106 protein-coding genes, 1 pseudogene and 1 riboswitch (2 of these 108 running past the window's edge) are annotated in these 111,479 nt (G+C 72.7%); of the genes and pseudogenes, 56 read left to right on the top strand and 51 right to left on the bottom strand.

The genetic code is table 11. The annotated features are described in order from the left end of the window. The 4 genes from BOQ63_RS35485 to BOQ63_RS35500 form a co-directional block, all read right to left on the bottom strand. On the bottom strand, positions 1-607 hold the 5' portion of the coding sequence (locus BOQ63_RS35485) for a multicopper oxidase family protein (protein ID WP_030279851.1). It extends 863 nt beyond the left edge of the window; the window shows 607 of its 1,470 coding nt (coding positions 1-607); it begins with the start codon at positions 605-607; its stop codon lies beyond the left edge, outside the window. 377 nt (positions 608-984) lie between these two features. Next, positions 985-1,851, bottom strand: coding sequence for a DUF1259 domain-containing protein (locus tag BOQ63_RS35490; RefSeq protein WP_223886128.1), 867 nt, complete (start codon positions 1,849-1,851; stop codon positions 985-987). A 299-nt stretch (positions 1,852-2,150) separates the two neighbouring features. Next, complete coding sequence (locus BOQ63_RS35495; RefSeq protein WP_030279847.1) at positions 2,151-3,206, bottom strand: type III polyketide synthase; 1,056 nt, start codon at positions 3,204-3,206, stop codon at positions 2,151-2,153. 344 nt (positions 3,207-3,550) lie between these two features. Beyond that, positions 3,551-4,756 (bottom strand): cytochrome P450, encoded by a 1,206-nt coding sequence (locus BOQ63_RS35500; RefSeq protein ID WP_030552462.1) that lies wholly within the window; start codon positions 4,754-4,756, stop codon positions 3,551-3,553. A 378-nt stretch (positions 4,757-5,134) separates the two neighbouring features. Between BOQ63_RS35500 and BOQ63_RS35505 the strand changes: the two genes are divergently transcribed. Beyond that, entirely contained in the window at positions 5,135-5,893 is a 759-nt protein-coding gene (locus BOQ63_RS35505; RefSeq protein WP_037828447.1) for an SDR family oxidoreductase, read from the top strand. Beyond that, on the top strand, positions 5,890-6,957 hold the full coding sequence (locus BOQ63_RS35510; protein ID WP_072655628.1) for an S-adenosylmethionine:tRNA ribosyltransferase-isomerase: 1,068 nt from the start codon (positions 5,890-5,892) through the stop codon (positions 6,955-6,957). The genes BOQ63_RS35505 and BOQ63_RS35510 overlap by 4 nt, the downstream gene beginning before the upstream one ends. 132 nt (positions 6,958-7,089) lie before the next feature. On the opposite strand, the gene BOQ63_RS35515 is transcribed toward BOQ63_RS35510, so the two are convergent. Both BOQ63_RS35515 and BOQ63_RS35520 read right to left on the bottom strand, forming a co-directional pair. Next, the gene (locus BOQ63_RS35515) at positions 7,090-7,494 is read right to left on the bottom strand and encodes a nuclear transport factor 2 family protein (protein ID WP_030279839.1); all 405 of its coding nucleotides are present in this window, start codon (positions 7,492-7,494) and stop codon (positions 7,090-7,092) included. Positions 7,495-7,607: 113 nt separating this feature from the next. Then, on the bottom strand, positions 7,608-11,288 hold the full coding sequence (locus BOQ63_RS35520) for a SpoIIE family protein phosphatase (protein ID WP_051746631.1): 3,681 nt from the start codon (positions 11,286-11,288) through the stop codon (positions 7,608-7,610). 446 nt (positions 11,289-11,734) lie between these two features. Between BOQ63_RS35520 and BOQ63_RS35525 the strand changes: the two genes are divergently transcribed. Then, positions 11,735-12,307, top strand: coding sequence for an SMI1/KNR4 family protein (locus BOQ63_RS35525; protein WP_072655629.1), 573 nt, complete (start codon positions 11,735-11,737; stop codon positions 12,305-12,307). Between the two features lie 643 nt (positions 12,308-12,950). Here BOQ63_RS35525 and BOQ63_RS35530 read toward each other — a convergent pair. Next, a complete protein-coding gene (locus BOQ63_RS35530) occupies positions 12,951-14,429 on the bottom strand; it encodes an MFS transporter (RefSeq protein WP_191093612.1) in 1,479 nt (492 codons plus the stop codon). 121 nt (positions 14,430-14,550) lie between these two features. Here BOQ63_RS35530 and BOQ63_RS35535 point away from each other — a divergent pair, with 121 nt between their 5' ends. Beyond that, positions 14,551-15,087 (top strand): winged helix-turn-helix transcriptional regulator, encoded by a 537-nt coding sequence (locus BOQ63_RS35535; protein ID WP_072655630.1) that lies wholly within the window; start codon positions 14,551-14,553, stop codon positions 15,085-15,087. A 367-nt stretch (positions 15,088-15,454) separates the two neighbouring features. On the opposite strand, the gene BOQ63_RS35540 is transcribed toward BOQ63_RS35535, so the two are convergent. From BOQ63_RS35540 to BOQ63_RS35565, 6 genes are all read right to left on the bottom strand, one after another. Beyond that, positions 15,455-15,607, bottom strand: coding sequence for a hypothetical protein (locus BOQ63_RS35540; protein ID WP_157846522.1), 153 nt, complete (start codon positions 15,605-15,607; stop codon positions 15,455-15,457). A 148-nt stretch (positions 15,608-15,755) separates the two neighbouring features. Further along, positions 15,756-16,544: a hypothetical protein gene (locus BOQ63_RS35545; RefSeq protein ID WP_030552452.1), complete on the bottom strand. Its 789-nt coding sequence runs from the start codon at positions 16,542-16,544 to the stop codon at positions 15,756-15,758. 198 nt (positions 16,545-16,742) lie between these two features. After that, on the bottom strand, positions 16,743-17,798 hold the full coding sequence (locus BOQ63_RS35550; RefSeq protein WP_046386842.1) for a serine hydrolase domain-containing protein: 1,056 nt from the start codon (positions 17,796-17,798) through the stop codon (positions 16,743-16,745). A 240-nt stretch (positions 17,799-18,038) separates the two neighbouring features. Then, entirely contained in the window at positions 18,039-18,953 is a 915-nt protein-coding gene (locus BOQ63_RS35555) for a glycoside hydrolase family 19 protein (RefSeq protein ID WP_150476235.1), read from the bottom strand. A gap of 234 nt (positions 18,954-19,187) precedes the next feature. Then, positions 19,188-19,604, bottom strand: a complete 417-nt coding sequence (locus tag BOQ63_RS35560) for an HIT family protein (RefSeq protein ID WP_030279828.1) — start codon at positions 19,602-19,604, stop codon at positions 19,188-19,190. Between the two features lie 192 nt (positions 19,605-19,796). Further along, positions 19,797-20,492, bottom strand: a complete 696-nt coding sequence (locus BOQ63_RS35565) for an MSMEG_1061 family FMN-dependent PPOX-type flavoprotein (protein WP_072656423.1) — start codon at positions 20,490-20,492, stop codon at positions 19,797-19,799. Between the two features lie 212 nt (positions 20,493-20,704). Between BOQ63_RS35565 and BOQ63_RS35570 the strand changes: the two genes are divergently transcribed. Further along, positions 20,705-21,019, top strand: a complete 315-nt coding sequence (locus BOQ63_RS35570) for an antibiotic biosynthesis monooxygenase family protein (RefSeq protein ID WP_157846521.1) — start codon at positions 20,705-20,707, stop codon at positions 21,017-21,019. A gap of 78 nt (positions 21,020-21,097) precedes the next feature. Here BOQ63_RS35570 and BOQ63_RS35575 read toward each other — a convergent pair whose 3' ends face one another. Continuing rightward, the gene (locus BOQ63_RS35575; protein ID WP_030552446.1) at positions 21,098-21,343 is read right to left on the bottom strand and encodes an SCO4226 family nickel-binding protein; all 246 of its coding nucleotides are present in this window, start codon (positions 21,341-21,343) and stop codon (positions 21,098-21,100) included. A gap of 186 nt (positions 21,344-21,529) precedes the next feature. After that, positions 21,530-21,657, top strand: a riboswitch (FMN riboswitch). A gap of 226 nt (positions 21,658-21,883) precedes the next feature. Between BOQ63_RS35575 and BOQ63_RS35580 the strand changes: the two genes are divergently transcribed. The 10 genes from BOQ63_RS35580 to BOQ63_RS35625 all read left to right on the top strand — a co-directional run bounded on the left by BOQ63_RS35580 (position 21,884) and on the right by BOQ63_RS35625 (position 30,834). Then, entirely contained in the window at positions 21,884-22,603 is a 720-nt protein-coding gene (locus BOQ63_RS35580; RefSeq protein WP_072655632.1) for a riboflavin synthase, read from the top strand. Next, positions 22,600-23,247, top strand: a complete 648-nt coding sequence (locus BOQ63_RS35585) for a nicotinamide mononucleotide transporter family protein (protein ID WP_030279818.1) — start codon at positions 22,600-22,602, stop codon at positions 23,245-23,247. Before BOQ63_RS35580 ends, BOQ63_RS35585 begins: the two co-directional genes overlap by 4 nt. Continuing rightward, complete coding sequence (locus BOQ63_RS35590) at positions 23,244-24,515, top strand: bifunctional 3,4-dihydroxy-2-butanone-4-phosphate synthase/GTP cyclohydrolase II (RefSeq protein ID WP_072655633.1); 1,272 nt, start codon at positions 23,244-23,246, stop codon at positions 24,513-24,515. The genes BOQ63_RS35585 and BOQ63_RS35590 overlap by 4 nt, the downstream gene beginning before the upstream one ends. 95 nt (positions 24,516-24,610) lie before the next feature. Further along, positions 24,611-25,084: a 6,7-dimethyl-8-ribityllumazine synthase gene (gene ribH / locus BOQ63_RS35595; RefSeq protein ID WP_072655634.1), complete on the top strand. Its 474-nt coding sequence runs from the start codon at positions 24,611-24,613 to the stop codon at positions 25,082-25,084. Positions 25,085-25,185: 101 nt separating this feature from the next. Further along, positions 25,186-25,458 carry a phosphoribosyl-ATP diphosphatase gene (locus BOQ63_RS35600; RefSeq protein ID WP_030279806.1) on the top strand — a complete coding sequence of 91 codons (273 nt, stop codon included), beginning with the start codon at positions 25,186-25,188 and terminating at the stop codon, positions 25,456-25,458. Positions 25,459-25,552: 94 nt separating this feature from the next. Beyond that, positions 25,553-26,401 carry an ATP phosphoribosyltransferase gene (gene hisG, locus BOQ63_RS35605; protein ID WP_030279804.1) on the top strand — a complete coding sequence of 283 codons (849 nt, stop codon included), beginning with the start codon at positions 25,553-25,555 and terminating at the stop codon, positions 26,399-26,401. Positions 26,402-26,602: 201 nt separating this feature from the next. Beyond that, positions 26,603-27,043, top strand: a complete 441-nt coding sequence (locus tag BOQ63_RS35610) for a PH domain-containing protein (protein WP_030279803.1) — start codon at positions 26,603-26,605, stop codon at positions 27,041-27,043. Between the two features lie 312 nt (positions 27,044-27,355). Continuing rightward, positions 27,356-28,699: a hemolysin family protein gene (locus BOQ63_RS35615; protein ID WP_030279801.1), complete on the top strand. Its 1,344-nt coding sequence runs from the start codon at positions 27,356-27,358 to the stop codon at positions 28,697-28,699. Next, entirely contained in the window at positions 28,696-29,739 is a 1,044-nt protein-coding gene (locus tag BOQ63_RS35620) for a hemolysin family protein (RefSeq protein WP_033347263.1), read from the top strand. The genes BOQ63_RS35615 and BOQ63_RS35620 overlap by 4 nt, the downstream gene beginning before the upstream one ends. A 108-nt stretch (positions 29,740-29,847) precedes the next feature. After that, positions 29,848-30,834, top strand: a complete 987-nt coding sequence (locus tag BOQ63_RS35625; RefSeq protein ID WP_072655635.1) for an NAD-dependent epimerase/dehydratase family protein — start codon at positions 29,848-29,850, stop codon at positions 30,832-30,834. Positions 30,835-30,852: 18 nt separating this feature from the next. Here BOQ63_RS35625 and BOQ63_RS35630 read toward each other — a convergent pair whose 3' ends face one another. Both BOQ63_RS35630 and BOQ63_RS35635 read right to left on the bottom strand, forming a co-directional pair. Continuing rightward, on the bottom strand, positions 30,853-32,865 hold the full coding sequence (locus BOQ63_RS35630; RefSeq protein WP_079184138.1) for an AAA family ATPase: 2,013 nt from the start codon (positions 32,863-32,865) through the stop codon (positions 30,853-30,855). A 385-nt stretch (positions 32,866-33,250) separates the two neighbouring features. Next, positions 33,251-33,865, bottom strand: a complete 615-nt coding sequence (locus BOQ63_RS35635; protein WP_033347322.1) for a uridine kinase family protein — start codon at positions 33,863-33,865, stop codon at positions 33,251-33,253. Between the two features lie 331 nt (positions 33,866-34,196). Here BOQ63_RS35635 and BOQ63_RS35640 point away from each other — a divergent pair, with 331 nt between their 5' ends. Beyond that, complete coding sequence (locus BOQ63_RS35640) at positions 34,197-35,360, top strand: acyl-CoA dehydrogenase family protein (RefSeq protein WP_030279792.1); 1,164 nt, start codon at positions 34,197-34,199, stop codon at positions 35,358-35,360. 136 nt (positions 35,361-35,496) lie between these two features. On the opposite strand, the gene BOQ63_RS35645 is transcribed toward BOQ63_RS35640, so the two are convergent. Continuing rightward, positions 35,497-35,997 (bottom strand): hypothetical protein, encoded by a 501-nt coding sequence (locus BOQ63_RS35645; RefSeq protein WP_191093613.1) that lies wholly within the window; start codon positions 35,995-35,997, stop codon positions 35,497-35,499. A 231-nt stretch (positions 35,998-36,228) separates the two neighbouring features. Between BOQ63_RS35645 and BOQ63_RS35650 the strand changes: the two genes are divergently transcribed. From BOQ63_RS35650 to fxsA, 5 genes are all read left to right on the top strand, one after another. Beyond that, positions 36,229-36,669 (top strand): Lrp/AsnC family transcriptional regulator, encoded by a 441-nt coding sequence (locus tag BOQ63_RS35650; RefSeq protein ID WP_030279787.1) that lies wholly within the window; start codon positions 36,229-36,231, stop codon positions 36,667-36,669. Between the two features lie 31 nt (positions 36,670-36,700). Next, positions 36,701-38,308, top strand: a complete 1,608-nt coding sequence (locus BOQ63_RS35655; protein ID WP_072655637.1) for an amidohydrolase — start codon at positions 36,701-36,703, stop codon at positions 38,306-38,308. Positions 38,309-38,368: 60 nt separating this feature from the next. Next, the gene (locus BOQ63_RS35660; protein ID WP_030279783.1) at positions 38,369-38,827 is read left to right on the top strand and encodes a hypothetical protein; all 459 of its coding nucleotides are present in this window, start codon (positions 38,369-38,371) and stop codon (positions 38,825-38,827) included. A gap of 111 nt (positions 38,828-38,938) precedes the next feature. After that, positions 38,939-40,579 carry an apolipoprotein N-acyltransferase gene (lnt, locus tag BOQ63_RS35665; RefSeq protein WP_435823414.1) on the top strand — a complete coding sequence of 547 codons (1,641 nt, stop codon included), beginning with the start codon at positions 38,939-38,941 and terminating at the stop codon, positions 40,577-40,579. Between the two features lie 55 nt (positions 40,580-40,634). Next, positions 40,635-41,213 carry an FxsA family membrane protein gene (gene fxsA / locus BOQ63_RS35670; RefSeq protein WP_072655639.1) on the top strand — a complete coding sequence of 193 codons (579 nt, stop codon included), beginning with the start codon at positions 40,635-40,637 and terminating at the stop codon, positions 41,211-41,213. Between the two features lie 112 nt (positions 41,214-41,325). Here fxsA and BOQ63_RS35675 read toward each other — a convergent pair whose 3' ends face one another. The 3 genes from BOQ63_RS35675 to BOQ63_RS35685 form a co-directional block, all read right to left on the bottom strand. Then, positions 41,326-41,700, bottom strand: a complete 375-nt coding sequence (locus BOQ63_RS35675) for an RNA polymerase-binding protein RbpA (RefSeq protein ID WP_030279777.1) — start codon at positions 41,698-41,700, stop codon at positions 41,326-41,328. Positions 41,701-41,977: 277 nt separating this feature from the next. Next, a complete protein-coding gene (locus BOQ63_RS35680; RefSeq protein WP_191093614.1) occupies positions 41,978-43,591 on the bottom strand; it encodes a hypothetical protein in 1,614 nt (537 codons plus the stop codon). Positions 43,592-43,706: 115 nt separating this feature from the next. Then, complete coding sequence (locus BOQ63_RS35685; RefSeq protein WP_030279774.1) at positions 43,707-43,901, bottom strand: hypothetical protein; 195 nt, start codon at positions 43,899-43,901, stop codon at positions 43,707-43,709. Between the two features lie 404 nt (positions 43,902-44,305). Between BOQ63_RS35685 and BOQ63_RS35690 the strand changes: the two genes are divergently transcribed. The 4 genes from BOQ63_RS35690 (at position 44,306) to BOQ63_RS35705 (ending at position 46,993) form a co-directional block, all read left to right on the top strand. Beyond that, a complete protein-coding gene (locus BOQ63_RS35690; protein ID WP_072655642.1) occupies positions 44,306-44,698 on the top strand; it encodes an ankyrin repeat domain-containing protein in 393 nt (130 codons plus the stop codon). A gap of 24 nt (positions 44,699-44,722) precedes the next feature. Continuing rightward, complete coding sequence (locus BOQ63_RS35695; RefSeq protein WP_030279770.1) at positions 44,723-45,238, top strand: GNAT family N-acetyltransferase; 516 nt, start codon at positions 44,723-44,725, stop codon at positions 45,236-45,238. Between the two features lie 74 nt (positions 45,239-45,312). After that, positions 45,313-46,386 carry a serine hydrolase domain-containing protein gene (locus BOQ63_RS35700; RefSeq protein WP_223886129.1) on the top strand — a complete coding sequence of 358 codons (1,074 nt, stop codon included), beginning with the start codon at positions 45,313-45,315 and terminating at the stop codon, positions 46,384-46,386. Between the two features lie 106 nt (positions 46,387-46,492). Next, positions 46,493-46,993, top strand: coding sequence for an NUDIX domain-containing protein (locus BOQ63_RS35705; protein WP_037828443.1), 501 nt, complete (start codon positions 46,493-46,495; stop codon positions 46,991-46,993). A 16-nt stretch (positions 46,994-47,009) separates the two neighbouring features. On the opposite strand, the gene BOQ63_RS35710 is transcribed toward BOQ63_RS35705, so the two are convergent. From BOQ63_RS35710 to BOQ63_RS35720, 3 genes are all read right to left on the bottom strand, one after another. Next, on the bottom strand, positions 47,010-47,657 hold the full coding sequence (locus BOQ63_RS35710) for a vitamin K epoxide reductase family protein (protein WP_030279764.1): 648 nt from the start codon (positions 47,655-47,657) through the stop codon (positions 47,010-47,012). A gap of 85 nt (positions 47,658-47,742) precedes the next feature. Further along, on the bottom strand, positions 47,743-48,549 hold the full coding sequence (locus BOQ63_RS35715; protein ID WP_072655643.1) for a DsbA family protein: 807 nt from the start codon (positions 48,547-48,549) through the stop codon (positions 47,743-47,745). 179 nt (positions 48,550-48,728) lie between these two features. Continuing rightward, positions 48,729-49,400, bottom strand: coding sequence for a hypothetical protein (locus BOQ63_RS35720; protein WP_072655644.1), 672 nt, complete (start codon positions 49,398-49,400; stop codon positions 48,729-48,731). 151 nt (positions 49,401-49,551) lie between these two features. Here BOQ63_RS35720 and BOQ63_RS35725 point away from each other — a divergent pair, with 151 nt between their 5' ends. From BOQ63_RS35725 to BOQ63_RS35735, 3 genes are all read left to right on the top strand, one after another. After that, positions 49,552-50,430 carry a CHAD domain-containing protein gene (locus BOQ63_RS35725; RefSeq protein WP_050366925.1) on the top strand — a complete coding sequence of 293 codons (879 nt, stop codon included), beginning with the start codon at positions 49,552-49,554 and terminating at the stop codon, positions 50,428-50,430. Between the two features lie 122 nt (positions 50,431-50,552). After that, complete coding sequence (locus tag BOQ63_RS35730; protein ID WP_191093615.1) at positions 50,553-51,026, top strand: SDR family NAD(P)-dependent oxidoreductase; 474 nt, start codon at positions 50,553-50,555, stop codon at positions 51,024-51,026. Next, positions 50,948-51,307 carry an SDR family NAD(P)-dependent oxidoreductase gene (locus BOQ63_RS35735; protein WP_072655645.1) on the top strand — a complete coding sequence of 120 codons (360 nt, stop codon included), beginning with the start codon at positions 50,948-50,950 and terminating at the stop codon, positions 51,305-51,307. Before BOQ63_RS35730 ends, BOQ63_RS35735 begins: the two co-directional genes overlap by 79 nt. Before the next feature lie 4 nt (positions 51,308-51,311). Here BOQ63_RS35735 and BOQ63_RS35740 read toward each other — a convergent pair whose 3' ends face one another. Beyond that, the gene (locus tag BOQ63_RS35740) at positions 51,312-52,085 is read right to left on the bottom strand and encodes a uracil-DNA glycosylase (RefSeq protein ID WP_051746627.1); all 774 of its coding nucleotides are present in this window, start codon (positions 52,083-52,085) and stop codon (positions 51,312-51,314) included. A gap of 177 nt (positions 52,086-52,262) precedes the next feature. On the opposite strand from BOQ63_RS35740, the gene BOQ63_RS35745 reads away from it, so the two are divergent. Together BOQ63_RS35745 and BOQ63_RS35750 are read left to right on the top strand one after the other, a co-directional pair. Beyond that, positions 52,263-53,273 carry a slipin family protein gene (locus BOQ63_RS35745; protein WP_079183890.1) on the top strand — a complete coding sequence of 337 codons (1,011 nt, stop codon included), beginning with the start codon at positions 52,263-52,265 and terminating at the stop codon, positions 53,271-53,273. Positions 53,274-53,349: 76 nt separating this feature from the next. Next, a complete protein-coding gene (locus BOQ63_RS35750; RefSeq protein ID WP_030279752.1) occupies positions 53,350-53,802 on the top strand; it encodes a CBS domain-containing protein in 453 nt (150 codons plus the stop codon). Between the two features lie 51 nt (positions 53,803-53,853). Here BOQ63_RS35750 and BOQ63_RS35755 read toward each other — a convergent pair whose 3' ends face one another. Both BOQ63_RS35755 and BOQ63_RS35760 read right to left on the bottom strand, forming a co-directional pair. Next, entirely contained in the window at positions 53,854-54,264 is a 411-nt protein-coding gene (locus BOQ63_RS35755) for a PaaI family thioesterase (RefSeq protein WP_072655646.1), read from the bottom strand. A gap of 32 nt (positions 54,265-54,296) precedes the next feature. Beyond that, a complete protein-coding gene (locus tag BOQ63_RS35760) occupies positions 54,297-54,917 on the bottom strand; it encodes a TetR/AcrR family transcriptional regulator (RefSeq protein WP_072655647.1) in 621 nt (206 codons plus the stop codon). A 73-nt stretch (positions 54,918-54,990) separates the two neighbouring features. Here BOQ63_RS35760 and BOQ63_RS35765 point away from each other — a divergent pair, with 73 nt between their 5' ends. Continuing rightward, positions 54,991-55,503 carry a CcdC protein domain-containing protein gene (locus BOQ63_RS35765; protein ID WP_030279746.1) on the top strand — a complete coding sequence of 171 codons (513 nt, stop codon included), beginning with the start codon at positions 54,991-54,993 and terminating at the stop codon, positions 55,501-55,503. A 21-nt stretch (positions 55,504-55,524) separates the two neighbouring features. Then, complete coding sequence (locus tag BOQ63_RS35770; protein WP_167395822.1) at positions 55,525-55,665, top strand: hypothetical protein; 141 nt, start codon at positions 55,525-55,527, stop codon at positions 55,663-55,665. Positions 55,666-55,674: 9 nt separating this feature from the next. Here BOQ63_RS35770 and BOQ63_RS35775 read toward each other — a convergent pair whose 3' ends face one another. From BOQ63_RS35775 to BOQ63_RS35790, 4 genes are all read right to left on the bottom strand, one after another. Further along, positions 55,675-58,566, bottom strand: a complete 2,892-nt coding sequence (locus tag BOQ63_RS35775) for an FAD-binding and (Fe-S)-binding domain-containing protein (RefSeq protein ID WP_223886130.1) — start codon at positions 58,564-58,566, stop codon at positions 55,675-55,677. Positions 58,567-58,721: 155 nt separating this feature from the next. Beyond that, positions 58,722-59,726 (bottom strand): glycosyltransferase family 2 protein, encoded by a 1,005-nt coding sequence (locus tag BOQ63_RS35780; RefSeq protein WP_050366927.1) that lies wholly within the window; start codon positions 59,724-59,726, stop codon positions 58,722-58,724. A 207-nt stretch (positions 59,727-59,933) separates the two neighbouring features. After that, a complete protein-coding gene (locus BOQ63_RS35785; protein WP_150476237.1) occupies positions 59,934-60,596 on the bottom strand; it encodes an aggregation-promoting factor C-terminal-like domain-containing protein in 663 nt (220 codons plus the stop codon). 634 nt (positions 60,597-61,230) lie between these two features. Then, entirely contained in the window at positions 61,231-62,673 is a 1,443-nt protein-coding gene (locus BOQ63_RS35790) for an amino acid permease (protein ID WP_030279738.1), read from the bottom strand. A 318-nt stretch (positions 62,674-62,991) separates the two neighbouring features. Between BOQ63_RS35790 and ku the strand changes: the two genes are divergently transcribed. Beyond that, complete coding sequence (gene ku, locus BOQ63_RS35795) at positions 62,992-64,005, top strand: non-homologous end joining protein Ku (protein WP_072655649.1); 1,014 nt, start codon at positions 62,992-62,994, stop codon at positions 64,003-64,005. A gap of 49 nt (positions 64,006-64,054) precedes the next feature. Next, on the top strand, positions 64,055-64,339 hold the full coding sequence (locus BOQ63_RS35800; RefSeq protein ID WP_030279734.1) for a hypothetical protein: 285 nt from the start codon (positions 64,055-64,057) through the stop codon (positions 64,337-64,339). 33 nt (positions 64,340-64,372) lie between these two features. Here BOQ63_RS35800 and BOQ63_RS35805 read toward each other — a convergent pair whose 3' ends face one another. Further along, positions 64,373-65,761: an NADP-dependent succinic semialdehyde dehydrogenase gene (locus tag BOQ63_RS35805; RefSeq protein ID WP_030552418.1), complete on the bottom strand. Its 1,389-nt coding sequence runs from the start codon at positions 65,759-65,761 to the stop codon at positions 64,373-64,375. Positions 65,762-65,885: 124 nt separating this feature from the next. Further along, complete coding sequence (locus tag BOQ63_RS35810; protein WP_046387064.1) at positions 65,886-66,167, bottom strand: DUF6158 family protein; 282 nt, start codon at positions 66,165-66,167, stop codon at positions 65,886-65,888. Between the two features lie 141 nt (positions 66,168-66,308). Here BOQ63_RS35810 and BOQ63_RS35815 point away from each other — a divergent pair, with 141 nt between their 5' ends. The 3 genes from BOQ63_RS35815 to BOQ63_RS35825 are packed head-to-tail and all read left to right on the top strand — an operon-like array spanning position 66,309 to position 69,264. Then, positions 66,309-66,923, top strand: a complete 615-nt coding sequence (locus tag BOQ63_RS35815; RefSeq protein ID WP_046387063.1) for an ArsR/SmtB family transcription factor — start codon at positions 66,309-66,311, stop codon at positions 66,921-66,923. Beyond that, positions 66,920-68,215: an MFS transporter gene (locus tag BOQ63_RS35820; RefSeq protein ID WP_051746625.1), complete on the top strand. Its 1,296-nt coding sequence runs from the start codon at positions 66,920-66,922 to the stop codon at positions 68,213-68,215. The genes BOQ63_RS35815 and BOQ63_RS35820 overlap by 4 nt, the downstream gene beginning before the upstream one ends. Before the next feature lie 50 nt (positions 68,216-68,265). Then, positions 68,266-69,264, top strand: a complete 999-nt coding sequence (locus tag BOQ63_RS35825) for an adenosine deaminase (protein WP_030552416.1) — start codon at positions 68,266-68,268, stop codon at positions 69,262-69,264. Positions 69,265-69,323: 59 nt separating this feature from the next. On the opposite strand, the gene BOQ63_RS35830 is transcribed toward BOQ63_RS35825, so the two are convergent. The 4 genes from BOQ63_RS35830 to BOQ63_RS35845 all read right to left on the bottom strand — a co-directional run bounded on the left by BOQ63_RS35830 (position 69,324) and on the right by BOQ63_RS35845 (position 72,095). After that, positions 69,324-69,935, bottom strand: coding sequence for a vitamin K epoxide reductase family protein (locus BOQ63_RS35830; RefSeq protein ID WP_030279721.1), 612 nt, complete (start codon positions 69,933-69,935; stop codon positions 69,324-69,326). After that, the gene (locus BOQ63_RS35835) at positions 69,932-70,726 is read right to left on the bottom strand and encodes a DsbA family protein (protein ID WP_030552414.1); all 795 of its coding nucleotides are present in this window, start codon (positions 70,724-70,726) and stop codon (positions 69,932-69,934) included. The genes BOQ63_RS35830 and BOQ63_RS35835 overlap by 4 nt, the downstream gene beginning before the upstream one ends. Positions 70,727-70,864: 138 nt before the next feature. After that, positions 70,865-71,524: a hypothetical protein gene (locus BOQ63_RS35840; RefSeq protein WP_030279717.1), complete on the bottom strand. Its 660-nt coding sequence runs from the start codon at positions 71,522-71,524 to the stop codon at positions 70,865-70,867. Positions 71,525-71,621: 97 nt separating this feature from the next. Continuing rightward, positions 71,622-72,095 carry an SRPBCC family protein gene (locus BOQ63_RS35845; protein ID WP_072655650.1) on the bottom strand — a complete coding sequence of 158 codons (474 nt, stop codon included), beginning with the start codon at positions 72,093-72,095 and terminating at the stop codon, positions 71,622-71,624. Between the two features lie 162 nt (positions 72,096-72,257). Between BOQ63_RS35845 and BOQ63_RS35850 the strand changes: the two genes are divergently transcribed. After that, positions 72,258-73,127 (top strand): Fpg/Nei family DNA glycosylase, encoded by an 870-nt coding sequence (locus tag BOQ63_RS35850; protein WP_150476238.1) that lies wholly within the window; start codon positions 72,258-72,260, stop codon positions 73,125-73,127. 31 nt (positions 73,128-73,158) lie between these two features. Here BOQ63_RS35850 and BOQ63_RS35855 read toward each other — a convergent pair whose 3' ends face one another. Then, entirely contained in the window at positions 73,159-74,019 is an 861-nt protein-coding gene (locus tag BOQ63_RS35855; protein WP_078867748.1) for an SAM-dependent methyltransferase, read from the bottom strand. Positions 74,020-74,246: 227 nt separating this feature from the next. On the opposite strand from BOQ63_RS35855, the gene BOQ63_RS35860 reads away from it, so the two are divergent. The 4 genes from BOQ63_RS35860 to BOQ63_RS35875 all read left to right on the top strand — a co-directional run bounded on the left by BOQ63_RS35860 (position 74,247) and on the right by BOQ63_RS35875 (position 78,334). After that, positions 74,247-75,110, top strand: coding sequence for a polysaccharide deacetylase family protein (locus BOQ63_RS35860; protein ID WP_143174829.1), 864 nt, complete (start codon positions 74,247-74,249; stop codon positions 75,108-75,110). Positions 75,111-75,287: 177 nt separating this feature from the next. Beyond that, a complete protein-coding gene (locus BOQ63_RS35865) occupies positions 75,288-75,614 on the top strand; it encodes a hypothetical protein (protein WP_030290648.1) in 327 nt (108 codons plus the stop codon). A 121-nt stretch (positions 75,615-75,735) separates the two neighbouring features. Continuing rightward, entirely contained in the window at positions 75,736-76,608 is an 873-nt protein-coding gene (locus tag BOQ63_RS35870; protein ID WP_030552408.1) for a sulfurtransferase, read from the top strand. 184 nt (positions 76,609-76,792) lie between these two features. Next, positions 76,793-78,334, top strand: a complete 1,542-nt coding sequence (locus tag BOQ63_RS35875; RefSeq protein ID WP_030290643.1) for a M1 family metallopeptidase — start codon at positions 76,793-76,795, stop codon at positions 78,332-78,334. 98 nt (positions 78,335-78,432) lie between these two features. Here BOQ63_RS35875 and BOQ63_RS35880 read toward each other — a convergent pair whose 3' ends face one another. The 3 genes from BOQ63_RS35880 to BOQ63_RS35890 all read right to left on the bottom strand — a co-directional run bounded on the left by BOQ63_RS35880 (position 78,433) and on the right by BOQ63_RS35890 (position 81,630). Beyond that, the gene (locus BOQ63_RS35880) at positions 78,433-79,164 is read right to left on the bottom strand and encodes an AAC(3) family N-acetyltransferase (RefSeq protein ID WP_197698010.1); all 732 of its coding nucleotides are present in this window, start codon (positions 79,162-79,164) and stop codon (positions 78,433-78,435) included. 293 nt (positions 79,165-79,457) lie between these two features. Continuing rightward, entirely contained in the window at positions 79,458-80,426 is a 969-nt protein-coding gene (locus BOQ63_RS35885; RefSeq protein WP_072655652.1) for an NAD-dependent epimerase/dehydratase family protein, read from the bottom strand. Between the two features lie 58 nt (positions 80,427-80,484). Next, a complete protein-coding gene (locus BOQ63_RS35890; RefSeq protein WP_072655653.1) occupies positions 80,485-81,630 on the bottom strand; it encodes an alkene reductase in 1,146 nt (381 codons plus the stop codon). Between the two features lie 658 nt (positions 81,631-82,288). On the opposite strand from BOQ63_RS35890, the gene BOQ63_RS35895 reads away from it, so the two are divergent. Then, positions 82,289-83,692 carry an MFS transporter gene (locus BOQ63_RS35895; protein ID WP_318299389.1) on the top strand — a complete coding sequence of 468 codons (1,404 nt, stop codon included), beginning with the start codon at positions 82,289-82,291 and terminating at the stop codon, positions 83,690-83,692. A gap of 41 nt (positions 83,693-83,733) precedes the next feature. Here BOQ63_RS35895 and BOQ63_RS35900 read toward each other — a convergent pair whose 3' ends face one another. Further along, positions 83,734-84,822 (bottom strand): carboxylate-amine ligase, encoded by a 1,089-nt coding sequence (locus tag BOQ63_RS35900; protein ID WP_030290656.1) that lies wholly within the window; start codon positions 84,820-84,822, stop codon positions 83,734-83,736. A gap of 598 nt (positions 84,823-85,420) precedes the next feature. Between BOQ63_RS35900 and BOQ63_RS35905 the strand changes: the two genes are divergently transcribed. After that, positions 85,421-87,715 carry a catalase gene (locus BOQ63_RS35905; RefSeq protein WP_030290633.1) on the top strand — a complete coding sequence of 765 codons (2,295 nt, stop codon included), beginning with the start codon at positions 85,421-85,423 and terminating at the stop codon, positions 87,713-87,715. A gap of 298 nt (positions 87,716-88,013) precedes the next feature. Here the strand turns inward: BOQ63_RS35905 and BOQ63_RS35910 are convergent, their stop codons facing one another. Both BOQ63_RS35910 and BOQ63_RS35915 read right to left on the bottom strand, forming a co-directional pair. Then, a complete protein-coding gene (locus BOQ63_RS35910; protein WP_030290631.1) occupies positions 88,014-88,979 on the bottom strand; it encodes an amidohydrolase family protein in 966 nt (321 codons plus the stop codon). Further along, positions 88,979-89,596 carry an NAD(P)-dependent oxidoreductase gene (locus BOQ63_RS35915; protein ID WP_033355342.1) on the bottom strand — a complete coding sequence of 206 codons (618 nt, stop codon included), beginning with the start codon at positions 89,594-89,596 and terminating at the stop codon, positions 88,979-88,981. The genes BOQ63_RS35910 and BOQ63_RS35915 overlap by 1 nt, the downstream gene beginning before the upstream one ends. Positions 89,597-89,754: 158 nt before the next feature. Between BOQ63_RS35915 and BOQ63_RS35920 the strand changes: the two genes are divergently transcribed. The 3 genes from BOQ63_RS35920 to BOQ63_RS35930 all read left to right on the top strand — a co-directional run bounded on the left by BOQ63_RS35920 (position 89,755) and on the right by BOQ63_RS35930 (position 93,484). Next, the gene (locus tag BOQ63_RS35920; RefSeq protein WP_063756694.1) at positions 89,755-90,531 is read left to right on the top strand and encodes a TetR/AcrR family transcriptional regulator; all 777 of its coding nucleotides are present in this window, start codon (positions 89,755-89,757) and stop codon (positions 90,529-90,531) included. A 233-nt stretch (positions 90,532-90,764) separates the two neighbouring features. Then, positions 90,765-91,547, top strand: coding sequence for an ATP-binding cassette domain-containing protein (locus BOQ63_RS35925; protein WP_223886131.1), 783 nt, complete (start codon positions 90,765-90,767; stop codon positions 91,545-91,547). Then, entirely contained in the window at positions 91,544-93,484 is a 1,941-nt protein-coding gene (locus BOQ63_RS35930; protein ID WP_072655655.1) for a YhgE/Pip family protein, read from the top strand. The genes BOQ63_RS35925 and BOQ63_RS35930 overlap by 4 nt, the downstream gene beginning before the upstream one ends. A gap of 191 nt (positions 93,485-93,675) precedes the next feature. Here the strand turns inward: BOQ63_RS35930 and BOQ63_RS35935 are convergent, their stop codons facing one another. Next, positions 93,676-94,029 carry a hypothetical protein gene (locus tag BOQ63_RS35935; protein ID WP_030290622.1) on the bottom strand — a complete coding sequence of 118 codons (354 nt, stop codon included), beginning with the start codon at positions 94,027-94,029 and terminating at the stop codon, positions 93,676-93,678. 477 nt (positions 94,030-94,506) lie between these two features. Here BOQ63_RS35935 and BOQ63_RS35940 point away from each other — a divergent pair, with 477 nt between their 5' ends. From BOQ63_RS35940 to BOQ63_RS35960, 5 genes are all read left to right on the top strand, one after another. Beyond that, entirely contained in the window at positions 94,507-98,811 is a 4,305-nt protein-coding gene (locus BOQ63_RS35940; RefSeq protein ID WP_150476239.1) for a HAMP domain-containing protein, read from the top strand. Continuing rightward, complete coding sequence (locus BOQ63_RS35945) at positions 98,808-101,249, top strand: SpoIIE family protein phosphatase (RefSeq protein ID WP_051747312.1); 2,442 nt, start codon at positions 98,808-98,810, stop codon at positions 101,247-101,249. The genes BOQ63_RS35940 and BOQ63_RS35945 overlap by 4 nt, the downstream gene beginning before the upstream one ends. Before the next feature lie 107 nt (positions 101,250-101,356). Then, the gene (locus tag BOQ63_RS35950; RefSeq protein WP_078867717.1) at positions 101,357-102,235 is read left to right on the top strand and encodes a SigB/SigF/SigG family RNA polymerase sigma factor; all 879 of its coding nucleotides are present in this window, start codon (positions 101,357-101,359) and stop codon (positions 102,233-102,235) included. A 111-nt stretch (positions 102,236-102,346) separates the two neighbouring features. Further along, on the top strand, positions 102,347-102,745 hold the full coding sequence (locus tag BOQ63_RS35955) for an STAS domain-containing protein (RefSeq protein ID WP_051747311.1): 399 nt from the start codon (positions 102,347-102,349) through the stop codon (positions 102,743-102,745). A gap of 119 nt (positions 102,746-102,864) precedes the next feature. Then, positions 102,865-103,311 (top strand): ATP-binding protein, encoded by a 447-nt coding sequence (locus BOQ63_RS35960; protein WP_046386301.1) that lies wholly within the window; start codon positions 102,865-102,867, stop codon positions 103,309-103,311. Positions 103,312-103,340: 29 nt separating this feature from the next. Here BOQ63_RS35960 and BOQ63_RS35965 read toward each other — a convergent pair. The 6 genes and pseudogenes from BOQ63_RS35965 to BOQ63_RS35990 all read right to left on the bottom strand — a co-directional run. Further along, positions 103,341-103,515: pseudogene (locus BOQ63_RS35965) on the bottom strand (PRC-barrel domain-containing protein); the annotation flags it as partial. 262 nt (positions 103,516-103,777) lie between these two features. After that, positions 103,778-104,254: a DUF5994 family protein gene (locus BOQ63_RS35970; RefSeq protein ID WP_046386302.1), complete on the bottom strand. Its 477-nt coding sequence runs from the start codon at positions 104,252-104,254 to the stop codon at positions 103,778-103,780. Positions 104,255-105,877: 1,623 nt separating this feature from the next. Continuing rightward, a complete protein-coding gene (locus BOQ63_RS35975) occupies positions 105,878-106,165 on the bottom strand; it encodes a hypothetical protein (protein ID WP_030290347.1) in 288 nt (95 codons plus the stop codon). Next, complete coding sequence (locus BOQ63_RS35980) at positions 106,155-106,763, bottom strand: peptidase inhibitor family I36 protein (RefSeq protein ID WP_107488582.1); 609 nt, start codon at positions 106,761-106,763, stop codon at positions 106,155-106,157. Before BOQ63_RS35980 ends, BOQ63_RS35975 begins: the two co-directional genes overlap by 11 nt. 105 nt (positions 106,764-106,868) lie before the next feature. Next, the gene (locus BOQ63_RS35985; protein WP_030290345.1) at positions 106,869-107,240 is read right to left on the bottom strand and encodes a hypothetical protein; all 372 of its coding nucleotides are present in this window, start codon (positions 107,238-107,240) and stop codon (positions 106,869-106,871) included. Further along, positions 107,237-107,359, bottom strand: coding sequence for a hypothetical protein (locus BOQ63_RS35990; protein ID WP_360466901.1), 123 nt, complete (start codon positions 107,357-107,359; stop codon positions 107,237-107,239). The genes BOQ63_RS35985 and BOQ63_RS35990 overlap by 4 nt, the downstream gene beginning before the upstream one ends. A gap of 653 nt (positions 107,360-108,012) precedes the next feature. Between BOQ63_RS35990 and BOQ63_RS35995 the strand changes: the two genes are divergently transcribed. From BOQ63_RS35995 to BOQ63_RS36005, 3 genes are all read left to right on the top strand, one after another. Next, positions 108,013-108,369 (top strand): hypothetical protein, encoded by a 357-nt coding sequence (locus tag BOQ63_RS35995; RefSeq protein ID WP_223886133.1) that lies wholly within the window; start codon positions 108,013-108,015, stop codon positions 108,367-108,369. Positions 108,370-108,455: 86 nt separating this feature from the next. Next, entirely contained in the window at positions 108,456-108,752 is a 297-nt protein-coding gene (locus BOQ63_RS36000; RefSeq protein WP_223886134.1) for a tail fiber domain-containing protein, read from the top strand. Positions 108,753-108,833: 81 nt separating this feature from the next. Further along, positions 108,834-109,562, top strand: coding sequence for a 2OG-Fe(II) oxygenase (locus BOQ63_RS36005; RefSeq protein ID WP_079183895.1), 729 nt, complete (start codon positions 108,834-108,836; stop codon positions 109,560-109,562). 101 nt (positions 109,563-109,663) lie between these two features. On the opposite strand, the gene BOQ63_RS36010 is transcribed toward BOQ63_RS36005, so the two are convergent. Beyond that, the gene (locus tag BOQ63_RS36010; protein WP_072655657.1) at positions 109,664-110,938 is read right to left on the bottom strand and encodes a PucR family transcriptional regulator; all 1,275 of its coding nucleotides are present in this window, start codon (positions 110,936-110,938) and stop codon (positions 109,664-109,666) included. A gap of 388 nt (positions 110,939-111,326) precedes the next feature. Here BOQ63_RS36010 and BOQ63_RS36015 point away from each other — a divergent pair, with 388 nt between their 5' ends. Continuing rightward, positions 111,327-111,479 carry the 5' end (the start) of a DUF1254 domain-containing protein gene (locus BOQ63_RS36015; RefSeq protein ID WP_072655658.1) on the top strand. The gene runs 1,287 nt beyond the window's last position, so only the first 153 of its 1,440 coding nucleotides appear in the window; its start codon is at positions 111,327-111,329; its stop codon lies off the right edge, out of view.

The raw sequence follows: 111,479 nt of genomic DNA on the forward strand, positions 1-111,479 counted from the left end.
GCAGCGGCAGGCCGCTCTCGTGCGGGTCGCTGAGCAGGTAGGCGCCGGCCAGGCCCCGGTAGACGTTCTCGGCCTCCAGCCCGTGCGCGTGGTCGTGGTACCAGAGCGAGGCGGCCACCTGTTCGTTGGGGTAGCGGTACTCGCGGGTCTCGCCGGGCTCGACGAGGTCCATCGGCAGGCCGTCGTACTGCGACCGGACGTGGCCGCCGTGCAGGTGGACGGAGGTGTGCACGTCCAGGTCGTTGGTCTGCTGGACCACCACCTCCCGGCCCTTGACAGCCCGGATGGTCGGCCCCGGGAAGCAGCCGCCGAAGGCCCGGACGGTGGTCAGCAGCCCCTTGACGATCTCCACCTCGGTCTCGGCCATCCGGAGCTGGTACAGGTCCGAGGAATCCGTCCGCGACACCGGGCTCAGCACCGGGGGCACCTGCATGGCGTGGGCGAAGGGGACGATCCGGGCGGCCCGCCCCCTGGCTCCCGAGCGGGCCTGAGCGGCCGTCGGTGCGGCTGGCGCGGTCTGGGCCAGGTTCGGTATGAGGCCCCATGGGAAGAGGGCCACCGGGCCGCCCAAGGTGGCGGCCCTGAGGAGGTTTCGTCGGTTCAGCATCCTCGGTCTCTCTGTCCGGGACCCGGCGGTCGGTGTGCCGCCGGGCAGATGATCGCCGGCCGTGGTCGCCGGCCGCCCCGCCCAGCGGCTGCCGCGCACATGAGGGGGCGCGGGCCTGACGGTGGCTGACCGTGCGGCTCACGCCGCGCTCGGTAACCGCCCCGCTGGCTCAGTATCAGCGGGCTTCGCGCGCTCTGCACCGCGACCGCATCCGCGCGTGAACCCCGGCATCCCCGGGGCGGCCGGCGTTCCCGGGACGTTCGGTGGCCAACTCGTGCGGCGGCGAGCGCCTGGCGCGGGCTGGGCGTCCGGCCGCGCGCGTCGGGCCCGACACGCGTCGGGCCCGACGGAGAAGGTCGGGAATCCCCACCGGTCGGTCAGGTGGTGGCCGGTACGACATTGGTGGCCGCGACCGCGGGACGGACCCGTCTGGCCAGGTCCACGGCATCGCCCTCGGCCCAGATGTGGATGAAGAAGAGGCGCGGTTCGTCCGTCAGGCCGTGGTTGTGGAGCTCGACGAGTTCGATGCCTCCCCGCCGCAGCAGCGCGAGGACCTCCTGGACCTCGGTGGCGACCATGGCGAGGTCGCCGCTGAGCGCGGCCCGTCCCCGGCCGAGCGGCTGGAAGTTGAAGGCCGAGGTCGCGCCCAGGCCGGGTGGCAGGACGTGCCCCTCGTCGACGACGGTCTCGCGGCGCAGGAAGATGCACGAATGGACGTCCTCGCTGCTGTTGCCCGCAGCACCCAGTGCGGCGTCGATGCCGGCGGTGTCCAGATCGAGGGGTCGGTGTGGTCGGTGCGGTCGGTGCGGTCGCGGTGCCGGCGTGCCGGTGCGGTCGAGCGCGGTCCGCAGGCCGCGGGCCAGCGCCACGGCGTCGTGGCCGTGTGCGCAGACATGGGTCCACCAGACCTCCGGCCGCTGCCCCGGCAGGTGTTTGTGGAGGGCGGTCAGGGCGATCCCCTGAGCCTGGAGCGCGTCGGTGAACGCCGGCAGCTCCTCCGCGGTCACCACCAGGTCGCCCATCATCAGGGTGCTGCCGTCGTCGTACCGGGCGAAGGAGGCGTGCGAGCCCAGAGCGAGCCCGGGGGTGATGACGACGCCGCGACTCACCACGTGCAGGTCGTGCCGCGGGAAGGGCGTGTGGTGGTAGGTCGAGCGGATGAGGCCGCCCGGGCGGCCGAGAGCGCGCACGACGTCGCTCCAGTCCGCCTCGCTGGTGGTCACCGGGGTGGGGGCGGGCCCCATGCCGCCCGAACCATGGGCCGCGGCCGACGTCGTGCACGCAGCCCCCACCAGACCGGCCAGCACTGGCATCAGTCCGGCCGCCGCCAGCAGCGGTCGTCGCGGTAGGGCGGGGGGAACAGGGTTCCCGGGGGTCGCGTCTTCGGTCTTCACAGGCACCTCCAGAGCCCGGAGCGAGGGCGGGAGCCGGTCCCCGCGTCGTGCTCCGGCGGCGCGGGGGCCGGCTCCCGTCCGGGCCGGCCGCCAGGGGTGTGCCGGCGGCCGGACGAACGATCGGATGGGGGAACGGTTCGACTTCGTGGTCAGGAACCGGGCGAGGCCCAGGTGCCCAGGGACATCTCGGCGGTGATACCCGGGCCGAACCCGGCCATCAGCCCGTGGTGGCCGTCGAGGGCCGACTCCTCGTCGAACATCCTGGCCAGGGCGTCGAGCACGACCGCACTGGCGATGTTGCCGTACTGCGTGAGGGTCGCTCGGCTGAAGCGGAACGCCTCGGGCGGCACCTTCAGGAAGCGGCTCAGGTCGTCCAGGATCCGCGGACCACCGGCGTGGATGATGTAGAAGTCCAGCATGCCCACGTCCCACTGGTGTTGCTCGGCGACCGCACGCAGGGCCGGGCTGAGCGGCTCCATCGTCCCTGGCACCCGTTTGTCCAGCTGGAAGTGGAATCCGGTGGGGCGGACCGCGTAGGAGATCCACTCCTCGGTGTTCGGGATGAGGTACGAGCCGTTGCGCTCCAGCCGGATCCCGGTGCCACCCTCGCCCCGGACCACGGCGGCGGCGAGCCCGTCGCCGAACAGGCCGTTGGACAGCAGCGACCCCACGCCCAGGTCGGTGGGCTGGTAGCACAGCGAGCAGAACTCGCAGGCCACGATCAGCACGTTGGCGCCCGGGTAGGCCGAGCAGAAGTCATGAGCCCGGTTCACCGCCGCGCCGCCGGCCGCACAGCCCAGCTGCGCGATCGGCAGCTGCCGGGTCTCCGGCCGGAAGCCCAGCTTGTTGATCAGCCACGCCGTGAGCGACGGCATCATGAAGCCGGTGCACGACACGTAGACGATCAGGTCGATCTGGGACGGCTCCACTTGGGCTGTTTCGAGGGCCCTGACCACCACCTCCGGGACGCGGGCCTTGGACTCCGCCTCGAAGATGGCGCTGCGCTCGTCCAAGCCCGGGTGCTTCAGCACCACGTCGATGGGTTGGATCAGGTGCCGCGTCCGCACCCCGGTGTTCTTGATGAGGCGCAACGCCAGATCGAGCTGGGGATGGTCGTGGTGGAGCCTGCGTGCCAGTTCGAGGGTTTCCTCGTTGGTGATGACGTTCTCCGGCACAGCTATCGCCGGCTTGCACAGAACGGCCATGGGACTTCCTCCAGACGGGCGGAGTTCCCGGTGAGCCCCCGGCGGGGCGGGGAGTTCCAGCACTTGACGGCAGCCGCTGTAGCCGGACACATGGGGACCGGCGCGGCGGCGGGACTCACCGGGCGGGGCCCGAAAGCGCGGCGGACGAGTCGGCAGAGCGAGGATCGGATGCTCGCTGAGCGGGTGGTTGCGCCGACCGCGAGTCGGTTCGGGCCACGTCAGCCCAATCTATGGAAGGTGGGTCCGGCACGCACCTCGACCCGCACACTGCGAGGTGCGTGCCGAGGTGCGCGGTAAGCCGGAAGCGAGGTGGCGGCGGGCGAGCGCCGGGGCGTGCGGCGCCGTCACCAGGTGACCGGCAGCCCGAGCGGATAGCGCCAGATCGACGAGGTGTTCCACGCCAGCTCCGCGGCCGGCTTCGCCAGCGCGATCCTGGGGAAGCGCTCCAGCAGGGTCCCGATGGCGACTTCGAGTTCGGTGATGGCCAGCGGTGCGCCGAGGCAGTGGTGCGCGCCCCAGCCGAAGGTCATGTGGGACGGGCCGGTCCGCTCCAGGTCCAGCTCGTCGGGCCGCTCGAACCTGCGGGCGTCCCGGTTGGCGGTCAGGTACGAGACGTGCACGATGTCCCCCGCCGGGATCGTCACCCCGCTCAGCTCCACGTCCTCGAGGGCCACCCGGGGGATGCCGACGCCCTTGCGGAACGGGATGAGCCGCAGCATCTCATGGATCACCTGGGTGAGCATCTCGGGCCGTTCGCGCAGGACGGCGCGCACGTCCGGCCGGGTGAGGACGGTGTACGAGAGGTTGCCGAGCTGGTACGTCGTGGTGTCCTGGCCGGTGATCAGCAGGACCATGGCCATCACGGTGAGTTCCTGCTCGTCGAGGACCTCGTCCCCGTCCCGGGCCGTGGCCAGCGCGCTGATCAGGTCGTCACCGGGGTTCCTGCGCCGTTCGGCCGTCAGCTCGGCGAAGTACGCCCGCAGGTCGGCCTTGGCTCGCACCGCGGCCGGCTTGTTGTCCAGGTCCATGTTCATCATCGTCCGGGCGTTGGCGCGCAGCTGTGCGCTGTCGCTCTCGGGGATGTCCAGGACCTCGCAGATCGTGATCAGCGGGAGCGGGTGGGCCAGGTGTTCCATCAGGTCGGCGGGGGGACCCTGGTCCCGCATCCGGTCCAGCAGCTCGTTCACCACGTGCTGGGTACGGTCCCTCATCCGCTCGATGTGGTCGGCTGTGAAGCCCTTGGACACCAGGCTGCGCAGGCGGGCGCTGGCGGGCGGGTCCATGACGTTGATCGCCTCGGCCTGGACGATCGGCTCGGGAGTCATGCGCGGGAAGTCCCGGCCGACGATGGCGTGGCGGCTGAAACGCCGATCAGTGGTCACTGTGCGTACGTCGTCGTACCCGGTGACCAGCCAAGCCTCCCCCTCGCCGTAGGGCAGGCGGATGCGGCTGACCGGTGCGTCGTTCATGAGCTGCCGGAGGATCGGGTCGAACTCAAGGGCTTCGGCGAAGTCGAACGGGCAGCTCCGCGCGCTGGAGTCGGTGGACATGCGGACCTCCGGGTCTGGGCCGTGCGGGCCGGACGGGTGAGGCGGACGGAATGGACTGACCACCGGTACCCGATCGGTCGGCCGCACACACCGGTGGAGACGCCGCACCGCCGGTAATTCATCCGGGCTGATCAGTGGCGGGGGCGCCCGTGCCCCGTGGACGGCGGTCTGACCGAGGACGACCTGGAGGGCACAACCACCGGGTGCGGCGTCCCGTCCGGCCGGACCAGGCCCGCGTCAGTCACCACGAAGGACGAGGCGGAGCCGGTGAGCCGAACCCGGGTACGAGAACCCTGGCAGTACTAGGCCGAACGAACGACGGGGTCCCGGGCCCGGTGGCCGATCCGCGGCCCGGCCACGCGGCGCGATCGTGGGGGCATGAACGCAGCACAGCACACCCACCTCGCGCCCGTCGCACTGGTCACCGGCGCCTCCCGCGGCCTCGGGCTGGCCCTCGCGCACGCCCTCGCCGGCGAGGGCTGGCAGCTGGTGATCACCGCCCGCGGCGCTGCCGAACTCGCCGAGGCCGAAACCGCCCTGGCCGCCGTCACCAAGGTGGTGGCCCTGCCCGGCTCGATCGTCGACGACGACCACCGGGCCCATCTGGCCGAGGCCGCCGAGGGCCTCGGCGGCGCGAGCCTGCTGGTCAACAACGCCGGTTCGCTCAACGGCGCCGTCACTCCGGGCACCGAACCGCTGCCCCGGCTGGCCGACTTCCCGCTGCCGGACCTGCTGGAACTCTTCGAGGTCAACGCGCTCGCCCCGATCGCCCTCACCCAACTCGTCCTGCCCCAAGTGCGCGCCCACTCCGGCGCCGTCCTCAACATCAGCTCGGACGCCGCCGTGGAGGCCTACCCCGGCTGGGGCGGGTACGGCGCCAGCAAGGCGGCGCTCGACCTTGCCACGGCCGTACTCGCCCGGGAAGAGCCCCAGGTGAGGGTCTGGGCGGTCGACCCGGGCAACATGCGCACCCGAATGCTGCAGGAGGCCAGTCCCGGCGAGGACATCTCCGGCGAACCGCTGCCCGAGGAGGTCGCGCCCGTCCTGATCGGCCTGCTTCGCGACCGCGCCCCCTCCGGGCGCTACCGCGCCGAGGACCTCGCGGCGGCGCCGGTGGCCGACCGGGGTGGGCGATGACGACCCTGACCGAACTGGACCTCCACGTCACCGTCCCGCCCGAACTCTCCGCCCGCGCACCGGCCGAGGCGCGCGGCGGCGCCCGGGACGGCGTACGGATGCTGGTCGGCCGCCGCGCCACCGGCGCCGTGGAACACCGCCGCTTCACCGAGCTGCCCGAAGCGCTGCGCCCGGGGGACCTCCTGGTGGTCAACAACTCGGGCACCCTCCCGGCCGCGCTGCCGGGCCGACTGCCCGACGGCACCCCGGTCGCTCTGCACCTGTCCTCCGCACAGCCGGACCAACGGGGCTCCCACCTCGTCGAGTTGCGCCGACCGATGCCGGGCTCGGCAGCTTCCTACTACCCGCCGCAGGAGTCACCGGCCCGGCCGGGACTGCACGTCGCACTGCCGGCCGGCGGGGCGGCCGAGCTGGTGCAGCCGTTCACCGACCGCCTCTGGTACGCCGAACTGTCGCTGCCCGCAACCCTGTTGCCGTACCTGAGGCTGCACGGACGGGCGATCCGGTACGGCTACGTGGACCGCGACTGGCCGATCGAGGCCTACCAGACGGTCTTCGCGAGCGTGCCGGGCAGCAGCGAAATGCCCAGCGCAGCGCGCCCGTTCACGCCGACGGTGGTGGCCCGGCTGGCTGGTCGGGGCGTGCTGGTCGCTCCCGTCACCCTGCACACCGGAGTGGCCTCGCCGGAGGCGCACGAGGCCCCGTACGCGGAGCGCTTCCGCGTCCCCGCCACCACCGCCCGGCTGGTCGGCCACGTCCGGGCCGGGGGCGGACGGGTGATCGCCGTCGGCACGACCGTCGTCCGCGCCCTGGAGTCGGCCGTCGGGCCGGACGGCACGCTCCAGGAGGCGGACGGCTGGACGGAGTTGGTGATCACCCCGGTGCGCGGGGTGCGCGGGGTGGACGGGTTGCTCACCGGCTGGCACGAGCCGCGCGCCTCCCACCTGCTGATGCTGGCAGCCGTCGCGGGCCGCCCGCTGCTGACGGCCTGCTACCGGGAGGCCGTCCGACAGCGGTACCTGTGGCACGAGTTCGGCGACGTCAACCTGCTGCTGCCGGACTGAGCAGGTCAGCCGGTCACCGGGTGCGCGGCGAGGCCGCCGCCGGCAGCACGTTTGCGGGGACGGCACCGGGGAGCGGCAGGGCCTGCCCCGCGGGCGGGCAGGCGATCTCGGTGCCGGCCCGGCAGAGGCCGTTCAGGCGAGCAGGGTCTGCGCCACGTGGTGGGTGTCCAGGTACTCGCGGACGGCGGTGATCAGGCCGTTCTCCACGGTGAACACGCCCAGGCAGTGGTTCTCGTACGCGGCGCCGTTGGCGGCCTTCCCGACGGCGGTCCACTCGGCCACCGCCTGCGGGCCGTCGGCGAGGACGTGGGTGAGGGTGAGGGTCGGCAGGCCGTCAGGGGCGAACAGGGTGCCGACCTGGCCGAGGAAGTCGCCGAAGATCTCCTGCTTGCCGTGCCAGGTGCGGGAGAGTTCGAGGTTGCCCGGGTAGGTCCAGGTGGCGTCCTCGGCGAACAGGGCGATGGCGGCGTCCCGTTCGCCCGCGGCGAGCCGGGTGACGTACTCGGTGACGACGGTGCGGGCGTCGGTCTGCTGCATGGTGGGCTCCTCTGGTCCGTCCGGTCGGGGCTCTCCCGCCGTGGCACCAGCAAAGGCCACCGGCCGTACCGGTGGCCAACAACCCCCGGCCCGCACCGACAACGGTCGGTTGTTCATGCAGACGGGAAGCCCGGTGGCAGCTCCAGTTCGAACCAGACCACCTTGCCGTCGGCCGTCCGGCGGCTGCCCCAGCGGTGCGCCAGTTCGTTGACCAGGTGGATGCCGCGCCCGCCCTCGTCCTCGTTGCGGGCACGGCGGAGCCGGGGTGTCCCGCTCTCCCGGTCGGCGACCTCCACGGTGAGCACCCGGGTGCAGAACAGGCGAAGCTGGGTGGGGGATCCGGCGTGCACCAGGGCGTTGGTGATCAGCTCGCTGGTGAGCAGCTCTGCCCAGTCGGTGAGTGCGGTCAGCCCCCAGGCGCTGAGCGTCTCCCGGGTGAAGCGGCGCGAGTGGGCGACCATCGCGTGGTCACCGGTGAGCGGCAGGGAGGCGATCCGGTCGGCTCCCTCCGGGCGGACCTGCGCCATGATGACGGCGATGTCGTCCTCGGCGGTGCGCCCGGTGAGCCGGGTCAGGACGGCGTCGCAGGTCTGCTCCAGCGAGTGGCACCGGTCGGCGACCGTACGGCAGAGCAGTTGCAGGCCCTCGTCGAGGTCGCGGCCCCGGCGTTCGACCAGGCCGTCGGTGTAGAGGGTCAGGATGGCCCGCTCGGGAAGGGTGAACTCGACGCTCTCGAAGGGGACTCCGCCCACGCCCAGCGGCGCGCCGGGCGGCAGGTCGACGAGACGGGCGTTGCCCTCGGTGTCGGCGACCACGGGCGGCAGGTGACCGGCGCAGGCGGCGGTGCAGCTACGGTCGGCGGGGTCGTAGACCACGCAGACGCAGGTGGCGAACTGGCCCTCGCCGAGCGCCACGGTGGCCTCGTCCAGCCGGTGCAGCACCCGCGTCGGGTTGAGCTCCAGGGTGATCAACGTCCGGGCCACCGTCCGGAGTTGGCCCATGGTGGCGGCGGCGCGGATGCCGTGGCCCATCACGTCGCCGACGATCAGCGCGACCCGCCCGGAGGAGAGCGGCACCACGTCGAACCAGTCGCCGCCGACCTCGCTGACCACGCTGCTGGGCAGGTAGCGGTAGGCGAGCTCCAGACCGATGGTGCGGTGGATCTCCTGCGGCAGCAGACTGCGTTGGAGGGTGAGCGCGGTGTCCCGCTCCCGGCGGTAGAGCCGGGCGTTGTCGATCGCCAGCGCGGTGCGCGCGGCCAGCTCCTCGGCCAGTGAACGGTCCGCCGGCCCGAACGGCACCGGATTGTGGGTGCGGACGAACTCCGCACCGCCCAGCACGAGTCCGCGCGCCACCAGCGGCACCATCAGGTACGAGTGCACCCCGGCGGCCAGTCCCGGCTGCACCCGGTCGGGGGAGGCGACGATCCGCCGCAGCTCCTCCTCGGTCACCGTGGAGACCAGGATCGAGTGCCGGGTGCGCAGGCTCTGCGCGTACACCTCGGCCGACTGCGAGGTCTCACCGACCTGGTCGGCGGCGGCCGTCATGCTGCCGTCCGGGGCGGACTCGCCGACCGCCACCGCCCGCATCAGCACCGAACCGTCCCTCGGCACCGGGCCCGGCTCCTCGCCGCCGAGCACCGCGTCGCGCAGGTCCACCGTGACGAAGTCGGCGAAGCGCGGGAGCACCACCTCCACCAGCTCCCTCGCGGTGCGGTGCAGATCGAGGGTGGTGCCGATCCGGTTGCTCGCCTCGTTCAACAGACCCAGCCGCTGCTGGGCGGCCCAGGCCTCGTCCAGCGCCCGCTGCCGGGCGGCAGCCGCGTCGCGCTCGCGGGTGAACAGCAGCGCGTTGTCGATCGACACCGCCGCCCGCACCGCCAACTCGCCGGCCAGCGCGAGGTCCTCGTCCTCGTACGGACGCTCCACCAGGGTCCGGTAGAAACCCGCGACGCCGACCGGACTGCCGCGCGCGATCAGCGGAACGACCATGAACGAGCGCACGTTCTGCTCCCGTACGGCGGCGGTGCGCACCGGGTCCTCGGCGAACCAGGCCATGCCCTCCTCGTCCATCCGGGGCACCAGCACCGGCTTGCGGTGCGCCAGGCTCCACGCGTACGGCGAACCCGGCAGGAAGCGGTGCACCCCGCCCAGCCGTTCGATCGGGGCCAGGGTCGAGCCGCGCACCGAATGGAACGCCATCCGCCGCAGCAGCGCCGAACCGTCCGCCGGGGGCCGCACCTCGCGCTCGCCCCGGACCAGCTCCTCCAGCACCTCCACCACCACGGTGTCGGCCAGCCGGGGCGTCGCCACCTCCGCCAACTCGTTCGCGGTGCGGTCGAGATCGAGCGTCGTGCCGATCCGGGCGGACGCCGCGTTCACCAGCGCCAGCCGCTCCTGCGCGGCCTTCGCCTCGCGCAACGCCTGCTGCCGGGCCAGCACCGTCTGGTGCTGGCGCAGGTACAGCCGGGCGTTGTCGATCGCGACCGCCGCGCGCGAGGCCAGCTCGTCACCGAGCGTGATGTCGGCCTCGGCGAAGGACTCCCGCTCGCCGCGCCGCGAGTACACCACCATGCCGAGCGTGGTGCCGCGCGCCACCAGCGGCGTGATCCGCACCGAACGCGGGCGGTCGCCCAGGACCGCCTGGCGGCGGCTCTCGCTGAGAGCGTCGGCCAGCGGCACCAGCTCCCAGGACGGCACCACCACCGTCCGCCCGGTGATCAGCGCCCGGGCGTACGGAGAGTCCGGCGGCAGCTCGTAGACCGAGTCCACCGGCAGGGCGCCGGCCGGGTACAGCGGGTCGGACGTCGCCAGCGCCAGGCGGCGCACCAGGTGCGGGGCGTCCGGGGCGGGCGGCTCGACATTGCGCCCGGCGATCAGCGCCTCCAGGGCGAACACCCCGCTGAGGTCCGCGACCCTCGGCACCATCGCGTCGGCCAGCTCGCGGGCGGTCTGCCGCAGGTCCAGGGTGGTGCCGATCGAGGCGGTCGCGTCCACCAGCAGCGACAGCCGCTCCTGGGCCCGGGCCGCCCGGGCATCGGCGCGGTAGCGCTCCGTCACGTCGATGATCGTCGCGCTCACCCCGAGCACCCGGCCGCCCTGGTCGGCCAGCCGGAAGTACGAGGCGGACCAGGCCCGGTCGCGCCGCGGATCCCCCGGCGTGCGGCCGTGCGTACGAAAGTCCACCACCGGCACGCCACTCGCCAGCACCTGCCGCATCACCGCCTCGGTCTCCGCGGCGTTGCTCCCCGGCAGCACCTCGGCCACCCGGCGGCCCAGGTGTGCCTCGGCCGGCAGGCCGTTGCCCCTCGCCAGCGCCTCGTTCAGCCGGACATAGCGCAGATCGGTGTCGAAGACGGCCATACCGACCGGGCACTGGGTGAAGAAACCGTCCAGCACGGCCAGATCCGCCTGGATCCGCCGCAGCGTCGTCACCTCGGAGGCCACCGCCAGCACCAAGGGTGCCCCGCCCGGCCCCTGGACCGGATGCGTACGGAACTCCAGGTTCACCAGATGCCCGTCCCGGTGCCGGACCGGAAACACCCCCGACCACTCGCGGCCGGCCAGGATCTCCCCGAACAACTCCAGTACCTCGGGCCGCTGCTCGTCCGAGGTCAACAGCTTGGCCGCCTTCGCGCCCACCGCCTCGTCCGCACGGTAGCCGAGCAGCGCCTCAGCGTCACCGCTCCAGTGCAGGATCCGCCCGTCGGCCTCGATCAGGGCCGTGGCGATCGGTACCATCAGCAGGGCGTCCTGCTGAGGATCCGCCCGGCGCTGTCCGTCGTCGTTCACCATGGCCAGAGAACCGCCCAACCACCCGGGAACCCGTTCCCACCAGCCCTGTCATCCTCGCACGCAGGCCCCACGCGTCGCTCATCGAACTCGGACACGACGCGACACCGAAGCGTCACCAGCGCCGCGAACCAGGCGTCTCTCCGCCGCGACAGCCGAACTCCCCGCCCTCAGGGAGCAACCCGGCACGAACACAGGGGAGTCGAGCAGCCCTCTGTCGTCCGACCACCAGCTCCCGCGCACCGCGCCACGGGGAATTCCCAACCCCGACGAACCCGCCCCCCTCCACACGCGAAGAGCCCCCGGCCGGCCGACCGGCCGCCTGCACGCCGCCGGAGCGACAGCGCCGGCCCTCCGGCCGAGCCCCGCGGACGATTAAGACGTCGTTTCCTTCGGCTGCAGGTGAGCCCGCCCCAGATGGGGAGACTTCGCTCTGACCGTCTGATCTCATGGACGATTTTGCTGGTACCCAGGCACCGGTCCGGCGTATGACCGACCCCATTGAGATGGTCGGGGAGCTGGAAAGCGCGGTACCGGGTCTGGCCGAACTGCGCCTTCCGAAACCCAGCAGCATCAGCCGGCAGGTCGTGGAAGCCGATCTGGGGGTGGCCTTGCCGGCCGATTCCAGGCTCCTGTGTGAGCTCTACCCGCCTTTCGTGCTCGGCGACTTCCTTGGTGTCGGTGGTCCGGATCCTGGTGGTGAGCACTCGTGGGTGCAGGGAACACGCGAGACGCTGGAGACTATCGCGGAGTGGTGCGAGGAAGCCGAGCCGGCTGTGCCGCTCCACGCCCATCCCGCCCCGGGCGGTCTGCCTCCCTGGGCTGACTCGAATCGCGGGGACTTCTTCCTGTGGACCACCAACCCGGCGAGGCCCCAGGACTGGACGGTCACCGTCGCCTCGCGGAGCTCCGCGCGGTGGCACTACACCGGTGGGGCCGTTCAGTTCCTGGCCGACCTGGTCAGCGGCGCAGTGGAACCGTGGGCCCTGCCCACGATCCGACCCAGCGTTGTGGCCTGGTGAGCGCCAGTCGGACCAGCAGGCGACGGAAGCAGATGAGCGTGGCAGCAATATTGGCCCAACGCCTTTGGCCACCAGAGGAAGCGACCTCTAACAACCCCCACGGGCCCGGCGTCTCCCCCCGGCCGAGCGGACGCCCGAGGTCGCCGCAGCCCCGGCTGACTGAGCGCTGGCCCTCGTGCCCACAGCCGAAGAAGATTCACCGGGCGGGGCAGAGCGCCGATTGACCAGCTGATGGGGTATGGGTGCCTGTGCGACTTCATATGAGAAGTCGGCGAGTTCGACTTCCTAAGTCGGTTCGGCCTGGCCCGCGAGCCGTGGCCTGTGCGGTTTCCCGCGTCGCAACGCGGTTCGTCTTACGCGGGAAGTCGGGCGGTTCGACTTCCCGTGTCGGCTCGGCCTGGGGACGCGCGGGTTCGCTGGGACGGGGAGTGCGCCTCGCCCGGCTTTTCATGCCTCCGTGGGTGTTGGCCTTCCCCGTCTTGCTCCTGCGCGGGTCCTTGTGCGCGAGAAGTCGGTTGGTTCGACTTCCTGCGCTGACCCGGGGTGTGCGGGTTTGTCGGGCGGGGAGACACATCCACTCGTTTTCCCGCCTGCAGGGGTTCTTGTGTCTGAGAAGTCGGCGGGTTCGACTTCCCGTGTTGCGTCATCGGGTGGTGGCGTGTTCGGGGGTGGGGGTGGTGGGCGCGGGTTGCGGGGTGGGACGGGATTCGGCGGTGCGGGCGGCGAGGGCCAGGGCGGCTCCGATGAGGCAGAGGGCGGCGGCGACCAGGACGGCACGGTCGGTGCCGGTGGCGAGGGCGTGGGCGGCGGCTGCGGGGCCGAGGGTGGTGGGGCGGGCGGAGCCGGCGACGGCAACCGTGACGGCCACGCCCAGGGCCGAGCCGATGTAGCGGGAGGTGTTGTTGGCGCCCGAGCCCATGGCGGCCCGGTGGGCGGGGACGCTGCTGACCGCGAGCCGGGCGAGGGCCGCGTTGAGGACGCCGCTGCCGATGCCGGCGACCGCCAGGCCGGGGGCCAGGCGGAGCCAGCTGGAGTCGGGGGTGAGCCCGTACAGTCCGCCCTCGCCGAGGCCGCAGACCAGCAGGCCGAGGGCGACCTGGGAGGTGGCGGACAAGCGGGCGGCCAGTCGCCGGGCCTGGAGGGCGGAGAGCACGGACAGGCCGGACCAGAGGGCCAGCACTCCGCCCGCGGCGAGGCCGGAGAGGCCGAGCACGCCCTGGAGCAGGGTGGGCAGGTAGCTCATGAAGCCGACCAGCGACAGCCCGGTGAACAGGGCGCCGCCGGTCGCGGCGGTGAAGCCGGGGCTGCGGAACAGGGAGAGGTCGAGCATCGGCTCCCGGACCCTCGCCTCGACCAGCGTGAAGGCCGCGAGCAGCACCACCCCGCCCGCCAGCAGGGCCACCACAACAGGCCGTCCCCAGCCACTGCGGCCCTCGGCGAGACCGGCGATGAGCAGGGAGGTGCCGGTGGTGAGGGTCAGGACGCCGTACGGGTCGAGCGCACGGGGCCGCTCGGCCCGGGACTCGGTGAGGCAGGCGGCGGCCCAGGCGGTCACGGCGGCCGAGACCACGGCGAGCCCGCCGCTGACCGCGCGCCAGCCGAACCACTGTTGGACGAGTGCGCCGTAGACCGGCCCGACCGCGATGCCGAGGCCTACGGCCGCGCCCCAGATGCCAAGGGCCCGGATCCGGCCCGGCCCGGGCGGGTGGGCGTGGCTGATCAGGCCGAGCGCGGGCGCCAGGACGGCGGCCGAGGCGACGCCGAGCAGTACGCGGGCGGCCAGGTAGACGGCGCCGCCCGGGGCAAGTGCGGCGAGGGCCTCGGCGGCGGCGAACAGCAGCACGCCGAAGGTGAAGACCCGCTTGCGGCCGTGGTCGTCGGCGACGCTGCCGGCCGTGAGGAGGAGCGCCGAGATGCCGACCAGGGCGCCGGTGAGGATCCAGGTGCGGCCGGAGGCGCCGAGGTGGGCGGCCTGGGCGGTGGCGGCGAGCGAGGCGGTGGGGGCCGTGTAGGCGACGGTGGTCAGCGCGGTCGCGGTCGCCGTGACGGCCAGGGTCGCGCCGGGTCGGACGGCCGGGGTGGCGGTGGCGGTGGCGGAACCGGGCGGTGGTGCGGGGGGCATGGGTGTTCCCTCCGGAGGCTGAACCAATAGGTCTGGTGAATGAACCTTCGTCTCGGACAGCACGCTACCACCGCTGGTCTGTTCATTGAACCCACCTCGACGGTGGACTACGCTGGCCCGCATGGCGCTGGGAACGGACTACGAACTGCAGGACTGCGCACTGGCCCGCGCCCTGGAGGTGGTCGGCGAGCGCTGGAGCCTGCTGATCGTCCGCGACGCGTTCTACGGCGTGCAGCGCTTCAACGACTTCCTCACCCACCTCGGCATCCCGCGCGCCGTCCTCACCGCCCGCCTCAACGCCCTGGTCGCGGCCGGGGTGCTGCGCAAGGAGCCGTACCAGCAGGCGCCGCTGCGCCACGGTTACCTGCTCACCGAGACCGGCCTCGAACTCTGGGGGCCGCTCTACCAGTTGAGCCGCTGGGGCGGCCGGCACGCCACCGAGGGCGGCCCGCACCACCTCTTCGCGCACGCGCGCTGTGGCACCGACCTGGACCTCGTCGGCGCCTGCCCCAAGTGCGGCGGCGGGCCCGTCCCCCCGGCCGAGGTCGTCATGCGCCCGAACCCCGCCCACACCGGTGGCCACCGCGATGACCCGGTCTCCCGCGCGCTGGTCCGCTCGCACCTGCTGCTCGAACCGATCGCCTCGGCGGCGGCGTAACAGCGGGGCGCTGCCGGGGGCGCCCCGCCGGCGAGGCCGTCGACAGGTAGCCGACGGCCTCGCGGGCCAGGGCGCGTGCGCGGTCAGGAGTGGAACCGGACCTCCGGGTTGGCGGCGGTCGGCCCGTCGAGCAGTGTGGCAGGACCCGCCTGCCGCTGCGGGGCGGTTCGTGCACCAGCGTGGTCAGCGCTTCGGGCGAGGTGCCGGGGTGCGCACCGACTCGTCCGTGGTCGCCGGGCCGTTTGGCGTCGGCACCGGGACCAGTTCGTCGCTGAACCCGCCCGCACGTGGGCCCGGGCCGCCTTGGTGGGCGAGTGGGCCGCGAATTCGTCCATCGCCTCCCGTGAGAGCGACCACTTGGCCGCGATCAGCTCGGCGCTGACGCCTGCGCGACGGGCCCGCCCAGGTAGCGGGCCGCGACCGAGGCGCCGAACGGGTCCGCCCCCGGCGGCACGTTGGACCACATCGGCACCCGGCTCGTCGTCTCGATGCCGCAGGCCGCCGCCGCTCCGACGATCACCCCTGCGGCGCGAAGTGCACGGCCTGCGGGGAGGCCCCGGGAACCCCGCCGCGAGTCAGTCGCCGATCAGGTCGTCGACCGGGCCGGGTCGATGCCGTGGCGCCCGATCAGGGCTTGGCGGGTGTGGGGCGAGAAGCCCGCTAAGCGCTCACCCGGTGCTCCGGGCCCGGACTTCCTCCAGGAACTCCGCAGCCGCGCGGGCGTTGGGCACCGGGAGGGTGAGCGGCAACCCGGCCGAGTGTGTCCGGATCTCCAGCTCCCCGAGGTCGGACGCCCGGGCCGAGTGCACCTCCGCCCAGCGGTAGGCCTCCGTCGCGGCCAGCGGGTGCGGCGGCCGGTGCACCAGCCCGCCGACCGTCACCGTCAGCCGCCCCCGGTCGAACCGGACGCTCCCCTCGGTGCGCAGCGCCTCGTGCAGGGCGGCCCGGAGGCCGGGGGAGAGACGCTCGTCCACCTCCCGGAACAGTCCGTCCAGCCCGCGCAACTGTGCCAGCACCAGGGGCTCGTCCGCGCCCGCCGGCCATATTCGACCACGCTCGGGCTCGCCGCGCTGCCCGCCCGGGGCGTACTCGGCGGCCTCGATCTCGCCCCAGCGCAGCAGCCGTTCGCTGCCGTCCGCTCCGACCAGTGCCAGCCCGCCCTGGTGGAGCCGTACGGAACGCAGCCGGGGCGCGGGTCGCAGCCGCCCGTACCCGCTCACGGCCACCACCGCGACGGCCGCGACCACGGGCGCTGGCCACCACTCGCCGAGCGACCGGCAGAGCACGAGTGCCAGCAGCGCCGCAACGGCGTCCAGCCACGCCCGTGCCCGCCGCGGGACGGGCCGGAAGCCCCGGTGCACCCGCACCACCGGCCCGAGTGGACCGGCTGGTTCGCGCCGGGCCTGGCCGCCCTCCACGAGCGATCGCGCCCACCCCGGCGACCACACCATCGCCACTTCGGCCTCCTTGCACTCGGCGGTCTCCCCAACCGGAACTGCGACTGTCGGATCACCAGTTTCGATTGCCTACTACCCTTTGGAACAGTGCCAATCGACACCTTTTCGACCGAAACGGCCGAAGTGGGTCCGGGGTGGGGGTGCCGTTCGGCCCATGTGCGGCAGCGGCGGCACCGGAGGCGACAGCGACGGCGACCGTCAGCTCCTCGCTGCGCCGGACCCGATCTGCAGTCGACGCAGCAGCGCCGTGCCCGCCGGGTCCACGGACCGCCGGGTGTTGGCCAGCACCACCACTCCCACCTGCTTCTCCGGGTCGAACGCGACGAAGGAGCTGAACCCGCCCGTCCCCCCGTTGTGCCACAGCTGCAGGTGCCTGCCCTGCTGGGCGTGCAGACGGTGGCCGAGCCAGCCGAGGTGCGCCCAGGCGAACGGGTTGACCCGGTGCCTGGTTTCCCGGGTGAGCAGGATCGCCGGTGCCAGCGGCGCGTCGGGCTCGCGTTCGGCGGCCAACTGCGCGCGCAGGAGCACCGCGAGGTCGGCCGCGGTGGAGCGGAGGCCGCCCATGCCCGGGAGCGCCGCCAAGTCCCAGGAGGGCACCGGCCGCCCGCCGGGCGCGTGGCCGCGCGCCAGCCGTTCGGACTGTTCCGTGCCCGGCCGCAGGCAGGTGTCGGCCAGCCCCAGCGGCGCGCAGACCTCGCGCGCCACCAGCTCGTCGTACCCGGTGCCGGCCCGGTGGGCGAGGGCCATCCCGAGCAGCCCGGCGCCGAGGTTGGAGTAGCGGAAGCTGCGCCCGGGGGCGGAGTGCAGTCTCGTCCGGGCGAGTCCGGAGAGTATTCGCTCGGTGGTGCAATGGGCGTACGGATCGGGCTGGTTGGGCCGGAGCAGGGCGCGCAGCGCCATGCCCCGGGGCAGGCGCGGGAGCCCCGAGGTGTGGGTCGCGAGGTGCCGTAGCGTGATCGGCCGGCCGTTCCGGACCGGGACGGCCGCCGGGCCGTGGAGCACCTCGGCGAGCGGCTCGTCGAGCCCCACCGCACCGTCGAGCGCCAGCCGGGCGAGTACGAGCGAGGTGAACACCTTGGTGACGGAACCGATGTCGAAGAGCGTGTGCGCCCCGGGCACCCCGCCGCCGGGCCCCGTCCGCCCGGCGCCGTGGATCTCCAGGGCGCCACCGGCCAGCCCGGCGACCACCACACCGACGTGCCGAGCCGCGAGCCGGGCGGCGGTCTGCTCCACGAGGCTGGCGAGTTCGTTCATGTGCGCGAGCCTAGGCGGCCGTGACCTGCGAGGTCGTCAGCCCGGAAAACGATTTCGATCACTCCGGATGCTCCCCCGGGTGTACGCCCCACGCCGCCCGGAGCAGTAGGCAGAGCGCGGCGGGAACGGCGGGCAGCCCGACGCGCCGCACCCGGCAGCGCCTCGACCCGCCCGCCACGGGACCCGCCCGGGACACCGAGCCCGCCCGGACGGCGGACCCGCCCCGCCGCGGACCCGCCGTCAGCAGCTCAGGTTGCCCCCGGGCACGGTGCCGAGGATCTGCACGAAGCCCTGAAACAGGCTGATCCGGTGCTGCATCTGCGCGGTGTTGTTGCCGTTGCACTCCAGCGCGCCGTTGATGCTGCGGATCGTCTCACCGAAGCCCCGCCCGTTGACCATCGCGTCGTGCGCGGTCATGGTGCCCGGGCCGTTCTGGGTGTTCCAGTACCAGAGGCCGGTCTTCCAGGCCACCGCCGGATCGGTCTGCACCAGGTCCGGGTGGTTCAGCAGGTCGAGGCCGAGTGCGTCGCCCGCCGCCTTGTAGTTGAAGTTCCAGCTCAGCTGGATCGGTCCGCGCCCGTAGTACGCCGCCTGCCCGGCCGGGCACCCGTACGGCTGCGAAGTGTCGCAGTAGTGCGGGTAGTTGGACGTGTTCTGCTCGACCACGTAGAGCAGTCCGCCGGTCTCGTGGCTGACGTTGGCGAGGAAGGCCGCGGCCTCCTGCCGCCGTACGGTGTCGCTGCCGGTGGCGGCGAAGCCGGGGTACGCGCTGGTCGCGTCCAGCAGGCCCTGGTAGGTGTAGAAGGGGTTCCGGTTCGGGAACATCTGGTCGAACTGCGCCTGGCTGACCGGGAATCCGCCCGGGTCGGTCGTCCGGGTCGGAGTGGGCGTCGGGCCGGGGCCGGTGGGTCCGCCGCAGGGGCCCTGGTCGGCCCAGACCCCGGAGCCGCCGGTGCTCGGCGGCTCGTTCTGGGTCCACCACTTGGCGGTCCAGTTGTGCCCGTTGTACGAGACGGCGGCGCCGCCGGTGTACACGGCGCCGGAACTCCACGGGGTGCCGCAGACGGCGGCGCTGGCGGAGGCCGGGAGGAGCACCGCGAGTGCGAGCGCCGTGACCACGGCGGACAGCAGCGCGAGCAGGCGTTTGGTTGACACGTCATCACCCCTTGTGCGGTGGGGGCCGCACGTCGTCGAGACAGGGACCTGGTCGGGGCAGGGGAGCCGGGCCCCGCGGGGGCGCGTCGTGGGGGACGGCCGACCGGGGTGGTGCGGGCCGGTACGGGGCTGGCACCGACTCAAGCGGAATGGTCTATACCTGTCAAGAGCTTGGGCGGAAGTGGCTTCCGAAGGAGTGCGTATTGGGGGTTCCGGGGGCGTGCGGGGTCCCGCCTACGCCTCCCCGAGCGCCGCCCGCAGGCGCGCCGCGACCTCCGCCGCCCCCGCCTCGTCCGGGTACTTCCCCCGCGGCCAGAAGAACCCGCGAAGCCCGTCCTTCGGATTGCGCGGCACCACGTGCACGTGCAGGTGCGGCACCGACTGGCTGATCCGGTTGTTCGCCGCCACGAAGCTGCCCGCCGCGCCCAGTCCCCGCTCGACCGCCGCCGCCACCCGCTGCACCCGCAGGAAGAACGGCCCGACCTCCTCGGCCGGCAGGTCCGCCAGGGTCCGGTGGTGGGCGCGCGGTACCACCAGAACGTGGCCGGGGAAGAGCGGCCGGCGGTCCAGGAAGGCCACCGCCGTCCCGTCGTCCAGCACCCGGTGCGCGGGTTCCTCACCCGCCACCACCGCACAGAACACGCAGTCCATCCGTCCATTCAAGCCAGGGGCGGCGTTCCCGGCGTCCCCGCAGACCCTGGCGCGCCGGGCCTCCACCCGTCCGGCGTCGACCGGGTGCACCCGCGCCGCCGCCCCACCGCGACCAGCGGCGGGGCAGGCCCAGCGGCAGCGGCAGCGGCGCACGCCGAGAAGCGCGGCACGCCCGCTCGAAAGTCCGGCCTCCTACTCGTACCGGTACAGCAGCGCCTCCCGCTCCGCCTGCTCGATCATCTCGACGGTCAGCGAGTCGTCCCGCAGGTGCGACAGCGTCACCTCCGCCGAGCTCGGCTGCGCGTCCTTCGCCAGCCAGTTCTCCGGCTTCCACGCCGAAGCCCGCAGCAGCGACTTCGGGCAGTGCGCGTACACCTCCTCGACGGCGACCACGATCGCGCTGCGCGGCGGCTTGCCGACGGCGGTGAGCTGCCGCAGCAGCTCCGGGTCGGTGGAGACGCAGGCGCGCCCGTTGACCCGGAGTGTGGTGTCCCGGCCGGGTACGACGAAGAGCAGCCCGACCCGGCCGTTCTCCAGGATGTTGTGGAGGGTGTCCAACCGCTTGTTGCCGGTGGCGTCCGGAATGGCCAGGGTGTACTCGTCGAGCACCGAGACCAGTCCGGCCGGCCCGCCGCGCGGGGAGACGTCGCAGCGCCCGGCGGCGTCCGAGCTGGCGACGAACACGAGCGAGGAGCAGGCTATGAGCCGCTGGGCGACCTCGTGCAGGCGGTCGACCTGCTTGCGGCGCGCGTGGTCGCCCGGCTGTTCGTAGACCTCCCGCAGCTGCGCCGGGTCGGTGAGGGCTCCCGCGCGGAGGGCGGCGAACAGGCCGTTCGGTTTGCCCGAAGCGGCGGTTGACGGTGCGGTGGCGTCCGGTGTGAGGGTCATCCCGGGAATGTAGCCGAGGCCGTTCGCCGAGCCGCCGGCCCGGGTTCGTGATCCCGACACCGCTCCGCCCGCGGCAGCCGTCCCGCGCCCACGGCGGCTCGACCCGCCCCGGTTTCCACCACTCTCCGTGAAACAGCCGCCCTACCCCTCCCCACCAGCGGTTTTCCGCTGATAATGGGGCCAGGGACTCCAGCCAGCCGGAGGTGGTGGCCGTGATCATCAGAATCTGGGCCGGGCAGGTCACGGCCGATCGCATCGAGGAGTTCTGCGCCCACCTGACCAGCCAGGTGCTGCCGCAGCTCGGGCGGACGGACGGCTGCCTCGGCGGTGAACTGCTGCGCTCGGTGGCCGAGGACGGGCACCGGGTGCTCGTGGTCAGTCGCTGGCGCGACGAGGAGGCCCTGCGCGGATACGCAGGGCCGATGTGGCGGATCCGGCCGGTCTGGTCGGAGGGCGAACTGCACTACCTCATGCACCCGCCGGAGGTCACCCACTTCATGCCGATCACCGCACCAGCCACCCTCTGAAAGCCCCCGAAAACCGCCTGAACCGGGAGTGAGTTCCCGGATGAACCGGGGTGAGCCGAGCCCTGGATCCCCGGTCCCTCACGCCGAGAGCGGCACCGAGTGGATCTCGTCCGCCGGGTGCCCGGTACGTTCGTGCACCCGCTGGACCGCGTCCCTGGACGGCGCCTCGGACAGGCAGTACACCGTGCCCGACTCCGGGTCCGCCCAGGCGTGCTCGAAGTGCACGCCTTCTTCGCCCTCGATCGCCGCGTCGGCCGCGTGGGCCGCCCTGAACTGCTCCGCCGTGATCCCGGTCATCCCGCGGTGGACGTCCATGAACTTCATCGTCGCCGCCTCCGATCCGAAGCTTGCCCCACCACCAGCCTCGCCCTGCCCGCACACCGGCGCCACCAGTGCCGAGCACGGAGTGCCGTCGGCATTCCCCGCAGGACCGTGAAACAGGCCACAGCGGAACACTCTCCCTCGGCTCGCGTCCCGCGTGGCACAATGTCGTCAACAGCAGTGACGTTCAGCGCACTCCGGGGTCGGTGAAAATCCGAACCGGCGGTTACAGTCCGCGACCCGTCCGCAGCCAGCGGCCGGTTGACCAGGTGAAATTCCTGGACCGACGGTTAAAGTCCGGATGGGAGGCGTGCGCGGGCGGACGAAGAGCAGTACCCGTGGTCCATCGACGTCCATCGTGAGATCGGCAGGGCCACGGTCAGGTGAACGGCGGGAGCACTGTCTCCCGGGCCGGGTGAGCGATCTCCCGGCGGCTCCGGTACCCCCGGCGACGGGTGGTGCGCGGGTCCGCGCACCGGTGCCCGTCCGTGTCATCTCCCTCTGCCGCCCCGGAGTCCGCGCCCCAAGCGCGAGGAGACCCGGGTGTTCACCGGCATCATCGAAGAGCTCGGCGAGGTCGTGTCGATCGAGGAGATCGGCGACTCCTCGCGAATCCGCCTGCGTGGTCCGGTTGTTCGTGACGGCGCGCGCCACGGGGACTCCATCGCGGTCAACGGCGTCTGTCTGACCGTCGTCGACACCCCCGAGCAACTGGCCGCCGAGACCGGTGAGTTCAGCGCCGACGTGATGGCCGAGACGCTGCACCGCTCCAGCCTGGGCGAGCTGAAGCCTGGTTCCCCGGTCAACCTGGAGCGCGCGATGGCGCTCGGCGCCCGGCTCGGGGGCCACCTGGTCCAGGGCCATGTCGACGCCACCGGACGGCTGTTGAGCCGTGAGCCGGGCGAGCGCGACGCGGACGGCAACCTGCGCTGGGAGGTGCTGCGCTTCTCGCTGCCGGAGTCCATCTCCCGCTACCTGGTGGAGAAGGGCTCGATCACGGTCGACGGCGTCAGCCTCACCGTCGTGGAGGCGGCCCGCGACAGCTTCACCGTCAGCCTCATCCCGGCAACCCTCGCGCTCACCACGCTCGGTGCCAAGGCGCTGGGCGAGAGCGTCAACCTCGAGGTGGACGTGCTCGCCAAGTACGTGGAGCGGCTGCTCGAATCGCGCACCCTCCCCAACCTGCCGAACATCCCGAACCCCACGAACCTGCCGAACATCCCGGACCTTCCGGTTTCCGACTCCACGGGGGAGAGCAAGTGAGCTGGCTCAGCGGCGAGGCGTTCACCGTCCTCGGCGAACACGTGAAGTGGGCCGACATGATCGGCAACCTGCTCGGCTTCGGCGGCCTGGCGCTCGGCTGGCGCCGCTCGGTCTGGAGCTGGCCGGTCCAACTCCTCTCCGGCGTCGTGCTGATCACCGCCTACCTCGGCGGCCACGTCCCCGGTCTGATCGGCAAGCAGCTGATCGTCATCGTCACCGCGGCCTGGGGCTGGGCGCAGTGGCGCCGCGGCCGCCGCGACACCGGGACGATCGCCGTACGGTTCGCCAGCTGGCCCGAGCGGGCCGCCCTGGTGGCCGGCACCGCGGTCGGCACCGTCGGCCTGGCCCTGCTGTTCACCGCGTACCCCAAGCTGTCCTGGAGCCCCTGGTCGGACGCCTACATCTTCGTCGGCACGCTCGCCGCGATGGTTGCCCAGGCGCGCGGCTGGCTGGAGTTCTGGTTCGCCTGGATAGCGGTCGACGCGGTCGGCGTCCCGTTCGCCTTCAACAGCGGCTACACCTTCTCCGGCCTGACCTACTCCGTCTACTTCGTCCTGGTGCTGCTCGGACTGCGCTCCTGGTGGCTGAGCACCCGTGAGCCGCGAGCCACGTCCTCCAACGTCCCGCAGGGAGCCACGGCATGACCGCGAACCAGACCCACCCCGACAGCACCGGTGACGAGCTCGCCCTCGACCCGGTCGAGCGGGCGATCGCCGACATCGCGCTCGGCCGCGCGGTGGTCGTGGTCGACGACGAGGACCGCGAGAACGAGGGCGACCTCGTCTTCGCCGCCTCCGCCGCCACCCCGGAGCTGATGGCCTTCACCATCCGCTACAGCTCCGGCGTGATCTGCGCCCCGATGACCGGCGCGGAGCTGGACCGACTCAAGCTGCCGCCGATGACCCAGGTCAACGAGGACCGCAAGGGCACCGCCTACACCGTCTCGGTGGACGCTCGCGAGGGTGTGGACACCGGCATCTCCGCCGCCGACCGCGCCCGCACCGTACGGCTGCTGTCCTCGCCCGGCACCGAGCCCGGCGACCTCACCCGCCCCGGGCACGTCTTCCCGCTGCGCGCCGTCGAGGGCGGCGTGCTGATCCGCCCCGGGCACACCGAGGCCGCCGTGGACCTCGCCCGGCTCGCCGGGCTGGCACCGGCCGGCGCGATCGCCGAGGTGGTCAACGACGACGGCACCATGGCCAGGCTGCCCGAACTGGTCGCCTTCGCCCGCGAGCACGGCCTGGCGATCATCTCCATCGAGGACCTGATCGCCTACCGCCGCCGCACCGAGCTGCACGTGGACCGGGCCGCCGTCACCGCCCTGCCCACCGCGCACGGCGAGTTCACCGCCGTCGGCTACCAGGGCACCATCGACGGCGTCGAGCACATCGCCCTGGTGGCCGGCGGCCTCGGGGCGGACGGACGGCTGCCGGACGGCGAGGACGTCCTGGTGCGGGTCCACTCCGAGTGCCTGACCGGTGACGTCTTCGGCTCCCTGCGCTGCGACTGCGGCCCCCAGCTGGAGGCCTCGCTCCAGCGGGTCGCCGAGGCCGGCCGCGGCGTGGTGCTCTACCTGCGCGGCCACGAGGGCCGGGGGATCGGCCTGGCGCACAAGCTGCGCGCGTACGAGCTCCAGGAGCAGGGCCGCGACACCGTCGACGCCAACCTGGAACTCGGCCTGCCCGCCGACGCCCGCGACTACAGCATCGCGGCGCAGATGCTGGCGGACCTCGGCGTGCGCTCGCTGACCCTCCTGACCAACAACCCGCGGAAGCTGACCGCACTCACCGACCACGGCCTCAAGGTCAAGGGGCGTGAAGCGGTCGAGATCGCGCCGGGCGAGCACAACGTGCGCTACCTGCGCACCAAGCGCGACCGGATGGGCCACGACCTGCCCGGCCTCGACTCCTGACGCTCGGCGCCTGACGCACCCCGCCGCTGCCTCCGCCGCCGCCCGCCCCGCCCCGCCCTTCAACGACCACCGAAACGACAGAACGGAACACCGACATGAGCGGCCACGGAGCCCCCGAGCTGACCATCGACGGCGCCGCAGACCTCAAGGTCGCGGTCATCGCCGCCCAGTGGCACGACCAGGTGATGAACGGCCTGCTGGACGGCGCCCACCGTGCGCTCAAGGAACTGGGCGTCGTCGAGCCGACCGTCCTGCGCGTCCCCGGCACCTTCGAGCTGCCGGTCGCCGCGAAGCGCCTCGCCGAGCACGGCTACGACGCCGTGGTCGCCCTCGGCGTGGTGATCCGCGGCGGCACCCCGCACTTCGACTACGTCTGCCAGGCGGCCACCGCCGGCCTCACCCAGGTCAGCGTGGACACCGGCGTCCCGGTCGGATTCGGCGTGCTGACCTGCGACAACGAGGAGCAGGCGCTCGACCGCGCGGGCCTGCCGGGCTCGGCCGAGGACAAGGGCCACGAGGCCGTCACCGCCGCCGTCGCGACCGCGGTGACCCTCCGCGACCTCCACTGAGCACGGGTGACCGGTCCCGGACCGCGGAGGTCCAGCCGACCGTCCACGGTCCGGGACCGTTTACCGCCAGTCAGCCCGCACGCCGTATGGTGAGTCCCATCATGGCTTCGAAGACATTCGAGGAGCTCTTCGCCGAGCTCCAGCAGAAGGCCGCCACCGGCGACCCCTCGTCCTCCCGCACCGCCCAGCTCGTCCAGCAGGGCGTCCATTCGATCGGCAAGAAGGTCGTCGAGGAGGCCGCCGAGGTCTGGATGGCCGCCGAGTTCCAGTCGGACGAGCAGACGGCGGAGGAAATCTCGCAGCTCCTGTACCACCTTCAGGTGATGATGATCGCCCGCGGGCTGACGCTGGACGACGTCTACAAGTACCTCTAGAACACCGGGCGGACAGAACACCCGGAAGAACAGCCGGCAGAACGCCCGGGCTCCCCGAGCACACCGCTCCCAACAGGTAAGGAAGCAACCTCCCATGCTGCGCATCGCCGTCCCCAACAAGGGTTCGCTCTCGGGTCCCGCGGCGGAGATGCTCCATGAGGCCGGCTACCGCCAGCGGAAGGACCCCAAGGAGCTGGTGCTCGTCGACCCCAACAACGAGGTCGAGTTCTTCTTCCTCCGCCCGCGGGACATCGCCGTCTACGTCGGCTCCGGCCGCCTCGACGTCGGCATCACCGGCCGCGACCTGCTGCTGGACTCGCACTCCAACGCGGAGGAGGTGCTCGCCCTCGGTTTCGCCGGGTCGACCTTCCGCTTCGCCCGCCCCGAGGGCGTGGACGTCAAGGACGTGAAGGGCCTGGAGGGCCTGCGCATCGCGACCTCCTACACCGGTCTGGTCGAGCAGCACCTGGCCGACCACGGGGTGAAGGCGACGGTCACCAAGCTGGACGGCGCGGTCGAGACCGCGGTGCAGCTGGGCGTCGCCGACGTGATCGCCGACGTGGTGGAGACCGGCACCAGCCTGCGCAACGCCGGCCTGGAGGTCTTCGGCGAGCCGATCCTGATCTCGGACGCCGTGGTGATCCGCCCCAAGGGCGCGGGCGAGGACGCCCGGGTCGATCAGTTCCTGCGCCGCCTGCAGGGCGTGCTGGTGGCCCGCCGCTACGTGCTGATGGACTACGACATCCGCGCCGAGAAGGTCGGCGCCGCCGTCGCGCTGACCCCCGGCCTGGAGTCGCCGACCGTCTCCCCGCTGCACACCGAGGGCTGGGTGGCCGTCCGCTCGATGGTGCTCCGCAAGGAGGCCCAGCAGATCATGGACGACCTGTGGGGCATCGGCGCCCGGGCGATCCTGGTCACCAACATCCACGCCTGCCGCCTCTGACCTGCTCTCACGAGGTGCCCCGCGACCTGCGCGCGGGTGCGGCTCGCACGGCCTGCTCGCACATCCGCGGGTAAAGAACGGTTCAATGGGGCGGGGACGCCGACCGGCGTCCCCGCCCTCGTGCTGTCGCGAACCCGGAACCACCGGACCCGGAACCACCGGATCCCGAACCACCGGCCCGAGAACCACCGGAGACCCCACGTGTCCACCCCGCCCGTCGAGATCCCCGTCACCTGGGCGCCCCGCCGCACCCGGGTGGTGCTGCTTCCGGTCTGCGCCCTGCTCGTGGCGCTGTTCGTCGTGCTGGCGATGCTGCTCCCGGCGAGCTGGCAGCTCAACGACCGGATCATGATGATCGCCAGCGGGGTGCTGTTCGCCGGCGTGGGCCTGATGCTGGCCCGTCCGCGGGTGAGCGCCGACGCGGAGGGCGTGACGGTGGTCAACTTCGTCCGCAGCCGCCGACTGGCCTGGGCCGAGATCGTCCGGGTCAACTTCCGCCAGGGCGACCCGTGGGCCACCCTTGACCTCGCCGACGGCACCTCACTCGCCGCGGTCGGCATCCAGTCCGGAGTCGGCAAGGCCCAGGCGATCGCGGACGCCCGTGCGCTGCGCGACCTGGTCGAGCACCACGCCCAGGTCTGACGGCACACGGCGGCCACCGGCCCCCGGGCCACCCCCCCCGGGGCCACCGTCCCCCGGGGCCCGGGCCAACCGCCTCCGGGCCACCGCCCCCCGGCCAGTGTCCCCAGTGGGTCCGAACACGCTTCCTACCACCGCGCCGGTATGGTCTACGCTGGTAAAAGCGGGGCAAAGCTAAGCCCTGTCCGAAAACGACCCCACTCGAACCGATCCGCGCTTCGAGCGACTTGAGGAGTGACACACCCCCTCGATGGACGATCCGTCCAGTAGTACCTGCGCCGCCTCGCTTCCGACCCCCGGAAGGCAGGCGGCACTGTGATCACCGCCTGGCTGCTGTTGCTCGCAGCCGTTCTCCTGATCCTCGCCAACGGCCTCTTCGTGGCCGCCGAGTTCGCCTTCGTGACCGCCGACCGCGGCGCGGTCGAACGCTCCGCCGAGGCCGGGGACGCCAAGTCCGGCCGCGTCGCCCGGGCGCTGCGGCACCTCTCCTTCGAACTCTCCGGCGCCCAGCTGGGCATCACCGTCACCTCGCTGGTGGTCGGCATGCTCGCCGAGCCGGCCCTGTCGACCCTGCTCCAGCCCGTGATGTCGGGCATCGGGGTGCCCGACCCGGCCGCCCGCGGCGTCGCCGTGGTGGTCGGCATGGTGCTGGCCACCGTCGTCCAGATGGTGATCGGCGAGCTGGTCCCGAAGAACTGGGCGATCTCCCGCCCGCTCCAGGTGGCCCGCGCGGTCGCCGCCCCGCACATGGCCTTCTCCTTCGTCTGCCGCCCGCTGATCAGCTTCCTGAACGGCGCCGCCGACCGTACGGTCCGGGCCTTCGGCATCGAGCCGCAGGAGGAGCTGGAGCACGCCCGCACCCCGGCCGAGCTGGTCTCGCTGGCCCGGCACTCGGCCAAGGCCGGTGCGATAGACGAGGAGTCGGCGACCCTGTTCGTCCGCACCCTGGGCCTCGGCGACCTCACCGCCGAGTCGGTGATGACCCCGCGGATCGACGTCTCCGCCCTCCAGCGCGACGCCACCGCCTCCGACGTCATCAACCTGACCAGGGCCACCGGCCTGTCCCGCTTCCCGGTCTACGCCGACACCGTTGACGAGGTCACCGGCATCGTGACGCTCAAGGACGCCCTCGCCGTCCCGGCCGCCCGGCGCGGCCAGGTGCGGGTCGCCGATCTGGCCTCGCCGCCGCTGCTGGTGCCCGAGACCCTGCCCGCCGAGCGGCTGCTCGACCAGCTGCGCCGCCTCCAGCCGATGGCCATCGTGGTCGACGAGTACGGCGGCACCGCCGGGGTCGTCACCGTCGAGGACATCGTCGAGGAGATCGTCGGCGAGGTGCAGGACGAGCACGACCCGGCCGACCAGCCCGACCTGCTCCCGCTGCCGTCCGTCGACGGCCTGCCCGTGTGGCAGGCGGACGGCCGCGCCCGGCTCGACCAGCTGGAGGCGATCGGCCTGAACGCCCCGGACGGCCCGTACGAGACCCTGGCCGGCCTGGTCGCCGACCTGCTCGGCAAGCTGCCCGAGGTGGCCGAGCAGGCCGAGCTGCCCGGCTGGCGGCTCACCGTGACCGGCGTCGACCGGCACCGCACCAGCCAGGTCCGGGTGGAGCGCACCAGCGCGCCCGGCCTGTTCGGCGAGCAAGCGGAGGACGTCCGATGACCGTCCTGCAACTGCTCCTCGCCGTGCTGCTGCTGCTCGGCAACGCCTTCTTCGTCGGCGCCGAGTTCGCCGTCGTCTCGGTGCGCCGCAGCCAGATCGAGCCGCTCGCCGAGGCCGGGCACAAGCGCGCCCGCACCGTGCTGCACGCGCTGTCCAACGTCTCCGCGATGCTGGCCGCCGCCCAACTCGGCATCACCGTCTGCTCACTGGGCCTCGGCGCGCTCGCCGAACCGACCATCGCCGCCCTGCTGGAGGGCCCGTTCCACGCGATCGGCGTCCCGCCCGGTCTGATGCACGCGCTCTCGTACGGGATCTCGCTCGCCCTCGTGGTGTTCCTGCACATGGTGATGGGCGAGATGGTGCCGAAGAACATGGCGATGGCCGGCCCGGAGCGGGCCGCGCTCTGGCTCGGCCCGCCGCTGGACCGGCTGGCGCGCTGGCTCGCCCCGGTGATCCGGCTGCTCAACGCCTTCGCCAACGGCGTGCTGAGGCTGTTCCGGGTCGAGGCCAAGGACGAGGTCGAGTCGGTGTTCACCACCGAGCAGCTGATGTACCTGCTGGTCGACTCCCGGGACGCCGGCCTGCTCGACGAGGACCGCCAGGAGCGACTTGAGGACGCCCTGGAGATGGGCCGCCGTCCGGTCACCGACGTGCTGCTGCCGTCCGAGCAACTGGTCACCGTGGACCCGAAGGTGACCGCCGCCGAGGTCGAGGAGCTCGCCCTGCGCACCGGCTTCTCGCGCTTCCCGGTCACCGACGGCGACCCGGCCGGCCACGGCTACCTGGGCTACCTGCACCTCAAGGACATCCTCGACGTGGACGATCCGTCGGCGCCCGTCCCGGCCCGGCTCTGGCGGCCGATCACGGTGCTGCGCGGCAGCCTCCCGCTGGACGACGCCCTCGGTGCGATGCGCCGGGCCGCCTGCCACCTGGCCGCCGTGCTGGACCAGGACGGCCGCACGATCGGCGCGGTCATGCTGGAGGACGTCCTCGAGGAACTGGTCGGCGAGATGCACGACCCGGACCACCGGACGAACTGAGCCTGACCCCGTTCGTCGATCGCCGTTCGCCGCCGTTCGCCGACGGCGATTCTGCCCACAGCAGGCAGCGGTTCCCGTGCCGGCCACTCCTGGAGGAGGGTGGTCGGCATGAGACTGCTGCTGCTGGGTGGGACGAAGTTCGTCGGACGGGCCGTCGCCGAGGAGGCGGTGGCCCGGGGGTGGGAGGTGACGGCCCTCAACCGCGGCACGCAGCCCGCCCCCGAGGGCGTGCGGGTGCTGCTGGGCGACCGCACCGCCGAGGACGGCCTGGCGGCGCTCGGCACGGGGGAGTGGGACGCGGTGGTGGACACCTGGTCCTGGGCCCCGGCGGCGGTGCGCGCCAGCGCCCGGCGGCTGAACGGCCGGGTCGGCCACTACGCGTACGTCTCCAGCCGGTCGGTGTACGACTACCCCCTGCGCCCCGGGGCGGACGAGACCGCCCCGGTGGTGCCCGCGGCCCCGGACCTCACCGGCGAGGTGCCCTACGCCGAGGCCAAGCGCGGCGCCGAACTGGCCCTGGAGGAGGAGTTCGGGGGGAGCGCCCTGCTGGTCCGCGCCGGGCTGATCCTCGGCCCGTACGAGGACATCGGCCGACTGCCCTGGTGGCTGAACCGGATCGCCCGAGGCGGCCCGGTGCTCGCCCCGGGCCCCCGAGACCTGCCGCTGCAGTACATCGACGGCCGCGACCTCGCCGCCTGGACCCTGGACGCCGTGGCGGCCCGGCTGGGCGGCCCGTACAACGTGGTCAGCCCGGCCGGTCACACCACCATGGGCGGGCTGCTGGAGGCCTGCGTCCGGGCCGCCGGCTCGGACGCCGAACTGCGTTGGACCGACCCCGAGCGGATCCTGGCGGCGGGCGTCCAGCCGTGGACGGAACTGCCGGTCTGGCTGGCGCCCGGAGAGCTGTACGACTACCTGCACGGCTGCTCGGTCGCCCGCGCCGTCGCCGCGGGGCTGCGCTGCCGCCCGGTCGCCGAGACCGTCGAGGACACCTGGGCCTGGCTGCGCTCGATCGGCGGTGACGCCCCGCAGCGGGCCGACCGGCCGAGCGTCGGGCTCGACCCCGCGCGGGAGGCGGAGCTGCTCGAGAGCTGAAGGGAGAGGGGAGTTGCGTCAGCCCCGGCCGTCGATCAGCTCCCCGTACGCCTGCACCAGGTCCGGCAGCCGCAGGGTCGCCAGGTCCTCCCGGCCCGGCGGCTCGCGCAGCAGCGACAGCCGCAGGTCCCGGTAGGCGCAGGACTTCTCGTAGAGGGTGCGGATGAACCGGCCGTTGCCCAGCTCGTCGATCCAGCCCTCGCGCACGACGTGGGTGCAGATGCTGGCCAGTTCCTCCGCCGCGTCCTCGTCCCAGCCGTCGCCGTCCCGCCCCGCCAGCGCCGCGCCGATCGCGGTCAGTTCGTTCGGCCGGTAGCTGGGGAAGTCGACCCTGGTGGTGAAGCGGGAGTTGAGGCCGGGGTTGGTGGCGAGCAGCCGGTTCATCCCCTCGGGGTAGCCGGCCAGGATCACCACCAGCCGGTCCCGGTTGTCCTCGGCCCGCTTGAGCAGTACCTGGAGCGCCTCGTCGCCGTACGCGTCGCCCTTGGTGTAGCCGGAGTTGGAGAGGCTGTACGCCTCGTCGATGAACAGCACGCCGTCCAGCGCGGAGTCGATCAGTTCGTTCGCCTTGACGGCGGTCTGGCCGAGGAACTCGCCCACCAGATCCGCTCGTTGGGCCTCCACCAGGTGGTCCCCGGAGAGCAGTCCGAGGGCGTGGAAAACCCGGCCGAGGATCCGCGCCACGGTGGTCTTGCCGGTGCCGGAGGGGCCGGAGAAGACGAAGTGCCGCTTCGGCGGCTGGACCGGCAGCCCCTGCTCGGCACGCAGCCGGGACATTCTCAACTGAGCCGAGAGCGCCCGTACTTGGCGCTTGACCGGCTCCAGGCCCACCATCAGCGAGAGTTCGGCCAGTGCCGCGTCCAGCTCCCGTTCGTCGCCCGCGGGGCGGGGCGCCGGCGGGGGAGCGGTACGGGCCTGGGTCTCCCCTCGTACCGGCAGCGGCAGGGTCGTGGCGGGGCCTGCCGGGCCGCCCGAGCCGGAGCGCTCACCGGCCGTCTGCGGCGTGCCGTCCGGCGGGGCGGGGGCGTCCGGCTCCGATTCGGCGAGCGGGCCGTCCACCAGCCTGGCGTCCACCGAGGGCCCGCCGCCGGCGAGGGCGGATCCGGTGCCGAACCCGGCGTCGTAGAGCGGCCCTTCGACGTACCCGGGGTCGTCCTGGTAGCCCTGGTCGCTGCCGGTCCCGGCACCGCCGAGCCCGTTGCCGCCGAGCCCGCTGTCGTCCAGCCCGGTGCCGTCCAGCCCCACGACGTCCGGCTCCGGAGCGTCCACCCCCGCGGCCTCCGGCCCGCCCGAGCACCCGCCCGCCAGCAGCCCGTCCGCGAGCGCGTCCTCCGCGGAGATCGCCGCCAGCCGGGTCGAGGTGTCCATGAACGCCGGATCCGCCCGGTGCACGGCCCGGTACAGCGGGAGCGCCGCCGCACTGCGCCCGGCCCCCTCGTACGCCCGGGCCAGCCAGTAGCGCAGTTCCTTGCGCTGCGGCTGCTCGGAGCGGCAGCGCGCCAGCGAGGCGGCCAACGGGCCCTGGGCCTGGGCGCACATGTCCAGCCGCACCCGGGCCATGCCGGCGAACAGTCCGGCCTCGATGCCCAGCAGCGGGTCGTCCAGCAGCCGGTCGGTGTCCCGGATCAACTGCTCCCAGTCCTTGAGCAGATAGGACCGGCAGGCGTACAGGAACTGCGCGGACGGGTCCTCGCTCGGCGCCGGGCACTGTTCCAGGGCGCGGTCGAGCTCGGCCAGGTGGCGGCCGTCCAGCCAGTGCGAGGCGTGCGCCAGCGCGAGGTCGCGGGCGTCCTCCAGCACCGGCTGCACCCACCAGCCCAGCCAGTACCAGGAGCTGAGCGGGCGCCGGTGCAGCCGCCGTTGTTCGCCGAAGCGCTTCTGGTTGCGGTACATGGCCAGCAGGGCCGCCGAGGTGTCGCTGCGCAGCGCGTGCAGCCCGAGCCAGGCGTCGGCCATGCCCGGGTCCAGCCGGACGGCCGCCCGGAACTCCTCCTCGGCCCGGGTGTAGGCGCCCGCCGTGTAGGCGTCCATGGCGCGCAGCCAGGCCCGGTCGGCGAGCCGGTCCGGGCCGCCCGCCGTGCTGTCGGAACTGTCCACCGTCGTCACTCACGCCCCCCGCGGTGTGGCCCGGGGCCCGGCCGACGGATCGCAGCGCGCAGCCGGGCCGGTGGTCGGAAGCCCCCGGGGCGCATATGCGCCTGAGGGAATCGTACCGGCGCGGGGCTGATCCGGAAGGGTGCCGTACGGGGTCAAATGCGATCGCGCGCACGGTGGTTGGGCGGGTGGATGGCCGAAACACCGCTGACCGGAACGGTCGGGAGAGGGGACCGGACGGCGCCCCCGGCTCACGGGGGAACAAGCCGGGGGCGCCGGGTCCGAGGCACCGGAACGGTGGGTTCCGGCGGCTGAGGAGAACCTAAATCCTGGTGATGTCGCAGGTCAAGGGGCTAGTTGAAGGTTCACCGACGGTGCCCGGCAGGATCCGCCCGGTCACCCCGTCGACCCGCGTCGCGGCGTACGGCCGACTCGGGTCGACGGCGAAGTGCGCCGCCTCCGCCCGGGCCCAACGGGCCCAGAACCCGGCGAGTTCCGGCCCGTCCCGTTCCTCGCCGCGCCGCCGGGCCACGGCGGCCTCCAGCTCCATCCAGATCACCCGGGCCAGCCACGGCCGCACCTCCCGGCGCCCCGCGCCGACGCCCTCCACCAGCACCACCGGGGCGAGCGGCACCCGGGCCGCGCCCTCGAAGCGGCGCAGTGTCCAGTCGTAGACCAGGTGCTCGGCGTCCCGGCCGGCCGCCAGCGGCTCCAGCACCTGCTCGCGCAGCCGCCCGGTCCACTCGAAGAGCTCGGTGTGGGTGGCAAGGTCGTCCAGGTGCACCACCGGCGCGCCGCCGAGCGCCGCCGCCAGCCGCCCGGCGAAGGTCGTCTTGCCGGAGCCGGCGTGCCCGTCCACCGCGACCAGCCGCACCGACCCGCAGGACGGCGGCAGCGCGCGCAGTTCTGCGGCGAGCGCACCGACCGCGTCGGGCACATCGAGGGCGTCGGCCGAGCCGAGCGTGCCGAGCGAACCGGCCGAGCCGAGGGCGCCGGGCCCGGTCAGCGCGTTGCCGGGAACGGGCGGGCGGTGGGAGGAGGCGGTTCCGGATGCAGCCACAACGTCAACCCTACGGTGCCGTAGCCAACCACTGCGGACAGTTCATCTGTGCTGGTCGTGACGGCAGCGCGGCTTTCGGGCATACTCGCCTTCGCCACGCCTGTGAACGGCCGTTCACCGCAACCCGGTGCCGGTCGGGCCGACCTGCCACACCCGCGCCGGACCCGCCACCCCGGGCCGGCGCCCGATCGAGGAGGCGACCCCCGCCATGACCCCCTCCCCCGTGAAAGCCGTGGAGCGCCAGCTGCCCAGCGAGGAGGCCCGCGAACTGCTGAGCCTCACCCGGGACCTGGTCCAGCGCGAGCTCCAGCCGCGCGCGGCGGAGGACGAGGCCGCCGGCCGCTTCCCCCGGGAGGCCTTCCGCACCCTCGGCGAGGCCGGCCTGCTGTCCCTCCCGTACGACGAGAAGTACGGCGGCGGCGAGCAGCCCTACGAGGTGTACCTGCAGGTCCTGGAGGAGCTCGCGTCCGGCTGGCTGGCTGTCGGCCTCGGCGTCAGCGTGCACACCCTCTCCTGCCACGCGCTGGCCACCTTCGGCAGCGAGGAGCAGCGCGAGAAGTGGCTGCCCGGCATGCTCTCCGGCGAGCAGCTCGGCGCCTACTGCCTCTCCGAGCCGCAGTCCGGCTCGGACGCGGCCGCCCTGCGCACCCGCGCCGACCTGGACGGCGAGGAGTACGTCGTCAACGGCACCAAGGCGTGGATCACCCACGGCGGCCAGGCCGACTTCTACAGCGCCCTGGTGCGCACCGGCGCCGAGGGCCCCAAGGGCATCAGCTGCCTGCTCGTCCCCGGCGCCCAGCAGGGCCTGTCGGCCGCCCCGCCGGAGCACAAGATGGGCATGCGCTCCTCGCCGACCGCCCAACTGCACTTCGACGGTGCCCGGGTCCCCCGGGAGCGGCTGATCGGCGAGGAGGGCCAGGGCTTCCAGATCGCGCTGGCCGCACTGGACTCCGGCCGCCTCGGCATCGCCGCCTGCGCGATCGGCGTCGCCCAGGCCGCGCTCGACCTCGCGGTCGACTACGCGCGCACCCGGCGCCAGTTCGGCCGCCCGATCGCCGAGTTCCAGGGCCTGTCCTTCATGCTCGCCGACATGGCCACCCAGATCGAGGCCGGGCGTTCCCTCTACCTCGCCGCCGCGCGGCTGCGCGACGCGGGCCGGCCGTTCTCCAAGGAGGCGGCGATGGCCAAGCTGTTCTGCACCGACGCGGTGATGCGGGTGACCACCGACGCCGTCCAGGTGCTCGGCGGCTACGGGTACACCCAGGACTTCCCGGCCGAGCGCTACATGCGCGAGGCCAAGGTGCTGCAGATCGTCGAGGGCACCAACCAGATCCAGCGCCTGGTGATCGGCCGCCACCTCACGAAGGGCTAGGCCTGCCCGCCGGGCACGGCCCCAGGGCTTGCCCGGCGCCCTTCCCCGATACGGCCTCCGGCCGTCACTCCAGGGTGCGGAGTGACGGCCGGAGGCGATTTCGACGGAACGCCAACGCGTCTGCGGGCAGCGGGAGTCAGCGCCGCGCGAGCCGTCGGCGCTGCTCCGGGATGGTGACCAGCGGCGCGGCCGCGGCGACCGTCCGTACGGCCCTGGCCGGGGCGGTGACGGCGGCCGTCGCGCTGCGCACCGGGCGGTGCACCAGCGCGTGCGAGAACGGCTGGGTGCGCCAGTCGAGCCCGCTCGGGAGCTTGAACAGCGCGTCGAACCCGGGCGGTTCGGCGTCCTCGGGCGTCTCCACCTCGGCCAGGTCGTCGGTCGGCGCGCCCGAACCGGGGCAGATCGCGGGGGCGAAGGGGTTCCAGGCGGTGGGCAGCAGCGCGTGCTGCGGCAGCCGCTCCTCGTCCGCCACCAGGGCGATCGGGCGACGGCACTCGGGGCAGTGGACCCGGAAGATGTCCCAGGTCTCGACCTCGCCGGGGTCGGTGCCCGGCATGTGATCGACCGCGAGGTCGTTGCGGCCGGTCGTATCGTCGGTCTCGTCGGCGGCCAGCACGCGCTGGTCAGTAGCAGGCATGAGGATCCCCCTAGGATCGGGCCCGGCGTGGTCGCTCAGGGCCACAACCAGCACTTCCCTGCCGCCCGGGCTCATAACCCTGCGGAGTTGTGCACCGTGATGCACCCGGTTGTGTCCTTGGCCACACCGCCCGCCACATTCACCCGGCAATTGCCCGCGTGACACCTCAGTTCCCCCTGTGTGCCACCACCGTGCGCCCCCCGTGCTCCCGACCCGGTAGGTTTGCGCACTGTGGAGGATCTCGACCAACGCATCGTCCAGCTGCTCCTGGAAGACGGCCGGATGAGCTACACGGACCTGGGCAAGGCCACCGGCCTGTCCACCTCGGCGGTGCACCAACGCGTGCGCCGCCTCGAACAGCGCGGGGTGATCCGCGGCTACACCGCGATCATCGACCCCGACGCCGTCAACCTCGCGCTGACCGCGTTCATCTCGGTCAAGCCCTTCGACCCCAGCGCCCCGGACGACACCCCGGACAGGCTCTCCGGCCTGCCCGAGATCGAGGCCTGCCACAGCGTGGCCGGTGACGAGAACTACATCCTCAAGGTGCGCGTCGGAGCCCCCGGCGACCTGGAGGACCTGCTCGCCCGCATCCGCAGCGCCGCCGGAGTCTCCACCCGCACCACCGTCGTCCTCTCCACTCCCTACGAGGCCCGACCCCCGAAGCTCTGACCAGGAACGGGAGGGGTGCAGACTTAGCGGCATGACCGAACGCACCTCCCGGACCGTCCTGCTGCGCGGCGGCGCCGTCTACAGCCCCGCCGACCCCTTCGCCACCGCGATGCTCGTGGAGGGCGGGCACATCGCCTGGGTCGGCAGCGACGGCGCCGCCGAGGCGTACGCCGGCACCGCCGACGAGATCGTGGAGCTGGACGGCGCGCTGGTCACCCCCGCCTTCGTCGACGCCCACGTGCACGCCACCGCCAACGGTCTGGCGCTCACCGGCCTCGATCTCACCGGCAGCCCCTCGCTGGCCGCCGCCCTGGCCGCCGTCACCGCCTTCGTCGAGGCCCGGACGGAGACCGGCGGCGTGCTGATCGGCCACGGCTGGGACGAGACGGGCTGGCCCGAGGGCCGCCCGCCCACGCTCGCCGAACTCGACGAGGCCGCCCGCGGCGCCGCGCTCTACCTCTCCCGCACCGACGTGCACTCCGCGCTCGCCACCACCGCGCTGCGCACCCTCACCGAGAGCCTCGCCGAGCGCCCCGGCCACGACGCGGAGGGCCCGCTCACCAAGGACGCCCACCACGCCGTCCGGCGGACCGCCCTCGCCCACCTCACCCCCGAGCAGCGCCGGCAGGCCCAGCGCGCCACCCTGGCCCGCGCCGCCGAACTCGGCATCGGCGCCCTGCACGAGTGCGCCGGCCCGGAGATCTCCTCCGAGGCGGACCTGGCCGCCCTGCTGGCCCTGGCCGCCGACGGCGACGGACCCGAAGTCTTCGGCTACTGGGGCGAGTTGGGCGGCATCGAGACCGCCCGCAGGCTCGGCGCGGTGGGCGCCGGCGGCGACCTCTTCGTGGACGGCGCGCTCGGGTCGCGCACCGCCTGCCTGCACGCCGCCTACGCCGACGCCGAGCACACCGGCACCGCCTACCTGACGCCCGAGCAGGTCGCCGACCACGTCGCCGCCTGCACCGAGGCCGGACTGCAGGCCGGCTTCCACGCCATCGGCGACGCCGCCGTGGCCGCCGTGATCGAGGGCGTGCGAGCCGCCGGCGAGCGGGTCGGCACCGACCGGGTCAGGGCGCTGCGCCACCGCGTCGAGCACGCCGAGGCCCTGGACGACGAGGCGATCGCCGCCTTCGCCGAGCTCGGCCTGACCGCCTCCGTCCAGCCCGCCTTCGACGCCGCCTGGGGCGGCCCGGACGGCATGTACGTCCAGCGCCTGGGCGCCGAGCGGGCGGCCGGCCTCAACCCGTACGCCGCGCTGCTGCGGGCCGGCGTCCCGCTGGCCTTCGGCTCGGACGCCCCGGTCACCCCGCTCGACCCCTGGGGCACCGTCCGTGCCGCAGCCTTCCACCGGACCCTGGAGCACCGGATCTCGGTCCGCGCCGCCTTCACCGCCCACACCCGCGGCGGCTGGCGCGCGATCGGCCGCGACCAGGACGGCGTGCTGGTGCCCGGCGCGGTCGCCAACTACGCGATCTGGGCCGCCGACGAGCTGGTCGTCCAGGCCCCCGACTCCCGGGTGGCCGGCTGGTCCACCGACCCGCGCTCCGGCACCCCCGGCCTGCCCGACCTCACCCCGGGCCGCGAACTGCCGCTCTGCCTGCGGACGGTGGTCCGCGGTCGCACGGTGTACCAGCGGTAGAACCCGGTACGAGCGGTAAATCGGATGAGCGAGCGGGGCGGTGCTCCCTAGGTTGACCACATGACGACCGACCCGCTGGTACCCGCCGACTTCACCGTCCCGCGCGAGCTGCTCGCCCCGGAGTTCCGCCTGGAGTCCCTGGGCGAGCAGCACAACGCCTCCGACCACGCCGCCTGGACGAGCAGCATCGAGCACATCCGCGCCACCCCCGGCTGGGCCGGCCGCGGCTGGCCGCCCGCCGACGGCATGCCCCTGGAGCGCAACCTTGCCGACCTGCGCCGCCACGCCGCCGACTTCGACGCCCGCAGGGGCTTCACCTACACCGTCCTGGAGCCGGACCGCGACGAGGTGATCGGCTGCGTCTACGTCTACCCGGACCGCGAGGACCCGTCCGTCGTCTCGGTCAGCTCCTGGGTCCGCGCCGACCGCGCCGAGCTCGACGCCCCGCTGTACCGGGCGGTCTCCGCCTGGCTCACCGACCACTGGCCGCTGGGGCGCTTCGTCTACGCCGAGCGTTGACGGCCCGGTCGGGCGCTACCACCCTCACCTCACGCCGCACCGACGTTCCGGGGTACCTTCTTCGCACAGCGTCCGAACAGCAAGCCCCAGGAAGATGGTGCGCCGGTGGCCATTCCCGTCACCCAGGAGCGGTCCGGGACCGCTCCCGAGCCACAGGACCCGGCACCGAAGCCCGGCCGCGGCGCCCGCGCGCTCGCGAAGGTCCGAGCCGGGCTGCCGCGCACCGGCCTCGCCGCACTGGCCGGCCTGCTGCTCGCGCTCGCCTTCCCGCCCTACGACCTGTGGCCGCTGTCGCTGCTCGGCGTCGCCGCGCTCTCGCTGCTCACCCGCGGCCGCACCTTCCGCCAGGGCGCCTGGACGGGCTTCGCCCTCGGCTTCCCGTTCTTCCTGATGCTGCTCAGCTGGCTCCGGGTGGTCGGCTGGGACGCCACGGTCGGCCTGTCGGTCGTCGAGGCGCTGTTCCTGGCCCTGCTCGGCGGCGCACTGGCCCTCACCTCCCGGCTGCCCGGCTGGCCGCTGTGGGCGGCCGCGCTGTGGGTCACCCAGGAGTGGGCGCGCGACCGGCTGCCGCTCGGCGGCTTCCCCTGGGGCCGGCTCGCCTTCGCCAACACCGCCACCCCGTACACCCCGCTGGCCGCGCTCGGCGGCGCACCGCTGGTGACCTTCGCCGTCGCGCTCTCCGGCACCCTGCTGGCCTGGGCCGCGCTGCGCCTGCGCGGGCCGGGCCGGACCCCGAGGACGGCGGCGCTGGGCGGCCTGGGCGCCGTGGCCGCGCTGCTGGCCGGCTACCTCGTCCCGGTGCCCACCGCCGCGGACGACACCGTCAAGGTCGCCATCGTCCAGGGCAACGTACCGAACCCGGGCATGGACTTCCTCGGCCGCCCCATGATGGTCCTCAACAACCACGCCTCGGCCACCGAGCGCCTCGCCGCCGACATCCAGGCCGGCAAGCGGCCGCGCCCCGACGTGGTGATCTGGCCCGAGAACTCCTCCGACCTCGACCCGTTCAGCGATCCGCTGGCCCGTCAGCGCATCGACGAGGCGGTCCAGGCCGTCGGCGTGCCCACCCTGGTCGGCACCCTGGTGGACGGCCCGGACGCCCAGCACGTCCAGAACGAGGGCATCGTCTGGGACCCGGTCACCGGCCCCGGCGCCTCCTACACCAAGCAGCACCCCGTCCCGTTCGGCGAGTACGTTCCGTTCCGCGCCCAGCTGATGAAGGTGATCACCCGCCTCCAGCGGGTCGCCCGCGACTTCTACCCCGGCGACCACAACGGCGTGATGCAGCTCGGGCCGGCGAAGATCGGCGACGTGATCTGTTTCGAGGTGGCCTACGACGAGATAGTCCGGGACACCGTGGACAGCGGCGCCCGCGTCCTGGTCGTCCAGACGAACAACGCGACCTACGCCAGGACCGGGCAGCCCGAGCAGCAGCTCGCGATGAGCCGGCTGCGCGCGGTCGAGCACGGGCGGGCCGTCCTGATCGCCGCCACCAGCGGCATCAGTGCGGTGATCGCCCCGGACGGCACCGTCGAGCAGCGCACCGCGGAACTCACCCCGGCCGAGCTGTCGGCCACCGTGCCGCTGCGCGACGGCACCACGGTGGCCGACCGGGTCGGCGCCCTCCCGGAGTGGACGCTGGCCGTCGGCGGCCTGCTGGCCTGCGGCGCCGCCGTCCTGGTCGGCCGCCGCCGGAAGGTGGAGGCCGGAACACCGGCCGCCAGGGGAGCGTTGGACCGGGTGGTGCCGTAGCCGGCCCGGACCTCCCGGGCGGCGCGCAGAGCACCGCTTGGAGTGGATTCGTACCGTGACCCAGCAAGCTACCCCCGCCCGTCCGGCCCCGCGCAGCAGGCTCCGCCGGGGGCTGCCGCTGCTGATCACCGCCTGGCTGGTGCTGGAGATCTGGCTGCTGGTCCTGGTGGGGTCCTGGCTGGGCGGCTTCGCCGTCCTGCTGCTGCTCGTCGTCGGCGGGTTGACCGGTGGCTCGCTGATCAAGCGGGCCGGGCTGAAGGCTCTGTCGGCCGCGATCGAGCAGAGCAAGAACCCGCAGTCCCAGCAGCGGCAGACCGGCACCAGCATGACCGTCCTGGCCGGGCTGCTGCTGATCGTCCCCGGCTTCCTGTCCGACCTGGTCGCCCTGACCCTGCTGTTCCCGCCGACCCGGGCGCTGTGGCGGGCCGTCGGCCGCAAGGTCGCGGACAAGGCGGTGCGCAGCGCCTCTGCCGTGGGCACCGACCCGTTCGCGGACGCGATGCGGCTGCAGGAGCAGCTGCGCATCCACCGCCCGGACGGCAAGGTGATCCAGGGCGAGGTGGTCGACCCGGAGAACGGCCCGCGCGGCCCGCAGGGCCCGGACACCACCTACCGCCCGCCGATCAACGGCTGACCCTGCCGGGAACGGCCCGCGACAACGCGCAGGCCCCGGACAACGCGAAAGGGACCCTGGCGACCAGGGTCCCTTTTCGCGTCCTCCCGCGCGCGGCGGGAGCGAGGTGTTGTCAGGCGCTCTTGCGGGTGTCCCGCGGGTGCACCGCGAGGTTCATCCCACCGGAGCGGAGCACGGCCAGCCGCTCGGCCAGCACCTCCTCCAGCTCCTCGCGCGTCCGGCGCTCCATCAGCATGTCCCAATGGGTGCGCGTGGGCTTGACCTTCTTCTCCTCAGGTTCGTCACCGTCGAGAAGTGCCGCCTCCTGGCCACAGAAGCGGCATTCCCACACCGGGGGGATCTCCGCTTCGACCGAGAAAGGAACCTCGAATCGGTGTCCGTTCTGACATGCGTACTCGACGGTCTGGCGGGGAGCCAGATCGATACCACGGTCGGTCTCGTAGCTAGTGGCCCCGAGTCGCGTGCCGCGGAGAGCTCGCTCGCTCATGAATCGTGCCTCCCGGGCTTATGGCCCACAGGACTAGTGGTCGCTGTTCTTCGTCGTTCGGTCAACGCTCGGCTTCCGACGAAGATTCCCGTCCCGGGACATGCGTCGTCTGTCGTGCCGCCCCTGTTTGTACCCACCGGCGCCCGATTTGTCACATCTGGCCGGTGATATCACCCCAGGTGTCACCTATTTCACATCTGGCGATCGTGGGGACTTTCTGTGACGAGCGTACCGGCAGGGCATTCGGGGCCGTCCGCCGACCCCGCTTCCCGCGGGATCAGGAGATCGGTCGGGAACGGATCATCGGCTCGGCCTTGCCGAGGTCGACCGAGTGGTTCGGCGGCACGGCTCCGTCGGCCGTCACCACCGGCGGGCGGTCCGGGCGGGGCGGTGCGGCGGCCGCCTCGGTCCGGCTGTCGCGGTGCGGCAGCAGGGCGATCACGGCGTCCCGCAACTGGGCCGGGGCGTCGTCGTCGAGCGGGTCGACGGTGGCCGGCACCTGGAGCCGGACGGGGGTGCCGTTGCCGATCCGTGCGTAGCCGCGGCCGGCCGGGGCGTGCGCGGCGGGCGCGATGTCCAGCGGTGCGCCGAGCGCGGCGCGGGCCTCCTCGGGCCCGGCCGGACCGAGCAGCACCCGGGCCCGGGTGGTGGCACGGACGGTCGGGGTGATCCGCTCCCGGGCCTCGACGTCGTCCGCGATCACCACGGTGATCCGGGCGGCCCGGCCGTGTCGCAGCGGCAGCTCCAGCAGGTCCTGCGGGTCGGGGCGGCCCTCGGCGTGGGCGAGCTCGCTCAGCTCGGTCGGATGGTCCAGCAGCAGCCACAGCGGCCGGGTGACGTCCTCGGGCAGGCTGGCGCCGGTGTGCCGGGCGGCGTTCACCGCGGTCAGCCGGCGCTGGGTCTCCTGGGCGGCCCAGGTCAGCGCGGCCAGTGCGCCGTGCAGGCTGGTCTCCACGGTGTGCACGCCGGGCCGGTTGACCAGGCAGGCGTGCTCCCCGGTCCCGGCGCCGTCGATCACCACCAGGTCGGCGTACGGGAGGGCCTGGAGCGCGATCGATCGGATCAGACTGGAGGTGCCGTAGCCGGCGACGCCGAGGGCCAGCAGGTGGGGTTCGGAGGAGCGCGGGCCGGTGCGCCAGACCACCGGCGGCTGCTGGATGATCACGCCGCCCCGGGTGACCGGGATGGTGCGGGCGGTGCCGTCCTCGTCGGTGAAGCCGAGCACGATCTCGCCGGGGGCGGCCACGAAGCGCTGGGCGACGACGTCGGTGGGCAGCGGGGTGAGCGCGGTGATCCGCAGCCGGTTGGACTCCTCGTCCCAGTCGAAGCGGTACTCCCGGGCCCGCCCGGCCTTGCCCTGGACGACCTGTTCGATCCGGGCCCGGGCGGTGGGCTCGGTGTCGGTGAAGTACGCGGGGTAGCTCAGCTCCAGCCGGGAGAGCCGGCCCTCGCCGTCGAACTCCCAGGAGCTGAAGGCCTTCTGGTAGCTGCCCTCGAAGTGGTAGAGCGGGTTGGCGTCCTCGAGGCCGCACAGGTACGGCGTGAGCGCCGCGTAGAGGGCCCCGAGCTTGACGTCGGCCACGTCCGGGGTGGGCGGGGCGGGCGTCGCCTTGGGGGTCCGGCCGGCCCAGGCGGCGCTGGCCATCAGGGCGACCAGCGCGAACAGCAGGCCGTGCGGCAGCAGGTAGATGCCGAGCAGCATCGCGGCGGACAGGAACAGCGTCGGGCCGCGGCGCTCCTGAGGGGTGGCCTGCCAGCGCTCCCAGGCCCAGCCTGCGTGGTGGCGCAGGCCGCGGCCGATCACGGCGAGCGGGGCGAACATGTCGGTGGCGTGGTCCCCGGCGGTTCGGGCGATCTCGCGGCCCTTGGTGAGATGGCGGTTGAGCGGCATTCCGTGACTCCCCGGTCGAGTGGGACGGGTGGGGTGAGAGGGGGACTGCTCGTGGTACGACGGGGCCCGGGGCGGTGGGATCCGCGCCCGGGCCGGTGGGGGAGTGGCGGCGCGCCTAGAACTTGATGCCGCCGAGCAGGCTCGCCAGGCTGGCGCTGCCCGCGGTGATGCTCGGGGCGATGGAGGAGCCGGCGACGTAGAAGCCGAAGAGGGAGCAGACGACGGCGTGGGAGGCCTTTAGTCCGTCTCTGCGGAAGAACAGGAAGGCGATGGTGCCGAACAGGACGATGCCGGAAATCGAGAGGGCCACTTCTGCTCCTCGGGGAGGGGACGGGGGACAGTGTTACTTAAGGTGCCCTTATCGTGACAAAAAGTAATAGATGATGGAACGGCGCAAATGGGTGGTTCTGCCGTTCGATGCCGCCGGGAAGTCGGAGGAGGCGGGCGGATCGGCCCGGGTGGGGGCCCGGTGCCGCACGGACGCCGCGTGGATCCGGTGCCGCAAGGCATTCCCGGGGGCTGGGTGGGAGGTTTCCGGGGGGTCCCGGAAGTTCGCTCGAACGGCCGCGCGGCCCGCCCGGCCGCACGTCGTACCGCGTCCCGTGCCGGTGGGGCCGTCATCCGGAATCCGGACGCCGGCTGGCCCGGTCCGGCGTCGCCCGCTACGGTGCGGTACGCACGAACCCCGCCAGCCCTCCGGAAAGGCAGTCCGCCATGACCGATGCCCCCGACGCCGAGGTGATCGCGCTCGCCGGGAAGCTCTTCGACGCGGCCCGGGCCGGTGACACCGCCACCCTGACCGCCGCCGTAGACGCGGGCGTCTCCGCCGACCTCACCAACGGCAGCGGTGACACCCTGGTCATGCTCGCCGCCTACCACGGCCACGCGGCCACCGTCGAAGCCCTGCTCCAGCGCGGCGCCGACCCGAACCGCGCCAATGACAAGGGTCAGACCCCCTTGGCCGGAGCGGTCTTCAAGGGCAGCACCGACGTCGTCGACGCCCTGCTCGCCGGCGGCGCCGATCCCAGGGCCGGCGTCCCGTCCGCCGTCGACGCCGCCGCGATGTTCGGCAAGACCGAGCTGCTGGCCCGGTTCGAGGGCCGCTGAACCGAAGCCGTAGGCTCTTCCACCATGGAGAGCACCGCCACCAAGGACACCGGCACCGTCGAGTTCCGCATCACCGGGTACGCCCACCCCGACGCCCAGGCCCTTTCGGCGGAGGTGCAGCAGGAGTACGTCCGCCGCTACGGCGACCCGGACGAGACGGTGATGCACCCGGAGGACTTCGAGGCACCGGCCGGCCTGTTCATGATCGCCTACCTGGACGGCCGCCCGGTCGCCTGCGGCGGCTGGCGGGCCAAGCAGGCCGGTCCGGACGGGCTGCGCGACGGCGACGCCGAGGTGAAGCGGATGTTCGTGGTGCCCGACGCCCGCGGCCGGGGTCTGGCCCGGGCGGTGCTGCGCCGGCTGGAGGAGACCGCCGTCGAGGCCGGGCGCACCCGCTTCATCCTGGAGACCGGTACCGAGCAGCCCGAGGCGATCGCGCTGTACGGCTCCGAGGGGTACGCGGCGATCCGCAAGTTCGGCATCTACAAGGACCACGCGCAGAGCATCTGCATGGGCAAGGAGCTCCCGGCGGCGGTCTGACCGGCCGCCGTCCGGGAGCCCGGGGTCCGGGTACCGGCGGTCTGAGCGGTGCGCGCGCCGGGTAGACACCGGTGGTGAACCACCAACCACCCGACGCCGCACGGCTCCCCGCCCTGGCCGCGCCCGGCGGGGAGCTGGACCTACTGGTCCGCGAGGGCGTGCGCACCGTCGGGGCGGGCGCCGTCTGGGCCGCCGGTGACGCCGGGGGCACGCTCGGCGGCGGCAGCCACGGCGCGCTCGGGCGAGGCCCGTACGCGCGGCTCGCCCCCGGGCCGGACACGCTGTACGACCTCGCCAGCCTCACCAAGATCGTGGCGCTCTGGCCCTGCGCCGGAGCGCTCCGGCAAGACGGGCGGCTGCCGCTGGACGAGCCGCTCGGCCGCTGGTGGTCGCCTGCCGCCGGGCACCCGGTCGGTGCGGTGACGGTCCGTCAACTCCTCGCCCACGCCGCCGGAATGCTTCCCTACACCCGCTTCGAGCAGCTCTACGGGCGGGCGCCGGCGGCGATCCGGGCCGGGGTGATCACCGCCCCGCTGCACCGCGCGCCGGGAACCGCCGTCGAGTACACCGACCGCGCCGCCGTGCTGCTCGCCTACCTGGTCGAGGACCTCGGCGGGGCCCCGCTGGACGAACTCGCCGCGCGCTGGGCCTGGCGGCCGCTGGGCATGACCGACACCCGCTACGGGCCGCTCGACGCCGCGGCCACCGCCCGTACCGCGCCCACCGAGTTCGACCGGTCGACCGGCGCCCACCTGCGCGGCGTGGTTCACGACCCCTCCGCGCGGCTGCTCGGTGGCGTCTCCGGCAACGCCGGGGCCTTCTCCACCGCCCCCGACCTGGCCCGCTTCCTCACCGCCCTGCTCGCCCCGCCGCTCCGACTCCCCTGGGGCGAAGCGTGGATCACCGAGTCGCTGCGCGAGCAGACCGGCGGCCTCGCCCCCGCCCGAGGCCTGTCCTGGCTGTACGCCCCCGGCACCGACCCCGCCGAAGGCACCTTCGTCCACTACGGCTTCACCGGCACCGGCATCTGGGTCTCCCGCCGACTCGGCCGCTGGGCCCTGCTGCTCACCAACCAGGTGCACCACAGCCGGATCACCCAGTCCCTCACCGATCTGCGCAACGCCTTCCGGCGGGCCGTCTTCGGGTGAGGCGTGCGTAGTACCCGATCGGGTGGATTAGGTACGAACCACCTTTCGCGCAGCGGCGACCGGGGCAGGGTGGCCGCGACGGAGGACGGCCGGCGGAGGAAGCGCGATGACGGACACCTGGGAACTCTCGGAGGAGGAGTGGCTCTCCCGGATGGTGCGCGCCTACATCGGCTGCAGCGTGCTGCTCACCGACCGGGAGGGCAAGGTCCTGCTGCTGAAGGCCAGTTACCGCGACCAGTGGCAGTTTCCCGGTGGCGGGATGGACCCGGGGGAGGGGCCCGCCGGGTGCGCGGCCCGGGAACTGCGCGAGGAGACCGGGCTGGTGGCGCGTGACCTGCGGTTGCTGGTGGTGGAGTGGCGCGAGGCGATCCCCGATCAGGGTCAACACGCCCATCCGGCCGTGCACTTCATGTTCGACGGCGGCGCGGTCGAGCCGGGGGCGGTGGTCCGGCTCCAGGCGGAGGAGATCGCCGACCACGGCTACTTCGGCCCCGCCCGGGCGGCCACCCTGCTGCACCCCTGTGCGGCGCGCCGGCTCACCGCGGCCCTGGAGGCCCGGCGCACCGGCGCAGCCGCGCTGCTGCATTCGGCGGGGTATGTGGGGTGAGCCCGCGGGAAGGCGGTCAGAGCAGGGTGCTCCAGTAGTACCAGAACCGGTTGAGCACCATCAGTGCGATCACGGCCGCCCATAGCACCGGCAGGGCCCAGTGGTAGCGCGCCGCCTCCCGGACGACCGTCCGCATCCGCGGCCCGACCGGGATCACCCCGGTGCGCAGGTTGTGCAGCGTGGTGTACCAGAACAGCACCACCGTCGTCGCCCAGACCACCATGCAGTACGGGCACAGGGCGCCGATGCCGTACAGCGACTGGTCGATCAGCCAGTGCGTGAACACGATGCCCAGGGTCGTCCCGGCCTGCAGGCCCAGCCAGAACCAGCGCCGGTAGGCGGCGCCGGCCAGCAGTCCCGCGCCGACCGCCGCCAGCGCGCCGAAGGCGGCCAGGCCGAGCAGCGAGTTCGGGAAGCCGAACACCGCGGCCTCCTCGGTACGCATCACCGAACCGCAGCTGATGATCGGATTGATGTTGCAGCTGGGGACGTACGACGGGTTCTCCAGGATGCGGAGCTTGTCGAAGGTCAGCACGGCCGAGGCGGCCAGGCCGACCAGCCCGCCGAGGAACAGCAGCAGGGCGAGGGCCCGGCCCGCGCCGATCGGGCCCGGGCCGGCGGCGTCGGGGGCGGGACGGGAGAGGTGCGCGGTGGTCGCGGTCATGACAGCACACTCCGGGGCTGGCTGGGAGGGGCCGGTCCGGCCGGGAGTTCGGCCGGACCGGTGGTGCCGTGCGGTGCGGGGTGGCCTACTGCAGGCCGGCGACCTGCTTGACCTGGGCGGTGAACTGCTCCGGAGACGCCGGGGCGTTGCCCGTGAACAGGTTGATCGGCTTGCCGTCCACCTTGACCGTCGGCGTGCCGGTCACCTGGCTGCTGTTGAACGCGTCGGCCACCTTCGCCGCCCACGGCGCGTACGTCCGGTCGGTGACCGCCTTCACGAAGGCGTCCGTCTTCAGCCCGGGCACCTGGCCCGCCAGGTCCAGCAGGTGGTTGACGTCGCCGAAGCCGTCCTCGCGCTCGTCCGGCTGGTTGGCGTACAGCACGTCGTGGAAGGCCTTGAACTTGTCCACGCCCTCGTTCAGCGCGGCGCCGGCGGCGGCCAGCGCGGTGCGCGAGCCCTTGCCGCCGAGGTTCTTGTCCAGGAACGCGGCCAGGTGGTACTCCACCTTGATCTGGCCGTCCTGGGTGATCTCCTTGACAGTCTGACCGTTCGCCGCCTCGAAGTGCTTGCAGACCGGGCAGCGGAAGTCCTCGTACACCTCCATGGTGTGCGGGGCGTCGGCCTTGCCGTAGGTGATCACCGTGCCGTCCGGACCGGTGGTGTTGGCCGGGACGACCAGCGGGGCCGCGGAGGCGGCCGCGGCGCCCTTGTCGTCGTTCTTCGAGCCCGTGTTGATCGCGAGCGCCACACCGCCCGCCAGGGCGAGTACGACGACGGCCGAGACCGACACGACGATCCGCTGCCGGCGCCTGGCGGCCTGCTGCTCGCGGCGCTGCGCCTCCTGGATGCGCTCGCGGGCGCTGACGCGCTTCTTGTTCTTGTCCTGGGCCATGGGGAAGTCAACTCCTGTACGCGGCGCGCGGGTGCGCGCGGGTGGCCGCACACACGGGTGCGGCGGGGGCAAGTGACGCGGGAGTCGTGCGCACTGCCTGGGGCGTACGGAAAGCGCTTACGGAAGCGTGCTCACGTGAACGTGCTCACGGAACGTGCTGACGGAAGCGGGGTACGCGCTCAGCAGGCAGGCGCGAGGACCGGCGGACCACGCCGGGGCGCCGGGCTCAGCACCACGTCCTCGCGGCGCGGCCGCTCGTGGTCCGACACCGGCAGTGGCACCCGCAGCACCGGGCGCACCGGGGCGGGGAGCAGCAGGACGAGCAGCGCCCGCAGCGGGCGGGCCACCGACTGGCGCAGCGCGCGCAGCGCCTGAGTCAGGCCGGACAGGGCGGAGTCGCCCAGCCGCAGCCAGGCCGAGGCCGCCAGCGCGATCACCAGGTGCACCAGCAGGAGCAGCAGCTGGGTCGCGGCGGGCGCCAACTGCCCGGCGTGCCCCAGCGGGGCGCCCAGCAGCGAGCCGTCCACCGAACCGCCGCCGCACACCAGCAGGTTCACCCCGCGCGCGGACACGTGCTCGGACAGGACCGGCCCACAGCCGGTCTGGCCCAGGTTGAAGGTGGTGTTGAGCAACAGCTCGACCGGCACCATCACAGCGGAGATGTGCAGCAGCCGCCGCTCCCCGCCGGCCAGCACGGCCGAGACCAGGAACACGACGGCGCTCGCCGTGGCCACCAGCGACAGCGGCAGCGGGCGACCGGTGATGACCACCTGACCCAGCGCGGCCATCGGCACGGCGAGCGCGGTGAACACCGCGGCCCGCAGGGCCCTGGTCGCATGGGTGGAGGTCATCACGCCCCGGAGTATGCCATGCCCCTTGCGGCGGACACGAGACCGCGTACCGGTACGGCGCCCGGGTGACGCCCCCTCAGCCGAGCGTCGAGTCGACAGCCGCACCCGCGCGACTAGCCTGGAAGGCGACCCGGCGAGGGGGTGCACGCGCATGGCGAGACCCGAAACCACGGTCGGACAGGTGCTGCTCGACCGCATCGAGGCCCAGGCGGTGGTGCTCGCCGGACTGGACGACGCCGTCCGGGCGGACGCACCCGACGCGGTCCACCGGATGCGGGTCGCCTGCCGGCGGCTGCGCAGCGCCCTGCGGACCTTCCGCCGCCTGCTCGCCCCCGGCGCCACCGACGCCCTCGTCGCCGACCTGCGCTGGCTGGGCGCCGCGCTGGGCCGCGCCCGGGACCGCGAGGTGCTCGCCGAACGGCTGGCCGCCCGGGCCCGCGAGCTGCCCGCGGCCTGCGGACCGGAGCGGGTCGCGGACGCGCTGGAACAGTGGGGCGAGGCCGAGTACCGCCGGGTGAGGCCCGAGGTGGTCGCCGCCCTCGACAGCCCCCGCCGCCGGGCCCTCGCCACGGCCCTGACCACCCTGCTCGCCGACCCGCCGCTGCGCCCCCGGGCCGCCCGCGCCGCCGCCCCCGAACTCTCCCGGATCGCCGCCCACGAGCAGCGCCGCACGGCCGAACGCCTCCGTCTCGCCCTCGCCGCCGACCCCGCGCACCGCGACCGGGCCCTGCACGAGGTCCGCAAGGCCGCCAAGCGCGCCCGCTACGCGGGCGAGACGGCGGCCCTCGCCGTCGGCCCGGCGGCGGAGTGCTACACCGAGCGGATGAAGGCAGTCCAGGAACTGCTGGGCGAACACCAGGACGCGGTGGTCGCCGCCGCGGCCCTGGCCGACCGGGCCACCGAGGGCGGCGAGCCCTTCGCCTACGGAGTGCTCTACGCGGGCCAGCTCGCGGAGGCGGAGGCGGCGCGCGCCCGGCTGACGCAGGTGTGGGCGGACGCGGCGAAGCGGAAGCTGACCCGGTTCGGCTAGGCGTGGCCGGCGGATCCCGGCGGATCCCGGCGGAACGGCACGCGGCGCTGCGACGTGTGCGTCGCACGGCGGGGACCAGGCGCGCCGGTGACCGGCCTGCGAGGTGCGCCCGTGCCCGGGGGGTGGTCGTCACCGGCGCGTGGCGCGGCATCGGCGCGGCCGCCGCCCGGTTGTTCGCCCGGGAGGGCGCGCTGCTGGTGCTGGCCGCCCGCTCCGGGCCGGAGGTGGAGGCGCTGGCCGCAGAGCTGCGGGCCGGGGGCGCGCGGGCGGTGGCGGTCGCCGCCGACCTGATCACAGCCGACGGCGCTCAGCGGACGGTGGACGCGGCGCTGGAGGCGTTCGGACGCCTGGACGGCGGCCTTCGACAACGCGGGCAGCGGCCTGCCGCCCGTGCCGCTGGCCGAGCGCTCGGAAGCCGAGTGGGACGACAGCCACGCACTCAACCTGCGCGGCAGCTGACTCTGGCTGCGGGCGCAGCTGCGGGCGATGGCGGCGGGCGGGCGGGCGTGGTGGTGCGGTGGTGCTCAACTCCGGGGTGGGGGCGCTCGTCGGGGGCTTCGGCGACGGCGCCCAGCAGGCCGCCAAGCACGGGCTGACCGGACTGGTGAAGGCGGCCACCGCCGACTGCGCCCGTCAGGGCATCCGGGTCAACGCCGTCGCGCCCGGGGTGGTGCGCACGCCGGGGAGCGAGCCGTACTTCGAGGCGGGGCCGGAGTTCGCCGCGCCGGTGGCCCGCTCGACCCCGCTGGGCCGGCCGGGCCGGGCCGCCGAGGTCGCCGAGGCGGCGGCCTGGCTGCTGAGCGACCGGGCTTCCTATGTCGCGGGGGTGGCGCTGCCGGTGGACGGCGGCATCACGGCCGTCCGACGGTTCGACTGAGGCGCTAGCGGGGCCTGAGCCCCGCCGAGAGGGCCGCCTCGCGGAGCAGGTCGCGGAGCATGGCGGTGGTGAGGCGGCCGGTGTTCGTGTTGCGGGGGCTCACGTGGTAGCAGCCGTAGAGCCGCAGGTCGGGGCCGCCGTCGCGGGCCGGGAAGGTGGCCATGGCGGCGTGGCCGAAGGCCGGGCGGGGGCGGGGGACCACCCAGCCGGCGTCGGCGACCACCGGCAGCATCGCCTGCCAGGCGAAGGCGCCGAGTGCGACGACGGTCCGGACGGTGGGGCGCAGCAGCTGCATCTCGCGGGTGATCCAGGGGCGGCAGGTGTCGCGTTCGGCGGTGTTGGGCTTGTTGTCGGGTGGGGCACAGCGGACCGGGTCGGTGATCCGGACGCCGTACAGTTCCAGGCCGTCGCCGTGGCGGACGGAGTGCGGGCGGTTGGCGAGCCCGAGCTCGTAGAGGGCCGCGTAGAGGAGGTCGCCGGAGGGGTCGCCGGTGAAGATCCGGCCGGTGCGGTTGCCTCCGTGGGCGGCGGGGGCGAGGCCGACCAGGACGAGCGGGGCCTCGGGCGGGCCGAAGCCGGGGATGGGGCGGGCCCAGTAGTCCCAGTCCTGGTAGGCGCGGCGCTTGGTGCGGGCGGCCTCCTCGCGCCATTCGACCAGCCGGGGGCAGGCCCGGCAGTCGGTGACGACGCGGTCGAGTTCGGTGAGTCCGGTGGCGCGGGCGGCGGCCTCGGCGGGGTGGTGGGGGTGGCTCGGGTCGTCGGCGGGGACCAGCTGCATGGTCTCGATCCTAGGGCCGTCGGCCCGATCGCTCCGGCCGCTGCCGGCCGGTCCCGGGGAGGCTCCGGCCGCTGCCGGGCAGGCGTAGCGTGGAATCAGTTGCTCCGGCGGCCCCGGCCGGTCCGGTCGCCGGTGGCCGGACCGGCTGGTGTGCGCGGAGGCCGCGAGGAGGCCGCGATGATCGTCGATGCGGTGCTGGGGGCTCTCGGGGGGCTGGTAGGGCTGGGGGTGGTCTGGGCGGGGCTGAGCATCCGGGTGGTCCAGCAGTTCCAGAGGGGCGTGGTGTTCCGCTTCGGGCGGGTGCGTGAGGAGGTCCGCAAGCCGGGGCTGGTCGCGCTGATGCCGATCGCGGACCGGCTGCGCCGGGTGAACGTGCAGATCGTGACGATGCCGATCCCGGCGCAGGAGGGCATCACCCGGGACAACGTGACCGTGCGGGTGGACGCGGTGGTCTACTTCCAGGTGCAGGACCCGGTGAAGGCGACGGTCAACGTGCAGGACTACAACTTCGCGATCTCCCAGGTCGCGCAGACCTCGCTGCGGTCGATCATCGGCAAGAGTGAACTGGACGACCTGCTGGCCAACCGCGAACCGATCAACCAGGGGCTGGAGTTGATGATCGACAGCCCGGCGCTGGGCTGGGGCATCCAGATCGACCGGGTGGAGATCAAGGACGTCGCACTGCCGGAGTCGATGAAGCGCTCGATCGCGCGCCAGGCGGAGGCCGAGCGGGAGCGGCGGGCGCGGATCATCACGGCGGACGGCGAGTACCAGGCCTCGGAACGGTTGTCGGAGGCGGCGGCGGTGATGAGCGCGACCCCGGCGGCGCTCCAACTGCGCTTGCTGCAGACCGTGGTGGAGGTGGCGGCGGAGAAGAACTCGACGCTGGTGCTGCCGTTCCCGGTGGAGTTGCTGCGGTTCCTGGACAGCGCGACGGAGTCCCAGCAGCGGGACCTGTTGGCGGCCGCCGCGGTCGCGGCCGCGGCGAAGTCCGCGGAGGAGGCGGTGGAGAGCGGTGAGGTGCCGGAGCCGGAGCTCGACCGCGAGCAGTCCAAGCACGAACTCCCACCCCTGGAGGAGGTGTTGTCCCGCTCGCCGCTGGAGGGCGGGGACCGGGAGGGCGGTCGGGTGGAGTCGGACGGGCACGGTGGTCCGGAGGAGCACACGGAGCCGGGGAGCGCGTCCTGAGGGGTGCCCGGTGGCGTGCGGCACCGGCCCGGACCACGATGGACGAGAGGGAGCAAGCCAGGTCAGGAGGCGGACCATGACCAGAGCCAGCGACATCATGCACCAGGGCGCGGAGTGCATCCGTGAGCACGAGACGCTCGCGGCCGCCGCCCGGATCATGCGGGAACGGCATGTGGGCGCGCTGCCCATCTGCGGGGAGGACGACAAGCTGCTGGGCATCGTGACCGACCGCGACATCGTGCTGCGCTGCGTCGCGGAGGGGGGCGACCCGGCGGAGATGACGGCGGGCGACCTGGCGCTCGGGCGGCCGATGACGGTGGAGGCGGACGAGGACTGCGAGCAGGTGCTGCGCGTCATGGAGCAGTACCAGGTCCGCCGGCTGCCGGTGATCAGCCACCCGGAGCACAAGCTGGTCGGCATGATCAGCGAGGCCGACATCGCGCGCGGCCTGCCGCAGGCGCGGCTCGCGGAGTTCGTCACGGCGGTGTGCGCGGAGGAGCCGCCCAAGAAGGAGGCGTTGCAGGGCTGACCCGGCCGGACCGGTCCCGGGCTCGCGCCCGGGGCCGGTCGCGTGGGGAGGTCATCCCAGGGCGTAGACGGAGGTGGCCCGGGCGGCGGGCTCCTCGGTGCCCTCGGCGGTGAGGGTGACGTCGAGGAAGGCGATCCGGCGCCCAAGCTTGGTGACCACGGCGTGGACCAGGACGTCGCGGCCGCTGACCGCGCGCTGGAAGCTGGTGGACTGCTGGACGGTGGTCATCGGCGCGAAGCCGCCCCGGGCCGCCGAGAGGGCGACCACGCAGGCGGTGTCGGCGGCGGCCATCAGCGCCTGGCCGGACAGGCCGCCGCCCTCGCGGGCGAGTTGCTCGGACCAGGGCAGTCGCAGCACGGCGTGCCGCTCGCCGGTCTCGGTGGTGGTCAGCCCGAGCACCTGCACCCAGGGGGCGAAGTGGTCGGCCAGGAGCTTGTCCGCCTCGGCGGGGGTGAGGGTCATCGCGCCATTGTGCCGGGAGGGTTGGCGCGATGTCAGGTGCCGGCGAGGGTGTCCAGGTGGCGCCGGAGCACCGCGCGCAGCTCGTCCGGCCCGACCAGGTCGGGGTGCTGGACGGCCTGCAGGGTGAGGCCGTCCAGCAGGGCGGAGAGGCGGCGGGTCTCCAGTTCGAGGTCGAGGCCGGGCGTGAGGGCGCCGGAGCGTTCCGTCTCGATCAGGACCCGCTGGACCAGCGCGTCCAAACCCGCCTGCAACTCGACGGCGCGGGTCCGTAGTTCGGGCCGGGTGCGGGCGGCGGTGACGAAGGAGAGCCAGAGCGCGGACTCCTCCCGGCGTTCGGCGTCCAGCGGCAGGGTTTCGGCGAGCAGCCGTACGGTCTGTTCGCGACGGTCGGCGCCGGGGGCGGGCTCCGGGTCGAGCAGGACGCGGGCATGGGTCCGGACGCGGGCGTCGATTCGGCGCGCCAGCTCCTGCATGGCGAAGATCATCAGCTCGGAGCTGCCGGCGAAGTAGTGCCGCACCGAGCCCACGGCGAGTCCGGCCTCTTCGGCGACGTTGCGCAGCGAGGCGTGTTCCAGGCCCTCCCGGGCGGCGACGCGCAGGACGGCGTCGGCTACGGCCTGGCGGCGTTCGACGGGGTCGACGATCTTCGGCATGTTGCCGTTATAGCACGGGCGGGCTAAATTGCTGATTTAGCACGGTCAAGCTATAAAAACTCGGGGAGCAGGGATGAACACCTGGATGCACATGGCGCTGATCGCCGCCGTGGTGGTCGTGGTGGTGGTCCGGAGGCTGCGCGGTGAGCCGCTCAACGCCAGGGACCTCTTCGCGCCGCCGGTGGTGCTCACCGGCCTCGGCTTGTGGGCGCTGTCGCAGGAGCACGGCCTCCGAACGGGGGACTGCGTCTGGGTGGCGGCGGGTGCCGCGCTCGGCACCGCCTTCGGTGCGCTGCGCGGTGCCACCATCCGGCTGGATGAGCGCGACGGGGTGCTGTGGCAGCGCTACACCGGCTGGACCTTCCTGGTCGCCGTGCTCTCGCTCGCCGTGATGGCCGGCTTCGCGGTGCTCGCCGAGCGCAACGGCCTGGCGCCGGGGGCCCGACCGGTCCAGCTGTCGATCGGCGTCGGCTTCCTGGGGGAGGCGCTGGTGGTCGGCTACCGTGCGCTTTCCTCCGGGATCCCGTTCGCGCCCGAGCGGCGGGGCTCGAACCCGTCGCTCAGTTCGGACCGGTTCCGCCGGTAACTGTTCGGCGGAACCACGGAGTTGACCCAGGACGAGACCTCCGGCGGCTGGCGCCGGCCGGCCACCGGGGCCGACGGCGAGACCGGCCGGGCAGCGGCGGGCCACCCGACCCGGGGGGAGACCGCGGCACACGCCGGGGCCTTCCTCGCCGCGCACGCATGACCGCTCCAGCTACCCGTCGGCCCGCAGCTCCCGGGCGATCAGCTCCGCCAGGTGCAGGGCCCGCCGCCCGTCCGCCAGTTGGGCGATCTGGGTGCGGCAGCTGAAGCCGTCCGCCAGCACCACCGTGTCGGGTCCGGCCGCCCGGACCTCGGGCAGCAGCACCCGCTCGGCGATCGCCTCGGACACCTCGAAGTGGCCCCGCTCGAAGCCGAAGTTGCCCGCGAGCCCGCAGCAGCCGGAGTCCAGGACCCGGTTGTGCAGGCCCAGTCGGGCCTCGACCCGGCGATCGGCCGCGCTGCCTAGCACCGCGTGCTGGTGGCAGTGGGTCTGGGTGACGGCGTCCAGCCGGACGCGCGGGAGCGGAGCGTCCGGGGCGTGCTCGTCGATGAACTCGGCGAAGGTGCGGGTCCGTTCGGAGGGCGGGCGGCCGTCCGCGCCGAGCAGTCGGGGCAGGTCCTCGCGCAGGGTGGCCGTGCAGCTGGGGTCCAGGCCGACCACCGGGGTGTCGGCCGGCACCCCGGTGGCGGCCAGCGCGCCCAGGCTGCGCCGCAACGCCCTTCGGGCGGTGCCGAGTTGGCCGGTCGAGTACCAGGTGAGCCCGCAGCACACCGGTCCTTCGGGCAGTCGGACGTCGAAGCCCAGGTGCTCCAGCACCTCGACGGCCGAGCGGAGCACGTTCGGCTGGAGGTGGTTGGAAAAGGTGTCCGGCCACAGCACCACCGGTCGCGCGCCCGCCGGGGCCGGGTGGGCGGCGCGGTGCCGCCGGTACCAGTGGGTGAAGGTCTCGGGCGGGAAGACCGGCAGCACCCGGCGCCTGTCGATCCCGCCGAGCCGCTTGAGCAGCGCGCCCGCCGGCGAGCGGACCAGCGAGTTGGCCGCCCCCGGCGCGAGCGCGACCGCCCGCAGCCACAGCGGAAGCCAGCCCATCGAGTAGTGCGACAGCGGGCGCGGCCGGCGCCGGTAGTGCTGGTACAGGAACTCGGTCTTGTAGGTCGCCATGTCGACGTGCACCGGGCAGTCGCTCGCGCACCCCTTGCAGCTCAGGCAGAGGTCCAGTGCCTCCCGCACCTCCGCCGAGCGCCAGCCGTCCGGGATCGCTTCGCCGCGCAGCATCTCGGCGAGCAGCCGGGCCCGGCCCCGGGTGGAGTGCCGCTCCTCGCCGGTGGCCATGTAGCTCGGGCACATCACCCCGGTGGTCGGATCCACGCACTTGGCGACGCCCACGCAGCGGTGGACCGCCTTGACCAGGCTTCCGCCGTCCTGCTCGTACGGCAGGGCCAGCGGCAGCGGGCGGCGCGGGGAGGTGACGAAGCGCAGGTCGGCGTCGAGCGGGCGCGGATCCACCAGGGCGCCCGGGTTGAGCAGGTTCTCCGGATCCCAGATCCGTTTGAACTCGCCGAACAGCGCGATGACTTCGGGCGGGTACATGCGCGGCAGCAGTTCGGCGCGGGCCTGCCCGTCGCCGTGCTCGCCGGAGAGCGAACCGCCGTGGGAGACCGCCAGATCGGCGGCCTGCTCCAGGAACTCCCGGAAGACCGGCGCCCCCTGGGGCCGGTCCAGCGGGAAGTCGATCCGCAGGTGTACGCAGCCGTCGCCGAAGTGCCCGTACGGGACGCCGCGCAGGCCGTGCCGGCGCAGCAGGGCGCGCAGGGCCCGCAGGTAGTCGCCGAGCCGCTCGGGCGGGACGGCGGAGTCCTCCCAGCCGGGCCAGGCCTCGCCCCCGCCGGGCAGCCGGGTGACGATCCCGGCGCCCGCCTCCCGGACTGCCCACAGCTGGCGCTGCTCGACCGGGTCGGTGACCAGCGCGACGGCGGCCGAGCGCTCGCGGCGCACCGCGTCGGCCAGCCGGCGGGCGGCCTGGTAGGCCTCCAGCGCGGTGGCGCCGCCGGTCTCCAGGAACAGCCAGCACTGGCCTGCGGGCAGCCGGTCCAGCGCGGGCGGGCGCGGGCCGGCCGCAAGCAGCGCGGCGATCAGGTCGGCCGACATGCCCTCGGCGGTCAGCGGACCGTACGGCAGCAGCGCCGGGACGGCGTCGGCGGCGGCGCCCTCGTCCGGGTAGCCGGCCACCACCAGGGCGCGGGCGGGCGGGACCTCGACCAGCCGGACGGTGACACCCAGCAGCAGCGCGCAGGTGCCCTCGGTGCCGGTGAGCGCCCGGGCCAGGTCGTGGCCGTGCTCGGGCAGCAGCGCGTCCAGCGGGTAGCCGGAGGTGCGGCGGGGCAGCTGGGGCATGCCCTGGCGGATGACGGCGAGGTTGCGGTCGGTGAACTCCTGGAGCCGGGTGTGCAGCTCGCCGACCCGCCCGGGCGCCTCCCGCAGCGCCGCGCGCTCGGCGCCGGTCAGCCGCCCGCCCACGGTCAGCTCGGTGCCGTCCGCGAGCAGCAGCTCCAACTGCTCCACGTTGTCGGCGGTGCGGCCCCAGGCGAGCGAGTGGGCGCCGCAGGAGTCGTTGCCGATCATGCCGCCGATCGTGCAGCGGCTGTGGGTGGACGGGTCCGGGCCGAAGCGCAGCCCGTACGGCCGGGCGGCGCGCTGGAGGTCGTCCAGCACGGTGCCGGGCTGGACGCGGGCGGTGCGGGCCTGCGGGTCGATCTCCAGCACCGAGCCGAGGTGGCGGCGGAAGTCCAGCACCATCGCGCCGGGCCCGATCGCCTGCCCGCCGATGCTCGTCCCGGCCCCGCGCGCCACCACCGGCACCCCGTACCGGCGGCACAGCGCCAGCGCGGTGCGCACGTCGTCCGGGTCGGCGGGCTTGACCACACCGAGCGGCAAGTGCCGGTAGTTGGAGGCGTCGTGGCTGTAGACCGTGCGCTCGGCCGCCCCGAAGCGGACCTCCCCGCGCAGCACGGCGGCCAGCTCACGGGCCAGTTCGGCCCCGGGGGCGGCGGACGGACGGCTCACCAGGGACCTCCCGAGCGGGTGCGGCAACGGCTCCGCCGATGATCGCAGCCGCCACGCCGCACGGGTACCGGGCACGACGGGGGTGGAGCGCGGTGTCCTCGATGTAGCTCGATCGGATGATGGCCCGCTTGCTCCGCAGCGTCGTCCCGGATCCGCTAATTCCGCCCTGTGAGGGTGCCGCGGGCGATGTGGGAGAGCTTGGCGACCTCGAAGGCCGGGTAGGCGCCGCTGGCCAGCAGGGAGAACTTGATCCCCAGCCGCCCGCCCGGCTTGCGGTGGCCCGGGGGCATGAAGCGGCGGTGGTGCTCGGCGGCCCGGTGGAAGAACTGCGGGCGTTCGGCGCGGGTGACGCAGCCGGCGAGGTCGAAGACGAACAGGTAGTGCCGGATCATCCGGACGAACAGGGCGTCGCGCACCGCGTACAGGTGCGGCTGGTCCTCCAGCAGGGCGAAGCTGCGCTCGTACTGGTCGAACAGGTCGAAGACGCTGCTGCCGGGGCCGCCGGCGGGGTGGACGGTCTCCCGGCGGCGCAGCTGGACGCACTCGCGGGCCAGCACGGCGGCCTTCCGGGCGCCGAGCAGTGCGGCGTGGACGACCGGGACCTCCTCGTACCGGCCGTCGGGGAAGGTGAGCCCCAGCTCCTGCCAGTGGCCGCGGCGGATCAGTCGGTCCCAGATCAGCGGCGGCGCGCCGAACAGCTCGGGGCGGTCGAAGGGGGCGAAGGCCTCGGGGCCGGCCTCGGCGAGCAGGGTCTCGGCGCCGCCCGGCCAGTCCCGGTCGTTGTGGCGGCGGGAGTGGCCGAACAGCAGGACGTCGACCGGGCCGGTCTGCTGGAGCCGGTCGGCGAGCGCCTGGAGGGCGTCCCGGGGGAGCAGGTGGTCGGCGTCCAGGAACAGCAGGTAGTCGCCGGAGGCCCGCGCCGCGCCCGCGTTCCGGCTCACCCCGACCCCGACCGCCGCGTTCAGGTGCAGCACCGACACCCGCGCGTGTCGGGCCGCGAAGGAGTCCGCGAGCCCGGCCGCGGTCTCGGGGGAGCGGTCGGCGACCACGATCACCTCGACGTTCGCCAGGGACTGGGCGAGTAGCGAGTCCAGGCAGTCGGCGAGCTGTCCGTGCTGGTCGTAGGCGGGGAGCACGACGCTGATCAGGGGTGAGGGCATGACGCCGGAGCGTAAGAGGGCGCGCGAATCGTGGCAAAGGCCTGACGGACCGTAATTCAGAACAATTGGCACCAAATAGTACGAGCGTGCGCCATATCTTCACGTCGCCTTCTGGGCGTGCACACGTCGACCTGAAACGCCGCGAGGCCCGCGACGCAGAGCGCGTCGCGGGCCTGGGGCGTGTACGGAGGGCAGAGCCGGGTCGGCTCAGTACCAGTGGTGGGCCTGCCAGAACGACCAGGCGGAGCAGGGGCTGCCGTAGCGGCTGTTCATGTAGTCGAGGCCCCACTTGATCTGGGTGGCCGGGTTGGTGCGCCAGTCGGCGCCGGCCGAGGCCATCTTGGAGCCGGGCAGCGCCTGGACCAGGCCGTAGGCGCCGGAGGAGGCGTTGACGGCCAGCGGGTTCCAGCTGCTCTCGCGGAAGACGATGTTGCTGAAGCACTGCAGCTGGCCGGCCGGCACGATCTGCGCGGCGATCTGCTGCGGGGTGCCGGAGTAGCTGTTGAGGTTCTGGCGCTGCTGGGAGCGGGAGGCGGCGGCGTCGGCCTGGGCCTTCGCGTCGGCCTGGGCCTGGGCCTGTGCAGCGGCGTCCGCCTGGGCCTTCGCCTGCGCCTCCTGGGCGGCCTGGGCGGCCTGCGCGTCCTGGGCCGCCTTGGCGTCCTGGGCGGCCTTCTCGGCAGCGGCAGCGGCGTCGGCCTGGCCCTGGTCGCCGACCGGCTTGCCGTCCACCGAGACGGCGGCCACCGGGGCCGCGGCCTCGGCGTGGTGCGCGGTCTGCGGGATGGCGAGGGCGGCGGTGGCGGCGCTCGCGACCACGATGGTGGCGACGCCGGTGATCAGGGAGTTGCGGCGGGCATGGCTGAGCTGCATGAAGCGGACAATCCTTTTCCGTCGGGGGCCGTGCCGGTGGTACCGGGCTCGGGGCTTCGCGTGGGCTCCGGGTGAGCGGGGCCCGCGAGGCCGTCCGGGACGGCCGTGGCACCCCGGCGGTGACGGCGGGGCGGGCGGGCTGCGCGCGGCGGGCTGACCGGCCGGCGCTGCCTGGCGACGGGCCATTCTTGGCAGGGCTGGGGACGGGTGGCAAAGGCGTTCGCTACTACGCCCCGTAGTGGTTGCGGGGCGGGCGTGACCGGGCGAGCCGGAGAGTTTGTGGAGGTTTGTCCGTTTTCGACCCCTGAGGGTCGCGGGCCGACCGCGTCGGCGGAAGACGGCGTCGGAAGAGTCGATGGCCTGCGTTCTTGAGGCCGGGGACGGTTGCCGCTCGGGCGGCCGGGGTGCGGCGGCCGGGGTCTTCCGGCCGGTGCGGCGCTCGTGTCCACTATCCGGGGCCGTAGATGCGAAACCCCCTGTGGGCGGGCTCACATGCGGGCAGCGCCGACTTCGACGCAGTGTGACGGGCCCGTGGCGGCCGGCCGGGGTCGCGGGGGCGGCCGCAAACGGCAACCGGGCCCGGGAGCCTCCGCAACGGCTCCCGGGCCCGGCGTTCCGGCGCGGCGCGGACGGGTCAGGACTCCGCCGCCACCGCCGCCCGCCGCCGTCGGCCCACCACGGCCGAGGCGCCGAGCACGATCGCCGCGGCGACCAGCGACAGGTACATCTGCTGGCGTCCGTCGTGGTCGGTGAACATGTACACCACGACGAAGCCGATCATGCCGATGGCGAACCAGGTCAGGTAGGGGTACAGCCACATCCGGACGGTGTGCCGCTCGGGCATCTCGCGCTCGATGATCTTGCGCATCCGCAGCTGGGTGGCGCAGATGACGAGCCAGACGAACAGTGCGATTGCTCCGGAGGAGTTCAGCAGGAAGGCGAACACGGTCTTCGGCGAGGTGTAGTTGAAGAAGACGGCGACGAAGCCGAACACCACCGAGGAGAGGATCGCCACCCGCGGTACGCCGCGCGAGGTCACGGTCGCGAAGGCCTTCGGGGCGTCGCCGCGCTGGCCGAGCGAGAAGGCCATCCGGGAGGCCGTGTACATCCCGGAGTTGAGGCAGGAGAGCACGGCCGTCAGCACGATGACATCCATCACCTGGCCCGCGTGCGGGATGCCCACGTGGTCCAGCACGGCCACGTACGGGCTGGCCTTGACCTCGGCCGAGTTCCAGGGCAGCAGGGTGACCACGAGCAGGATCGAGCCCAGGTAGAAGATCCCGATGCGCCAGATCACGCTGTTGGTGGCCTTGCTGACCGCCTTCTCCGGGTCCTCGGACTCGCCGGCCGCCAGGGTCACGATCTCGCTGCCCATGAAGGCGAAGACCACGGTGAGCATGCCGGTGAACACCGCACCCACCCCGTGCGGCAGGAAGCCGCCCTGACCGGTCAGGTTGGAGGTGCCGACCGCGTGGGTGCCGGGCATCAGGCCGAAGGCGGCGAGGGTGCCGATCACCAGGAACGCGGCGATCGCGACCACCTTGATCCCGGCGAACCAGAACTCGAACTCGCCGTAGGAGGCGACCGAGAACAGGTTGGTGGCGGTCAGCACGCCCATGACTATCAGCGCCCAGCCCCACTGCGGCACGCCCGGCACCCAGGTGTTGAGGATCTTGGCGCCGGCCGTGGCCTCGACCGCGAGCACCACGACCCAGAAGAACCAGTAGAGCCAGCCGATGGTGAAGCCGGCCCAGCGACCCAGCGCGCGGTCCGCGTACGCCGAGAACGAGCCGCTCTGCGGGTCGGCCGCGGCCATCTCGCCGAGCATCCGCATCACCAGCACCACCAGCACGCCGGCCAGGGTGTAGGAGAGCAGGATGCCGGGGCCGGTGGAGGCGATGCCGGCGCCGGAGCCGACGAACAGGCCGGCTCCGATCACGCCGCCGATGGCGATCATCGACAGGTGGCGGTTCTTGAGCCCGGCCTTCAGGTGGCCGTCGCCACCGTGTCCGACTGGGCCGAGCGGGTGGGGGACGTCGGTGGTGTCCGCCGCCTGCTTGTTGGTGTCCGCACTCATGGAGGGGGTCCTCTGCCTTTCCGGCGCGGCATGACCCTCGGCTCGTCGTGCCGCAGGGTGGGGGACAGATCCGCGCATTGCGGTGCAACCTAACTTCTACGCCCGAGTATCGGAACAAAGGTTTGATAACTGTTCGCTTACCGAACACAAAAGCCCAGGTCAGGGCGGGTGTGGAGGTGGCATGAAAAGCTCAGATCTGATACATCGTCAGTAGGTCCGGGGGTCGCGAAGGCCCGTGGACGGCGCGCTGTGGCCGATCGTGGGAAACCCGGGCACAGTGGGAGTCTCGGGGCACTTCGATGTTCTCGGAGCCACTCCATGCAGACGACCTGGAAGGGGACGATCAGTTTCGGTCTGGTCAGCATCCCCGTCCACCTCTACTCCGCCACCCAGGAGCACGACGTCCCGCTGCACCAGGTGCACGCCAAGGACGGCGGACGGGTGCGGATGAAGCGGTACTGCGAACGGGAGGAGAAGGAGGTCCCGTACGCCGAGATCGCCAAGGGCTACGAGTCACCCGACGGCCGGACGGTCACGCTCAGCGACGACGACCTCGCCGACCTGCCGCTGCCCAGCAAGAAGATCATCGATGTGCTGGCCTTCGTGGACGCGACCGAGATCGACCCGCTGATGTTCTCCAAGGCCTACTACGTCGGCGTCGCCGACAAGGCCGCCGCCAAACCGTACGCCCTGCTGCGCGACGCCCTGGTGGAGTCCGGGCAGATCGCCGTCACGAAGATCGCGCTGCGCACCCGGGAGTCGCCCGCGGTACTGCGGGTGCACGACGGGACGCTGGTGCTGCAGACCTGCATCTGGCCCGACGAGGTCCGCCCGGCGGCCGGGATCGCACCCGAGGAGAACGTGACGGTGCGGCCGCAGGAGCTGAAGATGGCGCGCTCGCTGATGGACACCCTCTCCGAGGACTTCGACCTCTCCCAGCTGCACGACGACTACCAGCAGGCGCTCCAGCAGGTGATCACCGCGCGGCTGGAGGGCGTCGAGGTCCCGCACGAGGAGGAGGCCGGGGAGGCGCCCGACAACGTGATCGACCTGATGGAGGCGCTGCGCAGCAGCCTCAAGCAGGCCAAGGGCGGGCGGGCTCCGGGCGCCGGGCCCGGGGAAGCGGAGGAGCCGGCCGAGGAGAAGCCGGCGCCCCGCAAGCGCGCCGCGGCGAAGAGGACCACGGCCCCGAAGACCACGGCCCCGAAGACCGCGGATTCCAAGGCGGCGGCCGCGAAGACCACGGCCGCGAAGACCGGGGCCGGCAAGAAGGGCTCCTCGGAGAAGAAGACCACCACCCGCAAGTCCACGGCTCCGCGCAAGGCCTCGTGACCGTGCGGGCCGGGCTGTCCCCCTCTCCAGCACTGGAGGCGATCCCGAGATGGACCTGCTCACCTACAAGGAACTCGACACCGGCCCCGACGCCCCCCGTAACCCGAGCCGGGGACAGCGGGCCTGGCACTGGCTGCTCAGCCTCAGTCCGACCGTGGTGACGTTCATGGTCGCGCTCTCGATCGGGCTGTGCATGGTCGCCGTCCAGACGGGCTGGGACCCGATGCTCGGCCTGATGGCCTTCTTCTGGTTCCTGACCTTCATCGCGCTGGTCGGCATGGTCGCCCGCTGGGTGACTCCCGGCCGGGGCAGGCACCGGATGGCGGCCTCCTGACCCGGCCGGGAGTCCCGGCGTGTCCGGGAGGGCTCAGCCGATCCACACCGTGGTGACGTTGCAGAACTCCCGGATGCCGTGCCCGGACAGCTCCCGTCCGAAGCCCGAGCGCTTGACGCCGCCGAAGGGCAGCGCCGGGTGGGAGGCGGTCATGCCGTTGAAGAACACCCCGCCGGCCTGGATGTCGCGGACGAAGCGCTCCTGCTCGTCCCGGTCGGTGGTCCAGACGTTGGAGCTGAGCCCGAACGGGGTGTCGTTGGCGAGCGCCAGCGCCTCGTCCAGATCGGCGACCCGGTAGACGGTGGCGACCGGGCCGAAGGTCTCCTCCTGGTGGATCCGCATCGCCGGGGTGACGCCGGTCAGGACGGTCGGCTCGTAGAACCAGCCGGTGTCCCAGCCCATCGGGCGGTCGCCGCCGCACTCGACGCGGGCACCGTGGGTGCGGGCGTCCTCGACCAGTTCCTCCAGGTCGTCCCGGCCCTGGCGGCTGGCCAGCGGTCCGACGTCGGTGCCCTCGTCCATCGGGTCGCCGATCCGCAGTGCCCGCATCGCCTCGGTGAAGGCGGAGGTGAAGCGGTCGTAGACGTCGGTGTGCACGATGAAGCGCTTGGCGGCGATGCAGGACTGGCCGTTGTTCTGCACCCGGGCCCGTACCGCGGTGGCCACGGCGGCCTCCAGGTCGGCGCTCGGCAGGACCACGTAGGGGTCGCTGCCGCCCAGTTCCAGTACGGCCTTCTTCACCTCGTCGGCCGCGGCGGCGGCCACCGCCCGCCCGGCCGGCTCGCTGCCGGTGAGGGTCACGGCGGCGACCCGGCGGTCCCGGATCACGTCCTCGACCGCGTCCGAGCCGATCAGCAGGGTCTGGAAGCAGCCCTCCGGGAAGCCCGCCCGCTGGAACAGCTCCTCGATCGCGAGCGCCGTGCGCGGCACGTTGGAGGCGTGCTTGAGCAGGCCCACGTTGCCCGCCATCAGGGCCGGCGCGGCGAAGCGGATCACCTGCCAGAACGGGAAGTTCCACGGCATCACGGCGAGCACCGGGCCCATCGGGCGGTAGCGGACGTAGGCGCGGGTGGCCCCGCTGTCGGTCACGTCGGCCTGGGCCGGGTGCTCGTCGGCGAGCAGGGCCTCGGCGTTGTCGGCGTACCAGCGCATCGCCTTGGCGCACTTGGCGGCCTCGGCCCGGGCGGCGGTGAGCGGCTTGCCCATCTCCTCGGTCATCGTCCGGGCGACGGTCTCCTGGTCCCGGTCCAGCAGGTCGGCCGCGCGGTGCATCAGTTCGGCGCGGGCGGTGAAGGGGGTGCTGCGGTGGCCGTGGAAGGCGGCTTCGGCGCGGGCCAGTCGCTGCTCGATCCCGGCCGCGTCGAGCGGTTCGAAGGTCTGGAGGATCTCGCCGGTCGCGGGGTTGACGCTGGCGATGGGCATGCGGGCTCCCAGTGGGGTTCGGGTCCGGTGCGTCTGTCCTCACACCCTCCCCGACGCCCCGGCCCCGGGCACGCCACCGCCGCCCGGCGTGTCCCGCCGGGCCGCGGTGTTCGCCGTTCCGGGGCTACTCCGGCAGCGACTCCACCCGGGCCGCCGCCTCCCTGGCCCGGGCGCCGGCCCTGGTCCGGGCGGCGGTGACATGGCGGCCCGGGAAGCGGTGCAGGTACTCGGCCTCCAGCTCCCCGGTGCGCAGCGTGTGCCGCTTCAGCGCCTCCTCCGAGCCGTACAGGAAGGTCTCGTGGCGGGTGCGGTGCAGCTGCTCCAGCTCGTGCAGCAGGGTGTCGTTGCCCAGAGCGTGCGGGGAGATGCCCTCGGGTCGGATGTGCGGGTCGTTGACGTGCCGCATCTCGGTACCTCCTCGACAGGATGCCCCTTCTACCGGGTGCCCGGTGTCCGGTGCCGGTACACCCGTTCGGTCGGGCGGCAGTGCACAAGAGATGTTGTAAAAGCGGTGTCGTACAAGAGTTCTTGTGGATATTCTCCCGGCATGGACGACACCACGGGCCGCACGCCCGGCACCACCGACGACCCGCGCGGCGCCCGGGAGATCCAGGACTCCCGGGTGCTCGCCGCCCTCACCCACCCGCTGCGCCGCCGGCTGATCGACGTGCTCAAGGTCGACGGCCCGGCCACGGTCGGCAAGCTGGCCGAACGCACCGAGCAGGCGGTCGGCAACGTCAGCCACCACCTGAAGGTGCTGGCCGAGAGCGGACTGATCGAGGAGGCGCCCGGGCTCGCCCGGGACCGGCGGGAGCGCTGGTGGCGGCTGGCCGACCGCGAACTCAGCTGGACCAGGGCCCACTTCGACGGCGACCCGGTCACCGAGGCCGTCGCGGACGCGGCCGGGTCGATCCTGCTGGAGCGCCAGGTCGAGCTGGTCCGGGAATGGGCCGTACGGCGCGGCGGCTACGGGCCCGACTGGCGGGACGGCACGTCGGTGGCCACCCAGGCCTGGCTGCGGCTCACCCCGGAGGAGGCCCGGGAACTGGCCGCGGACCTCCACGAGGTGATCCAGAAGTGGGCGCACCGGCCGGTGCCCGAGGACGGACAGGACCGCGAGACCGTCCTCGCCTTCGCCCACAGCGTCCCGGCCAAGCCGTGACCGCCACCCTCGCCCCGCCGCCCGAACACCCGCAAGTCCGTTCCCGCTGGGGGCTGTTCGCCCAACGGGACTTCCGGCTGCTGTGGGCGGGGCAGACCGTCAGCCGGCTGGGCAGCAGCGTCACCACCGTCGCGCTGCCGCTGGTCGCCGTGCTCACCCTGGGCGCCGGGCCGCTCTCCACCGGCCTGCTGACCGGTGCGATCTGGCTGCCCTGGCTGCTGTTCGGCCTGCCGGCCGGGGTGTGGGTCGGCCGGGCGCCCCGGCGGGCCGTGATGATCGGCTGCAACCTCGGCTCCGCCGCGCTGTTCGCGAGCGTGCCGGTGGCGGGCTGGTTCGGCGGGCTCACCATGGCACAGCTGCTGGCCGTGGCCTTCCTCGGCGGTGTCTGCTCGGTGTTCTTCGACGCCGCCGACCAGGCCTACCTGCCCGAACTGGTGGCCCCGGAGGGCCTGATCGAGGGCAACGCCAAGCTGACCGGCGGCGGCTCGGCGGCCGAGGTCGCCGGGCGCGGACTGGCCGGGCTGATCGTCCAATTCTTGGGCGCGGCGGGCGGGTTGCTCGTCGACGCGGTGAGCTTCCTGGTCGCGGCCGCGACCCTGCTGCGGATCCGCGCCCGGTCGGCGCCGGCGCCCCTGGAGCAGGCGGACCTGCTCGGACAGGTCCGGGAGGGGCTGTCCTTCCTGCTGCGCGACCCGTACCTGCGCGCCTTCCTGTGCTTCGGCGCCGCCGCCAACTTCGCCCTGATGGGCTACCAGTCGATCCTGCCGCTGTTCCTGGTCCGGTCGGCCGGGATCGCCCCCGGCTGGGTCGGCGCGCTCGCCTCCGCCGCCGCGGTCGGCGGCGTGCTCGGCTCGCTGGCCGCGCGCCCGCTGTGCCGCCGGCTCGGGACGGCGCGGGGGACGCGGATCGTGCTGCTGACCGTCACCCCGTTCGGGTTGCTGATGCCGCTGGCCGGGCCGGGCGCCGGGACGGTGCTGTACGTGATCGGGTCGCTGGCCGTGGTCGCGGCGGTGGTGCTCTGCAACATCGTGCTCGGCAGCTTCCGGCAGTCCTACACCCCGCCCGAGTTGCTCACCCGGGTGTCGGCCGGCGCGATGTTCGCCGTCCACGCCACCATCCCGCTCGGCGCGCTGACCGGCGGGGCACTGGGCGAACTGATCGGTCTCCGGGCGACGATGTGGGTGATGACCGGCCTGCTCACGCTGACCGGGACCCTGCCGCTGTTCTCGCCGCTGCGCAGCCTCCGGGAGCTGCCCACGACACCCCCAGAGAACGGGAAGATCATAGGATGAATCCTTCCGCATCCTCAGATTCACCACCCGAAAGCTCGGACGGACCACACATGCCGCTTCCCAAGGCCGAACTCCACCTGCACATCGAAGGCACCCTCGAACCCGAGCTCGCCTTCGCCCTCGCCGCCCGAAACTCCGTCGCGCTGCCCTACGCCGACACCGAGGAGCTGCGGAAGGCGTACTCCTTCAGCGACCTCCAGTCCTTCCTGGACCTCTACTACGCGCTGATGGCCGTGCTGCGCACCGAACAGGACTTCGCCGACCTCGCCGACGCCTACCTGGCCCGGGCCGCCGAGCAGGGCGTGCGGCACGCGGAGATCTTCTTCGACCCGCAGGCGCACACAGCCCGCGGAGTACCGCTCGGCGTGGTGGTCGACGGGCTGACCCGGGCGCTGGCGCACAGCGAGGAGCGGTACGGCATCAGCACCCAGCTGATCATGTGCTTCCTGCGCGACGAGTCCGCCGACTCCGCACTGGAGACCTTCGAGGCCGCCCGCCCCTACTTCGACCGGATCTCCGGCATCGGCCTGGACTCCGCCGAGGTGGGCAACCCGCCCGCCAAGTTCCGCGAGGTCTACCGCCGAGCGGCCGAGGCCGGGCTGCGCCGGGTCGCCCACGCGGGCGAGGAGGGGCCGGCCTCGTACATCACCGAGGCGCTGGACGTCCTGGGCGTCGAGCGGATCGACCACGGGCTGCGCTGCCTGGAGGACGGCCAGGTCGTCGCCCGCCTGGTCCGCGAACAGATCCCGCTCACCCTCTGCCCGCTCTCCAACGTCCGCCTGCGCTGCGTCGACACCCTCGCCGACCACCCGCTGCGCGAGATGCTGGACGCCGGACTGCTGGTCACCGTCAACTCCGACGACCCGGCCTACTTCGGCGGCTACGTCGAGGACAACTTCCGGGCCGTCCGGCAGGCCCTCGCCCTCGACCAGGAGACCCTGCGCCGGCTGGCCGCCAACTCCTTCCGGGCGTCATTCATCGACGACCGGCGGCGGGCCGAACTCCTCGCCGAGGTCGAGCGCCACACCTTCGAGCCGGTCGAGGACTGAAGTTCGGAGCAGGGCGCGGTGGCGGTGGCGGTGCGCCGCCGCGCCCGGGGGCGGTCGGTTCAGACCAGGGTGCTCCAGAAGTACCAGAACCGGTTGAGCACCAGCAGCGCGATCACCGCGTACCACAGCGCCGGGACGACCCAGTGGTAGCGCGCGGCCTCCCGTACCGCCACCCGGCCCCGCCGGCCCACCGGGATCACGCCGGAGCGCAGGTTGTGCAGGGTGGTGTACCAGAACAGCGGGATCATCGCGGCCCACACCACCATGCAGTACGGGCAGAGCGCGCCGATCCGGTACAGCGTCTGATACATCAGCCAGGTCACGAAGCCGATCCCGAAGGCTGTCCCGGCCTGCAGTCCGAGCCAGAACCAGCGCCGGTACGACGCCCCGGCGAGCAGCCCGGCGCCGATCGCGACCACCACGCCGAAGGCGACCAGGCCGATCAGCGAGTTGGGGAAGCCGAAGGCCGACGCCTGGTCGCTGCGCATGATCGAACCGCAGCTGATGATCGGATTGATGTTGCAGCCGGGGACGTACGACGGGTCCTCCAGCAGGCGGATCTTGTCCAGGGTGAGGACCGTCGAGGCGAACAGCCCGACCACGCCGCCGACCAGCAGCAGCCAGGCGAACGGACGGCTCGCGCCGATGGACCGCGGGGCGGCGGCCGTCACCCGGTCACCTGCTTGACCATCGCGGTGAACTCGTCGGGCGAGGCCGCCTTGCCGTTGGTGAGGACGTCCAGCTTCTTGCCGTCGAGCTTGACGGTCGGGGTGCCGGTGACGTCGCTCTTGTTGAACTCCTCGTTCACCTTGGCCGCCCACGGCGCGTAGGTGCCCTCCTGGACGGCCTTGACGAAGCCGTCGGTCTTCAGCCCGGGCACCTGGCCGGCCAGGTCGAGGATGTGGTTGACGTCGCCGAAGGCGTCGCTGCGCTCGTCCGGCTGGTTGGCGTACAGCACGTCGTGGAAGGCCTTGAACTTGTCCACGCCCTCGTTCAGCGCGGCGCCGGCCGCGGCGAGCGCGGTGCGCGAGCCCTTGCCGCCGAGGTTCTTGTCCAGGAACGTCGCCAGGTGGTACTCGATCTTGTACGTGCCGTTGTCGGCGAGTTGCTGGACGCTCTTGCCGGTGGTGGTTTCCAGCTGCTCGCAGAACGGGCAGCGGAAGTCCTCGTAGATCTCCAGGGTGTGCGGCGCGTCGGCCTTGCCGTAGGTGATCACGGTGCCGTCCGGACCGGTGGTGTTGGCGGGGGCAACCAGCGGGCCACTGGCGGCGGCGTCCGAGGAGGAACCGGAGGAGCCGCCGACGGCGAAGGCCACACCGGCCGCCAGGGCCAGCACGGCGGCGGAGGCACCGCCGACCACCACCCGGCGGCGGATCCGGTCCGAGCGCTCGGCCTGGGCGCGGGCGGCGCGCATGCGCTCCGTGGCGTTGGTCTTCTGATCGGTCTTGCGGGTGTTGCTCATGAGGTGTCGTCCTGTGCTCTCGGGCGTGCGGGAAGGCGGCGCGACCGGGTCCGGGTCCGGGTCCGGGTCGGCGCGGGGAGAGAGACGACCGCTGAGGGACGCCGAGACGCAGGGGACGTGCCCTGGGACGGCCCGGGCTCAGACGGCCAGGGCGAACACCGGCGGACCGCGCCGGACGGCCGGACGGACGACCGCGTCCTCGGCCGGGACCATCGAACGGCTGGCGCTCGGGAAGGGCACCCGGACCACCGGACGGGCCGGAACGGGCGCGAGGAGCAGCCGCAGCCAGCGGGCGGCGGCCGGCAGGTGCCGGTGCAGGAACTCGCCCAGCACCCGGAGCGCGCGGGTGAGGCCGCTCAGCGCGGCTTCCGCGCGGCGCAGCCAGAACGCCCCGGCCAGCGCGATCACCGTGTGCAGCAGCAGGAGCAGCAGGACGCCGGTCTGCTCGGACACGCCGTGGCCGAGCAGGAACCCGCCGAGCGAGCCACCGCCGCACAGCAGCGGCCGGAAGCCGTGCCCGGCGCCCGGCGGGAGCGTGGGGCAGGAGCGCTGCGCGAAGTCGAACAGCGTGCTGACAGCGAGTTCCAGCGGCACGAACGCCGCCGCGATCACCGGGTAGCCGCGTTCGCGGCCGGCCAGGGCGAAGGCGAGGGCGAAGACGGCGACCGAGGCCAGGCCCATCGTGCCGACCGGCAGCGACCGGCCGGTCACCAGCACCTGACCGAGCCCGGCGAGCAGCACGACCAGCGCGGCGAAGACCGCCGCGCGGAGCGTCCTGGTGACCGGGCCGATGTCCATGGCATCCGAGTCTGCCACAGGCGGAAAGCGGAACGGTCTGGTCGGCGGGGGCTGTGAACAGCCTCACCACCCGTGCTGAGCTGGGCTTATGTGGTCCTTACGGGTGGTGGGGGTCGGTCGCGGGATGGCCGTCGTCGGCGCTCACGCGGGTTTCGACCAGCTCTCGGAAGTGCTCGAGGTCGTCGCGTACCGCGCGTTCGATCGCGCCGGCCTGGGCGAAGCCGCGCGGGCCGCCGAACTCGCGGTGCAGGGCCTCCGGGTCGTACTCCACCCGGATCTGCAGCCGGGTGTGCCGGGGGTCGAGCGGCAGCAGCGCGAAGGCACCGCGGAGGTGGACGGAGTCCAGGGTCCGCCAGGCCATCACCCGGCCCCGCCCGCGGTCGGTGATCTCGGTGTCCACCGACCACTCCGACCCGCCGACCCGGACTCCGAGGTGGGCGAGGTTGCGGCCGTGGGAGTGGGCGCTGCGGACTCCGTCGACGAACTGCGGGTACTCGTGCACCCGGTGCAGTTGCTCCCAGGCGGCGAGGACGGGGGCGGCGATGTCGATCTGTTCCTCAAGGGTGGTCATGGAGGCCTCCTCCGGTCCCAGCCTCCTCTTCTGAGCAGGGGGAGGCAAAGGGGGGGTGGGGGACGCCGGGGCGGTGGAGGGGGTGGGGAGTGCTTGGTGGGCGCGCCGGGGGGTGTTACGGGCGGGCGGGCGGTTGCGGCGGGGGTGGGGGAGACTGGGCTCATGCCGGAGCTGCCTGAGGTTGAGGCGCTGAGCGCCTTCCTGTCCGAGCGGTTGAGCGGGCGGGTGATCGCTCGGGTGCAGCCGGTGGCGATCAGTGCGTTGAAGACGTACGACCCGCCGGTGACGGCGTTGGAGGGGCGGACTGTCAAGGCGGTGAGGCGGCGGGGCAAGTTCCTGGACATCGAGGCGGAGGGGCTGCACCTGGTGGTCCATCTGGCTCGGGCGGGGTGGCTGCGGTGGAAGGACGCTCTGCCGGTCGAGCCGCCGCGGCCGGGGGCGAAGAATCCGCTGGCGTTGCGGGTGCGGTTGGCGGGCGGGGCGGGGGACGGGTTCGACCTGACCGAGGCGGGGACGAAGAAGGGGCTCGCGGTCCATGTGGTACGGGACCCGGCGGAGGTGCCCGGGGTGGCCAGGCTGGGGCCGGATCCGCTGGATCCCGGTTTCGGGTTGGAGGATTTCGCGGCGTTGCTGCGGGGCGAGCGCCGGCGGCTCAAGGGCGTGCTGCGGGACCAGAGCGTGCTGGCGGGGGTGGGCAACGCCTATTCGGACGAGGTGCTGCACGCGGCTCGGATGTCGCCGTACAAGTTGGCGTCCAGCCTGACGGAGGAGGAGACGGCGCGGCTGTACGAGGCGCTCGGCGACACGCTGCGGGACGCGGTGGAGCGCTCGCGCGGACTGGCGGCGGGGGAGCTCAAGGCGGAGAAGAAGCTGGGGCTGCGGGTGCACGGGCGGACCGGTCAGCCGTGTCCGGTGTGCGGGGACACCGTGCGGGAGGTGTCCTTCGCGGACTCCTCGTTGCAGTACTGCCCGACCTGTCAGACCGGGGGCAAGCCGCTGGCGGACCGGCGGCTGTCGCGGCTGTTGAAGTGAGGCGCGCTCCAACAGCCGCGTCGCGCGGGGATCAGCGCTTGATGGCGACGCCGCCCCAGTAGTAGGCCGCCTTGGGATCGGCCGGGGGCTCGCCGTCCGGGCGCCAGGCCAGGACCGGGGCGACGCCCGGCTCGACCAGCTCCCAGCCGTCGAAGAAGCGGAGCACGTCGTCGTAGCCGCGCGGCACCAGGGTCATCCCGCCGGCCCGGGCGGCCTCGGCGACCTTGCCGACCGCCTCGGGGTCGAAGTCCTGGGTGGGGGTGGTGAGGGCGAGGCAACTGCCGACGGGCAGGGCGTCGCGCAGCGCGGCGACCCGGCCCCACGGGTCGTCCTCGTCGGCGATCAGCATCAGTACGGCGATCATCAGCAGGCCGACGGGCCGGGTGAGGTCCAGCGTGGAGGTGAGCGCCGGGTCGGCGAACAGTTCCTCGGGCTTGCGCAGGTCGGCGTGGATGTAGGTGGTGCGGCTGGCGGGGCTGGAGACCATCAGGGCGCGGGCGTGGGCGAGCACGATCGGGTCGTTGTCGACGTAGACGACCCGGGTGCCGGGGCTGACGGCCTCGGCGATCTCGTGGGTGTTCGGAGAGGTGGGGATGCCGGTGCCGAGGTCGAGGAACTGGCGGATGCCGTGCTCCTGGGCGAGGTAGCGGACGGCCCGGCCCTGGAAGGCGCGGTTGGCCTTGGCCATCTCCTTGACGCTCGGCACGGCCTGCTCGATGGCCTGGCCCATGGCGCGGTCCGGCGGGAAGTTGGTCTTGCCGCCCAGCCAGTAGTCGTAGACGCGCGCGGAGTGCGGGGCGGTGGTGTCGACGCCGAAACGTTCCCACTGGCTCAGCTCGGCGGCGTCGTCGTCCTGCGGGCCCGGCTGGGGGAAGTCCTGACTTGTCGTCATGGCCACGTCCTCTGATGGCAGATCATCACACTGGGGAAGGCACAGCGTAGCGGTCCTGACGGGAAGCCGGGCGTCCGGTCCGGGAAGAAGTGTCGACGGGCTGGGGGAGCGGGGTGTCGGCGGCCCTTCCGGTCGGCTTTGTGGGCCGTCGGAGTGGTGATCGGGAGCGGCGGCGAGCGGCGGGGCAAGCATTAAGAATGCTGTCTGATCGTCAGATTAAGTCTTCGGTGAGCCCTCAGTTCAGTTCGCGCAGGTTGTTGCTGGTCGCGGCCGGGATGTCGCTGCTCGGCGCGGCCGCCGGCTGCAGGAGCCCCTGGAGCGGGGACGCCCCGACGGGGCCGGAAGCCGCTGCGGGCCCGCAGGAGGTCCTGGTCCCCGCAGAGGGGTCGCCGTCGCCGTCCGCGTCGTCCCCGGTGCCGTCCCCGGCGCCGCCGTCCGCTTCCGGCTCGGCTTCGGAGTCGAGCGTTCAGCCCGTCCGCAAGTCCCTCAGCGAGGCCGAGAGCAGGCCGGTGTACGAGCTGGACCCGGCGCAGCGGGTGGTGGCGCTCACCATCGACGACGGGCCGGACCCCAAGTACACACCCGCCGTGCTGGACCTGCTCCAGCAGCACGGGATCCGGGCGACCTTCTTCCTGATCGGCGAGAACGCCGTCGAGCACCCGGCCCTGGTGCGGGAGATCGCGGACCGCGGTCACCACATCGCCAACCACACCTGGACCCACCCCGACCTGCGGCACATGCCGGAGAGCGCGGTGCGGGACGAGCTGGAGCGCACCTCCGACCTGCTGCACCGGACCACCGGGCGGCTGCCCACCTGGTTCCGGGCGCCGGGCGGGGACTGGTCGCCGGTGTCGCTCAAGGTGGCCGCCGACCTCGGCCTGCGGAACATGGGCTGGTCGGTGGACCCGAGGGACTGGTCCCGGCCGGGGACACCGGCGATCATCGACACGATCCTCAAGGAGGTCCGGCCCGGGGCGATCGTGCTCAACCACGACGGCGGCGGGGACCGCTCGCAGACGGTGGCGGCGCTGAAGACCTACCTGCCGACGCTGATCGATTCCGGGTACCTCTTCACGGCGCCGCCGAACTGAAAGGCGAACGGTCCGGGATATCGGCGGCATATGCCGATTGGGCAGGTAGCGGCTTTGCCGCTTAAACCGCCCGATCGAATGAATTAGAGGAACCGTTTCTTCGGTTTTTTGGCGTCTAGGGTGATCTCGCACCAATTCCTCAGGTACCTCTGTGTACCGCCTGAAAGGCCCTTGCTCATGCGTCTCCGCAATGCCGCGCTCGCCGTCGCCAGTGCCGTCGCCCTCGTCCTCGCCGTTCCGATGTCCGCCAACGCGGCCGTGGGGGAGTTCCTCTACAAGGTCGGGCCGGGGGTGCCGGCCGGGATCGCCGACCCGCAGAGCGGCAAGTGCATCAACCTCTTCGGGGCCACCGAGAAGGACCCGGCCTTCGCGCCGGAGAACCTCACCACCTCGACGGCGACGGTGTTCCTGGACTTCGACTGCAACGGTGACACCTTCTACGTGATGAACCCCGGAAAGATCCTCGGCGACAGGCTGAAGCTGCGCTCGGTGATCTTCTCCTGAGCGACGCGGACCGCGGGGTGGCCCGGGCCGGGCGGTCGGCGTAGCGTCGAACTGTCCGGCCCGGGCGCCGGTGTCCGCGGTCGGGCGGTGGGGGCCTGGGCGGAGTGAAGGAGGGCCTGGGATGACCGGCAACGGCTACGCACACCCCGAGGCGCTGGTCCGCACCGAGTGGCTGGCCCACCACCTGGACGACGGGACGATCCGGGTCGTCGAGGTCGACGAGGACACCACCGCCTACGAACGGGACCACATCCCCGGGGCGGTCGGCTGGAACTGGGCCACCGACCTGCACAGCCAGGTCGGCCGCGACTACGCGGACCGCGAGGGCGTCCAGCACCTGCTGCGGGCGGCCGGGGTGGAGGACGACACCACCGTGGTGCTGTACGGCGGCAACAACAACTGGTTCGCCGCCTACGCTTACTGGTTGCTGCGGCTGCGCGGCTTCGGGCCGGTGAAGCTGCTGGACGGCGGGCGCAAGAAGTGGGAGCTGGAGGGGCGGGAGCTCACCCACGAGGTGATGGACTACCAGCACACCCCCTACCGGCTGACCGGACCGGAACGGCCGGAGCTGCGGGCGATGCGGGACGAGGTGCTCGCCAAGGCGGAGGTGTTCGCCAAGCCGGGCGCCGACGCGGTGCTGGTGGACGTCCGCTCCCCGGCGGAGTTCCGGGGCGAGCTGATCGCGCCCCCGAACCTACCGCAGGAGCAGGCCCAGGTGCCCGGGCACATCCCCGGCGCGGTCAACGTGCCCTGGTCGCAGGCGGCCAACGACGACGGCTCGTTCCGCTCGGCGGAGGAGCTGCGGGCGCTGTACGGGGGCAAGGGCGTCGGGGCGGAGCGTGAGGTGATCGCCTACTGCCGGATCGGCGAGCGGTCCGCGCACACCTGGTTCGCGCTCACCGAACTGCTCGGGTACCCGCACGTGAAGAACTACGACGGCTCGTGGACGGAGTACGGCTCGCTGGTGCGGGCGCCGGTGGCGCTCGGGGGCTGAGCCTCCGGCGGGCAGCTGCCGGAGCCGCCGCACGGGTGTGACGGGTGGGGTTCGTGACGGCGTCGCGGCGCCGTCATTTCGGCGCGTTTCTTTTCATGAACATCTCACTATCCGGGAGTGGACCGCGGGCCGCCGGGACAAGGATCGAACCGACCCATCGTTCCGGTGATCCTGGAGGACCACGTTGCGCAAGAGGCTGATCGTCTCTGCTGCCAGTGCCCTGAGCCTGTTCCTGGCCGTCCCCGCCTCGGCCGCCGACTTCCAACCCGGCGCGGCCGGGGTCGGCGACTCCTATTACCCGACCTACGGCAACGGCGGCTACCGCGTCTCCCACTACGACATCCGGCTGAAGTACCAGCCCGCCACCGACGAACTGGAGGGCACCACCACCATCCTCGCCACCGCGACCCAGGACCTCTCCCGGTTCAACCTCGACTTCGCGCTGAACGTCTCCGAGGTGCGGGTCAACGGGCGGCCCGCGACCTTCGCCACCAGCGGCGAGCAGGAACTGCAGATCACCCCGGCCCGCCCGCTGGCCAAGGGCAGCCAGGCCACCGTGGTCGTCCGCTACAAGGGCGTGCCGTCCACCGTGAAGAAGTACGGCTTCACCGCCTGGCTGCGCACCCCGGACGGCGCGGTGGCGGCGGGCGAGCCCGAGTCGGCCTGGTGGTGGTTCCCGAGCAACGACCACCCCAGCGACAAGGCCACCTTCGACGTCTCGGTGCAGGTGCCCGACGGCAACCAGGTGATCAGCAACGGCATCCTGACCGGCACGACCTCGCAGGCCGGCTGGACCCGCTACAACTGGCGGGAGAACAAGCCCCAGGCGACCTATCTGGCCACCCTCGCCGTCGGCAAGTTCGACATCAGCACCGACACCACGGCCAACGGGCTGCCGGTCTACAACGCGTACAGCAAGGACCTCGGCGACAACGCGGACGCGGCCCGCTCCAGCGTCGAGCGCACCGGCGAGCTGGTGGACTGGCTGAGCGGCTACTTCGGCGACTACCCGTTCAGCTCGGTCGGCGGCTACGTCCCCAACGTCCCGACCGGCTTCGCCCTGGAGACCCAGACCCGGGTCTTCTACAGCCCCCGGCAGTTCTCGAAGGGTGCCAACACCTCGGTGGTCGTGCACGAGCTGGCCCACCAGTGGTACGGCGACAGCGTCTCGCTCTCGCGCTGGAGCGACATCTGGCTGAACGAGGGCTTCGCCCGGTACGCGCAGTTCCTCTGGTCCGAGCACGAGAACGAGGGCACCGCACAGGAGCTGGCCGACTACGTCTACGCCTCGCACCCGGCCGACGACGCGTTCTGGTCCGTCAAGCCCGGAGACCCGGGCGCGGACAACCAGTTCGCCGGCGCCGTCTACGACCGGGGCGCGGTGGCCATCCAGGCGCTGCGCAACGCCGTCGGGGACGAGAAGTTCTTCCGGATCCTCAAGGGCTGGCCCACCGAGCGCAAGTACGGCAACGCGACCATCCCGGAGTTCCAGGCGTACGCGGAGAAGGTGTCCGGGCAGAAGCTCGGGGACCTCTTCAACACCTGGCTGTTCACCGCTGCCAAGCCGGCCGTCGGGCCGGTGGCGAAGGGGGCCGCGGCCCCGGCCTCGCTGGCGCCGGGTGCGCGGGCGGACGCGGGACAGGGTGACGGGCAGCAGCTGCCGGTGGAGCCGAAGTCCTGGAAGAAGATCCAGGAGACCAACTCCGTGCACGACGAGGCGCACTGACGGCCCGCTGTCCGGCGCTGCCGGTGAGGTGACGGGCGTGGTCCGGTCGCCCGGCCGTCCGGGACGGGGTTTCCGTCCCGGCCGGGCGGTCGGCCGGGCTACGCCGCTCCGGGGCCGTCCGCCGCGAGCAGCTCGGTGAGGCGGCGGACGGCGAAGGGTATGAGCTCGCGCACCGGGACCAGCCGGCAGGGCGCGTTGCCGACCAGCACCTCGCGGATGCCGGCCCGCGCCTCGAACTCCCGCCCCACCACCGGGAAGTGGGTGTCGTTGTCGTTGCCGACGTCGGGCGCTTCGAGCCAGACCCGCTCGCCCTGGATGGCCATCGGGAAGCGGCGGAGCTTGAGCCGGCGGTTGGGTGCGAAGGTCTCCGCGTAGTGCAGGAAGGTGTTGCGGTTGTGCCCGACGCCGACCAGCAGCACGTACCCGCCGAGGTCGTGCAGGGCGCCGAACGGGGACTCCCGGCCGACGGCGAAGCCGAACGAGCGGCGGGCGGTCACCTCCCGGGCGTGCGCGCCGACGGCGGCGACCGAGGCCTGCGGATGGGTGCTGCGCAGGCTGTCCGGCAGGGCGCGCAGCGCTTCGGCGATCGCCCCCATCCGGGATGGCATGTCCGGGTGGAACAGCGGTACGGCGTCGCGGAGTTCGGCGATCCGTGGGGTGGGCAGGCCGGCGTGGTCGGGTGCCGGGTCGCAGACCGTGCCGGTGGTGAAGGTGGGCACCACGACGGTGCCGCCCGGCCCGACGGCCTCGCGCAGGCTGGCCACCACGGCCTCCGCCCCGCCCTCGACCCGGCCGAGGCTGGAGAGCGAGGAGTGCACGATCAGTGCCATGTCCGGGCGGACGCCGACCCGGCGTCAGCCGTCCACGAGGTCGGCGGTGGTGAGCGGGCTGGTGCCCGGAGTGGTCATGGTCCCCCCTGGTGGCGGTGCGGGGCACGCGGTGGCGTGCGGTCGGGTGCGGTCGGTGTGCGGTTGGGCGTGCCGGTGCGGATTCGTACCGGTGTGGTCCGTTTGTTCGGGCCCGACCATAGCGGGTGGCACTGACAATCGGTCAGGAGGGGGGACCCTGCGTCAGCCCACCGCGGGGCTGGGGCGGTCGTCGGCCGTGGCGGTCGGTCCGGTGGTCACCGGCCGTCCGTCTCCGCCAGGATGCGGGCCTCCTGCTCGGGGGTGAAGCCGTGGCCGAGCGGTGGCTCGCCGCGACCGCGGTCCCAGGCGAGGACGTCGGCGGCGGTGACCGCGAGCGGGGTGGCGGGCAGTCCGGCCGCGCGGGCCAGGGCCGGGTCGCGCTGCTGGCCGGGCCAGAGCCGCTCGGCCCGGACCAGCGGGAAGAACGGCGGCGGGGCGGTCTCCGGGGGGACGGGGACGATCTCGATCTCGCTGCCCGCGACCTCGGCGCAGGTGGCGATCAGCCCGCCGAGGGTGGTCGGTTCGGCCGGGCCGACGGCGTGGAAGGCGCCCGGCCGCTCGTCCTGGAGCAGCCTGAGCACCAGCCGGGCCAGGTCGCGCGAGTCGACCACCTGGACGGGCTGTTCGGGGCGTGCGGGCAGCGCGATCCGGCCGCCGCGCGCCGCCCGGCGCACCCAGTACGTCAGCCCGCGGCCTTCGTCGTACGGACCGGCCACCTTGCCGGGGCGCACGATCGTCGCCCGGTCGCCGTAGCGGGCGGTGACGTCCTGCTCGCAGGCGACCTTGAGCCGGCCGTACGTCGCCTCGGTCAGCTCCTCGGCATCGCGCAGCGGCGCGCGCAGCGGGGCGGACTCGTCCGAGTGGGGGGCGAGTCCGCCCCGCCGGTAGACCGCGTGGCTGGAGACGAACAGGTAGCGGCCGACCCGGTTGCCGAGGGCGTCCATCGCCTGGTCGACCTCGCGGGGGCGGAAGCCGCTGACGTCCACGACGGCGTCCCACTCGCCCTCGCGCAGGGCGGTGTAGTCGCCGGTGTCCCGGTCGCCGAGGAGGTGGCGGGCCTCGGGGAAGAGGCCGGGGTTGGTCCTGCCGCGGTTGAAGAGGGTGACCTCGGCGCCGCTGTGCAGGGCGTCGGCGGCGATCGCGCGGCCGACGAAGGAGGTACCGCCGAGTACGAGGATCCGCATGGACTCCAGGCTATGACCGGGTGTCAACCGGTTTGGGCCACGGTCGCGGCCGTGGTGCTCAGACGCGGTGCGGGGCCTTCGGGCGCTCGGAGGGCGTCGGGCGCTCGGGAGTCGGCTGGTCGGTGAGCCTCGGGTAGTCGGTGAAGCCGGTGGCCGTCTGGCCGTAGAGGTGGGTCTCGTCGACGGGAGTGAGCGGGGCTCCGGCGGCGAATCGTTCCGGCAGGTCCGGGTTGGCGATGAAGGCGCGGCCGTAGGAGACCAGGTCGGCGAGTCCGGCGGCGAGCACCGCTTCGCCGCGTGCGCGGTCGGTGGCGTCGCGGTTCTCGCCCACGTTGGCGATCAGCGGGCCGGACCAGCGGGGGCGCAGGTCGGCCAGGGCCGGGTAGTCGTCGTTGTCGGTGAGGTGGAGGTAGGCCAGGCCGAGGCCGTCGAGCTCGGCCAGCAGCGCCCGGTAGACCGGCGGCGGGTCGGCCTCGTACATGCCGAACTGCGGGTTGCCGGGGGAGAGTCGCAGACCGAGGCGGTGCGGGCCGACGGCCTCGGCGACGGCGGTGACCAGCTCGACCGGGAAGCGGAGCCGGTTCTCCAGGGTGCCGGGGCCGTACTCGTCGGTGCGCAGGTTGGTGTTGTCGGCGAGGAACTGGTGGATCAGGTAGGAGTTGGCGCCGTGCAACTCCACGGCGTCGAAGCCGGCCGCCAGGGCGTTGTGGGCGGCGGTGACGTGGTCGGCGACGGTGCGCCGGATCTCGGCGCGGGTCATCTCGCGCGGGGTGACGGCCTCGGCCTTGCAGCCGTCCCGGACGTGCACCGGGCCGGGGGCGGGGACGGCGGAGGGGCCGGCCGGGACGTCGCCGAGCAGCCGGTTCAGGGGGTGGCCCTGGCGGCCGCCGTGCATCAGCTGGGCGACGATCCGCCCGTCGGCCGCGTGCACCGCCTCGGTGACGGTGCGCCAGCCGGCCACGTGGGCGGCAGTCTCCAGGCCGGGCAGGCGCCAGCCGGACTGCCCCTCCCGGCTGGGCCAGATGCCCTCGGTGACGATCAGGCCGGCGCTCGCGCGCTGGGCGTAGTACTCGGCGACGATGGGCAGCGGCGTACCGTCCTCGGCGGCCCGGTAGCGCGTCATCGGGGCCATCACGACGCGGTTGGGCAGGTCGAACTCGCCGAGGCGGTACGGGCTGAGCAGCGATTCGGTGGTGGTCGTCATGCCGGTACCGTAGAACCTGACACTGGTGTCAGGTTCAACCTCCGGGGCGGACCTCCGGGGCGGCGCGCGAGGTCTCGGTGAGGACAACTCCTCGACACCGTAGAGGAATTCCGCCATTCGCCGAACTCGGCGGTGGCGCCCGGGAGGTGGAACAGGCCGCCCGCCGTCACCACGCCCACCCGGATCGGCCACTGGGTGGCCGTGCGGAAAGGGCGTCGAGCGGGGCGGGCAAGGGGCGGGCCCGGGTCCAGGGGGGGCGGCGGTGACGATGTTGCATCGCGGCGCGTCGGCCGGGCAGTCGGCGGACGGCGTCCCCAATGGCCCGTTGGCCCCAGGTGGCCGGTCCGGAGCCGGACCGGCCGGACGAGGACGCGGTCTCCAGCAGTTGGCGTGTGGTCAGCGCGTGGCCCGCCGTTGGACGGTGGTTCGGGACGTCGGTGCCGGTGCGTCGGGGGCGCGGGTGCCGCTGGGGGGAGTGTGGCGCACGGGCTGCCGGGTGTCGCGGGGCGGTCCGCGCTCGCGGAGCGACGTCCGGTGTTCCGGCTGGGGTTCCGGGCCGAGGGTGCCGGGCTGGGGTCCAGACCGGGGTTCCGGAACTATCTCGACATGAAGTATCTTGATGTCGAGATTGATGGTGGACGCGAAACGAGGGCCTGTCATGCGGGGGAACGGACTGTGGGCGCAGCTGCGGCGGCCGCCGGGTGGGCGGGACGCGCGGATCATGCTGCTCGCACAGGGCGTGGACCGGACCGGCAGCGGAGTGTGGGCGGCCGCCTCGGTGCTGTACTTCACCTACGTGTGCGGGATGGACGCCGGACGGCTCGGGCTGCTGCTCGGCGTGGGCGCCGTCGCGGGGATCGTCGGTTCGCCGCTGGCCGGTCGGGCGGCCGAACGGCTGCCGGTGCGCGGACTGCTGATCGGCTGCCACCTGCTGCGGGTGGCCACCATGGGCCTGCTGCTGGTGGTCGACCACTTCGCCGCGCTGCTGCTGTCGGTCGCCCTGACCTGCTTGGCCGAGCGCGGGGCCAAGACCCTGGAGATGCTGTTCGCCACCCGGATCGCGGGCGAGCGGCGGGCCACGTACCAGGCGCTGTTCCGCAGCGTGGCCAACGGCGGCTACGCGGTCGGTACGGGCTTCGCGGCGATCGGTCTGGCGGTCGGGAGCACGACCGCGTACCGGGCGCTGATCGTGGCCAACGCGCTCTCCTACCTGCTGGCGGCCGCGCTGATCCGGCGCACGGCGGAGCCGGCGGGGCGCGGCCTGGTCGCGGCGGTGCCCTCGCCCGCCCAGGAGGCGGCCGGCGGCGGGCCCGCGGCCGTACCGAGCCCCTGGCGCGACCGCGGCTACCTGCTGTTCGTCCTGCTGGACCTGCCGATGTGCCTGGACGACTCGGTCCTCAACGTCGGTCTGCCGCTGTGGCTGATCCACCACACCGGGGCGCCGCACGCCGTCGTCCCGGCCTTCCTGACCGTCAACACCGTGCTGGTGGTGGTGCTGCAACTGCGCGTCTCCGCCTGGGCCGAGAACCCGCGCGGGGCGACCACGGCGGTCGGCTGGTACGGGTTGACACTGCTCGCGAGCTGCGCGTTGATCGCGCTCTCCACCGGCGGAGGGCCGTTGACCGCCTCGCTCGTCCTGCTGGCCGCCGCGGCGCTGGTCACCCTCGCGGAGCTGATGCGCTCGGTGAGCTCCTGGGAGCTGGCGGTCAGCCTGGCGCCGCCGCGGGCCAAGGCCTCCTACCTGGGGGGTGGCGGGGATGTCCCAGTCGGTCCAGAAGTCGGTGGGGCCGATGCTGCTGACCGGCGTGGTGATGGCGGCGGGCCCGGCGGGCTGGTTGGCGCTCGGTGCGGCGTCCACCGGCCTGGCCGCGGTGCAGCGCCGGGCGAGCCTGCGGCGGCTCGCGGCGCTGGAGGCGTCGGCGGGGGCTGCGGCGGGGGCGTCGGCGGCGGCGGTCGTTGGCTGAGCGGCCGGTCCCTGGTCGGGGGCGCGGTCCACGTGGCGGTGGTCACGTCGGCGCCGGACGTGCACTGGGGGCTCACGGTCACCCAGCCGGACGCCTGACCGTCCGGGGGAGGCGATCGCTCCTCCGTGGCGGCTCGCAGTCACACCCCCGCCGTCTGGTCGACGACCGCCCGGATCAGGCCGCGGCGTCCGTGATGGCGCAGTTCGCGGCGCTGGCGGACGGCGCCGTTGCCGCCGCGGTGGAGCTGTTCGATCAGGCGGGCGACGCGGGCGCGGTCACCGCTCTCCCTGAGCGGACCGGCGAGATGCGCGAGCAGACCGGCGGTCACCTCGCGGGCCGGGAGCATGCGGTTGCTGAGCGGGTCGTGGAGAGTGCCGACGGCACCATGGCGGGCGGCGTACCACGCGGTGGCCCGCAGGAACTCCGGAGGCCGGTCCGAGGCCGGACCGGCGCCCTCCAGGGCGCGGGCGGCGAGCGCGCGGACGAGACCGGCCAACAGGACGGCCTCGTCCACGTGGAGCTGGACGTCCATCGCGCGGACCTCGACCGTCGGGTAGCGCTGGGACAGCCGGGCCTGCCAGTAGAGCTGGCCGGTGTCGCCGATCAGGCCGGTGCGGACGAGTTCGCCGCTCCGGTGGTCGTAGTCGGCGGCGTCGGTGAACCGCGGGGGTAGCCCGGCCACCGGCCAGCGGTCGAAGACGATGGTCCGCCAGCTGGCGAACCCGGTGTCACGGCCGCGCCACATCGGCGAGTTCGCGGCGAGTGCGGTCAGCACCGGCAGCCACGGCCGCAGGGCGTTCAGGACGGTGACACGGTCGTCGGGATCTCGAACACCGACGTGGACGTGCATCCCGTTGATCAACTGTTCGTCGGTGAGGGCCGGTGCCTGACGACGCATGCGCAGGTACCGGGGGGTGGGCGTGACGGGCACGGCGAGTCGGTCGACGAACGGCGCCGAGCCGACGGCGGCGAGGCGGCACCCGCAGGCCTCCGCCGCCTCCCCGAGGGACAGCCGCAGCCGCAGCAGATGGCCGCCGACCTCGTCGAGGGAACGGCAGACGGGTGTGGCGACCTCCAGCTGGGCCTGGCTCACCTCGCGCTGGACCTCACCCTCGGTGAGGGCGGACCGACGCGCGGCCGCCTGGACGACGCGCGATGCCCGCGAGACGGGCACGCCGGTGACGGGGTCGATCAGGAGGTACTCCTCCTCCACGCCGATGGTGAGCACGAACTGCGCGTACCCGCACGTTCGGGTTCGAACCGGTGCGCCGGGGGCCTGCCGCCGCGTTCGCGGACGAGCGGTGAGCCGTGGGTGGTGAGCGGTGAGCCGGCACCGTTTTCCGCGCGGGGGCCCGGGCAGACGCCGCCCACGGACCAGTCACAGGTACCCGTTCTGGAGGCCCTCGCCGCCTTCCAGGACAATCCGCTGACCGCCTTCACCCCGCCCGGCCACAGGCAGGGCCGGGGCGTCGACCCCCGAACCCTGCGGGCGCTGGGAGCGGACGTGTTCCGCGCGGACGTGCTGGCCACCGGAGGCCTGGACGACCGCGGACCCCGAACTGCGCAGCGTACGCGTCACCGTCGAGGAAACCTCCCGCTGAACCGCCGGGTGGCCGGCCGACGGCCGCTTTCCCCGGGGGCTCCGGTGGCGGGGGCCGCCGCAGTTCTTCCGCCGGTCTTCCGGCGCGCTCACCGGTGCTCCGCCCGGATGCCGCCGGTCGCGGGAACGCGCCGGGCGCCAGGGGCCGGATCTCCGGCGCGCCGTTTGCGCACTGACGGCCGGGGTTACCCGAGGAGGGCAGTCCCGACAACGAGGAGTCCATCGCATGCAAGAGCCCGGCCCGCTGAAGAAGATCGCCGACAAGGTCGTGGACGTCGTCCAGAACGCCGCCTCCGCGGAACGTCCGGAGGTCCCCGGCGCGCCCGGCGCGGCCCCGCCGAGCGTCGCGGAGCCCGTCGACCCGACCGGTCCGCTGCCCCCCAAGCCGGACCAGGCCGCGCCCCGGCCGGTCACCGCGACCGGCCGTGACACGGGTGCCGGGGCGACCGCCCGGTCCCAGGACGGCCAGTTCCTGACCAACGCGCAGGGTGCCCGACTGCCCGACGGCGACCACTCCCTCAAGGCCGGCCCCCGCGGCCCGGTGCTGCTGCAGGACCACCACCTGCGCGAGAAGATCACCCACTTCGACCACGAGCGCATCCCCGAGCGCGTCGTCCACGCCCGGGGCGCGGCCGCCCACGGTGTCTTCCGCGGGTACGGGACGGCCGCAGCCGTCTGCAAGGCCGCGTTCCTCGCCGAGGACGTCGAGACGCCGGTGTTCGTGCGCTTCTCCACCGTGCTCGGCTCCCGCGGATCGGCGGACACCGTCCGCGACACCCGCGGCTTCGCGACCAAGTTCTACACCTCCGAGGGCGTGTTCGACCTGGTCGGGAACAACATCCCGGTGTTCTTCATCCAGGACGCGATCAAGTTCCCCGACGTCGTCCACGCGGCCAAGCCCCACCCGGACCGGGAGATCCCGCAGGCCCAGTCCGCGCACGACACCTTCTGGGACTTCGTCACCCTCCACACCGAAGCCACCCACCACACCCTGTGGAACATGTCCGACCGGGGCATCCCGCGCTCGTTCCGCACCATGGAGGGCTTCGGCATCCACACCTTCCGCCTGGTCAACGCCGACGGTGCGAGCACCCTCGTCAAGTGGCACTGGAAGCCGAAGCTCGGCGTGCACTCGATGGTCTGGGAGGAGGCCCAGCTGGTCGCCGGGGCGGACCCGGACTTCCACCGCCGCGACCTCGCGGACGCGATCGAGGCGGGAGCCTTCCCCCAGTGGGAACTCGGCATCCAGACCTTCCCCGACACCCCCGAGCAGACCTTCGAGGGCATCGACCTCCTCGACCCGACCAAGATCGTGCCGGAGGAACTCGCACCAGTGCGCCCGGTCGGGCTGCTCACCCTCAACGCCAACCCCACCAACTTCTTCGCCGAGACCGAGCAGGTCGCCTTCCACCCCGGGCACCTGGTGCCGGGGATCGACATCACCGACGACCCGCTGCTGTCGGGGCGCCTGTTCTCCTACCTCGACACCCAGATCACCCGGCTGGGCGGCCCGAACTTCGCCCAGATCCCGATCAACCGCACCCACGCGCCCGTCAACGACATGCTGCGCGACGGGTTCCACCAGCACGCCGTCCACTCCGGCGTCGCGCCGTACAAGCCGAACTCGCTCGACGGCGGCTGCCCGTTCTTCGCCGGGGCCGCGGAGCGCGCCTTCATCGAGTACCCGACGCCGGTGGCCGCCGCCGCCAAGGTGCGCGAGGCCCCGGCCTCGTTCGCGGACCACTTCAGCCAGCCGCGCCTGTTCTGGGCGAGCATGAGCCCGGTGGAGCGCGAGCACATCATCGCCGCGTACACCTTCGAACTCGGCAAGTGCTACGAGCAGGCCGTCAAGGAGCGCGGTCTCCAGGTGCTGGCCCGGATCGACGCCGACCTGTGCGCCCAGGTGGCCGCCGGCCTCGGCCTGCCCGCGCCCGAGCCCACCGAGCCGCCCGCTCAGGTGCGGCCCAGCCCCGCCCTCTCCCAGCTCGGCCGGACCTGGCCGGTGGACGGGCGGGTCGTGGGCCTCGTCGCGGGAACCGACCACGGATCGCTGGCCACCGTGCGCCGGGCCGTGCTCTCGGCCGGACTGGTCCCCCTGGTGATCGCCGGCGCCGGGGGCGAGCTCCGGACCGCCGGCGACGGCGAACCCCTGGCCGTGCAGCGGACCTTCGACACCGCCCGCTCGGTGGAGTTCGACGCGGTCGTCCTGGTCGGCGCCCCGGGCCCGGCACGGGGGGCGAACCCCGCCCGCGACGCCAAGGCCGGCGCCCCGAAGCCGGACGCCTCCGGCATCGACCCCCGCCTGGTGCTCATGCTCACCGAGGCCTACCGGCACTCCAAGCCCCTCGTCGCCGTGGCGGGCGGGCAGAGCGCGCTGCAGGCCGCGGGCATCCCCACCAACGCCCCCGGCGTCCTCGCGGGCCTCGGACCGGACGAGGCGATGGGACCGCTCATCGAACTGCTCGCCGGCCACCGGGTCTGGCACCGCTTCCCGCCGTCCTCCGAGGTCGGGGGCTCGTAGCAACCCCCTTGCCCCCTCGGCGCCTTCCCCGCTCTTCGGCACCGCGATGCAGTGGTCGGCTCACACCGCCTCAGCCGGCCCACCGGACCAGTCGACGGGCCGCCGGCCTGGGCCGGTGGTCGCCGTACCGGCGGCGGAGCCCGGTCGCCGCCCGGTGCGGTGGGCCCCTCCGGTACCCGGACGGCTCGGACAGGCATCACGTCAGGGAACTCCCCCGACCTTTGACAAGGGGGCGGACGCCAGCTCATCCGGAGGCGTGAACGGCTGGGGCACGACCGGCAGTTGGACCGGAGGACGGTCACAGGCGCAGCAGCCGGCGGGCGTTGCCGGAGGCGATCTTCTGCTTGTCGGCGTCCGGGAGGCGGGTGCGTTCGAGTGCGGTGACGGCCGCGCTCGTCCTCTCGTAGGGGTAGTCGGCGGCGAACAGCACGCTGTCCGGGCCGAGTACGCGCACGAGTGCTTCGATCGCCGCCGGGGACAGGACGCCACTGGTCGTGGCGAGCACGTTCGTCCCGAAGTACCGGGACGGCTCGCGCCGCAGCCGCTGCGGGACGGCGAGGGTGGCGTAGCGGGAATCGAAGCGGGAGAGCTGGAAGGGGAGGAACTCGCCGGCGTGCCCGAGGATCATCGTCGCGTCCGGGTGCCGGTCGAACACCCCGGACATGACCACGCGCATGGCGTGGCCGCCGGTGGCGGCCTGCCAGCTCCACAGCGCGCCGTCCAGCTCGGGGTGGGCGTCGAGGACGTGCCAGCGGTCGGCCGGCGGCATGCCGGGGTGCAGGTACAGCGGTACGCCGAGGTCGCCCAGGGTGGCCCAGACCCGGTCGAAGGCGGGGTCGTCGAGGTAGCGGCCCTGGATGTGGTCGTTGACGAGCGCGCCTTTGAACCCGAGGCCCTCGACGCTTCGACGCAGTTCCGCGACGGCGGCGGCCGGGTCCTGAAGCGGGAGCGCCGCGAAGGCGGCGAACCGGCCGGGGTGGGCGTCGACGATCCCGGCGAGGCTGTCGTTGACGTAGCGGGCGTTGTCCACCGCGCGGGCCGGGTCGGCTTCCGCCTCGATGCCGGGGACGGTGAGGGAGAGCACCTGCAGGGCGATGCCGTTGGCGTCCATGTCGGGCAACCGGTACCGCATGACGTCGGGGAGCCGTGCGGCCATGTCGGCGAGGAAGGCCGGTTCGATGTTGTCCGGCATCGGGAACGGCGGCCGTCGGTCGGCGAGGCCCGGGATTGCGATGGCCTCTTCAACGGCGATGTAGCCGCGCATCAGACGCGTCCCACCGGGACGAGGATCCTGGCTCCGCGGGTCGGCCGCTCGGCCTCGTCGAGCATCAGCGCCGCGACGGTGGCCCGGGAGGCGTGCGGCGGCAGTAGGGGCTTGGCATAGTCCTCCAGCGGGATGTTGCGGCGGCCGGTGCTGACGCCGCCGGTCCAGAGGTCGGGGGCGTGGAAGACGGTCGCGCCGCCATCGAGGGCGATCGCGTCCGCTGCGGCCTTCTCCGTCAGTTCCTCGCCGACGAACGCCTTCATGATGCACTGGTAGATCCCTCCGCCGGCGCCGACGGAGGGGCCGGAGCCGAGCGCGCCGAGCCAGAGGGTGCGCACCGGGACCTCGGCGAGGACCCTCGCGCCGGCGACGAGCGCTCCCGGGCCGTCGCCCTTGCCGATGCCGAGCGCGGAGAGCACCACGTCGACGTCCGTCAGGTCCGGGAACGCGGCGGGGGCGGTGACGTCGGCCCGGCGGACCTCGACGTCAGGCCGTCCGTGCACCGCGCCGGTCTGCGGCCGGCGGACCAGCGCGACGACCTCGTGCCCGCGCTGAAGGGCCTGCTCGACGATGAGGCGCCCGACCCTGCCGGTCGCCCCGAGTACGGCGATGCGCATGCTTCCTCCCGATGACTGAACACCTGTTGGTTATGTAAGTGAACAAGTGTTGGTAATCGCCTGTCAAGGCGGGGCGGCTTGGCGGCAGGCCGAGTTGGAGGCGGGCGTGCGGGCGGCGGTAGAGTGAACGGGTGTTGCCGAACGCCGGGAGTACGCCTGTGAGCAGCGGAGAGGCCGTCCCGCGCCGACGGAACCCCCGGGGACAGGGGCAGGCCCTCAAGGTCGAACTGGTGGAGGCCGCCGCCCGGCTGCTGGCCACGCTCGAACGCCCCGAGACGCTCACCCTCCGGCAGGTCGCCCGCGAGGTCGGCGTCGCCCCCGCGAGCATCTACGGGCACTTCGCGGACCTGGGCGCGCTCGTCCAGCACGTGCTGCGGCTGCGCTACGACGAACTCGCGGCGGTCATGCACGCGGCGGCGCAGGGTGCCGACGACCCGCTGGCGGACCTGGTGGGCCGGTGCGCCGCCTACGTGCACTGGGGGGTCGACCACCCCGGGGAGTACCGCACGCTCTTCGGTGGCGGGATGCCCGCCGAGCTGGTGCCCACCAACGCGCACGGTGCGGGAGAGGAACTGCTGGGATCCGTCGTCGCCTCGCTGGCCGGCGTCCGGCAGGAGCGGCCGGGGCGCCGGGAAGGCCAGGAAGGCCAGGGGCCGCGCGGGCCCGAGCAGGAGTGGCAGGCGGGCCTGCTGCTCTGGACCGCTTTGCACGGCCTGGTCGCGCTGTACAACGCGCACGGGAACATGCCCTGGCCCGATCTCACCGACCTCATCGCACGGACCCTCGCCCTGCACACCGGAAGGACCGTCGACGAGGTCGCGGAGCTCGCCCGGGCGGCGCACCGCGAACCGCCCGGTTCCGTGCCCACGCGTGGATCGATGTCGGCGGCGCACCCGTCGACGAACCCGCCGAACTCGCCCACTTCCACCCCCTGATCACCATCGCGCCGCATCACCAGGCGGACTGACGGCAGGTCATGGAGCGGCCCTGGCGCCCGGCCCCGACCGTCCGTTCCGCGCAGGGCGGCGTCACCCGTCGCCGGCATTGCTCCGTCGCTGCTCCGCGGGCCCGCCGCGGACTCCCCCCGGCGGGTGCCCGGCGTTCGCGGCCGCGGGAATGTGACCGATCTGACAGACATGTCCCGGCACGGGCGGGTTACCGGCTGGGGGTGGAGATTGCCGGCGTGGACGTGGTCGCGCGCGGGGCGAGCGTGCGCGGGCCCCGGGGAGCGGTGTTCGAGAATCTGGACGTGGACGTGGACCCCGGCGGGCTGCTGGTGGTCCACGGGCCGGGCGGCTCGGGCCGCACCACGGTGCTGCTCGCGCTCGCGGGGCGGATGCGGCTGGACGGCGGAGCGGTCCGGGTGGGCGGTCACGCCCTGCCCCGGGGCGGCCGTCGCGTCAGGGAACTGGTGGCAGTGGCCCGTGCGGAGCCCGCCGTCGGCCTGGACCCGGACCTGCGGGTGCGCGAACTGGCGGCCGAGCGCCGGTGGTTGGGCCGCCGCCGGGAGGGCGGCGCCCGGCTGGACGAGGCGTTCTCGGTCCTCGGCATCGACGTGGACCGCCGGACGCTGGTGCGGGACCTGCCGCCGGTGGAGGCCCTGGGCGTGGCCCTCGCACTCGCTCTGGCCACGCGTCCCGCCGTGATCGTCGCGGACGACATTGACCGTGGGTGCCCGGAGGAGGAGCGCACCCGGGCGTGGCAGCTCGTGGGCCTGGTCCTCGGGGTCGGTTGCACCGTCGTGGCGGGTGCGCTCGACCCGCCCGAACCCGGGGTCGGCCTCGACCCCGCGCCGGGGCTGGTGGCCCTGCCCCGGCGGAGCCGTCTGCCCGAGCGGCCGGCGCCGGCGGACGAGCCGGATGTCTCGGCGCGAAGCCCCCGGCGGGTGCTCGGACGGCGGGGACCGGAGGACGGGGACGCCCGCGCGTCCCGGGAGGGGGAGGGCACATGACCGCGATCAGGCTCGCCGTGCTGGAACTGCGCGGCTTCCGGGGCCCGCTGAGGCGGTTCGTCCCGCTCGTGCTGTGTCTGGTCCCCCTGCTGTACGGCGCCATGTACCTGTGGGCGAACTGGGATCCCTACGGGAAGACCGGGCACATCCCCGTGGCGGTGGTCAACGAGGACCGGCCGGCCGAGACCCGACAGGGACAGCGGGTGGACGCGGGCGCCCAGGTCGTGACGGAGCTCAAGGCCTCAGGGGAGTTCGACTGGGCGTTCGTCGACGACGCCGCGGCCCGCACCGGCCTGGAGCACGGGCGCTACGCGTTCACCGTCCGGATCCCCGCCGACTTCAGTGCCCGCCTCGCCACCGGCCCCGACGCACAACCGGAACAGGCCCGGATCCACATCCAGCTGAACGACGCCAACAACTACATCGCCGGCGTCATGACCGAGGTCGTCCAGACGAAGCTGCAGGAACAGGTCAACTCCGCCGCGCACGAGGCGTACGTCCGCGGCGTCTACGGCCGGCTCGCGGACATCGGCGGAAAGCTGAACACGGCGGCACAGGCGGCGCAGGGGCTCGTGAACGCCACCACCGTTGCGCAGCAGGGGAGTTCCGCCGCCGCCGGTGCCGGTGCGACGCTGCAGTCCGGCTCCACCCAGCTCGCCGACGGCGCCCAGAAGCTCAGCCAGGCCACGGCCCAGGTGCACGCGGCGGCCGCCGCCCTCACCGAGGCCGCGCCGCAGCTGAGCACGGCCACCGACGCCGTGGTCAGCGCGGCCACTGTCGTCTCCCAGGGCGTGGACGCCGTCCACACCGCAACCTCGACGGTGAAGCAGGGAACCGCCAAGGCGGTGGCCGATCTGGACCGCCTGGCCGAGGCGCACCCGGGACTGGGTGACGACCCCGTGTTCCAGCGCGCCAAACAGGACATGACGGCGGCCGACACCGTCGCCGGCCAGATCGACGGTCACGCTGCCACCGCCAGTGGCAACGCCCACGCGGCGCGCCAGCAGGCCGTCGCCCTCCAGAAGACAGCCGCGGCCGCCCAGCAGTCCGCCCAGAACGCGCAGACGCCGCTGGCCCTGGTCGACTCCGGCGCCCAGAGCATCGCCGCCGGGACCACCACCGTGTCCGCGGGTCTGTCCGCCCTCCAGCAGGGATCCGGGGCGCTGAAGACCGCCGCCGACCAGGCCCACACCGGCGCCACCACGCTGGCCACCCTGATCGACGACGGCAGGAAGCAGGTCCCCGTCCTGGATTCCGGACAAGTGGACCATGCGTCGAAGGTGTTGGGGACGCCCGTCGACATCGACCGGTCGAACCTCCACCCAGCCGGCGTCTACGGCCGCGGGCTGGCCCCGTTCTTCTTCGGCATCGCGCTATGGGTGTTCGGCCTCTTCGCCTACCTCTTCCTGCGACCGGTGAACACCAGGGCGCTGGCCGCGCGCACCCGGGCCTCCACCCTCGCCGTTGCGGGCTGGCTCCCGGCCGCGGCGCTGGGCGTACTCGGAGCCCTGATCCTCTACGGCGTCGTCAGCGCGGGCCTCGGGCTGCACGCGCAGGCCCCCTGGAAGACCGTCCTGCTCCTCTCGGTCGGTGCCGCCGCGTTCGTCGCCGTCGACCACTGCCTGCGGACGGCGTTCGGTACGGCGGGTGACGTGCTGTCGCTGGTCCTGCTCATCCTGCAACTGACCGCTTCGGGCGGCCTGTACCCGATGCAGACGACCCCGGCGCCGTTCCAGACGGTCCACCCCTTCCTGCCGATGACCTACCTGGTCGACGGGCTCCGGGTGACGATCAGCGGTGGCCCGGCCTCCCACCTCACCCGGGACATCGCAGTCCTGGCGGGTTTCGGCGTCCTGTTCCTGGCCCTCACCTCGCTGGCCCTGTGTCGTCGACGGGTGTGGACGGTCTCCCGCCTCCACCCCGACCTGGACCTGTGACGGACGGACCGCCGGAGGTGGTGAGCAGGAGGGGGTGGCGGCCCGTCAGAGCGGCGTCCCGCCGCCTGCGGAACCGGTCGCTGTTGCCGGACACCAGCATCCGGCGCCGGTAGGCGTCCGGACCGTCGGCCCGGCTGACCCGCCGCCGGGACCGTCCCCCGTACGGCCGGGGCCGGCGGCGGGCGCCACCGTCAGGGGCGCTCGTCGTGGTGGCCGCACAGCCAGGCCAGCCCCGTGTAGAGGCCCAGCATCCGATCGGTGTCCGCCGCCCGCGCCGCTTCCGTCCGGTCCGCTCCCGTTCGAAGCGCCACGGCCGCCGCCTGGCACTCGGCGAGCAGCTGCGCCCGGCACGGCCCCCACGGGCCCGCCGTGGCAGCGGCTGTCACCGGCGCGGAGGTCCGAGTGCCCACCGCCCAGCGGTAGGCCTCCAGCAGTCCCTGCTCGTAGTCGGTGAACGGCCGGCACCGCGCATCCAGCTCTTCCAGGGCGGTGAACACCTCCTCCGCCGAGCGCACCCCCACCACCGTCGTGTTCTCCGTCGTCATGCCACCGACGCTAGGAGAGGCCACGGGCGCGTGCCCCCGCGCATCCGCCGTCCGGGGGAACGGGTCCGTGCCGCTGCCCGTACGGGTGTGCGATCGACGATGTGCCGGTACCCGATACCGATTCCCCCGCTGACCTGCTCGAACTCCAGCGCCGCTGGTACACCGCCGAGGCCGGGCCGGTCGCTGATCCGAGCGAGGAGGAGCGGCCCGCGTCCGCCGCGGTCAGTGCCGAGCTGTACTCCCACGCGCACCACCGGCAGGGTCCTGCGGATCCGGCAGGCGCAGCGGGCTGCCCGCAGACAGGCGGGGCAGTATTTCGACACTGCATCGCTACTGAGAGTAACCATGCTTTCTTTCTGCTCTCACCCCGTTAGCGGTAGCCTCCGACCGGTACGCGGTGCCCGCCATGTCTTCGCCCGGTGTCCGGGGAGGGCCGGCGGGGACGACCTTGGATGTGCGGCAGAGAGGCGATGTTCGATGGCTGGCTCGACACCACCGAAGGGTTTCCAGCGCGCCGACGGAGGGAGCCACGCGGCGGGGCCTGCCGGTGAGCCGGAGCTGCGTCTGTTGCTGGCTGGTCTGACGGCGGTGCGGGACGGTGATTTCAGCACAAAGCTGCCGGGCGACGCGGACGGCGTGCTGGGTGAGATCGCGACCGTGTTCAACGGCATGGTCGACCAGCTGTCGCACTTCACTTCGGAGGTGACGAGGGTCGCGCGGGAGGTCGGCACGGAGGGCCGCCTCGGCGGGCAGGCGCAGGTGCCGGGCGTGTCCGGCACGTGGGAGGACCTGACCGAGTCCGTCAACGCCATGGCGGGCAACCTGACCACCCAGGTCCGCGACATCGCCCAGGTCGCCACTGCGGTGGCCAAGGGAGACCTCTCGCAGAAGATCACCGTGGATGCGCGCGGGGAGATCCTGGAGCTGAAGAACACCGTCAACACGATGGTCGACCAGCTGTCGTCGTTCGCGGGTGAGGTGACCCGGGTGGCCCGGGAGGTCGGCACCGAGGGCATCCTCGGCGGCCAGGCCGATGTGAAGGGCGTGTCGGGGACGTGGCGCGACCTCACCGACTCGGTGAACTTCATGGCGGGCAACCTGACCGGCCAGGTGCGGGCGATCGCCCAGGTCGCCACGGCGGTCGCGCGGGGTGACCTGTCGCAGAAGATCACGGTGACCGCCCGGGGCGAGATCCTGGAGCTGAAGACGACCATCAACACGATGGTCGACCAGCTGTCGTCGTTCGCGGGTGAGGTGACCCGGGTGGCCCGGGAGGTCGGCACCGAGGGCCGGCTCGGTGGCCAGGCGGACGTGCGCGACGTGTCGGGCACGTGGCGCGATCTGACGGAGTCGGTGAACGTGATGGCCGACAACCTCACCGCGCAGGTTCGCTCGATCGCGTCGGTGACCACCGCCGTGGCCGAAGGCGACCTCACCCAGAAGATCCGCGTCGACGCGCGCGGGGAGATCCTCGAACTGAAGGAGACCATCAACACGATGGTCGACCAGCTCTCCGCCTTCGCCGACGAGGTCACCAGGGTGGCCCGGGAGGTCGGCACCGAGGGCAACCTGGGCGGCCAGGCGACGGTGCGGGGTGTCTCCGGTACCTGGAAGGACCTGACGGACAACGTCAACGTGATGGCGTCCAACCTGACCGGCCAGGTCCGCTCGATCGCCCAGGTCGCCACCGCCGTCGCCAGGGGTGACCTCTCACAGAAGATCACGGTGGAGGCCAAGGGAGAAGTCGCGGCGCTCGCCGGTGTGATCAACACCATGGTCGACACCCTCTCCGCGTTCGCGGACGAGGTGACCCGGGTGGCGCGCGAGGTCGGCACCGAGGGAACGCTGGGCGGTCAAGCCCGGGTGCCGAACGTGGCGGGCACCTGGAAGGACCTGACCGACAGCGTCAACTTCATGGCGCACAACCTGACCAGCCAGGTGCGCAACATCGCCCAGGTCACCACCGCGGTGGCCAACGGGGACCTGACGCGCAAGATCGACGTGGACGCGCGCGGGGAGATCCTCGAACTGAAGACGACCATCAACACCATGGTCGACCAGCTCTCCGCGTTCGCCGCCGAGGTGACCCGGGTGGCGCGCGAGGTCGGCACCGAGGGGCGGCTCGGCGGCCAGGCCGAGGTCGAGGGCGTCTCCGGCACCTGGAAGCGGCTGACCGAGAACGTCAACGAGCTGGCCGGCAACCTGACCCGGCAGGTCCGGGCGATCGCCGAGGTCACCAGCGCCGTCGCGGCCGGCGACCTGACACGCTCGATCACCGTGGACGCCTCCGGCGAGGTCGCCGACCTCAAGGACAACGTCAACTTCATGGTGGAGTCGCTGCGCGAGACGACCCGCGCCAACGAGGAACAGGACTGGCTGAAGACCAACCTCGCCCGCTTCTCCGCACTGATGCAGGGCCGGCGCGACCTCGCGGTCGTCGCGGAGTCCGTCATGGACGAACTCGCCCCGCTGGTCGAAGCGCAGTGCGGCGCGTTCTACCTCGCAGAAGAGGGCCCCGACGGCACCGTCCTGCAACTCGTCGGCTCCTACGCCTTCCCTGACGGCGAGCGCCCCACCCGCTTCCGCCTGGGCGAGTCCTTCGTCGGCCAGGCCGCGCGCAGTCGCCGGACCATCAGCGTCGACACCATCCCGGCCGAGTACCTCGTCGCCTCCTCCGGTCTGCTGCGAGCAGGGTCGCTGTCCCTGGTGGTGCTGCCGATCGTCGTCGAGGACCAGGTCCTCGGCGTCATCGAACTGGCCTCCGTCCAGCCGTTCACCCAGGTCCACCGGGACTTCCTGGACCAGCTGATGGAGACCATCGGCGTCAACGTCAACTCCATCGTGGCCAACGCCCGCACCGACGAGCTGCTCGGCGAGTCCCAGCGGCTGGCCGCCGAACTCCAGGCCCGCTCCGGGGAACTGCAGGCCCGGCAGGAGGAACTGCAGGCCTCCAACGCCGAGTTGGAGGAGAAGGCCGAGTTGCTGGCCACGCAGAACCGCGACATCGAGACCAAGAACCTGGAGATCGAGCAGGCCCGCCAGGAACTGGAGGAGCGCGCCCACCAGCTGTCGCTGGCCTCGAAGTACAAGTCGGAGTTCCTGGCCAACATGAGCCACGAGCTGCGCACGCCGCTCAACAGCCTGCTCATCCTGGCCCAGTTGCTCGCCCAGAACCCCACCAGGAACCTGACCGCCAAGCAGGTCGAGTACGCCGGCATCATCCACTCCGCCGGCTCCGACCTGCTCCAGCTCATCAACGACATCCTCGACCTGTCCAAGGTCGAGGCCGGCAAGATGGACCTGAACGTCGACGCGGTGCCGCTGCGCGCGCTGCTGGACTACGTCGAGGCCACCTTCCGCCCGCTGACCGGGCAGAAGAACCTCGCCTTCGCCGTGCACACGGCCGCGGGGGTCCCGGGCGAACTCCTCACCGACGACTACCGCTTGCGCCAGGTGCTGCGCAACCTGCTGTCCAACGCCGTCAAGTTCACCGAACAGGGCAGGGTCGAGCTGCGCATTGAGCCCGCCGCCGACGCGGAACTGCCCGACGGCGTGCGGCGCGGCGGCCCGGTGCTCGCCTTCCGGGTGACCGACACCGGCATCGGGATCGCGCCCCAGCACCTGGAGACCGTCTTCGGCGCCTTCCAGCAGGCCGACGGCACCACCAGCCGCAAGTACGGCGGCACCGGCCTCGGGCTGTCCATCAGCCGTGAGATCGCCTTCCTGCTCGGCGGCGCGATCACCGTGGAGAGCACACCGGGGCGCGGCAGCACCTTCACCCTCTACCTCCCGGCCGAACACCCCGACACCACCGCCACCGGCACCGCAATGTCGGCCCCCGAGCTCCTGGAGGACGGCGACGCCCCGCCGGCCGCCGAGACGGCGCACGCGCCGAGTGCTCCCACCGACGGGCAGCCGCGGCGCCTGCTGGTCGTGGAAGGCCGTCCGAACGGCCTGCTGCGGATGGTGGCCGAGAGCGCCATCGCCGAGCTGCCACGAACCTCGCAGCACGGCGTGGAGATCATCACTGCGGTCGGCGCCCAGGAGGCGGCGGCCACCCTGGCCACCAGGCCCTGCCACTGCGTCGTACTGGAACTGGACATGCCCAACGGCGCCGCCCTGGAGCTGCTCCGGGAAATGCACGCCGACCCGGCTCTGCACGCGGTCCCGATCCTCGCGCACCGCGGCCGCGCCATCGCCGCCGACGAGGACCTCCCCGGCGGCGCCGGGAGGGTGGAGGTCATCTCCAGCCTGGACGAGCTGCGCGAGCGCATCGCCCTCCACATGAGCACCGACAGCCCCGGCGACATCCCCCAGCTCGCCCGCCGCACGGAGTCCGACTGGAGCCCGGACATCGACTCCTCGCTGACCGGCCGGACCGTCCTGGTAGTCGACGACGACGACCGCAACCTCTATGCGATCACCGGGATCCTGGAACTGCACGGCATGCACGTCCTCCAGGCCGAGAACGGCCGTGCCGCGCTCGAGTGCCTCGCCGCCCATCCGGGGATCGACGTGATCCTCATGGACGTGATGATGCCCGAGATGGACGGCTACACCGCGACCGCAGCCATCCGCGCCATGCCCGAGCACGAGGGACTGCCGATCATCGCCGTCACCGCCAAGGCGATGATCGGCGACCGGGAGAAGAGCCTGGCCTCCGGGGCCAGCGACTACGTCACCAAGCCCGTCGACGCCGACGAGCTGATCGTCCGCATCAAGAGCCACCTCCCCGCGCAGGCCACCAACAGCGCCGCGAGCAGCGCGCAGGAGAACGCATGAACCGCCCCCTCGACTCCGTCCCGGCCGGCGGCAGTGCCGCACCCGCAGCCGTGCAGGTAGTACCGCAACGTGACGGCAGCGTCCGCGACCCGGGCTTGAGCCGGCTGGCCGCAACCGTGGAGCGCCTGCGGGAGGAACTCGCCCAGGCCCACTCCGACGCGGCCGGCCGTTCCCTGATCGAGCTCGCCGTGGGCATGCTCGTCGAGCGCCTGCAGTGCGGTCCCACCGAGGCGTCCGTCCAACTGGCCTCTCTGTCCGAGCAGGCCGGCGTCCCGGTCCTCGACTTCGCCGCCGACCTTCTCAACCAGGCCGCATCGGACCGGATCTCCGCCGTGGCCCGTACCTTCGTCGCCTCCTCCGCCGACGGCACGGACCCGGTCGCCTTGCGCCTTCGCACCGCGCAGGCACACGCCATCGCCGCACCCGACACCGAGGCCGCGGCCCGTTCGATGCTCGAACACGCCCTGCGCCCCCTGGGAGCGGGCGCCGTCGCCATCTGGGCGGCCCACCCCGACCAGTCGCTGTCACTGCGCGGCAGTGCCGGCTTCGGCCCGGCCGAGGCCCAGCGCTGGCGGCACGTACCCCCCGGGGTCTTCACACCGGCCCGGCACGCCCTCGACCAACGCGCCACCGCCGCGATCCCCGAGCTCGCCGGCGCTTCGCTGCCCTCCATCGGACAGCACGAGTTCACCGGCGGCAGGCTCGCGGTACCGGCCGGGCTCGGCGGCCGACTGATCGGCGTGCTGGAGATCTGCTGGCACGACGCGCTGCCCGAGCAGACCCGGCCCCTGCAACGTCAGGTCGAGGCCCTCGCGGAGCTGGCCGCCGCGACACTGGAGACCTGGACCGACGACGAAGCGGACGCCGGCGCGGCCGACACGGAGTTCGACGCCCTGCGCAGACTGACCGCGGGCGTCCTCGACCCCTGCCTGATCCTGTGCCTGGCACCGGACAGTACCGAGGTACCTCTCGAATTCGTCGTACGCGACGTCAACCCCGCCTTCGTGGACTTCGCCGGCAGGCCCACCAACACGGTTCTCGGCGCACGACTGCTGGAGGCCTATCCCCTCGCGGCCGAGCCGGGCGGCCTGGCAGTAAAGGTCGAGCACGTCTACGCCACCGGCGAGCCCTTCCGCACCCAGCGCATGCGCCTGGCCGCCATGGTCGACGGGGTGCCCCTGCACACCCACGGACAGGTCAGCATCAGCCGCCACGGCCACCACGTGCTGGTCATCTGGCGGCTCGAGGACGGCACCACCCCCGTCGCCCGTCTCCTCCAGCACGCGCAGCGCCTGGGCCGCATCGGCGGCTTCGAGGAGAACCTCCGCGACCGCCACATCGCCTGGAACGACACCCTGTTCGAACTGTACGGACTGCCGCCCACCGCCCAGCCGATCCCCCTGGAACACCTGGGCGAGCACGCCCACCCCGACGACCGCGACACGATCGACCGCTTCCTGCGCACCCTCCTGCACCACCAGCGCCCCGCCTCCACCGCCTTCCGCCTCCAACGCCCCGACGGCGTCACCCGCCACATCCGGGTCGTGGCCGAACCCGTCCACGACCCCGACCGGGGTGTGCGCATCGTCCGCGGCGCCTACCAGGACGTCTCCGCCCAGCACTGGACCGAGGTCGCACTCGCCGCCACCCGCGACCAACTCGCCCACAGCGAACAGCAGGCCGCCGAACGCAGCCGCCTCACCCTCCAGCTCCAGCACGCCATCATGCCGCCCACCCGCGGCCCGCTCGACCTGCCGGACCTCCACGTCGCCGTCCGCTACCGCCCCGCCGAGAAGGACCACCTCGTCGGCGGCGACTGGTACGACGCCCTCACCCTGCCCTCCGGCAACGTTCTGCTGTGCGTCGGCGACGTCGCCGGACACGGCATCGACGCCGCCACCGGCATGGTCGCCCTGCGCAACGCCCTGCGCGGCCTGGCCGCCACCGGCGCCGGCCCGGCACAACTGCTCAGCTGGCTCAACAGCGTCACCCACCACCTCACCGACAACGTCACCGCCACCGCCGTCTGCGGGCTCTACGAACCGGTCACCCGCCGGCTGCGCTGGGCCCGCGCCGGCCACCCGCCGCCCGTCCTGCTGCGCAAGGGCCGCGCGGAGACCCTCCCCCAGATCGGTGGCATCCTGCTCGGTGCGCTCGACCACGCCGACTACGAGGAGCACGAGACCCAGCTCGACGTGGGCGACACCCTGGTCATGTTCACCGACGGTCTCATCGAACGACGCGACCAGTCCGTACATGCGTCCCTGGAAACCCTCGTCGCCCTGACGGAGAAGGCGAGCCGCCCCGCCCAGAGCGCCCACGCGGCCCTGGACGCCACGCTGGACCACCTGCTGCGCTACAGCCCTGCGGACACCGACGACGACACCTGCCTGATCGGCATCTGCGTGGACGAAGGCCCCACCGGCGAAGCCGAATGAGCCGTGCTCCCCAGAACTCCGCAAGACCTTCACGCGGCGTGCGCGCATGACAACGGCGGTCGGGGGCAGACGGGAACGGGCCTGCCCCGGCTCGGAGAGGAACACCGATGACGACGCGAACCGAAGCACCCGCGCCGGCCGCCCGGCCGGCCGACACCACGAACGCCATCCGCCGCCACGTCGCGCCGGAACTGGCCGGCGTGGACAGCCCCCGCGACGTCGCGCCCTCGGACGCGCGGGAACTCACGCGGATGCTGCTGAGGCGGCTCGCGGCCCTCGAAGAGGGCACCCGCGAGTACTCCTACGTCCGCTCGACCCTGATCGAGCTCAACCTGTCCCTCGTCCGCTACGTGATCCGACGCTTCGACGCTCAGCGCGAGCCCCAGGAGGACCTGCTCCAAGTCGGTGCCGTCGGCCTGATCAAGGCGATCGACCGGTTCGATCCCGACCGTGACGTGGAGTTCTCCACCTTCGCCATCCCGACCGTCCTGGGCGAGATCCGCCGCCACTTCCGCGACACCACCTGGGCGGTCCACGTCCCCCGCCGGCTCCAGGAACTTCGCATCGCCCTCGCCAAGGCCCAGGACGACCTCACGACACGGCTCGACCGTGCACCGACCGTCGCCGAACTCGCCGGTCACCTCCGCCTGTCCGAGGAGGAGGTGATCGAGGGCCTCACGGCCGCCAACGCGCGCACCACGGGATCCCTCGACTTCGGCAGCGCCGATGACGACGAGAGCGGCAGCCCCCTCGCCGACCGCCTCGGCCAGGAGGATGCCGCGATCGACCTCACCGAGAACCTCGTGGCACTCAAACCCCTCATCGCCCGACTTTCCACGCGCGAACAGCTCATCCTCTCCCTGCGCTTCACCGACGAACTGACCCAGTCACAGATCGGCGCACGGCTCGGCCTGTCCCAGATGCACGTCTCCCGACTGCTCACCCGTACCCTGAAGAAACTGCGGGACGGCCTGAATGCCGCGTGAGCGGTACCGAAGCGAGAAGGCACCCGCGCGCGACGCACGCCGTACAACGGCGATTTGGTTCGCCGGGCGGCCGTGCATATGGTCAGTTGAAGAGAACCGGTGGAGGGGACGATGATGCCAGCCCAGGAAACGACTGTTGCTTCGCCGTCGGCGCCAACCACTGCGACCGGCCTGACAGTCCAGGTGCGGCGCACCGCGGACGGGGCCGCCGTGTGCAGTCTGACAGGCGACCTCGACGTCGAAACCCTCACCGAGGCCAGGACGGCGCTGGAAGGAGCAACCGTGTCGCGCCCCACGCTGCTGGTGGCCGACCTCGAGCACGTGGGCTTCTGCGACTCCTCCGGCCTGAACCTGCTGCTGAAGACCCGCATGAACGCGTCCACGGCCGGCATCCCGTTCCGTCTTGCCGCACCATCACATGCGATCATGAGATTGTTGGACATCACGGGAGCCAACAGCGTCTTCTCCCTCCATACTTCTGTTGACGAGGCGCTCTCGGCGCCCCGGTGACACCAGCCTCCATCCGGGCGGGCCGGCCGTCCGGTCATCGCATCGAATGACCCCCGCATGCTCCGGCCACGGCAGGGCACCCGGTCAGGAAGAGCGTCGAGTCGAAGGGACAGCCGCTCATGAACCCCAGCCGGGAACTCCTCGGCGACACGCCGGTGGTCTCTGACGCGGCCGCTCTGCCGATCGACGGTCAGCGGCGGCGCCTGCCACTGACCGGTCTGCCCAGGCCGGTCGCCCACGCCCGGACCTTCACCGCCGCAGCCCTCGCCCACTGGTCCTGGCCCGACCCGAACCGCGCGAGCGACATCGTCCTGCTGGTCACCGAACTCGTTGCCAACGCCGCGGTCCACGCCGACGGCCCCCTCGAACTGGTCCTGCACGCCTCGGCGGCCCGCCTGCGCATCGAAGTCAGCGACCGCTCACCGGCACTGCCCGCACCGCGCCGGCCCCGCCACCCCGGCCTGCCCGGAGGACACGGACTCTTCATCGTCCAGCAGACCTCCGACCGCTGGGGCACCGCGCCCCACCGCCACGGCAAAACCGTCTGGGCCGAGTTCGACAGGTAGGCCCGCCGTCGGACACGCCGACCATCGGCGAGAGGAACAAAGACCAGGCGGAGGCGTGTGGGCAGCCCGACCGTGACGATGGCGAACGCCGGCCGATCCGTCGCGGTGTCGACGTAGACGGGTTCCAGCGTGCCGATCTTGTGGCGGTCGGCATCCACCGCGTCGAGGGCCGCGCCATTCCCGGATGTCGGCCGCTTCGAACATCGGCAACCTCCGATGTCGGTGGGCACTTCCCATTCTCCCTCCGACGTGTGCCGCCGCCATCTGCCCGGTGTGCCGGCAGGGCGACCCGGTACGGCCACCGGTCGGCGATCAGGGTCCGGGTCTGGGAGGGGCAGCACACGGTCGGCGAGCCCCAGGCCGGGACCGAGTGGTCACGCAAGTAGCCGGAGCAGCCCGCAGTCGGCCGGGGGCGGAGGGCCGGGGCCGACGATGGTCGGTGTGGTGTGTCCGCTGGTGAACGGCGTCACCCGTCTGCCCGCGGGTCTGCGGTCGGCGCGCCCGCGGCTGTCAGGAGGTCGGTGCCGGTGCGCGTGTTGGCCGGGTCGGACGCCGCTGTCATCAGCCACTCGGCGGCGGAGGCTTCGGCCTCGGGGGGAATCACCAGGAGCTCCAGGCGCAGAGGGGTGAAGGAGCACACGATCACCTCGTCCGCGTCCTGCTCCTGTTCGAACCACCCGACGTGGATGACGTGGCCTGCGACCTGGACGCGTCGGGGGATGACCGGCCAGTGCGTCGGATTCACGGTGACACGGGTGACCTTCCCCCACGTGGGGTCCAGTGCTGCCGCCAGCGGGGGCAGCTCGCGCAGGAGATCGTGCGAGCGCGGCCACCATGCTCCGTCCAGCCGGCCGCGCGTGGCGCCCTCGGGTGTCAGTGACAGGCGGACCGTCGGCCCTGGCCCAGGTGGCTGGGTGGCGGCGGGATCGGGGGTCGCGGTCATGTCGAGACACCTGCCTCGGGCTCGTTCGTCGACGGCCACGTGCTACCGCCAGGGCGCCGAAGAAGTCTGCAGCTCGTGGACGGTGCGCTCTTCCACCGTACTCCGGCCGCAGCCCCGCCCTCCGGGGTGAGCAGGGGTGGTCGATGGGCGGGGTGAGCAGGGGTGGTCGATGGGTCGCCGCTGGTCGACCTTCGTCTCGAACTCCGCCACGCACCCCGGTTTGCCCGTAGCGGTCCTCTCCGTCGGGCCGACTTCGCCGCCTGGCTGGTTCCACGCGGATCGGCGTACGACTCACCGGCACTTCGCGACACCTCGGCCAGGGGGGATCCCGCGACTGTGGGGTGAGGCGCAGGAAATCTCTCGGGTGGAATTTCTGGGCTAACTCCACGCGGCGGAATTTTCAAATATTAATGTGCATGGTGGGCTCGAATTCTTGCAGTAAGGAGTATCCTCGAAAGTGCCGGGAGAAGTTACCGGTAGGACGATCGCGAGGAGGCGAATATGCAGATCACTGAGGCAGGATCCCTGGCTCTGCGACTCGTGATCGAAAAATTGTCCGCCTTTTCGGCGGGAAAGATCACAGAGTGAATGGGGGGAAGGGGTACAGATTCAGATCCTGCTGCCCCGGTCGGCGTTACGCTTATGCAGGCCGGAAGGCCGTTCCCCGCAGCGATGCGGGGAACGGCCTTTTTCTGCGGCGGGGCCGCGTGTCATGGTTCGGTGGAGGACCGCCTTTACCGGCGTGCGGTTCGCGATCAAGGGCGTGGAGAACCTGGCCGACTTCGAAACACGGATCGGGAAGGACGCACAGGCCGAGGACGACGGCGCGGCCGGCGGACTTCTACTTCATCCCGTTTGGTGCTCCGTGACCGGGCCCCGCGGGCAGCGCTCATCAGCTCCCTCACCCGCGGCCGGGTCATGCGGTACGCCATCCCTGAACACCTCCACGACGAACACGGCGTCACCTCCATCAGACACCGCACCGACCCCTGGGACCCCACCCTCGGCACTCCATCCAACTCCTTGGCTGAGGGCGTGTCAGCGATCTCGGGTACGTCGCCTGTAGTCATTGAGCGCTGAGCCAGTCCTCGGAGAACAGCAAGAACTGGGCCAGCGTCTCCTTTCAGCGCGCAACAGCGTGGTTGACGTCGCGTCCGTGATCACTGTCAAGGGCTGCAGTGAGGCACCGGCGGGACTGCGTGGACCCGTCGCCGTCTTTCGGACCATCGGATGGCCCGCGGACGATCGCTAGAGGAGGAGTTCGAACCTGCCGACATGCCTGTGGGGCTTCTCGGGTGTTGGCTGCGCCACCACCGTTGCAGCCGATCCCCGCGTTCCCTTCCTCGCCAGGCCCTCACGGACCCGGCGAAGACTGCCGCAACCCTTGACGCCTCAGAGGCTGAGCTTTCCCGCTCTACTCAGACTGCAGCCCCGGACCGGCAGCGTAGTTCGTGATCTGTGGCGTGCTGCCGCTGGTCAGCGGCAGCAGCGTGGCGGCGTGTAGGGATATCAGGTTTGTGCGGTGTACACCGCCCCCAGAGGGCGTCGGGTCGGCAACGGACCGTACGGCGTTGCCATAGCAGCGCTCGGCTTGGTTGGGCGGCCCGTTCCTCTGGGGTGACTCTACGGTTCGAGTTCCAGGCACATCCCGACCTGGTGGCCGCCGGCCCTGCTCTGCACGGGTGTCAGGGCGCTGGTGCCGTCGGTGGTCACCGGCACCGAGGTGGTGGCCAGCAGGTTGTATGCCTGGGCGAGTTCGACCAGCGCGCTGGATGCCTGCCCGGGCTGCTTGTCAACCACGGTGCGGGCCTCTTGGGCGATTGCGGCAAGGAGGGCTTCGCGCGCCTCGATGGCGGCGGGTACCTCCCGTACCTTGACCGCGGTCGGTGGCTGGCCGGACTCAGCGGGCATTTGGGTGGGTGTGATGTCGTGGAGTTCCATGGATTCCCCTTGGTCGAGGCGATGAGCGTCTGACCGGAAAGTCGGAGGCCAGCCGGCAGGCGGCAGCGTCCGATCGTGGCCGCCGGACGGGGGCGAGGTCAGCAGGACGGCTGACCTCCATTCCCGTCCGGGCACTCCTTAGCCGAGGTGCTGGGCGTTCAGGCTTGTGCTCGACGACCAGGTTCCCCAGGAAGGGGGCCGCGAGCGCTGACTGGGCCTGGTCGTTCCAACTGCCGTTCGGGCTGTCGGCCATGGCGATCCGCGCCAGGTTCGCGATCGAGGACCTGCGGTCCACCGGTAGCGAGTGCCCCCGCTGGTCGGCGGCCGAGAAGAGCGCGTTGTCCGCGTCGGTGTTGTTGACGACGCTGCTCACCCCGTCACCGCTGTGGTCGAAGCCGTAGACGGAGAAGTCGTTGACGTACGTGCCCAGCGGAATGGCCAGGATCTTGTCGCCGACCCCGGGGGTCTGGCCGATGTTGAAGTTGGTGGCGCGGTAGAGGCAGAAGGTCCCGTCGGGGCACGCCTCTTGTCCCTGGCCGTAAATCAGCTGGGCCTGTTCGTCGCTCATTGTGTCTGCCTTCCTGCTGACGAGGTATGGGATGTCGTGCTGATGGCGACAGCGCACCGCGGGTCGGGGGCTGCCCGTGGCGGTCTCGGCCCGCGGGGGTGCCGGTCAGGTGCTCTGGGTGAGGGTGACGGGGAACTGCAGCAGCGTGGCGACGACCTGGCCGGCCGGGCCGCCGGCCGGCGTGTGGTCGACGGGCTGCTGGAGCTGGTAGACATCGCCTTGCGGCGGGAAGAGGGTGAGATGGTCGTTGACCAGGGCGACCGTCTGGGTGTTGGACAACTCCAGCCTCCCGCCGCCGCCCGGGGGCTCCTCGATCGACATCGTCCAGTCCAGGAACGGGGTGGTGCGCAAGGTCCGATCCGAGACGGCCTCCAGCAGGCTCAACGGCGCGGTGTCGTTGTTGGACTGGGCGATGGTGACCCCGCCGACGTCGGAGGTGTCGGCCGTCACCCCGAAACCGATGACCCTGACCCTCACGCCGCCCAGCCCGCCCCGAGGTCGGCCTCAACTCGGACCTCGCACCAGCCCGTCAGGTCCAAGGTGACGGTTCCCAGATCGCCGATCTTCAGCGCTGCGTTGACCGCGGAGGCGCGCATCGTGGATTCCAAGCCGACCGGGGGCAAGTCCCTTGGGTACGCCACGAGTTCTCCAGCCGGTCGTCGTCGGCCGCGCATGATCGCGGCCGACTCTCTCACGCCACTACCCAGAGAACCAATTTGCAAACACTGCGTAATCATGCCCTGTGTGCTGTCGGGCCCGGCCCGCTCTCCTTGGGGGTGGGCACTCCCACCCGGTTGTGCGGCGGTGGGTCGGTTGCGGCGCGTTCTTCGGCGTTCGCTCATTGGTTTGTGTGCGTCGATCGCTTTCGTCACCGTCCTGCTGGCGGTTCATCAGATGGTGCGAACTCGTGCTTGTCGGCTGGTTGGGCCAGGTGGGCGTGGTTACGCTCGGTTGCGTCGTCCGAAGGAGGACGGCACCCCGTCGCGTGCTGCACGTGCCCAGGCCGTCTTGGCCGTCATGCGCTGGTGCGGATCACGCTCGGGTAGTTCCCATGGGAGTGGACATGAGTTCTGTAGGTCGTAAGACCGTCGCGGTGATGGCCGCGGCTTTGGCGTCGCTGGGCGCGGGGAGCGGTGTTACCGCGTCTGCGACCACCCCGTCGGCCACGTCGTGCAGCAGCGGGGCGCAATGCCCCAGCCTGAAGCCGACCAGGCTCACGGCCAGCCAGGCCACCTTGAATGTCACCCAGATGCAACTGGAGAACATCAACGCGGCGGCGTCCGACGCGGTGACCGGGGAGCCCATCCGCGGTGCGAAGATCGTGTTCGCCACCATGGGCGGCCGGACGCTGGGAATGGCGTACACGGACGACACCGGAATCGCCGCGATCACCGCTCCGGAGGACCTGGGTCCCGGAACCCTTCAGGAGTTGCTGGGCGGCTACGAGGCCGCGTTGGTCGGCGACGGCGTCCACGCCCCGGTCGGGGCCCACGGAGCGATCACCGTCGGCACCGACCAGGGCCCCGGTGTCCCGAACTCCCCGTGCCAGATCTGCAGTGACCGCGGGCTCAAGCAGGACGTGGTCCCGGTCGACTGGAGTCGGTGAGGATGCGGGTCTTCCGCCGACGCTCCCGGGCGGGTGATCAAAGTGTCCCGGCCCGTCGTTCGGCCGGCGCGCGGGAGAGTGGCGCTGTGGCCCCGGTCGGTGCGGTAAACGGCTACGCGGTCCTGGAGACGGTGGCCGCGCTGCCCGTCAGTACCTGGCGCTATTTCTGGGAGCCCGAAGACGTGCGCCATCTCGGGCCGATGGCCCAGGACTGGCACGCCGCCTTCGGCTTCAACCGGGACGACACCACCATCTCCGTCGTCGACGGCCTCGGCGTCGCCCTGGTGTGTGTCCAGGCGCTGCACCGCCGCGTGGAAGAACTCACGGCCGAAGTGGATCGTCTGCGAGAAGCCGCGAGCATGAACACGCCCGAGGCCGCGTGACGGTCGCCGCCCGCTCCCCGGGAGGACTTGGAGAAGTCGGCCCCTGCGGAACACTCGTCGCGACCGAGAAGGCGGGACACCATGACAAGACAGGACACCTCGGCACGACACGACACTGTGACGGGATCATCCGAGGCGAAGGATCAGCGGTCGGCGGTGTGTACCGACGCGATCTGGCGGCTTCCGGTGACGGTCTGTCGCATCACTCAGTTCCTGGGCGAGCGGACGGCCGGCGCCTTACTGGAACGCGCCATCGCTTCCGCCGGCGACGCGTTGCAGCCCTCCATGATTAAAGACCAGCAGGTGGTCCCGGACATTCGCCGGTCCCGCTCGCGCCAGGACTTCGCCGCGCCCGAGTTGCTGGCAGCCATCGACGAGGTGCTGGAGGCGGTCGAGCACACGCTGGGAGTCTCCTGCCAGTACACCGAACCCAGCTACAGCCTCAACGTCCACAACGACGGCGACTTCTACCGGTCGCACCAGGACACCAGCGCCGAGTACGCTCCCCGGCGCCTGCTCACGTTCGTCTACTACCTGCATCGCAAACCCCGGCCTTTCGGCGGGGGTGAGCTGCGAGTGCTCGACGCCGCCCTGCCGCTGCACATCGAGACAACTGGAGAGTGGAAGGAGCGCACCTGGCGGGACTGGGAGCCCGAGCACGACAGCATCGTGTTCTTCCGCCCCGCCGCCTGGCACGAGGTACGTCCGGTCAGCTGCCCGAGCAAGCAGTACGCGGACAGCCGTTTCGCCATCAATGGCTGGCTGTGCAGCCCTGACCCCGCGAACCGCGGGAATGACGTGAACCGGTGAGACTCGTCGCCCTCGACGCTGACCGACAAGGATGCGTCCCCGTCATTCGGGCTCGTTCGAGGCGGGGGCAACCGGTCTCCGACCTCGCCACCGAGAGGTGATCACCCACCAGCCGGCCCCCAGGGCAGCATGCCCTGACCTCCATCTGGCCAGTTCGTCTCAACGGCTGAGCCAGGTATGCGGCCGGTTGTCGAGCCTTCAGCGAGTCGGCGCAGGGTCAGGGCAGCGCCGAAATGCTGCACGCCGTGGGTGGTGTGTGGGTCCAGGCCGGTCAGTTGGGCGGCGCGGGCGAGGCGGTTGTCGACGGTGTTGGGGTGGACGTTGAGCGCTTGGGCCGTGCGGCGCCGGTCGAGGTCGCAGTCGAGGAACGCGGCGACGGTCTCGACCAGGCCGGCGTGGCGGTCCAGGGGGTCGAGGAGTGCGGACAGCTCGGCGGCGCTGTCCTTGGATCCGGCTAGATGGTAGTCGAGTAGCACGTCCTGGAGTCGGTGCACGCCGGGTGTGCGGGCGATGGCGGCGATCCGGCGGGCCTGTTCGGCGGCGGCGGGGACGTCCTGGGGGGTGGCCGCGAGGGCGGCCCCGGCGATCGCCGGGCGGGGCAGGCCGGTGGACAGGTGTCGGACGAGGTCGGCGTGGGGTGTGCCGAGGGGGAGCAGGATGTGGCCGCCTTGTTCGTCCGGCAGGCTGAGCGCTCGGCCTGCCGCGGTGGGCGCGAGCCGGCCCAGGACCTGGTGGAGCAGTCGTCGTGCGGCCACCGGCTCCTGAGGTGTGGGGGAGCGGACGCTGAGCACGAGGTAGCCGGGTTCGAGAGGCAGACCGTACCGGGCGGCCACCTCTTGTGGCGCGTCACCGCGGATCAGTGCCGCGGCCAGTTCGCGTCCAGCCGCCTGCTGGTCGGCCGCCCCCAGCAGGTACGCCTCGGTGACCTGCTCGACCATGGCGTTGACGCCCCTGAAGTGCCGGCGGACGAGCCAGAGAAGGGCGGCGTCCTCTCCGGAGCGGGCGGCGGCGCAGAGCGCGTCGGTCAGTACCTCGGCACCGACGTGGTACGACCTGATCAGCCCGATCAGGGGGACGCCTTCTGCGGCACGCTGGGCGGCGCGCTCCCGGAACACCTCGGCTTCGGCGTCGGCGAGGCCCTGCGTGCAGCGCAGGAAGTCGCGGATCGCCTGGCGGGCGGTCGAGGCGGCCTCCAGGTCCTGCAGATCGTCGGGGAGTCGGTCGAAGCCGGGGACCTGGGCCCGCTGGCGCTCGACGACCAGCCTGGCCAGCTGGTTGATCCGGGGTTCGAGGCGGGCGACCAGTCGGACCGCCTGCTCGCGTATGTCCTCGCCGGACTCCGGTGCCTCATGTGGCGACCCGCTTCGTTGTGACACGTCACAACGATATGCCGTCGTGAGTGTCCTCCCCGCCGATTGCCCTGGCCCCTCGGGGGGGGCGACAGTGAAGCGCGGGCGATCGGATCTTCGTCCCGCACGGTCGTGATGGGTCATGAATGCTGGAACGAGCCGATGGGGATGGCATGGGTTCTCTCCCTCGCCGGGTACGCCGCGGGGCGCGCAAGCTCGCTAACCGTCCTTCGGTGCGCCGACGTTTTGCCTCGCCTGGCGGTCGGTCACGCCCGCCCGTCCTCATGCGGAGCACCTTCCGACCGCGCGCCCGGGTACCCGAGAACGTCGCTGCACGGCGCTGAAGTTCGAGCGTCGCCGCTGCAGCCGCGGGGTGCCGTCAACTCTGACAACTGTCTTGTGAGGAACAACCGTTATGAACGCAACGCGTCAACCCCGACGTTGGGGTGCCGCCGCCTGCGTGGGGGCGGCGGCACTCGTGCTGGCCGCCGGGCCGGCAACCGCCGCCCAGGCGAGCGCGGCACAGCCTTCGCCCGCTCCCGCCGCCAGCACCACCACCGCCGACGCG

The organism is Streptomyces viridifaciens, from assembly GCF_001888885.2.
In the GTDB taxonomy this organism is placed as follows: domain Bacteria; phylum Actinomycetota; class Actinomycetes; order Streptomycetales; family Streptomycetaceae; genus Kitasatospora; species Kitasatospora aureofaciens.

Bases quoted from the DNA above. Each gene is read 5' to 3' on its own strand.
- BOQ63_RS35710 (WP_030279764.1), bottom strand. From the start codon at position 47,657: ATGACCGCGACCACCGCGCACCTCTCCCGTCCCGCCCCCGACGCCGCC.
- BOQ63_RS35930 (WP_072655655.1), top strand. From the start codon at position 91,544: ATGACCGCGATCAGGCTCGCCGTGCTGGAACTGCGCGGCTTCCGGGGC.
- BOQ63_RS35980 (WP_107488582.1), bottom strand. From the start codon at position 106,763: ATGAGCGACGAACAGGCCCAGCTGATTTACGGCCAGGGACAAGAGGCG.
- BOQ63_RS35715 (WP_072655643.1), bottom strand. From the start codon at position 48,549: ATGGCCCAGGACAAGAACAAGAAGCGCGTCAGCGCCCGCGAGCGCATC.
- BOQ63_RS35520 (WP_051746631.1), bottom strand. From the start codon at position 11,288: ATGGTGAACGACGACGGACAGCGCCGGGCGGATCCTCAGCAGGACGCC.
- BOQ63_RS35780 (WP_050366927.1), bottom strand. From the start codon at position 59,726: ATGCCCTCACCCCTGATCAGCGTCGTGCTCCCCGCCTACGACCAGCAC.
- BOQ63_RS35845 (WP_072655650.1), bottom strand. From the start codon at position 72,095: ATGACCACCCTTGAGGAACAGATCGACATCGCCGCCCCCGTCCTCGCC.
- BOQ63_RS35805 (WP_030552418.1), bottom strand. From the start codon at position 65,761: ATGCCCATCGCCAGCGTCAACCCCGCGACCGGCGAGATCCTCCAGACC.
- BOQ63_RS35625 (WP_072655635.1), top strand. From the start codon at position 29,848: ATGAGACTGCTGCTGCTGGGTGGGACGAAGTTCGTCGGACGGGCCGTC.
- BOQ63_RS35790 (WP_030279738.1), bottom strand. From the start codon at position 62,673: ATGAGTGCGGACACCAACAAGCAGGCGGCGGACACCACCGACGTCCCC.
- ribH (WP_072655634.1), top strand. From the start codon at position 24,611: ATGAGCGGCCACGGAGCCCCCGAGCTGACCATCGACGGCGCCGCAGAC.
- BOQ63_RS35745 (WP_079183890.1), top strand. From the start codon at position 52,263: ATGATCGTCGATGCGGTGCTGGGGGCTCTCGGGGGGCTGGTAGGGCTG.
- BOQ63_RS35935 (WP_030290622.1), bottom strand. From the start codon at position 94,029: ATGACGACGGAGAACACGACGGTGGTGGGGGTGCGCTCGGCGGAGGAG.
- BOQ63_RS35765 (WP_030279746.1), top strand. From the start codon at position 54,991: ATGAACACCTGGATGCACATGGCGCTGATCGCCGCCGTGGTGGTCGTG.
- BOQ63_RS35835 (WP_030552414.1), bottom strand. From the start codon at position 70,726: ATGAGCAACACCCGCAAGACCGATCAGAAGACCAACGCCACGGAGCGC.
- BOQ63_RS35975 (WP_030290347.1), bottom strand. From the start codon at position 106,165: ATGCCCGCTGAGTCCGGCCAGCCACCGACCGCGGTCAAGGTACGGGAG.
- BOQ63_RS35810 (WP_046387064.1), bottom strand. From the start codon at position 66,167: ATGCGGCACGTCAACGACCCGCACATCCGACCCGAGGGCATCTCCCCG.
- BOQ63_RS35760 (WP_072655647.1), bottom strand. From the start codon at position 54,917: ATGCCGAAGATCGTCGACCCCGTCGAACGCCGCCAGGCCGTAGCCGAC.
- BOQ63_RS35785 (WP_150476237.1), bottom strand. From the start codon at position 60,596: ATGCAGCTCAGCCATGCCCGCCGCAACTCCCTGATCACCGGCGTCGCC.
- BOQ63_RS35530 (WP_191093612.1), bottom strand. From the start codon at position 14,429: ATGCCCCCCGCACCACCGCCCGGTTCCGCCACCGCCACCGCCACCCCG.
- hisG (WP_030279804.1), top strand. From the start codon at position 25,553: ATGCTGCGCATCGCCGTCCCCAACAAGGGTTCGCTCTCGGGTCCCGCG.
- BOQ63_RS35755 (WP_072655646.1), bottom strand. From the start codon at position 54,264: ATGACCCTCACCCCCGCCGAGGCGGACAAGCTCCTGGCCGACCACTTC.
- BOQ63_RS35505 (WP_037828447.1), top strand. From the start codon at position 5,135: ATGAACGCAGCACAGCACACCCACCTCGCGCCCGTCGCACTGGTCACC.
- BOQ63_RS35550 (WP_046386842.1), bottom strand. From the start codon at position 17,798: ATGAACGAACTCGCCAGCCTCGTGGAGCAGACCGCCGCCCGGCTCGCG.
- BOQ63_RS35880 (WP_197698010.1), bottom strand. From the start codon at position 79,164: ATGGCACTGATCGTGCACTCCTCGCTCTCCAGCCTCGGCCGGGTCGAG.
- BOQ63_RS35905 (WP_030290633.1), top strand. From the start codon at position 85,421: ATGCAAGAGCCCGGCCCGCTGAAGAAGATCGCCGACAAGGTCGTGGAC.
- BOQ63_RS35885 (WP_072655652.1), bottom strand. From the start codon at position 80,426: ATGCGGATCCTCGTACTCGGCGGTACCTCCTTCGTCGGCCGCGCGATC.
- BOQ63_RS35950 (WP_078867717.1), top strand. From the start codon at position 101,357: ATGACGACGCGAACCGAAGCACCCGCGCCGGCCGCCCGGCCGGCCGAC.
- BOQ63_RS35740 (WP_051746627.1), bottom strand. From the start codon at position 52,085: ATGCAGCTGGTCCCCGCCGACGACCCGAGCCACCCCCACCACCCCGCC.
- BOQ63_RS35865 (WP_030290648.1), top strand. From the start codon at position 75,288: ATGCGTCTCCGCAATGCCGCGCTCGCCGTCGCCAGTGCCGTCGCCCTC.
- BOQ63_RS35620 (WP_033347263.1), top strand. From the start codon at position 28,696: ATGACCGTCCTGCAACTGCTCCTCGCCGTGCTGCTGCTGCTCGGCAAC.
- BOQ63_RS35680 (WP_191093614.1), bottom strand. From the start codon at position 43,591: ATGCCGCTCAACCGCCATCTCACCAAGGGCCGCGAGATCGCCCGAACC.
- BOQ63_RS35575 (WP_030552446.1), bottom strand. From the start codon at position 21,343: ATGAAGTTCATGGACGTCCACCGCGGGATGACCGGGATCACGGCGGAG.
- BOQ63_RS35995 (WP_223886133.1), top strand. From the start codon at position 108,013: ATGCAACTGGAGAACATCAACGCGGCGGCGTCCGACGCGGTGACCGGG.
- BOQ63_RS35855 (WP_078867748.1), bottom strand. From the start codon at position 74,019: ATGACGACAAGTCAGGACTTCCCCCAGCCGGGCCCGCAGGACGACGAC.
- BOQ63_RS35490 (WP_223886128.1), bottom strand. From the start codon at position 1,851: ATGGGGCCCGCCCCCACCCCGGTGACCACCAGCGAGGCGGACTGGAGC.
- BOQ63_RS35655 (WP_072655637.1), top strand. From the start codon at position 36,701: ATGACCGAACGCACCTCCCGGACCGTCCTGCTGCGCGGCGGCGCCGTC.
- BOQ63_RS35915 (WP_033355342.1), bottom strand. From the start codon at position 89,596: ATGCGCATCGCCGTACTCGGGGCGACCGGCAGGGTCGGGCGCCTCATC.
- BOQ63_RS35945 (WP_051747312.1), top strand. From the start codon at position 98,808: ATGAACCGCCCCCTCGACTCCGTCCCGGCCGGCGGCAGTGCCGCACCC.
- BOQ63_RS35815 (WP_046387063.1), top strand. From the start codon at position 66,309: ATGGACGACACCACGGGCCGCACGCCCGGCACCACCGACGACCCGCGC.
- BOQ63_RS35895 (WP_318299389.1), top strand. From the start codon at position 82,289: ATGCGGGGGAACGGACTGTGGGCGCAGCTGCGGCGGCCGCCGGGTGGG.
- BOQ63_RS35630 (WP_079184138.1), bottom strand. From the start codon at position 32,865: ATGGACGCCTACACGGCGGGCGCCTACACCCGGGCCGAGGAGGAGTTC.
- BOQ63_RS35640 (WP_030279792.1), top strand. From the start codon at position 34,197: ATGACCCCCTCCCCCGTGAAAGCCGTGGAGCGCCAGCTGCCCAGCGAG.
- BOQ63_RS35910 (WP_030290631.1), bottom strand. From the start codon at position 88,979: ATGCGCGGCTACATCGCCGTTGAAGAGGCCATCGCAATCCCGGGCCTC.
- BOQ63_RS35955 (WP_051747311.1), top strand. From the start codon at position 102,347: ATGATGCCAGCCCAGGAAACGACTGTTGCTTCGCCGTCGGCGCCAACC.
- BOQ63_RS35525 (WP_072655629.1), top strand. From the start codon at position 11,735: ATGGACGATTTTGCTGGTACCCAGGCACCGGTCCGGCGTATGACCGAC.
- BOQ63_RS35720 (WP_072655644.1), bottom strand. From the start codon at position 49,400: ATGACCTCCACCCATGCGACCAGGGCCCTGCGGGCCGCGGTGTTCACC.
- ku (WP_072655649.1), top strand. From the start codon at position 62,992: ATGCAGACGACCTGGAAGGGGACGATCAGTTTCGGTCTGGTCAGCATC.
- BOQ63_RS35510 (WP_072655628.1), top strand. From the start codon at position 5,890: ATGACGACCCTGACCGAACTGGACCTCCACGTCACCGTCCCGCCCGAA.
- BOQ63_RS35515 (WP_030279839.1), bottom strand. From the start codon at position 7,494: ATGCAGCAGACCGACGCCCGCACCGTCGTCACCGAGTACGTCACCCGG.
- BOQ63_RS35840 (WP_030279717.1), bottom strand. From the start codon at position 71,524: ATGGACATCGGCCCGGTCACCAGGACGCTCCGCGCGGCGGTCTTCGCC.
- BOQ63_RS35675 (WP_030279777.1), bottom strand. From the start codon at position 41,700: ATGAGCGAGCGAGCTCTCCGCGGCACGCGACTCGGGGCCACTAGCTAC.
- BOQ63_RS35850 (WP_150476238.1), top strand. From the start codon at position 72,258: ATGCCGGAGCTGCCTGAGGTTGAGGCGCTGAGCGCCTTCCTGTCCGAG.
- BOQ63_RS35695 (WP_030279770.1), top strand. From the start codon at position 44,723: ATGGAGAGCACCGCCACCAAGGACACCGGCACCGTCGAGTTCCGCATC.
- BOQ63_RS35825 (WP_030552416.1), top strand. From the start codon at position 68,266: ATGCCGCTTCCCAAGGCCGAACTCCACCTGCACATCGAAGGCACCCTC.
- BOQ63_RS35645 (WP_191093613.1), bottom strand. From the start codon at position 35,997: ATGCCTGCTACTGACCAGCGCGTGCTGGCCGCCGACGAGACCGACGAT.
- BOQ63_RS35690 (WP_072655642.1), top strand. From the start codon at position 44,306: ATGACCGATGCCCCCGACGCCGAGGTGATCGCGCTCGCCGGGAAGCTC.
- BOQ63_RS35500 (WP_030552462.1), bottom strand. From the start codon at position 4,756: ATGTCCACCGACTCCAGCGCGCGGAGCTGCCCGTTCGACTTCGCCGAA.
- BOQ63_RS35990 (WP_360466901.1), bottom strand. From the start codon at position 107,359: ATGCGCGCCTCCGCGGTCAACGCAGCGCTGAAGATCGGCGATCTGGGA.
- BOQ63_RS35600 (WP_030279806.1), top strand. From the start codon at position 25,186: ATGGCTTCGAAGACATTCGAGGAGCTCTTCGCCGAGCTCCAGCAGAAG.
- BOQ63_RS36005 (WP_079183895.1), top strand. From the start codon at position 108,834: ATGACAAGACAGGACACCTCGGCACGACACGACACTGTGACGGGATCA.
- BOQ63_RS35560 (WP_030279828.1), bottom strand. From the start codon at position 19,604: ATGGACTGCGTGTTCTGTGCGGTGGTGGCGGGTGAGGAACCCGCGCAC.
- BOQ63_RS35870 (WP_030552408.1), top strand. From the start codon at position 75,736: ATGACCGGCAACGGCTACGCACACCCCGAGGCGCTGGTCCGCACCGAG.
- BOQ63_RS35495 (WP_030279847.1), bottom strand. From the start codon at position 3,206: ATGGCCGTTCTGTGCAAGCCGGCGATAGCTGTGCCGGAGAACGTCATC.
- BOQ63_RS35590 (WP_072655633.1), top strand. From the start codon at position 23,244: ATGACCGCGAACCAGACCCACCCCGACAGCACCGGTGACGAGCTCGCC.
- BOQ63_RS35960 (WP_046386301.1), top strand. From the start codon at position 102,865: ATGAACCCCAGCCGGGAACTCCTCGGCGACACGCCGGTGGTCTCTGAC.
- BOQ63_RS35750 (WP_030279752.1), top strand. From the start codon at position 53,350: ATGACCAGAGCCAGCGACATCATGCACCAGGGCGCGGAGTGCATCCGT.
- BOQ63_RS35890 (WP_072655653.1), bottom strand. From the start codon at position 81,630: ATGACGACCACCACCGAATCGCTGCTCAGCCCGTACCGCCTCGGCGAG.
- BOQ63_RS35565 (WP_072656423.1), bottom strand. From the start codon at position 20,492: ATGACCCTCACACCGGACGCCACCGCACCGTCAACCGCCGCTTCGGGC.
- BOQ63_RS35970 (WP_046386302.1), bottom strand. From the start codon at position 104,254: ATGACCGCGACCCCCGATCCCGCCGCCACCCAGCCACCTGGGCCAGGG.
- BOQ63_RS35725 (WP_050366925.1), top strand. From the start codon at position 49,552: ATGGCGAGACCCGAAACCACGGTCGGACAGGTGCTGCTCGACCGCATC.
- BOQ63_RS35800 (WP_030279734.1), top strand. From the start codon at position 64,055: ATGGACCTGCTCACCTACAAGGAACTCGACACCGGCCCCGACGCCCCC.
- BOQ63_RS35660 (WP_030279783.1), top strand. From the start codon at position 38,369: ATGACGACCGACCCGCTGGTACCCGCCGACTTCACCGTCCCGCGCGAG.
- BOQ63_RS35705 (WP_037828443.1), top strand. From the start codon at position 46,493: ATGACGGACACCTGGGAACTCTCGGAGGAGGAGTGGCTCTCCCGGATG.
- BOQ63_RS35940 (WP_150476239.1), top strand. From the start codon at position 94,507: ATGGCTGGCTCGACACCACCGAAGGGTTTCCAGCGCGCCGACGGAGGG.
- BOQ63_RS35535 (WP_072655630.1), top strand. From the start codon at position 14,551: ATGGCGCTGGGAACGGACTACGAACTGCAGGACTGCGCACTGGCCCGC.